We start from the raw sequence: 112,873 nt of genomic DNA, 5'->3' as shown, positions 1-112,873 counted from the left end.
GATCGATTTCCGCAGGCCGCCATAATAGCGCATGTCCTGCTCGTGATGCATCGAATGGATCACCGAACCGGCGCCGAGGAACAGCAAGGCCTTGAAGAAGGCATGCGTGAAGAGGTGGAACATCGCGGCGCCATACGCACCACAGCCAGCAGCGAAGAACATGTAGCCGAGCTGCGAGCAGGTCGAATAAGCGATGACGCGCTTGATGTCGGTCTGCACCAGACCGACCGTCGCTGCGAACAGGCAGGTCGCGGCACCCACCGTCATCACTACGGTCAGCGCGAACGGCGAGGTCTCGAACATCGACGACAGGCGGCACACCATGAACACGCCCGCGGTGACCATCGTCGCCGCGTGGATCAGCGCCGACACCGGGGTCGGGCCTTCCATCGCGTCGGGCAACCAGGTGTGGAGCCCGAGCTGCGCCGACTTGCCCATCGCGCCGACGAACAGCAGCAGGCAGAGCACCGTCATCGTATCGAAACGGCCGCCGAAGAAGCCGATCGTCGACCCGGCCATCCCCGGCGCGAGCCGCAGGATCTCGGGGATCGAGACGGTGTTGAACACCAGATACGTACCGAAGATGCCGAGCATGAAGCCAAGATCGCCGACGCGGTTGACGACGAACGCCTTGATCGCGGCGGCGTTGGCGGTCGGCTTGCGAAACCAGAAACCGATCAGGAGGTAGGATGCGAGACCGACGCCTTCCCAGCCGAAGAACATCTGGACGAGGTTGTCGGCGGTCACGAGCATCAGCATCGCGAAGGTGAACAGCGACAGATACGCGAAGAAGCGCGGCTGGTCGGGATCCTCCTCCATATAGCCCCAGCTATACAGATGGACGAGCGCCGACACCGACGTGACGACGACGAGCATCACCGCGGTCAGCGCATCGACGCGCAGCGACCAGTCGATGCGCATGTCACCCGAATGGATCCAGTCGAGCACCGGCGTGACCGTCGCTTCGCCACCACCGAGGTAGTGGATGAAGATCGGCCAGCTGAGCGCGCACGACGCGAACAGCGCAGCCGTGGTCACGACCTTCGGCAGGATCGCGCCGAAGCTCTTGTTCGCGAAGCCCGCGACGATCGCCGCGAGCAGCGGCAGGAAGACGATGAAGAGGATCACGAAATTTACCCCTGCATCCGGTTGGCGTCGTCGACCGAGATCGTCCCGCGGCTACGGAAATAGATGACGAGAATGGCGAGCCCGATCGCGGCCTCACCCGCCGCGACGGTCAGCACGAACATCGCGAACACTTGGCCGACGAGATCGTGGAGATACCCCGAGAAGGCGACGAAGTTGAGGTTCACCGCGAGCAGGATCAGCTCGACCGCCATTAGCATGACGATGAGGTTCTTGCGGTTGGCGATGATGCCGAGCACGCCGAGCGCGAACAGGATCGCGCCGACCACGAGATAATGGCCGAGACCAATCACAGCTCAATTCCCTTGCCGACGGTGGGTTGCGTGTTGCGCGTGGCATCCTGCGGACGCCGTGCGTTCTGGCGGCTGACATTCTGCGCGCGCGCACCCTTGCGCTCACGGTGCGTCAGCACGATCGCGCCGATCATCGCGACGAGCAGCACGAGACCCGCGCCCTCGAACACGAACAGGTAGCGCGTGTAGAGCAGCATCCCGAGCGCCTCGATGTTGGGGACCGTGTCGGGCGTCGGCGCTGCGCGGCGTGCGAGCTCGATCTTGCCGGCGCTCCAGGCACCGAACGCGACCATGATCTCGGCGGCGAGGCCGACCGCGAACACCGCGCCGATCGCCGCATAGCGGGCGAAGCCGGCGCGCAGCTCGGCGAAATCGATGTTGAGCATCATCACGACGAACAGGAACAGCACCGCGACCGCACCGACATACACGATGACGAGCAGCATCGCGATGAACTCGGCGCCGACGAGCACCATCAGCCCTGCGGCGTTGAAGAAGGCCAGGATCAGCCACAGCACGGCGTGCACCGGATTGCGCGCGGTGATGGTCAGCGCGGCGGACGCGATGACCATGAACGCGAACAGATAAAAGGCGATTGCTTGGATCACGGAATCAGTGGGCCCCTCTAAGTCGCGTGGCGCTTAACGGTACGGTGCATCGGCGGCAAGGTTCGCCGCGATGGCGCTTTCCCAGCGGTCGCCGTTGGCGAGCAGTTTCGCCTTGTCGTAGATCAGCTCTTCGCGCGTTTCGGTCGCATATTCGAAGTTCGGGCCTTCGACGACGGCGTCGACCGGGCAGGCTTCCTGGCACAGGCCGCAGAAGATGCACTTGGTCATGTCGATGTCGTAGCGCGTCGTGCGGCGGCTGCCGTCGTCGCGCGGCTCGGCCTCGATCGTGATCGCCTGTGCCGGGCACACCGCCTCGCACAGCTTGCACGCGATGCAGCGTTCCTCGCCGTTCGGATAGCGCCGCAGCACGTGCTCGCCACGGAAACGCGGCGAGATCGGGTTCTTCTCGAACGGATAGTTGATCGTCGCCTTGGCCTTGAAGAAATATTTCAAGGTCAGCGTGTGCGCCTTGATAAATTCCCAGAGCGTGTACGACTTGATGATCTGCCCGATGTTCACGAGCGCTTCTCCGTCTGGTTCGCAGACGCGGCCTGGCACACGCCATCGGTGGGATAGCGCTGACGACCATCGTCATAGAGATATTGCTTGGAATAGACCCGGTCCTGCGGCGCGCACTCGGTGCCGACGCGGGTGAGCATCAGCACACCCGAGACAAGGAACACCCAGAACAGCGACAGGGGAAGGAAGATCTTCCAGCCCAGCCGCATCAGCTGGTCGTAGCGATAGCGCGGCACGGTCGCCTTCACCCAGCTGAACAGGAAGAAGAACACCAGCATCTTGAGGAAGAGCCAGATGATCCCCGGCACCATGTATAGGATCGGGATGTCGAGCGGCGGCAGATAGCCACCCCAGAACAGCGTCGCGTTGAGCGTGCACATCAGGATGACGTTGGCATATTCGCCAAGCCAGTAGAGCGCGAACGACATCGACGAATATTCGGTCTGGTAGCCGGCGACGAGCTCGCTCTCCGCCTCGGTCAGATCGAACGGCGCACGCTGCGTCTCGGCGAGCGACGAGATGAAGAACACCACCGCCATCGGGAACAGCAACGGGTTGATGAAGAAGCCGTTGATCAGGCCGAAGCCCATGCCCTTCTGCGCCTGGACGATGTTCGTCAGGTTAAAGCTGCCGGTCCACAGCACGATCGAGATCAGCACGAAGCCGATCGCGACTTCATACGATACCATCTGCGCCGCGGCGCGGATCGCCGAATAGAACGGATATTTCGAGTTGGACGACCAGCCGGCGAGGATGATGCCGTACACGCCGAGCGACGACGCCGCGAGCACGTAGAGCAAGCCGACATTGATGTCGGCGATCGCGGCGCGCGCATCGAACGGCACCACCGCCCACACGATCAACGCCACCGTGAAGGTGATGATCGGCGCGAGCAGGAACAGCACCTTGTTCGACGCGGACGGGATGATGGTTTCCTGCAGGAAAACCTTCAACCCGTCGGCAAACGACTGGAGCAGGCCGAACGGCCCGACGACGTTAGGGCCGCGGCGCAGCGCCATCGACGCCCAGATCTTGCGATCGGCATAGATGATCATCGCAACCGACAGCATCAGCGGCAGCGCGACGAGCAGGATGTCCATCAGCGTGGCGGCGAACCACGCCCAGCCATAGTCCCAGCCGAAGCGATAGGTGAAGAAGGAGGTCATTCCGCCGCCTCCGCATAGTCGACACCGTGGACGAGTTCGGACGAGCAGCGCTGCATCGTCGGGCTCGCGCGGCAGATCGCGTTGGTCAAGTAGAAGTCCTGGATCGGATAGCCGGTGATCTCGCCAGTCACCGATGCGTCGAGCGCAGGCGGTGCCCAGTCGAAGCTGGCGAGACCGAGATTTGCGAGCGCAGGCGCATCGGAGCCCATGTTCGCGCGCAGTTCCTCGATCGTGTCGAACGGCAGCGTCTTGCCGAGCACAGCCGAGAGCGCGCGCAGGATCGTCCAGTCGTCGCGCGCGTCGCCCGGCGGGAACACAGCCCGCTCGCCGCGCTGCACGCGACCTTCGAGGTTGACGTAGGTGCCCGACTTCTCGGCATAGCTCGCGCCCGGCAGGATCACGTCGGCAGCCGCCGCGCCCTTGTCGCCGTGATGGCCGACATAGACCTTGAAGCTGCCAGCGAACTTGCTGAAATCGACTTCATCGGCACCGAGGAAGAAAGCGAGCTTAGGCGCCGCCGCGACGAGATCGGCGATGCCACCCTTCTGCGCGAAGCCGAGCATCAGCCCGCCCATCCGGCTCGCCGCCATATGGACGACGTTGAAGCCGTTCCACGCATCCTTGATCAGCCCAAGCGGCGAAACCAGCGCGAGCGCGGCGCCGAGCGCCTTGAGCCCTGCCCCGCCGACGATCACCATCGGACGCTCTGCCGAAGCGAATGCCTCGGTGACAGCTTCGGGCAGATTGCCGAGCAGCGCCAGGTCGGCGCCAAGCCATTCGACCTTGTAGGTCAGCTCGGTTTCCGGCCCGATCGCGAAGACCTTCGCGCCCTTCTTGATCGCCTTGCGGATCCGCGTGTTCACCAGCGGCGCTTCCCAGCGCAGGTTGCTGCCGACGAGCAGGATCACGTCGGCCTTTTCGGTGCCGGCGATCGTGGTGTTGAAATTGACCGCGGCGAGGCTCGATGTGTCGTAATCCATGCCGGTCTGGCGGCCTTCGAGCAGGGTCGACCCCATGCTCGCGAGCAGCGCCTTGGCGGCATACATCGTCTCGGCGTCGACCAGATCACCCGCGACTGCGGCAACGCTCGAACCCGCGTCGACCGCGGCGATGGCAGCGAACGCTTCGTCCCACGTCGCCTTGGTCAGGCGGCCGTCCTTGCGGATGTACGGCGTGTCGAGGCGCTTGCGCACGAGTCCGTCCACGGCGTGGCGGGTCTTGTCGCTCGCCCACTCCTCGTTCACGTCCTCGTTGATCCGCGGCACGGCGCGCAGCACCTGGCGACCGCGGCTGTCGAGCCGGATGTTGGTGCCGACCGCGTCCATAACGTCGATCGTCAGCGTCTTCTTGAGCTCCCACGGACGCGCCTCGAAAGCGTAGGGCTTCGAGGTCAGCGCGCCGACCGGGCACAGATCGACGACATTGCCCGAAAGCTCGCTCGTGACCGCGCCTTCGAGGTACGACACGATCTGCATGTCCTCGCCGCGACCGATCGCGCCGATTTCCTCAACGCCGGCGACTTCCTCGGCAAAGCGGATGCAGCGCGTGCACTGGATGCAGCGCGTCATCACCGTCTTGACGATCGGCCCCATATATTTCTCGGTGACCGCGCGCTTGTTCTCGTCATAGCGCGAGTGGCCGCGACCATAAGCGAGGCTCTGGTCCTGCAGGTCGCATTCGCCACCCTGGTCGCAGATCGGGCAATCGAGCGGATGGTTGATGAGGAGGAACTCCATCACCCCTTCACGCGCTTGCTTGACCATCGGCGAGTTGGTGAAGATCTCCTGCTTGTCCGCCGCCGGCAGCGCGCACGACGCTTGCGGCTTGGGGGGGCCGGGCTTCACTTCGACCAGGCACATCCGGCAATTGCCGGCGATGCTCAGCCGCTCGTGATAGCAGAAGCGCGGGATTTCCTTGCCGGCGATCTCGCACGCCTGGAGCACGGTAGCACCAGCGGGCACTTCGACTTCGACGCCATCGACTTTGACAATAGGCATTATTCAGCCGCTTCCATCATCGGCGAGAGACCACCACCGCGCTTTTCCGTAATCCGCCGCTCCATTTCTGGGCGGAAGTGCTTGATCAGGCCCTGGATCGGCCACGCCGCAGCATCGCCGAGCGCACAGATCGTGTGGCCCTCGACCTGCTTGGTCACTTGATACAGCGTGTCGATCTCGGAGATGTCGGCGTCGCCGGTGCGCATCCGCTCCATCACGCGCCACATCCAGCCGGTGCCCTCGCGGCACGGCGTGCACTGGCCGCAGCTCTCATGCTTGTAAAAATAGGACAGCCGCGAGATCGCGCGGACGATGTCGGTCGACTTGTCCATCACGATGATCGCCGCGGTGCCGAGCCCCGAGCCGACCTTCTTGAGGCCGTCGAAGTCCATCGGGCAGTCCATGATCTCGGCCGCTGGCACCAACGGCACCGAGGAACCACCGGGGATCACTGCGAGGAGGTTGTCCCAGCCGCCGCGAATCCCGCCGCAATGCGTCTCGATCAGCTCGCGGAAGGTGATCGACATCGCCTCCTCGACGACGCACGGCTTGTTCACATGGCCCGAGATCTGGAACAGCTTGGTGCCGCGGTTGTTCTCCGCGCCGAAGCTGGCGAACCACTCGGGCGAGCGGCGCAGGATCGTCGGGACGACCGCGATCGACTCGACGTTGTTGACTGTCGTCGGGCAGCCATAGAGCCCCGCCCCTGCCGGGAACGGCGGCTTAAGCCGCGGCTGGCCCTTCTTGCCCTCGAGGCTCTCGAGCATCGCAGTCTCTTCGCCGCAGATATACGCGCCAGCGCCGCGATGGCAGAACACGTCGAAATCGTAGCCCGACCCGCAAGCGTTCTTGCCGATCAAGCCCTTGTCATACGCCTCAGCAATCGCCGCGAAGAGCACTTCGGCCTCGCGGATATATTCGCCGCGGATGTAGATGTACGCCGCGCGCGCGCGCATCGCGAAGCCCGCGATCAGCGCGCCCTCGATCAGCTTGTGCGGATCGTGGCGGATGATCTCGCGATCCTTGCACGAACCCGGCTCGGACTCGTCCGCATTGATCACCAGGAAGTTCGGACGATCGGCCTTCGGCTCCTTGGGCATGAACGACCATTTGGTCCCGGTCGGGAAGCCAGCGCCGCCACGGCCGCGCAGGCCCGATGCCTTGACCGCGTCGATCAGCGCATCCTGCCCGAGCGCCATAAGGCCCTTGGTGTTGTCCCAATCACCACGCTTGATCGCGGCGTCGATGTTCCACGGCTGAAAACCGTAGACGTTGGTGAAAATGCGATCCTTGTCGGCGAGCATCAGGCCCACTCCTCGCGATAATCGTGGTTTCCATCGACCATTGCGGTGAGCGAGGTCGGGCCGCCCGCCGGGCAGCTGTCGCGACGCCCAGTCTGCGAGCCCGGCGTCACCGTCCCGCCCGTGGCGAGTGCCTCAAGGATCGCCGTGGTCTTGTCGTAATCCAGGTCTTCGAAATTGTCGTCGTTGATCTGGACCATCGGCGCGTTGGCGCACGCGCCCAGGCACTCGACCTCGGTCAGAGTGAACATGCCGTCGGGCGTCGTGCGCCCCTTGATCAGACCCTTGTTCTTGCATGCCGAGAGCACGTCGTCGCTGCCGCCGAGCAGGCACGGCGTCGTGCCGCAGACCTGGACATGATAGCGGCCGACCGGCGCCATGTTGAACATCGTGTAGAAGCTGACGACTTCGTAGACGCGCATGTACGGCACGCCGATTTGGCGCGCGACGAACTCGATCACCGGAACCGGCAGCCAGCCTTGCGTCTGCGTCTCGGCGCCGACCTGGCGCTGCGCGAGATCGAGCAGCGGAAGCGACGCCGATTGCTCGCGCCCCTTGGGATAGCGACCGAGGATCTCGTTCGCTTTCTTCTGGTTTTCTTCGGTCCAGGCGAACGCGCCCCAGCGGGCGCGGGTCTCGGCTTCGTCGGGGATTTTCGGCGCTTCAGCCATTGGTGCTCTTCTTACGAGTTGATGCGGCGATGACGATAAGCGTCGTTCCGAGCGCAAACGTCGCCCAACCTGCTGTTGAGGCATGTGTGAACGCGATCTGCGCGACGCCGAGCGCGACGAGCAATCCCGACCACGTCCAGAGCATGATGTTGATAAAACTCACGCTCACCGGTCGCACTCGCCGAACACGATATCCATCGCACCGAGGATCGCGGTCGTGTCGGCGAGCATGTGGCCCTTCGACATGAAGTCCATCGCCTGCAGATGCGAGAAGGCGGTCGGCCGGATCTTGCAGCGGTACGGCTTGTTGGTGCCGTCGGCGACGAGATACACGCCGAACTCGCCCTTCGGGCTTTCGGTCGCGACATAGACGTCGCCGGCCGGCACGTGGAAGCCCTCGGTGTAGAGCTTGAAGTGGTGGATCAGCGCTTCCATCGAGCGCTTCATCTCGGCGCGCTTGGGCGGCACGACCTTACGATCGAGCGACGCGATCGGCCCCTCTGGCATCTCGTTGAGGCACTGCTTCATGATCCGCGCCGACTGGCGGACTTCCTCGACGCGCACCATGAACCGGTCATAGCAATCGCCACGCGTGCCGACAGGCACGTCGAAGTCCATCCGGTCGTACACGTCGTACGGCTGCGACTTGCGCAGATCCCACGCGATGCCCGAGCCGCGGATCATCGGACCCGAGAAGCCCCACTTGATCGCATCGTCACGGCTCACGGTGGCGATGTCGACGTTGCGCTGCTTGAAGATGCGGTTGTCGGCGACGAGCGAGATCGCATCCTCGAACAAACGCGGCAAGCGCGTGTCGAGCCAGTCGGCAATGTCGGTCAGCAGCTTGAGCGGCGCATCCTGGTGAACGCCGCCCGGACGGAAATAGGCGCTGTGCATGCGTGCGCCCGAGACGCGCTCGAAGAAGTTCATGCAATCTTCGCGAATCTCGAACAGCCACAGGTTCGGCGTCATCGCGCCGACGTCCATGACGTGCGACCCGAGGTTGAGCATGTGGTTCGAAATGCGCGTCAGTTCGGCGAACAGCACGCGCAGATACTGCGCGCGAAGCGGCACTTCGAGATCGAGCAATTTCTCGACCGCGAGCACATAGCTATGCTCCATGCACAGCGGAGAGCAGTAATCGAGGCGATCGAAATACGGCAGCGCCTGCATGTAGGTCTTGTATTCGATCAGCTTCTCGGTGCCGCGGTGCAGCAGGCCGACATGCGGATCGACGCGCTCGATGATTTCGCCGTCGAGCTCCATCACCAGGCGCAGCACGCCGTGCGCGGCCGGATGCTGCGGACCGAAGTTGATCGTGTAGTTCTGGATTTCGACGTCGCCGACCTCGGGGTCTTCGCCGTCGAAACGCTTTTCGAGCTGGTCGAGATACTCTGTCACTGGTTCTGCCCCTTGGGGGAGGGAACGACGTCGGGATCGGCGGGCTTCTCGCCGGCACCCGGACCAGGCTTGCCGGCGCCCGATTGCGCGGTGCTTTCGGTCGTCTTCGGGTCGCTCGGCGCGGCCTTGGCCGACACGTTGGCGTCAGCCTTGACGATCTCGTCGGCCTTGAGCGGCGTCGGCGCGCCCTTCTCTTCGGGGAGCTTCGCCTTCTCGTCGCCCGGAAGGACGTATTCGGCACCTTCCCACGGGCTCATGAAGTCGAACGTCCGGAAATCCTGCGCGAGCTGGACGGGCTCGTACACGACGCGCTTGGCCTCTTCCGAATAGCGCAGTTCGACATAGCCGCTCAGCGGGAAGTCCTTGCGCTGCGGATGACCGCGAAAACCGTAGTCGGTGAGGATCCGCCGCAGATCGGCATTGCCCGAGAAAAGCACGCCGTACATGTCGTAGACTTCGCGCTCAAGCCAACCCGCGACCGGCCAGATGCCCGTCACCGACGGCACCGGCTTCTCGTCATCGGTCTGCACATGCACGCGGATGCGATGGTTGCGCGTCAGCGAGAGCAGGCAATAGACCACTTCGAAGCGATCGATCCCGCGATCGGGATAATCGACGCCGGCAATTTCCATCAGCTGCTGATATTCGAGGCCGGGCGTGTCGCGCAGCGCGACCATCGTCTCGACCAGTGAGGCGCGATCGACGTGCAGCGCGACTTCGCCGACGGCGTCGAGCGAATGCAGCAAACGGCCACCGAGTGCCGCCGAAGCCGCTTCGATCACGCCGTCATTGGCGACATAGGCGGGTGCAGGCGCCCTCACCGTTCGATCGTCCCGACGCGGCGGATCTTCCGCTGGAGCTGCATGATCCCGTAAAGCAGCGCTTCGGCGGTCGGCGGGCAGCCCGGCACGTAGATGTCGACCGGAACGATCCGGTCACAGCCACGAACGACCGAATAGCTATAGTGATAATAGCCGCCGCCGTTGGCGCACGACCCCATCGAGATGACGTATTTCGGCTCCGACATCTGGTCGTAGACCTTGCGCAGCGCCGGGGCCATCTTGTTGCACAGCGTGCCGGCGACGATCATCACGTCCGACTGGCGCGGGGAAGCGCGCGGTGCGGCGCCGAAGCGCTCGAGATCGTAGCGTGGCATGTTGACGTGGATCATCTCGACCGCGCAGCAGGCGAGACCGAAGGTCATCCACCACAGCGAGCCGGTGCGCGCCCAGTGGAACAGGTCTTCCGTCGAGGTGACGAGGAAACCCTTGTCGCCGAGCTCGCCATTCAGATCGTTGAAGAACGCCTGATCGGGCTGGATGATGTCGCTGCCGCTGGGCTGACGGAGCAGCTCGACGGGACCCGAATGACCGGGCAGGCTTGGTGCTACTCCCATTCGAGCGCTCCCTTCTTCCATGCATAGACGAGGCCGAGCGCGAGTTCGACGATGAACAGCATCATCGAGCCCCAGGCGACCCAACCGAGTTTGAAGACCGATACGGCCCAGGGATAGAGAAACGCCGCTTCCAGATCGAAGATGATGAACAGGATGGCGACGAGGTAGAAGCGCACGTCGAACTGGCTGCGCGGATCCTCGAATGCGGGGAAGCCGCACTCATATTCGCTGAGCTTCTCGGCGGTAGGCTTGTGCGCGCCAGTAAAGCGTGCCGCCAGAATCGGCAGGAACACGAAGGCGCTCGACAGCACCAGGGCGACGCCCAGGAACAGCAGAATCGGGAGATATTGCGACAGGTCGAGCATGATCAGCCTTGGGTGCTTCTCGCATGTGCGAACGGATGCCCGGGGCTTTAGGACGATGCCCCGGAGCGGGCAAGGCTTAGAGGCGTGAGAATGAATCGCAACAAGTCCGGCGAAGCGTCGTGCTTGACGTACAATCGCGATGCGTCAAACTCTTAGCGGGGACGAGCATCGGGGGATGGCAATGCGCGCGCGGCATATCGTGCTTCGGCTGGCGGTTTTGATGGCGGCTGCGGCGCCCGCCAGCGCATCTGCCGATCCCCTGCCCCACCAAGTCGGCGCGCTTTTCGCGATGACGCCCGATCAATTCGCCGCCGCGGCCGATGTGAAGGACGACGCGCTCGAGACCGTCGCGACGATATCCACGATGCGCGGCTGGCAGCAGCACGACGGGCTGCTCGGGATCGTCAACGACGACGGCTTCTTTCGGGCGTTCATCGACAAGGCGAGCGGCGAGACGCGGTTCCAGGTCTATCAAATGGTGCGCTACACCGAGCAGCACCGTGCTCGGTTCGAGGTGGTGAACTACGAAACGCCCGACGGACCGGTGTCGGTGCCGCTCATCCCAATCGGCCGCTACCGCGGATCGTGCCGCGTCTATGTCGGGTGCACGTATCTCGAGACCTTCGCTTTCCCGGTCGAGGAAGCACTCCTGCGCACGCTCGCGGCGAAGTACCTGCCGGGCCGGGTCGCGGTGTGGAAATATCGTCTGAAGGCGAAAACCGGCGCCGAGCGGGACGAAGGCTTCGCCCCGGCCGAGATCTCGGGGATATTGATCGCGGTCGATCATTATCGCGCGGCGCATGGCCTAACCGGCGCGCAGACCCGATAAATTCTTGCCCCTCCCCTTCAAGGGAGGGGCTTTGATCCGATTACCGCAGCGCGTTTGCGAGCAGCTTGTGCAGTCGCGACTGCAGCGCGTCGTTTGCCGCAAGAATCTCGCTGCGCTGCATCATCTGGTCGCTGCCGCGGAAATCGCTGACGAAACCGCCGGCTTCCTTGACCAGCAGCATGCCCGCCGCGACGTCCCACGGCTTGAGGCCGCTTTCCCAATACCCGTCGTACCGCCCCGCCGCGACCCAGGCGAGATCAAGCGCGGCCGAGCCCATCCGGCGGATGCCAGCGACTTCAGGCGCGATCGCACCGAAGATGCGGCTCCACTCGGTGAAATTGCCGTGGCCGAGGAAGGGAATGCCCGTCGCGATGAGCGAATCGGAGAGGTCGCGGCGTGCCGAGACGCGCAGCCGCTGCTCCTGCACCCAGGCGCCGCGGCCCTTTTCGGCCCAGAAGGCTTCGTCGGTGATCGGCTGATAGACCATCGCCGAGGTGATCTCGCGCTTGCCGTTGGGCAGCGTCTCCTCGACCGCGATCGAGATCGAGAAATGCGGGATGCCGTGGAGGAAGTTGGTCGTGCCATCGAGCGGATCGACGATGAAGCGCGGCTTGTTGGGGTCGCCGGGGACTTCACCGCGCTCTTCCATCAGGAAGCCCCAATCGGGGCGGGCGCGCGACAATTCCTCGTAGATCGTCTGCTCGGCGCGCTCGTCGGCCATCGACACGAAGTCGGCGGGCCCCTTGCGGCTGACCTGAAGCTGCTGGACTTCGTTGAAATCGCGCCGCAGCCGGGGGCCGGCCTTGCGGACGGCGCGGTCGATGATCGTCATGAGGCCGGAATGGGAGGGCATTGGCTATACTCGATAGAGACTCTTGCCCTCTCCCGCGCGCGGGAGAGGCTACGGAGACTTGGTCCGCCCTCTTCGGGCGGCCTAGTCGTAGTCGGTGAGGGCCGTCTTCGTTCGGCGCGGCGAGGAAGAAGACGGCCCTCACCCAACCCTCTCCCGCGAAGGCGGGAGAGGGCTAGGCAGAATTGATCAGTCCGCGCGGCGGACGTAGGTCTGCTCGTACACATCGACGACGATCCGCGTGCCAGCCCCGATATGCGGCGGCACCATCACGCGCACGCCATTCTCGAGGATCGCCGGCTTGTACGACGAAGAGGCGGTCTGGCCCTTCACCACGGCATCGGCCTCGACGATCGTCGCTTCGATCGTATCGGGGAGCTGCACCGAAATCGGGCGCTCGTCCCACAGCTCCATGACCACGTCCATGCCGTCCTGCAGGAACGCCGCGGCGTCGCCGAGGATGCCGGCGTCGAGCGTGATCTGCTCGTAATTGATCTTGTCCATGAAGGTCAGCGTGTCGCCTTCGCGGAACAGATACTGGAAATCGACCGTGTCCATACGGACTTTCTCGACGCTTTCGGCCGAACGGAAGCGGACATTGGTCTTGCGGCCGTCGATGAGGTTCTTCATCTCGACCTGCATATAGGCCCCGCCCTTACCCGGCTGGGTATGCTGGATCTTGACGGTCTTCCAGATACCGCCTTCATATTCCAGGATATTGCCGGGACGAATTTCGACCGCGTTGATCTTCATGGGGGAGCCTGTAGTTGGAAAGAGCCAAGCGCACGGCACGCCGCGCGGACGTGCGCCTTAGCGGGGCAAGGCCTTTCCGGCAAGATAGGGGTAGGGATCGACGTCCATGCCTTCGTACCAATGCTGGTCGGGCGTGGTGTGCGTCAAACCGAAATGCAGGTGGAAATTGCCGACGTCGGCATTCCCGGTGTCGCCGACATAGCCGAGCACGTCCCCGACCTTGACCGACTGGCCCTCATGAAGGCCCGGCGCATAGCCGCTGAGATGAGCATAATAATAGGTCCAGTTCCGCGCCGGCGAACGGACGTACACGGTCGTCCCGCCCGCGGCGCTGGTCCAGAGCTTCTCAACGGTACCGGGCGCCGCCGCCAAAACCGGCGTGTTGGCAGGCGCTGCCAGGTCGGTGCCATGATGTTCGCGCAGCCCGTTTTCGCGCGGATCGCCCCACGACTCGCGAACATCGTGTCGCCGCACGCCGCCGATCGGGACCGCGAGCACTGCGCCCTCCCCCGCCGCACCGACCGCTGGCGGGGACTTCACGGCGGGCGATCGCTCGGCGCTGCCACCGATCCGGCGCGAGGCCTCCGGCAGCAAGGCGAGCAGCGCGATCCACGCCGCCGCCATGATCGCCAGCGAGATCAGAACGAAACGCGCAACCCGGCTCACGCGGTCACTTCTCGAAAATGGCCGGCGTGCCAGGCTTGACCATCATCGCGAGCCGCGCGGCGTCCCAATTGGTCAGGCGGATGCAGCCATGGCTTTCGGCGCGACCGATCGTCTCGGGCGAGGGCGTCCCGTGGATGCCGTAATGCTCCTTCGAAAGATCGAGCCACACCACGCCGACGGGACCGTTCGGCCCCGGCGGAAGCAAGGCGGCCTTCGCGCTGCCCTTGGCATCCCAGAACAGCTTGGGGTTGTAATGGAATGGCGGGTTGTACGACGGGCCGTTGATCTTCCACGTGCCGATGGGCAGCGGATCATGCTCGCTGCCCATCGTCGCCATGAACTGCGCGACGAGCTTGCCGTCCTTGTCGAGCACGCGCAGCACTTCGCGCGATTTGCTCACCACGATCTTGGCGCCTGCCGGCTGCGTCGAATCCACGTTGAGAGAAGCAAGGGTCTGCCGCCATTTCTCCGGCAGTTTCGGATTGTACGCCATCGACGTCGCGATCGCATTGGGAACGACGATCTTGCTGCCCGCCTTGAGCGGCGTCGTCGGGCTGTTGAGCTCGACCAGCACCGCTGGCGTGGTGTGGAACATCTCGCCGAGCTTCTCCATCGCAGTGCGATAGCCAAGCTGCGGCAGCTTCGCCTGCAGCGCCGGGTCCTTCGGCAGCGGGTTGATGTATGGGCCCGCAAGCATTTCTGGCGTGAGCGTCACCATCACGGTCGGGCGCCACTTACGATCGGGATACAGTGCCTGCAGCGTCGGCTTGTCCATTGCGCCGGTTTGCTCAAGACCGCGCGTTTCCTGAAAGCCCTTCAGTGCGGCAACCAGCGACTTACCCTCGCGACCATCCAGCACGCCGGGCGAGAAGCCGAGATGATCGAGGATCACCTGAACGTGGAGCGTGGACGGATCGAGCTTGGTCGCGGCGGACGCAGCTTTTGTTCCCGGCGCGGCAGCGGCGATCAGCCCAAAGGAGGCTATCGCCAGACAGGCCGTTCCGGCCACCATTTTCCGCATTACGCTCGGCTCCTACATATTCACTATGCAGACAACGACTTGTGACACGCTTGTGTCCGACACTTTACGCGAACCCGAAATGAAACTTTCGCGACGGGGCCTGATCGGCGGCGTGCTTGCCGGCGGTGCGGCGCTCGCCTTCCCGCTTCCCGCGGTCGCCATAGGCACAGAGTGGCGCCTCGCGATCCGCAACGTCCACACCGGCGAGAGCGTCGACGCGCTGTTCGCGCGCAACGGATCGTTCGTTCCGCAAGGCTTGGCCGAGCTCAACCACGGCCTGCGCGACTGGCGCACCGGCCAGGCAACCGCGATGGACCGCCGGCTGCTCGCCTTGCTCGTGAGGCTGCGCGACAAGCTGGAATTGAGCGGCCGTACCAAGATCGACCTTATTTCGGGCTACCGATCGCCCGCCACCAACGCCTCGCTGCGCGCCCGGGGCGGTTCGCACACCGGCGTTGCGAGCCAGAGCCAGCACATGCTGGGCAAGGCGACCGACATCAAGGTCGCTGGCGTGCGGCTTGATCGGTTGCACGGCGCGGCGTTGGCGCTGGGTGGCGGCGGTGTGGGGTTCTATCCGCGCGACGGGTTCGTGCATGTCGATACGGGCCGCGTGCGGCATTGGTGACGCGTCAGGGGTAGCTCTGACGTGTGTGCAACACGCGGACGACCCTAACGAGATCATCGTCGACCCGGTAGACGACGACATAATTCGGGGTCACGACCGCTTCGCGCGTCGGGCCGACGCGTCCGCGACGATAAAGATACGGATTGGACGTAATCAGTTCCAGCGTCCGATCCACTGCATCGTTGAGCCGTGTGGCGGCGGTAGGGTTACGGTCCCCGATGTACCCGAGGATCCCGCGAAAATCGTCTACGGCTCTATCGTCCCAGATCAGCCGCATCGCGCTTCTTCGATTCGATCAGCGCACGCATCTCGGCCATGACCACATCATGCGGGATGCCCGGCCCCGGCTCATCGAGCGCCTCCTGCACCTTCGCCCGAAACCAAACGTCATACGCCTCGGCCTCCTCGGTGGTGGCGAATTCGGACTCGATCGGAGACAGCTTGGCCATGCCTTCGCTGTAGCACGAATCCGCGCCAGCCTCTAGCCAGCGAGCACCGCTGCGAAGGCCTGAACCGCAGCGGCCTCATCGCCGCCCCACACCGCGCTCGATACCGCGACGAAGTCCGCACCTGCCGCAACCAGCGGCGCGGCATTGGCCGGGGTGATCCCGCCGATCGCGACGCAGGGGATTTCGAACACCGTCGTCCACCAGGACAGCAGCACCGGATCGGCGACATGGTCGGTCACCTTCGTCGTCGTCGGATAGAAAGCGCCGAACGTGACATAGTCCGCCCCCGCCTCGCCCGCTTCCATCGCGAGGTGGCGGCTGTCGTGGCACGACACGCCGATTTGCGCCGTCGTCCCCAATTCGCTGCGCGCCTCGCGCGGGTCGCCGTCTTCCTGGCCGAGATGCACGCCATCGGCGCCGAGCCGCTTGGCGAGCGCGATGCTGTCGTTGACGATGAAGGCGACATCGGCATCGGCACAGATCCGCTGCAGCGGATCGGCAAGCGCGGCGGCGACGTGCTGGTCGACGTCCTTGACGCGGAACTGGAACGCCGCGACCGGCCCGGCGTCGAGCGCGCGCTTCAAACGATCGGCGAAGCCGCCGGTGACGTCGAGCGGCGAGACGAGATAGAGCTGGCACGGCGGCCGGCGGATGTCGCGCGTGAAGCGTGCCGCGAAGTTGGGGTCGAGCGGGCCGAGCGGATCTTCGCCGCGTGCATCTTCAATGTCCATCGCTGCGCGATAGCGCCGCGATCGCGGCATGGAAAGCCACCGGATCATCGAGCTTGTGCGCGACTGCATGGAGTTGCCCGCCGCGCCGCGTGACGAGCGGCGGGTGGAGATCGACGATAACGTTCGGCCAGCTTGCCAAAGCAAGGTTGAGGAGACCGCGCTGCTTGATCGCCGCTGCATCCCAGCTGGGACGCAGCCCCGCGATCTGCGCCACGGGCATCGTCACACTCTTCAGTGCCCCGGCGCGCATCGTCAGCACGCCATCGGCCAGCGTCACGGGCAGGCGCCGGAACGATCGGATCAGGCCGATCAGCGCAATCACCAGCGAGGCGTCAAGCACGCCGGCGACCAGCGCCGCCCACCAGCCGAGCCATGCGACGACGACGAGATGCACCACCAGCATCTCGACGATCGCGATGCCGAGCAGAACACCTATCATCGGAGCTAAACTCCGATGATAGGCGAATTCCACGGCCTATTCCTCGTTCTTGTAGATTGCGACGATCTTGGCGAGCATCTCGAGCGCTTCGTCGCGCGGGCGCTGGAAGGTGTTGCGCCCGATGATCGAGCCGTTGCCGCCGCCATCGCGAATGTCGCGCGCGTCCTGATAGACCGCGTCCGACCCCTTCGCCGCGCCGCCCGAGAAGACGACGATCCGGCGCCCGGCAAAGCTCGACTGGACGACATGCTTCACGCGGTCCGCCTGGTTCGACCAATCGGTGCCCTCGTACATCGGCTTGGCCTCTTTCTGCTCGATATGATCGCTCGGCAGCTTGACCTTGATGATGTGCGCGCCGAGCAATGCCGCCATGTGCGCGGCATAGGCGCCGACGTCGAGCGCGAGCTCGCCCGACTTGGGCAGCACGCCGCCACGCGGGTACGACCAGATCACCGTGGCGATGCCGACCGACTTGGCTTCGGCGGACATTTCGCGGATCTGGCCGATCATCTCGAACAAATCGTCCGATCCCGGATAGATGGTGAAGCCGATCGCCGCGCAGCCGAGCCGCACCGCGTCCTCGACCGAACCCGTCACCGCCTGGTTGGCGCCCTGCGCCCAGCTGTTCGAGCTGTTGACCTTGAGGATCGTCGGGACCTGGCCGGCAAAGGTCTGTGCGCCCGCCTCGATCATGCCGAGCGGTGCAGCGAATGCCGAGAGGCCGGCGTCGACCGCGAGCTGCCAGTGATAATGCGGGTCATACGCCGCCGGATTGACCGCGAAGCTGCGCGCCGGGCCGTGTTCGAAGCCCTGATCGACCGGGAGAATCACCAATTTGCCGGTGCCGCCGAGCTTGCCGTGCATCAGGATGCGCGCAAGATTTGCCTTGGTAGCAGGGCTATCCGACTCATATTTGTCGAGAATGGCTTGAACTATTGGGGTCATCGACAGCTCTCCGGTTGTGACTCTTTGTGCGGCTGATAGTCAGCCCGGCAATGGACTGCAACGCAGCAATCGTGGGCTAGGCGATTGCGACCTGCGCACTTGCCTTTCGTCGCCGCGCGCGCTTTCGCAGGCGGCATGAGTGATCCCGATACGCATGACCTGTCCCCCGCCGTCACCGCCCTTATGGCGGTTGCCTGCGGGGCGATGGTGGCCAACCTCTATTACGCCCAGACGCTGATCGGCATGATCGGCCCCGACATCGGCCTGTCGCCGTCGGCGGCCGGCGGCATCGTCACGCTGACCCAGCTTGGCTACGGCCTTGGCCTGGCCTTCATCGTGCCGCTGTCCGATCTGATCGAGAACAAGCGGCTGATCATCATCGCCACCGTCGGCGCGGCGCTCGGCTGCATCGGGATCGCGCTGGCGGAGGGGCCGCGGACCTTCCTCGTCGCAGCACTCGCCACCGGGATTTGCTCGGTCGGCGCGCAAGTCCTCGTTCCGCTTGCCGCCAAGCTCAGCAGCGAAGCGCGCCAAGGCCGGACGATCGGGCTGGTGATGAGCGGACTGCTTACCGGGATCATGCTCGCGCGACCGGTCGCGAGCTTCGTTGCGGGCGCGCTGGGGTGGCGCGCCTTGTTCTTCTGGTCGGCTGGCGTCACCGCACTGGTCGGCCTCGCCTTGCTGCTGATGCTGCCATCGCGACGTCCTGACAGCACCCTCACCTATTCCGCGCTGCTGGCCTCCTCGCTCGAACTGCTGCGGCGCTATCCCGTCCTGCGGCTGCGCGCGGCGTATCAGGCGCTGCTGTTCATCGCGTTCAACCTGTTCTGGACCGCGGCGCCGCTCGTCCTCACGCAGCGCTTCGGGCTGGGGGCGAACGGCATCGCCTTGTTCGCGCTTGCCGGCGCGGGCGGCGCGCTTGCGGCACCAATTGCCGGCTATCTCGCCGACAAGGGCCACGCGCGCGCGACGACGCTCGTCGCGCTGGCGCTGCTGATGCTGTCGTTCATCGCCGCCGACCTGGTCGTCGCAGCCGGGGCGCTGATCGCGTTTGCGGTGACCGCGGTGCTGATCGATGCCGCGGTGCAGCTCAATCAGATTTCGGGCCAGCGCATCATCTTCGGGCTCGACAGCGCAGCCGGCGGGCGGATCAATGCCGCCTATATGACGATCGTCTTCGTGTTCGGCGCGAGCGGATCGCTGATCGGCAGCGCGAGTTTCGCGGCGGGCGGTTGGTCGTTCTCGAGCCTGATCGGCGCTGCGATCGGCGGTTTGGCGTTGCTGCTTTATCTGCTGTTCGATCGCCCGTCCGCCCCCCAAGCCGAGCGCGCCAAGGATTGACCGCCCGCGCGATCCGCGACACTCTCGTGCGCTTACGGGGGCGTAGCGATGCGGATTTTATCGAGATTTTCTTGCAGCTTGGCGCTGGTTGTTGCGGCTGCGGCATTGGCGGCCGCGAGCCCGCAACCCAAGGTCGGCGAGCTCGCCCCGCCGTTCGAACTGACGCTGATCGACGGCGGCAAGGTTTCCTCCGACCAGCTTCACGGGCACGTCGTCGTGCTCAACTTCTGGGCGACGTGGTGCGGGCCGTGCAAGCAGGAGCTACCGCTGCTCGACGCGTATTACGAAGCGCAGAAAGGCCACGGCCTCAAGGTCTTCGCGATCGCGACCGAGGATTCGCTCCAGCCGTTCCAACTGAAGAAGCTGTTCGCGGTGATGCACATGCAATCGGCGCGGCGGATCAAGGGGCCCTATGCCGCGATGGCGGGCGTGCCGACCAACTTCATCATCGATCGCGCCGGGCGGCTGCGCTACGCCAAGGCCAGCGCGTTCGAGCTCGGTGAGCTCAATGCGTTACTCGTGCCACTGCTCCAGGAGCCCGTGCCGGCGGGGTGAGCCGCGACCGCCCCTCCCCGGCACCTGCCGGAAAGAAGACGGTCGGCCGGCCGTTTACCGCGAAAGCGCAGCAACCCCCGGCAAGTCCTTGCCTTCCATCCATTCCAGGAACGCACCACCCGCGGTCGAGACGAAGGTGAAGTCGTCGGCCGCGCCCGCCTGGTTGAGCGCCGCGACGGTATCGCCGCCCCCCGCGACCGAAACGAGCGAGCCGCTCTTGGTCAGCGCCGCCGCGGTCTTCGCCAGCGCGACGGTTGCGGTGTCGAACGGCGGCGTCTCGAACGCGCCGAGCGGGCCGTTCCACACCAGCGTGCGGCAGTTCTTGAGCACGTCGGCAAGCGCCTCGGTCGCCGCCGGCCCCACGTCGAGGATCATCTCGTCGGCGGCGACCTCATGGACGTTGACGGTACGAACCGGCGGGTTGGCGCGGAATTCCTTCGCCACCACGACGTCATAGGGCAGATGGATCGTGCAATTGGCTTGCTCGGCTGCTGCGAAGATTTCTTCGGCAGTGCCTGTAAGTTCATGCTCGCACAGGCTTTTCCCGACATCGACGCCGCGCGCCGCGAGGAAGGTGTTCGCCATCCCGCCACCGATGATGAGATGATCGACGCGTGCGACGAGATGCTTGAGCACGTCGAGCTTGGTCGACACCTTGGCGCCACCGACCACCGCCGCGACGGGATGCTCGGGATTGCCGAGCGCCTTGTCGAGCGCGTCGAGCTCGGTCTCCATCGCGCGACCCGCAAACGCCGGGAGCAGATGCGCGAGCCCCTCGGTCGAGGCGTGTGCGCGGTGCGCGGCCGAGAAGGCATCGTTGACGTACAAATCGCCGAGCGCGGCGAGTTCTGCCGCGAACGCCGGGTCGTTCTTTTCCTCGCCGGCATTGAAGCGCGTATTCTCGAGGATCGCGACGTCGCCCGGCTGGAGGTTCGCCATCGCGTCGGCCGCGCCGTCATAGTCGACGAACTGGACCGGACGGCCCAGCACCGTCTCGTATGGCCTGGTCAGGAGTGCCAGCGACATGTCGGGATTGCGCATGCCCTTGGGCCGCCCGAAATGCGCGAGGATCAGCACGATCGCGCCCTTGTCGGACAGTTCGGTCACCGTCGGCAAGGTTGCGCGGAAGCGCGTGTCATCGCTGACTTTTCCGTCTGCCATGGGGACGTTGAGATCTTCGCGGACCAGCACGCGCTTGCCGCGCACGTCGCCCATGTCGTCGAGGGTCTTGAAAGCGCGCGTCACTGAAGAATCCGTCATGGTTCCACCCTGATTGAATCGCCGACGCGGATGATCCCGCCGACAAGAACACGCGAACACGCGCCGCCGCGCCAATCGGGCAGCAATGCTGCCTTCAAGCCGGGCGCGAGCGCTTCCATCCGTTCGCACGGATCGGTCTCGCGTGTGATGGTGAGGACGACATCGTCCCCGATATGCACTTTGGTGCCGGCGCGCTGTGGCAGATCAAGGCCTTCGACGAGCAGGTTCGAACGCCGCTCGAACCACGGCAGGCTGTGGCCGACCTCGGCCATCGCAGCGTCCCAATCGGCACGCTCGATCAACGTGACCTGCCGCCGCCCCTTGCCGCCGGGCTTGATCGTTCCGCGGAAGTCGCCGTGGATCCCGCCGTCAGGCGTGACCTCGACATGATCGACGGTCTCCATCGGCCCCTTGGGTCGGCCGTGGCGCGCGATGCCGGCGAGAACCCCCGTCGCCCCGGCGCAGGCCGGGGCCGCCGCGTCATCCAGCGCATCGCCTGACAACAAAGCGGCCCCGGCCTGCGCCGGAGCGACGGTATCGGTCATCAGAGGAACTTCCCCATCGCGCCGGCGGTATCAACCATCCGGTTCGAGAAGCCCCACTCATTGTCGTACCAGCTGACGACACGGACGAGCTTGCCGTCCATCACTGCGGTCTCGAGGCTGTCGATCGTCGACGACGCCGGCGTGTGGACGATGTCGATCGAGACGAGCGGCTCGTCCGAATAGACCAGCACGCCCTTGAGCGGACCGCTCTCCGACGCTGCCTTGAGGATCGCGTTGACCTCGTCCTTGGTCGTCTCGCGCGACGGCATGAAGGTCAGGTCGATCAGGCTGCCGTCGGGAACGGGAACACGGATCGCCGAGCCGTCAAGCTTGCCCTTGAGCTCGGGAAGCACTTCGCCGACGGCGCGCGCCGCACCGGTGGTGGTCGGGATCATCGACATCGCAGCGGCGCGTGCGCGGCGCAGGTCCGGGTGGATCTGGTCGAGGATCTTCTGGTCGTTGGTGTACGCATGAACCGTCGTCATCAGGCCGCGCTCGATGCCGATCGCATCGTTCAGCACCTTGGCGACGGGCGCGAGGCAGTTGGTCGTGCACGAGGCGTTCGACACGATCGTGTGCTCGGCGGTCAGCTTGTCGTGGTTGACGCCGAACACGACGGTCAGGTCGACGCCCTTGCCCGGGGCCGAGATCAGCACCTTCTTGGCGCCCGCGTCGAGATGCTTCTGGCAGCTCTCGCGGTCGGTGAAGAAGCCGGTGCATTCGAGCACGATGTCAACGCCCAATTCCTTGTGCGGGAGATTGGCGGGGTCGCGCTCGGCGGTGACGCGGATGCGCTTGCCGTCGACGACGAGATCGTTGCCCTCGGCCGAAACCTCACCGGGATATTTGCCGTGGACCGAATCGCGGCTGAACAGCCAGGCGTTCGACTTGGCGTCGGCGAGATCGTTGATCGCCACCAGTTCGAGACCCGTGTCGCCGCGCTCGAGCACTGCACGCGCGACAAGGCGGCCAATGCGCCCAAAACCGTTGATCGCTACCTTGATCGTCATCGTCCTGGCTCCTTAAAGCTTTGCGGTCGATCGGCGGCGCGCCGCCGACTCTTCTTCGATGCGCGCGTCTTTGCGGGCGCGCGGGCAGCGCGTCAACCGCCCCGAACGCGCGTCGAGTGGGGCGGCGTGCGCACGAAGCCGCCTTGTTCGGGCGGTGCGCCATGCTATCTCACTCGGAATGGCAGACACCTCCACCGCTTCGACCCTCGACCGCATCGACCGCGCGCTGGAGCGCATCGAAGCCGCCGCCGCCGCCCGCACCGCCAGCACCGCCGCCCTCCAGAAGCGCCACGAAAAGCTGCGCGCGCGCATGGCCGAAGCCGTCTCGGCGCTCGACGCCGTGATCGCACGCGAGAGCGAAGCCTGATGGCCGACGTCACGCTCGAGATCGGCGATCGCCGCCACGTCGTCTCCTCGCCCGACGGGCAGGAAGACCAGTTGCGCCGGCTCGCCGCGATGCTCGACGCGCATTGGCCGATGGCGGTGCGCGCCTCGGGCGGGCTCAGCGGCGAGCGCACGATGATGTTCGTCGCGCTGATGCTCGCCGACTCGCTCGAGGAGGCCAATCGCCGCCCGGCCGAGATCAAGGACGAGGTGCTGCTCACCACGATCGCGGAGCGGCTCGAATCGCTCGCCAACTCCCTTGAGCAATAGCGGCACAGCGCCTATATTGATCTGTGGCGGGCACTGCCCGGTACGAGCCTTTATTATCCCTGAGGCTATTCATCATCCAAGGGGGTTGTCCCTGCTAGGGTCTTGGCCCGAAGCACATGATCCCCACCTGACGTACCGCGCGTCAGAGGATAACCCGGCACACGGCCACGGCGGTCCCGCCACCGCTTTCCATACCTTGCGACGCCTCCGTCGCCCCGGCGCAGGCCGGGGCCGGCCAGCGGCGCGCGCATGGCCAGCCTTACGCGCCCGACACAGCGGCCCCGGCCTACGCCGGGGCGACGGCGCGTGATCGACAAACGGGCTCTGCGCGCGCGCATCCGCGCCGAGCGCGACGCCTTCTTCGCAGACGGCCCTCCCGCCATCGTGGCGCCGCCAGAATTGCTTGCGCTGCTCACGCCCGGCCTGACCGTCACCTCCTACGTCCCGATCGGCAGCGAAGCGGACCCCGCCCCGCTCGCCCGCGCCGCAGTCGAGGCAGGATGCAGCATCGCGCTGCCGCATGTGACGATTCGCACCGAACCGATGCGCTTCCTTGCCTGGGATAGCGAAGCTGCCCTTCAGGCGGGCCCCTATGGCCTCAGCCAGCCCCCCAGCGATGCAAGCGCGCTAGTCCCCGACATCATCCTGACACCGCTGCTCGCGTTCGACGCCAAGCTCGACCGGCTCGGCCAGGGTGCGGGCTATTACGACCGAGCCTTCGCGCAATTCCCGCAGGCCCGCCGCATCGGTGTTGCGTGGAGCGTGCAACAGGTCGACAGCTTGCCGACCGATCCGTGGGACATGCCGCTCCACGCGATCATCACCGAAACCGGATGGAGCGAACGTCGATGACCCCTAGCTGGCGCAAACCGGTTGGTATGCTCGCCATCCTCGCCTTGATTGGCCTGTGGTGCGTCGTCGCGGCGAGTCTGTCGGGCGTCGTGGGCCAGTGGCACCCGCTGCTGCAGGCGCTGTTCTACCTCGTCGCGGGAATCGCGTGGATCTGGGTCTTGCCGCTGCGGCGCATGCTGGCGTGGATGGAAACCGGCATCTGGTGAACCGAGCATGATTCGCGGGGCGATGTCCCCGCGTGCTGCAAACGCGCACGTGCAATCTGGCTGAAGCATGAGCCTTGGCCGGAGTTACATAATGTAATGTCTGGGATCTAAGTCCGCGAAACGCCATCCCAATTGAGGGAATGGCGCGAGTGACGGGACTCGAACCCGCGACCTCCGGCGTGACAGGCCGGCGCTCTAACCAACTGAGCTACACCCGCTTATTCAGCGTGAGGCGCGTCTCTATGGGGGTGACTCCTGACTGTCAACCGCCCGTTTCACCTTCTTCCGAAGAATTTGCAAAATTGCTGCGGCGGCGCTGGGTCAAGGTCCCGTGTTCAAACAGGAAACCGGCGATATCGGGTTTCCCCGCCGCCCCCAGCACGGTTTGCAGGATAATCAGCAACGGCACGGCGAGCAGCGTTCCCGCCGTCCCCCACACCCACGACCAGAACGAAATCGACACGAGAATCATGATCGGGTTGATCGTCAGACGGTGCCCGACGATCAGCGGGGTGATCGCATTGGCCTCGACCAGATGGCAGCCGATCATCACGAACGCCGGCACCAGCGCGACCCAGATGTCGTGAAAGGTCATCAACCCGCCGAGCGCGAGCAGCAGCGCGGCGGTGATCGGCCCGAAATAGGGTACGTAATTGAGCAAGGCGACGATCCCGCCCCACATCAGCGGAAACGGCATGCCCATCACGTACAGCAGCCCCGAGATCGCCAATCCGAGCGCGAGGTTGATGATCGTGATCGTCCCGAGATAGGCCGAGGTATCGTCGACCACGTTCTGGATGACGCGCGCGGTCGCCATCGCGCCGCCGAAACTCGAGCGGCTGGTGATCGTGCGGCGACGCAGCCGCGTCCAGCCCGACAGGAAAAAGAAGACGACGAGGATCCCGAAGAACACCTGGACGATCACCGACGGCGCAAAGCTCGCGGCGAGTTCGAGGATCGAGCTCGGCGGCGTCACCGCAGCCGTCGGTGGCGCCTTGACCGGGCCCGTCGCGGCGAGGTGCTGCACCGTGCGATTGAGGTATTTCTGGAAGCTCGCATAGAGATCGATCAGCGGAGCGATGTTCATCTGGATGCGGTCGATCCGCTCGGGCAGCCGCCGAAAGAACTCGGTGGCGGGCACGATGATCGCTGCCAGCGCGACGTTTGCCGCGACGAGGAACAGCAGGACGCAGGTCAGCGCCGCGAGCGCCGACGGCACGCGCCGCCGCTCGAGCCATTCGAGAATCGGAACGAGCGCGATCGCGATCACCAGCGCCGCGGTCGTCGGCAGGAAGAACTCCGCCCCCGCCTTGAGCGCGAACGGCAAGGCGACTGCCAGCCCCACGCCGGCAATGAGCGTCAGCGCCGCGAGCAAGCGATCGCGCCGCATCGCGATCCGCCATTCATCCTCGGGCTCCTCGGTCGGAACCGGGGGGAGTTCGAACGCCCCACTCGTGCTGTTGTCGCGTTCTGCCATGCGCGCGACCGTAGCGGCATTCCCACGCCACGCAAACGGCGCTAGCCATAGCCTTATGTCCGATCTTCTCCTCGTTATCGACGAAGGCACGACCTCGACTCGTGCCATGCTGTTCCAGCCCGACGGCCAGTGCCGCGCGACCAAGGCGCTCGAGCTCACCCAGCACTATCCGGCGCCCGGGCGAGTCGAGCATGACGCGCGCGAAATCTGGGAGAAGACGCTCGCGGTGACTCGCGCCGTGATCGCGGAGGCGGGCGGTGCCGAGAAGATCGCGGCGATCGGGATCACCAACCAGCGCGAGACCGTGGTGTTCTGGGACCGCGAGACCGGCGAGCCCTTGAGCCCGGCAATCGTCTGGCAGGACCGCCGCACCGCCGCGACCTGCCGCGACCTCAAGGAAGCCGGCAACGAACCGATGGTCCAGGCCAAGACCGGCCTGCTGCTCGACCCGTATTTCTCGGGGAGCAAGATCGGCTGGGCGATGCAGAACTGGCCAGAGGTCAAGGCGGCGGGCAAGCGTCTCGCGGTCGGCACCGTCGAGAGCTGGCTGATCTGGAAGCTGACGGCCAACGAAAATCGGGGTGGCCTGCACATCACCGATGCGACCAATGCCAGCCGCACCGCGCTGATGGCGATCGGCAGCGGCAATTGGGACGACGGGTTGATCGACCTGTTCGGCGCACCGCGTGCCGCCTTGCCCGAGATCGTCGATTGCGCAGGCCGCTTCGGCGAGACGACGCTGTTCGGCGCCGCAATCCCGATCTGCGGCATCGCGGGCGACCAGCAAGCCGCGACGATCGGCCAATCGTGCCTCAAAGTCGGCGAAACCAAGGCGACCTTCGGCACCGGCGCGTTCGTGCTGAGCCAGGCCGGCCCGACGCCCCCCACATCGCGCAATCGCTTGCTCTCGACGATCGTGTGGCAGCTCGACGGGCGGCGCGCCTATGCGCTCGAGGGCTCGGTGTTCGTCGCGGGCAGCTTGATCAAATGGCTGCGCGACGAGGTCGGGCTGATCGGCAGCGCGGCCGAGACCGAGGCGCTTGCGCACAGCGTGGCCGACAATGGCGGCGTCTATTGCGTCCCCGCACTGTCGGGGCTCGGCGCGCCGTGGTGGGAGCCCGACGCGCGCGGATCGATCTCGGGCCTGAGCTTCTCGACCGGCAAGGCGCATATCGTCCGTGCCGCGCTCGAGGCGATGGCGCACCAGGCGCACGACCTCAAGACCGCCTTCGCCGCCGACGGGGTCGACTGGAAGAGCGTGCGGATCGATGGCGGGATGGTCGCCAACAACTGGATGGCGCAGGACATGGCCGACATCCTCGGCGTCTGCGTCGAACGGCCCAAGTTCGCCGAGACCACCGCGCTCGGCGCGGCGATGCTCGCCGGGATCGGCTGCGGGCTGTTCGAGGATCTCGCCGCGGCGAGCGTGATGCGCGGTGCGGTCGAAACGTTCGAGCCGCAAATTGCCGCCGATGCGCGTGACGCGCGGCTCGACGGCTGGCGCGCCGCCGTCCAACGCGTCATCGCGGCACCGTGAAGCGCGGCAAGCGTCGCGCGACCGCGCTGTCACCCAAGGATTCCAGATGATCGACCACGCACCCGCCACGCCTGCTCCGCGCCGCGGGATCGGTTTCATTTTCAAGGGCAAGGACGGTCTGCGCGCCGGGTGGAGCCTGGCGATCTTCCTCGCGATCTTCAGCGCGTTGATGGTGGTGGCAAGCGTCATTATCCGGCCCAAGCCGCCCGGCCCGGGCCTGCCGCAACCGTTGCTCGGGTCGCTCGTCCCCGAGGCCGCATTCTGCGTCGCGGTGCTTGTCTCAGGACTGCTGCTGTCGCTGATCGAGCGGCGGCGGTTCGCAAGCTACGGCTTGCGGCGCGAACGGCGGGGGAAGGATCTGCTCGCCGGCATGGGCTGGGGTGCGGCGATGCTGTCGCTGCTGATCGGCCTGATGGCGCTGTGCGGCGCGCTGGTATTCGACGGCGTCGCGCTCGGCGCGGGTGCGGCCTTGGGATATGGCGCGGCGTGGTTCGGCTTCTTCTGCCTCGTCGGCCTGTTCGAGGAATTCCTCACGCGCGGCTTTTTGCAATATACGCTCGCGCGGGGTGTCGCCGGCCTGATCGCTTCGGTTTCGCCGAGCGCTCGCTCAGCACGGACGATCGGCTTCTGGGTCGCGGCAGCGGTCTTTTCGGTCGGGCTGTTTGCCGCCGGGCATATCTCGAACGTCGGCGAATCGGCGATGGGGCTGGTCAGCGTCGCGCTTGCCGGGCTGACCTTTGCCTATGCGCTCTATCGCACGGGCTCGTTGTGGTGGGCGATCGGCTTCCACGCGACGTGGGACTGGGCGCAGTCCTTCCTCTACGGCGTTCCCGATTCGGGGATGATGATGGAAGGCCATCTGCTCGCGACGCATCCGACTGGCGCGGCCTTGCTGTCGGGCGGGGCGACCGGCCCCGAGGGCAGCGTGCTGATCGTCCCGACCTTGCTGCTGACGATCCTCATCATCCACCGCACGCTGCCGCGCCGCGCGACCGCCTTCGACGCCTGAACATCACAAAGCGCGCGGGCGGAGCCGGACACTTGGCTCGCGCGCGGCCAGCCGACGCAGGATCAGCGCGAGCATCCAGCCCGCCGCGAGGATGAGGAACGGCATCGCGGGATAATGATAGCGTGTCTGGCCGGTAAAGCCGAACGCCGTCAGCGTCGCGAACGCCGGCATGCAGCCGAGCAGCAGCAGCGGGGCGCGCTCCCAGCGTCCACGGATCCGATCGCGCACAGCGATGCCGAGCGCGAACAGGCCAAGACCGACGAGCGCCATGTAATAGAGCTGGTCGAGCCCCTGCACCGCGCGCCACAACGACGAGCCATCGGGATAGGTCTTTTCGAGCGACCAGAAGGCGTCCGAATCCTTCAGCCACAGCAACACCATCTTGCGGATGCCGAGCACGCTCCATTGTGCGGGATGCGCCGCGATCCAGTGTGTCGCGCGCGCCTTGAAGCGGCGGTCGAGCTCGACCTGCTGCGCGACGCGCTGGCTATAGGGGATGCCGACCGTCTCGTCCCAATAGGGCGTGCGCTCCCACGCGAACCAGTCGCCCGTCGCACGATCGTTCGCGCCGTAGAACAAGGCGACGCCACCATTGGTCGAGACCGGCACGAACGCCCCCATCTGCGCGACGTTGCGCAGCGACCAGGGCAGCACCACCGCCGCCAGCGTGAGATGCACCAAAACCGCCGCCCGCAGCGCATCGCGCCAGCGGAAATCGCGGAACGCCAGCAGCATCGCGACGATCACGCCGATCGGGAATAGCATCATCTGTGCGCGCAGCAGCGTCGCCAACCCGAACAGCGCGCCAGCGCCGATCAGCGCGAGGCTGCGCTTGCGTCCGACGATCATCAGCACGAAAGCCCCCATGCCGATCGCGGTCGACGCGGTCTCGGAACACGGCTGTCCGACATAGGCGATGTGCGCGGGATAGAGCGCATACAGCAGCAACGCGATTCGCGTCGCCAGCGCGCCTGCGCCAAGCGCCCGACCGAGCCACACGATCGCGCCGAGGATCATCGCGACCGACACGAGGTTGACCAGCAACGGCCCGAACAGCCCGGGCCCGAACAGCAGCATGCTCCCCGCGAGCAGCGCCGGGTAGCCGACTGGCCAGAACGCGGTCGGGTGCCCAGCCTCCTGATAGCCCATGCCGCGCGCCAGCTCGGCGGCGCGGACCATGTACCATTCACCGTCGGAAACGGGATCCTGCGGCAGCAGCACCAGCATGGCGAGCCGTAACAGCAGCGCAAGCGCGAACAGCGCGGGCACGACCCATGGCGCGGTCTCGATCGTCGCGATCCGTGCGCTCAGTGATCGAGTCGCCGCCATACCCCGCCCTTCTCTATTCCCCATGACAGAGCAAAGCGTCAAAGACGTGCAGACGGCCAGCGCGTTAAGACCGAATTTACCATATGCACGGGCAAAACCGTTGCCGCGGCGTTAACGGAGCTGGTTAAAGTCCTTTGGCGGGACCGGCGGCGGCGTTACGCGACCGCGATAAGTCGATCCTCGAATAGCGCCTTCAAGTCCTTTTTGAGGATCTTGCCATTGGCGTTGCGCGGCAAGGTGTCGTCGACGAAGCGGATCGCGACGGGCGTCTTGAAGATCGCCAGCCGCGCGCGAACCCATGCCTGGAGCTCGGCCTCGCTCACGCTCGTGCCGGGCCGCAGATGGACCACCGCCGCCGGCTCCTCGCCCAAGGTGCGGTGCGGCAAGCCGATCAGCGCGCAGTCGGTCACCGCTGGGTGCGCGTAGAGGACGTTCTCGACCTCGGACGAATAGATGTTCTCGCCGCCGCGGATGATCATGTCCTTGGCGCGGTCGACGATGTAGAGGAAACCCTCGGCATCGAGCCGCGCGAGATCGCCGGTGCGCACCCATCCGTCGACGAAGGTCGCCGCGGTCGCCTCGGGCTTGTTCCAATAGCCTTTCACGATCATCGGGCCGCGCGCCCACAATTCGCCGACTTCGCCGATCGGCAGCTCGGTCGTCCCATCCTCGTCCATGATCTTGAGATCGGCGACGGGGGCCGGCGGCCCGGCGCTGGTCGGCCGTGCGAGATAATCCTCGCCGCCATGCCCGGTGACGGTCGCCATCGTCTCGGTCATCCCCCAGCCGTTCGATGGCAGCGCGCCGAATTCGGTGAAGATCCGCCGCACCAGCTCGGGCGCCGAGGGCGCGCCGCCATAAGCGATCGCCTCGAGCGAGGACAGATCGTACTTCGCGCGGTCGGGATGCTCGAGGATCTGCCACGCGATCGTCGGCACGCCACCGGTAACCTGCACCTTCTCGCGCTCGATGATTTCCATCGCGCGGACGGTGTCCCATTTGCGCATGAAGACGAGCGTGTTGCCCGCCGCGATCGACATCATCATCGTCGCGCTGCACGCGGTGACGTGGAACATCGGGATCACGGTGAGAAAGGTCTTGGGCTCGGGCGCCGGCGGCGCCTCGCCGCGCCGCAGGAAGGCACGCGCGCCGCCGAACGCCGAGGTCAGGATGTTGGTCGTGAGGTTGCGATGCGTCCCCAGCGCGCCCTTGGGATGGCCCGTCGTCCCGCTGGTATAGAAGATCGTCGCATCGTCGTCGGTCGCGATCTCGGCCGTGGGCAAGTCGCGCTCGGGGAGTGTCGCATAGCCGGTCGGCGTGCCGATCAGGTCCTCGAGCCGAACCGCATCCGCGCCGAGCGCGACCGAGGCGCGCGCGACGACGGTAGTCTCGACCGCCGCAAACGCCGCGCCCTCCGCCACCAGTCGCTGATAGCGCTCGTCATCGACGAACAGCAGCCGGCAACCCGAATCGGTGATGCCATACGCCAGCTCGCCCGCGGTCCACCATGCGTTGAGCGGCACGATAATCGCACCGATGCTTGCCGCGGCAAAGAAGATCACCGGCCATTCGGGCAGATTGCGCATCGCCAGCCCGACACGATCGCCCTTGCCGATTCCCATCTCGACCAGCGCGTGCGCCAGCGTCGCGACCGCGCGGAAATTGGCGTCGTAGCTGACGCGTTCGTCCTCATAGACAGTGAAGATCCGATCGCCATGCGCGCGCGATGCCGCGATCAGCCAGGCGAGCGTCGGTGGGGCGTGCTTCCATACGCGAGTCGGGATGCCGCGGATCGGGATCGTCTCGATCTCGAACTTGCCACCCGGCGCGACCAGCGCCGCCTCGACTTGCGGCAACGTCATCCTGGGCCAGGCCGGATCGAGCGCGACGAGCGGTTCGATATCCACGATCATCTCTCCTCAAGCGCGCCAGATACCCGGTGAGTTGAAACTCGGGTTTGCCGCGGAACACTGTTTCAGCAAGGTTAGTGTTGATTCGTGCGCCACTCAAGGCAATAGGGTGTCATCGCTTTCGAACAGGGGGTATGGAAACCACGATGGCTGTAAACCTGCCCCCCGCCGCGCGGTTCGACTCAGGCCGTCTTGCCCGGATCGATGCCTTTCTCAAGGAACGCTATCTCGATTCGGGAAAGCTGCCGAACGCGCAGCTGCTGATCGCGCAGCGTGGCGAGATCGTGCATTTCTCCTCGCAAGGCGCGGCGCGCGAAGGTGGCGTCACGGCGATCGATGAGGGCTCGCTGTTCCGCATCGCCTCGATGACCAAGCCGATCACCTCGATCGCGTTCATGATGCTGGTCGAGGAAGGCAAGGTCGCGCTCGATACGCCGGTTCACCACGTGCTGCCCGAATTCAAGGATATCGGCGTCTATAATGGCGGCGGCGCGGGCGTGCCGTTCCAGACCCGGCCGACGAGCGACCCGATGCGGATGGTCGATCTGCTGCGCCATACCGCGGGGCTGACCTACGGCTTCCAGAACCGCTCGAATATCGATGCCGCGTACCGCGAGGGGCGGATCGAGAATTGGCATGGCGGGCTCGATCTCGACGGGCTCGTCGCCGCGCTCGGCCGGCTGCCGCTCGAATTCTCGCCCGGCAGCGCGTGGAATTACTCGGTCGCGACCGACGTGCTCGGCGCGGTCGTCGCGCGCGTCTCGGGGCTTTCGCTGCCCGATTTCTTCGCAACGCGCATCTTCGCGCCGTTGAAGATGGACGACACCTTCTTCCACGTCCCCGCCGACAAGATCGACCGGCTGACCGATTGCTACACGCTCGCCGCCGGCAAGGGCCGCGTGCTCTACGATCGCGGCGAGGCGAGCGCGTGGAGCAAGCCGCCCAAGCTCGTCTCGGGCGGCGGCGGGCTGGTCTCGACCGCGCTCGATTATCATCGTTTCTGCACGATGCTGCTGAACGGCGGCGAGCTCGACGGCACGCGGATCGTCGGGCGCAAGACGATCGAGCTGATGACGATGAACCACCTCCCCGGCGGCGCGGATCTCTCGACGCTGTCGAAATCGCTGTTCAGCGAGGCGGCGAATGCCGGCACAGGTTTCGGGCTCGGCTTCGCAGTGAATATCGACGTCGCGCGCTCGATGATCCCGGGGTCGGTCGGCGAATATTATTGGGGCGGCATGTTCTCGACCGCCTTCTTCGTCGATCCCGTCGAGCAGCTGCACATGGTGTTCATGACGCAGGTCTCACCGTCGAACATCTACCCGATCCGACGCGAGTTGAAGACGTTGATTTACAGTGCCTTGACCTAACCCATCCGTCGCCCCGGCGCAGGCCGGTGCCGCTGGGTCGGGCGCGCGTCGCTGACGTCGCGGACCACCTCCAGCGGCCCCGGCCTTCGCCGGGGCGAACGCCCGTAGCAGGAGAGAAGAATGACCGGCCCGATCACCACCGAACTCCACGACGACGTCCTCGTCATCATTTCGAACAACCCGCCGGTCAACGCGCTCGGCGCGGCCGTGCGGCAGGGGCTCGAGGCGGGGATCAAGCAAGGCCTCGCCGATCCGCAGGTCAAGGCGATGGTGATCCGCTGCGACGGCCGCACCTTCTTCGCGGGCGCCGACATCACCGAGTTCGGCAAGCCGATGCAGGAGCCGGGCCTCCCCACCGTGGTCGACATGATCGAAGCGTCGGACAAGCCGGTTATCGCCGCGATCCACGGCACCGCGCTGGGCGGCGGGTGCGAGGTGACGCTCGGCTGCCACTATCGCATCGCCGTGCCGAGCGCGAAGATCGGCACGCCCGAGGTCAAGCTCGGCCTGCTTCCCGGTGCCGGCGGAACGCAGCGCATCCCGCGCATCGCCGGGGTCAAGCTCGCGCTCGAAATGACCGCCAAGGGCGATCCGATCCCGGCCAAGATTGCGCTGTCGGCCGGACTGATCGACAAGCTCGCAGGCGAGGACAGCCTCGAAGCCGACGCGATCGCCTTTGCGCGCGAAATTGCCGATACCAAGCCCCTGCCCCGCGCCCGCGAGAAGGTCGCGCAGGCCGACCCCGACGCCGTCGCCGCGTTCAAGAAGGACAACGCCAAGCGCTTCCGCGGCTTCGACGCGCCTGCTGCCAACATCGCCTGCGTCGAGAAAGCCGCCGACGGATCGAGCTTCGACGAAGGCATCGCCTTCGAGCGCCAGGAATTCATGAAGCTGATGATGGGCGTCCAGTCCGCTGCACAGCGCCACATCTTCTTCGCCGAGCGCCAGGCCGCCAAGATCGACGGCATCGACCCCAAGATCGCGCTGCGCGAGATCAAGCGCGTCGGCGTGATCGGCGCGGGCACGATGGGCGGCGGCATCTCGATGAACTTCCTGTCGGCGGGCATCCCCGTGACGATCGTCGAAATGGCGCAGGACGCGCTCGATCGCGGTGCCGGCACGATCCGCAAGAATTACGAGGCCTCGGCCGCCAAGGGCCGCTTGAAGCCCGAGCAGGTCGAGGCAGCGATGGGCGCGCTCAACCCGACGCTCGATTTCGAGGCGCTCGCCGAGTGCGACCTCATCATCGAGGCGGTGTACGAGAATATGGACGTGAAGAAGGAGATTTTCACCCGCCTCGACGCGCTCGCCAAGCCCGGCGCGATCCTCGCCTCGAACACCTCGTATCTCGACATCGACGAGATCGCCTCGGTCACCAAGCGACCCGGCGATGTGGTCGGCATGCACTTCTTCTCGCCCGCCAACGTGATGAAGCTGCTCGAGGTCGTCCGCGGCGCGCAGACCGAGGACGATGTGCTCGCCACCGTGATGGGCCTCGCCAAGACGATCAAGAAGGTCGCGGTGGTCGCCGGCGTGTGCGACGGGTTCATCGGCAACCGGATGCTCAAGCCCCGCCAGGTCGAGGCGATGAAGCTGCTGATGGAAGGCGCCACCCCCGAGCAGATCGACCGCGTCCATGTCGCGTTCGGCATGCCGATGGGGCCGTTCCAGATGAGCGATCTCGCCGGCGTCGATATCGGCTGGCACCGCGACCCCAACCGCATCGAGAACATCCGCGACGCGCTCGCCGCCGAAGGGCGCTGGGGGCAGAAGACCGCCAAGGGCTTCTACGATTATGACGAGAAGCGGAACCCGACGCCCAGCCCACGGGTCGCCGAGATCATCGAGGATTTCCGCTCGAAATCGAACATGCAGAAGCGCGAGATCAGCGATGAGGAGATCGTCGAGAAGACGCTCTACACGATGGTCAACGAAGGCGCGTTGATCCTCGAGGAGAAGATGGCGCAGCGCGCGAGCGACATCGATGTGGTATGGATCTACGGCTATGGCTGGCCGGTCTATCGCGGCGGGCCGATGTTCTGGGCCGATACCGAGGGGCTCAAGAAGATCGTCGCCGGGCTCGAGAAGCACGGCTTCGCGGTGGCGGAACTGCTCAAGTCGAAGGCGGAAAGCGGCGGTCGGTTCAATGGATGAGCAAACCGCCGTCGCCCCGGCGAAGGCCGGGGCCGCTGGGAGTGAGGCACCCGACTCGCATCACGGCAGGACGACCCCGGCCTCCGCCGGGGTGACGGGGGTCCGGTCCGCGCTCCAGACCGCCGCCGCAATCCGCGCCGGTGAGACCACCGCGCTCGCCGAGTGCGATGCCGCGATCGCGCGGATCGAAGCCGGCGACGGCGAGATCAACGCCGTCGTCGTCCGCGATTTCGATCGCGCGCGCGATGCCGCGCGCGCGATCGACGCGGCCCCAAAGGACGCGACAAGCGTGCTGCTCGGCGTGCCGATGACGGTCAAGGAAAGCTTCGATGTCGCCGGGCTCGTCTCGTGCTGGGGCTTTGCCGAACACGCCGATTTCGTTGCGACCGAAGACGCGGTCCAGGTCACGCGGCTCAAGCAAGCCGGCGCGGTGATCCTCGGCAAGACCAACGTCCCCGTCGCGCTCGCCGATCTCCAGACCAACAACCCGGTCTATGGCCGCACGCGCAATCCGATCGATCCTCACCGCGTGCCCGGGGGATCGTCGGGCGGCGCGGCGGCGGCACTCGCCGCGGGGTTCGTGGCCGTCGAGATCGGCTCGGACATTGGCGGATCGATTCGCCTGCCCGCTGCCTTTTGCGGCGTGTGGGGCCACAAGCCGACGTACAACGCGCTCAACGCGTTCGGCCACAATTTCCCGCGCACGCAAAGCTGCGGGGTGGCGCTCAACGTCGCCGGGCCGCTCGCGCGCGATCCCGACGATCTCGAGGCGCTGTTCGGCGTGATGGGCGGCGACGCGCTCGCCCGCCCAGCGCCGCGCGGAGCCGGCGAATGGCGGATCCTGCTGCTTCCGGAACATCCGCTCGCGCGCTCGCAAGCGTCGATCCAGGAAGCGATCGCCGCGGTCGGTGCGGCGTTCCGCGCGGAAGGCGCGCAGGTCGACGATGCCAGCGCCTTGCTGCCAGATCTCGTCGCGCAACACGGCGCCTATATCCACATGCTGCTCGTCGCGATGGCGCGCGGCGCGCCGATGGACGGCGGGCAACCGCTTCCGCTGCCCGACTGGTTCACGCTGGTCGATGCGCAGGCCAAGAGCCGTCGCGATTGGGCACGGCTGTTCGGCGCCTATGACGCGGTGATCGCGCCCGCCTGGGGCACCACCGCCTATCACCATGACGACACCCCGCTCGCGACGCGGATCGCGATGATCGACGGTGTCGACACGCAAGCCGCGCTGCAAATGGCCTATCCCGGCCTCGCCACCTTCCCGATGCTGCCCGCGACGAGCGTGCGGATCGGCACCGACCCGGACGGCCTGCCGATCGGGGTCCAAGTGATCGCCGATTACAATCGCGACTTCACCGCGATCGCGGTGGCGCGCGCCGCCCATGCCTTGATGAGGAGTTGATTCCATGACGCAAGACCTCGACACTTTCCGCAGCGAAACCCGCGCCTGGCTCGAAGCCAATTGCCCGCCCGAAATGCGCCAACCCGTCCGCTCCGAAAAGGACGCGTGCTGGGGCGGCCGCAATCCTGATTTCCAGCCTGGGCAAAAGGAATGGATGGACGCGATGGCGTCGCGCGGCTGGACCGTGCCCGATTGGCCCAAGGCGTATGGCGGCGGTGGCCTGTCGCCTGCCGAAACCAAGATCCTGCGCGAGGAGATGGCGGCGATCAAGGCGCGCAACCCGCTCAATTCGTTCGGCATTTCGATGCTCGGGCCGGCATTGCTGAAATACGGCACCGAGGAGCAGAAGCTCGAATATCTCACCAAGATCGCGCGTGGCGAGATCCGCTGGTGCCAGGGCTATTCCGAGCCCAATGCCGGATCGGATCTCGCGAGCCTTGCGACTTCGGCCGAGGATGCCGGCGATCATTACATCGTCAACGGCCAGAAGGTGTGGACGTCATACGCCGACAAGGCCGACTGGATCTTCTGCCTCGTCCGCACCGACAAGAGCAGCAAGCAGGGCGGGATCAGCTTCGTGCTGTTCGACATGGCGAGCGAAGGCGTCTCGACCAAGCCGATCCTGCTGATCTCGGGCTATTCGCCGTTCTGCGAGACCTTCATGGACAATGTGAAGGTGCCCAAGTCGCAGCGCATCCATGAAGAGAATAAGGGCTGGGACGTCGCCAAGTATCTGCTCGGGCATGAGCGCGAGATGATCTCGGGCATGGGGCTCGCCTCGACCGGCGGTAACCCGCTGCTCGACGGTGCAATCGCGACGATCGGGCTCGATTCGGAAGGGCGGCTCGCCGATCCGCTGCTGCGCGCGGCGATTGCGACGTTCGAGGTCCGCGCGAAAGCATTCGGATCGATGTCCGAGCGCTTCATCGACGAGCTGAAGGCCGGTCGCGCACACCCGGCACAGCCCTCGATGATGAAATATTACGGCACCGAGCTCAACAAGAGCCGCCACGAGCTGATGATGGCATCGGGCGGATCGGACGCGCTCGAGTGGGAAAGCGAAGGCTCGCGCGGCGGCGCCGAGGCGCGCGCCTGGCTGCGCACCAAGGCCAATTCGATCGAGGGCGGGACGAGCGAGGTCCAGCTCAACATCATCGCCAAGCGCATCCTTGAATTGCCGGCGTAAGCAACGTCGCCCCGGCGAAGGCCGGGGCCGCCGCGTTGCCGCGCGCAACGCCGCGAGTGCACGTATCACAGCGGCCCCGGCCTTCGCCGGGGCGACGGAGTTTAGCAATGCCCCTGTTTCTCAACGAAGACCAAACCGCCCTGCAGGACACGATCCGCGATTTCGTCGGCGAGCAGGCGCCCGTCAGCCACATGCGCGGGCTTCGTGACGCCAAGGATGCGACCGGCTTCAGCCGCGACCTGTGGAAGAGCTTCGCCGAGATGGGCTTCACCGGCCTCCTGATCGGCGAGGATGAAGGCGGGCTCGGGCTCGGCCATGTCGAGGCGGGCGTCGTGCTTGAGGAGATCGGTCGCAACCTGTCGCCCTCGCCGTTCCTCACTACCGCAGTCGCGGCGGTCGAGGCGCTCAAGGGCACGGCGCATGCCGCACGCTGGTTCCCCGGCATCATCGCTGGCGACACCGTCGCTGCGCTCGCGATCGACGAGGCCGCCAAGCACCGCGACAGCGTCGGCCTCACCGCCGAGCGTTCGGGGAACGGCTTCAAGCTGACCGGCAAGAAGCAGTTCGTCACGCACGGCCACGTCGCCGACCTGCTGATCGTCGCCGCGCGCACCGCGGGCAGCGCCGACGATGCCGAGGGCGTGACGCTCTTCGCGATCCCCAAGGACGCCGCCAACCTCACCGCGACCCCTGAGCGCCTTGCCGACGCGAGCCTCGCCGCGCGGCTCGAGTTCGATGGCGTCGAGGTCGATGCCGATGCGGTGATCGGCGACGTCGATGGCGGCCGCTCGCCGCTCGACCGGCTGCTGCGCGCCGGCCGGACCGGCGCCTCGGCCGAATTGCTCGGCGTCGGTGGCGGCGCGATGGACATGACGGTCGGCTATCTCAAGCAGCGCAAGCAGTTCGGCACGTTGATCGGCAGCTTCCAGGCGCTCCAGCATCGCGCCGCGCACCTCTATTCGGAGATGGAAGTCGCGCGCGCCGCCGTGCTGAAAGCCCAGCAACTGCTCGATCTCGACAGCCCGCATGCCGACACCGCGGTCTCGGTCGCCAAGGCGATGACCGCGCTCGCGACGACGCTGTCGGTGCAGGAAGGCGTCCAGATGCACGGCGGGATCGGTATGACCGACGAATATGACATCGGCTTCTACATGAAGCGCGCGCGCGTGCTGGCCGAGATGTTCGGCGATGCCAACTTCCACGCCGACAAGGTGGCACGCGCGGCGGGGTATTGATTCCCCACGGAACGAGGAGGGGGACCGCGCGGCTTCTTCAGCCGAGTGGTGGAGGGGGACCTCCACCAGCACCAGGCCCGAGGCACGCCCCCTCCACCGTTCGATCAATGCTCACGGTCCCCCTCCCCGTTCTGGGGAGGAAGCGTTAAGGCACACCATGACCGACCCAACCCCCGCCCAACTTGCCCAGAACCTCGTCGACTTGCTCGACATCGAGGAAATCGACACCGATCTCTATCGCGGCATTCGCGGCACCGACGGTTTCGGCCGCGTGTTCGGCGGGCAAGTCATCGCGCAGGCGCTGCAGGCGGCGCAGCGTTCGACCGATGTCCCCAAGCAAGCGCATTCGCTCCACGCCTATTTCATGCGCGCGGGCGACGAGAGCCACCCGATCCTCTACCGCGTCGTGCGTGATTTCGACGGCAAGAGCTTCGCCACGCGCCGCGTCATCGCGACGCAGCGGGGGCTTCCGATCCTCAACCTGGCCTGCTCGCTGCAAGTCCCCGAAGGCGGCCTCGCGCATCAGGACGCGATGCCGGACGTGCCGCCGCCCGAGGATCTGACCAGCGACCGCGAGCTGCGCCTCGCAATGATCGACCGCATCCCCGAGAAATTCCGCGCGATGTTCCTGCGCCCGCGCATGGTCGACATCCGCCCGGTCAGCCCCCGCAGCTGGCTTGATCCGGTCGAGCAGGAGCCCCGCCAGAACAGCTGGTTCCGCGTCGTCGCGCCGATCGGCGATGACCCAGCGCTGCACCGCGCGATCCTGGCGTACGCTTCCGACATGTCGCTGCTCGGCACCGCGACGCTGGCGCACGGCGTCAACTGGATGACGCACAAATTGCAGACCGCCAGTCTCGACCACGCGCTGTGGCTGCACGAGGATTTCCGCGCCGACGACTGGCTGCTCTATGTGTGCGACAGCCCCTGGGCAGGCCATGCGCGCGGTTTCAACCGCGGCAAGATCTTCGCGCGCGACGGGCGGCTCGTCGCGAGCGTCGCGCAGGAAGGGCTGATCCGCCTGCGCGAGTGACCGCTACACCGCCGTTTTGCCATATTCCTGCTTGGTCACCGGATGGCTGCTCGACAGACCGCCATCGACCGCGATCGCCTGCCCATTGACGTAGCTCGCCGCATCGGAAGCGAGGAACGCCGCGACTTCGGCCAGTTCCTCGGGCTGCGCGCCACGCCGCAATGGGTTGAGCCGGCCTACGCGATCTATCTTCCCCGCCTCGCGCGCATAATCGAAGGTCGGCTTGGTCATCCCCGTTTCGGTCAGCCCCGGGCAGATCGCATTGACGCGGACGTTCGAGCCCGCAAGCTGCTGCGCCGACACCATCGCAAGGTTGATCACGCCCGCCTTCGACGCCGAATAGGCCGGCGACCCCGCCCCCGAGCGGATTCCCGCGACACTCGCGGTCAGCACGATCGCGCCGCCGCCGCGTTCGGCGATCTTGGGGGCAGCGTGCTTGATCGCCAGGAACGGCCCGATCAGATTGACGCGAAGCACTTCGGTGATCAGCGCGACATCGGTGTCGAACAGGTTCGCCATCCCACCCGAAATGCCCGCATTGGCGAACATGATATCGAGCCCGCCATAATATTCGCACGCGACGTTGACCGCGCGGATCACGTCGTCCTCGTTGCCCGCGTCGATCTGGATCGCGTGCGCCGCGCCGCCCGCCCGCTCGATCATCGCGGCGGTTTCGTGGACCGTTTCGCTCTGATCGGCGACGATCACGCTGCCCCCGTCCTTCGCGAACAGCAAAGCCGTCGCGCGCCCGATCCCCGAGCCCGCCCCAGTGACGATGATCGATTTTCCGCTGAACCGTGCCATTGCATCCTCCGTCGCCCCGGCGAAGGCCGGGGCCGTTTCGTTTGAGGCACACGCGTGCCAAGCCACACACCCGCCCCGGCCTCCGCCGGGGCGACGGCGTTAAATGGTAACCCCGCCATCGAGCACGATCGTCTGCCCGGTCATGAAGCTGCTCGCCGCGCTGGCGAGGAAGACGACCGCTCCGGCAATCTCCTCGGGCTCGCCGATCCGGCGCAAGGGCACGGTCTTGTTCGCTGCCTCGATCCGCTCGGGATCCTCCCACAGCGCGCGCGCGAAATCGGTCTTGATCAGCCCGGGCGCGATGCAGTTGACGCGGACGTTGTCGGGCCCGAATTCATGCGCGAGGTTGCGCGCGAGCTGCATGTCGGCGGCCTTGGAGATGCAGTACGCGCCGATCACGGTCGACCCGCGCAAGCCCCCGATCGAGGATACGATGACGATGCTGCCCGACCGGCGTTCGCGCATCTCGGGCGCGACCATCGAAATCAGCCAGTGGTTCGAGACGATATTGTTGTCGAGAATCTTGCGGAACTGCTCGTCGGCGATCCCGGCTTGCGGGCCGTAATAGGGGTTCGACGCGGCGTTGCAGATGAGCACGTCGATCTGGCCGAACGCGGCCCGGGTAGCATCGACGAGGTGCTGCAGCCCCGCTTTGTCCGAGATGTTGGCGGCAACCGCGATCGCCGTGTCGTCGCCGAAGCGCGCGTTGAGCTCGGCGGCGACAGCGTCGCAGGCGTCCTGCTTGCGGCTCGAGATGACGACCTTGGCGCCATGCTCGGCAAGCTCGAACGCGCTCGCCTTTCCGATCCCGCGCGAGGACCCGGTGACGATAGCGACTTTGCCGGTAAGATCGAATTGCGACATTCTTGCTCCCCTCCCGCTTGCGGGAGGGGCTGGAGGTGGGCCTGTCCGCAGGCGCTCCGCCACTTCCCTCCCCTAACCCCTCCCGCAAGCGGGAGGGGAATAAGAAACTAAGCCCCGGCCTTCACCGCGAAATCCCACGCCGCATCGGCCAGCCGGTACACGCCTGCCGCCGACTTCTCCGCCTGCGCGCTCGACGCGGTCCCCTCGACGATCCGCTTCTTGATCCCCTGGACGATGCCGGTCAGCCGGAAGAGATTGTACGAGAAATACCAGTTGAGATCGGGCACGCCGTCCCGCCCCGTCGCCGCGCAATAGCGCTCGACCATCGCCTCGATCGTCGGGATCCCCGTCGCCGGCCCGGTCTGCCCGAGCACGCCAGAGCGTCCCTCGGGCGCGGTCACCCAGCTCATCAGGAAATAGGAGAAGTCCGCGAGCGGATCGCCGAGCGTCGACAATTCCCAGTCGAGCAGCGCGATCACGCGCGGCTCGGTCTTGTCGAAGATCATGTTGTCGATGCGGTAATCGCCATGCACCACCGAGGTGCGCGTCTGTTCGGGCACGGTGCGGCCGAGATACTCGATCAGTTTCTCGACCTGCGGCATAGGCTCGGTTTCGGACGCACGATACTGCTTGGTCCAGCGCGCCACCTGGCGTTCGAAATAATTGCCGGGGCGGCCGTATTCGCCGAGCCCCGCGGCGACATGATCGGTATTATGCAACGCCGCAAGCGTGTCGCACATCGCATTGTAGATGCCGGTACGCTCACCGGGCGCGTAGTCGGGCAAGGTGCCGTCCCACAGATTGCGCCCGTCGGCGAAGCCCATCACGTAGAAATCGGTGCCGATCACCGCGGGGTCGGTGCACAGCCCATAGGGTTTCGCGACCGGAAAACCCGTCGGATAGAGCCCGGCGATCACCCGATACTCCCGGTCAACCGCATGCGCCGAGGGCAGCAGCACCCCCATCGGCTTGCGCCGCAACACATAGGTGCCCGACGGCGACTCGATCTTGAAGGTCGGGTTCGACTGCCCGCCGGCGAACTTCGCGTAGCTCAGCGGCCCCACAAAGCCCTCGACATTGGCGACCATCCACGCCGTCAGCGCGGCCTCGTCGAGCCGGTCCTTCTCGGGAACGGCGATCGTCTGGGGCGCGAAATCGTCCATCACGAAAACTCGATCACGGAGCGCACGGTGTCGCCGGTGCGCAAGTTTGCGAGCGCGTGGTTGACGTCCTCGAGCTTGATCCGCTCGGCGACCATCGTGTCGAGGTCGAGCTTGCCGTCGAGATACATCTGCACCAGCCGCGGCAAATCGATCGGGAAGCGCGTCGAGCCCAGCAACGAGCCCTGCAGCTTCTTGCCCGTCAGGAAGGTCGGCCCCGCAATCTTCACGTCGTTGCCCGGCGCGATCATGCCGAGGATCGTCGCAGTGCCGCCGCGCCGCAGGATCGTCCAAGCGAGCTCGGCGGTGTTGCTCCGCCCAACCGCTTCGATCGCATAATGCACCCCGCCGCCGGTCATCCCGAAGACTTTCTTGGCGAGGTCGGCATCGTTCGAATCGAGCGTGTGCGTTGCGCCGAGCTTCTCGGCGAGCGCGCGCTTGTCGGCGACGGGGTCGATCGCGATGATCTGCCCCGCGCCGGCGATCTTGGCGGCATTGATCGCGGCGAGCCCGATCCCGCCGCAGCCGATCACCGCGACGCTTTCGCCGGGGCGCAACTGGCTGTCGTTGAAGATCGAGCCTGCGCCGGTGATGACCGCGCAGCCGAGCAAAGCGGCGCGGTCGAGCGGCATTTCCTTGCTGATCGCGACGCAGGCATTCTCGTGGACCAGCATCATCTCGGCGAACGCCGACAAATTGAGGAACGGCGCGAGCGGCGTACCGTCGTTCAGCGCCAACCGCGGCGGTGCGCCCTTGGGCCGCCGCGTCGAGGGATCGACGCACAAAGACGGCCGCCCGGTGACGCACATCTCGCACGCCCCGCAGAACACGGTGAAGAAGGTGATGACATGGTCACCGACCTTGAGATGTGCGACGTCCGATCCGACCGCTTCGACGATCCCCGCCGCCTCGTGCCCCGGCACGGTCGGCATCGGGTGCGGGAAGGCACCGTCGACGAAGTGCAGGTCGCTGCGGCACACCCCGCACGCCACGGTGCGGATCAGCACTTCGCGCGGGCCGGGGTCGGAGATCGCGACATCGTCGATCACCAGTTCCGTCTTCGGGGCGTAAAGGATGGCTGCTTTCACGTGTCCCTCTTTTTCTCTTCGTCTCCCCGGCCTTGTGCCGGGGTCCACCTCACCACTCACGCATCGTACGCGAAGCGCGGTGGCCCCGGCACGAGGCCGGGGTGACGCTTGGTTTAGCGCCGCACCGCGTCCTTCGCCGCGACCGCCGCCGGCAGATCGGCGTACTTGCCGAACTCGTTGCGCGCGATCGCCCGGTTGTGCACTTCGTCGGGACCATCGGCGAAGCGCAGCGTCCGCATCGCGGCCCAATCATGCGCCAGCGCGAAATCGCCCGACACGCCGCCGCCGCCATGCGCCTGGATCGCATCGTCGAGGATCTTGAGCGCCATGTTGGGCGCCTGCACCTTGATCATCGCGATCTCTTGCTGCGCCGACTTGTTGCCCGCGCGGTCCATCATGTCGGCCGCCTTGAGGCACAGCAGCCGCGTCATCTCGATATCGATCCGCGCGCGCGCGATGCGCTCCTCCCAAACCGACTGATCGGCGATCCGCTTGCCGAACGCGACGCGGCTCAGCAGCCGCTTGGCCATCGCCTCGATGCCCGTCTCGGCGACGCCGATCGTGCGCATGCAGTGATGGATGCGGCCCGGCCCCAAGCGCCCCTGCGCGATCTCGAACCCGCGGCCCTCGCCGAGCAGGATGTTCTCGGCGGGAACGCGGACATTTTCCAGCACGACTTCGCCGTGGCCGTGCGGTGCATGGTCATAGCCATAGACCGACAGCATCCGCTTGATCGTCACGCCGGGCGCATCCATCGGCACGAGGATCTGGCTCTGCTGGCTGTGGCGCGAGGCGTCGGGGTTGGTCTTGCCCATCGTGATCGCGATTCTGCAGCGCGGATCGCCGACGCCCGACGACCACCATTTCGTGCCGTTGATGACGTATTCGTCGCCATCGCGCACGATCGAGGTCTCGATATTGGTCGCGTCGGACGAAGCGACCGCCGGCTCGGTCATCAGGAAGGCCGAGCGGATCTCGCCGTTCATCAGCGGGCGCAGCCAGCGCTCCTTCTGCTCGAGCGTGCCGTAGCGGTGGAGCACCTCCATATTGCCGGTGTCGGGGGCCGAGCAATTGAAGCATTCGCTCGCCCAACCGACCTTGCCCATCTCCTCGGCGCATAACGCATATTCGAGATTGGTCAGCTGCGTGCCCTCGAAGACGAACGAATCGTCGACATGGCTCTGCCCCGAATGCGGCGGCATGAAGAAATTCCACAGGCCGGCCGCCTTGGTCTTTTCCTTCATCTCCTCGATGACGGGAATGACCTTCCAGCGCTCGCCGCTATGGTGCTGCTCGTCATATTCGGCCTGGCGCGGGCGGATCTGCTGGTCGATGAACCCCTTCACACGATCCCTGAAATAGATCTCGCGTTCGCTGAAGCTGAAGTCCATCTGCTCTCTCCAATCGGGTCGTTGGGAGGCTGGGTATACCGTACCGCGTTTTCGGTAAAGCGTCTTTGGCGTGGAAAAGCCACGCATTGCCCGCGCGCACGAAAGGGACTGTTTCTTCTAAAAGATGATGTTACAGATTGCCGCATGGAGGCCAACGACACCATTCCGACCGCCGAGAGCCTGGACTCCGACACCAGCACCAAGCGCTTCCGCGCCAAGCGCGACGCGATCCTCGCTGCAGCGGCCGAAGCGATCAACGAACAGAGCGCCAAGGGCATGACCTTCGCCGATGTCGCGCGCCGGGTCGGGCTCAACACGACGAGCGTGACCTACTATTTCAAGCGCAAGGAAGACCTCGCCGCCGCCTGCTTCGAGTACACGCTCGAAAAGCTGCTGGCGATGCTCGACGAATCGCTGCTCGAGCAGACGCCGCAAGCGCGCGTCGCGAAATACCTCTCGCTCAACATGATCCGGCTCACCCGGATCCAGCGCGGCGAAGAGACCGCGTTCGCGATCCTGTCCGACCTGCGCGCGATGGAGGAGCCCGTGCTCGGCCGGCTGATGGCGGGCTGGCGCGAGGTGTTCCGCAAGACGCGCAGCCTGTGGGGCCCCGCCGCCAACCGCGCGCAGACCGATCTTCACGGCGGGCGCGCGCATGTGCTGCTCGAGAACACCTTCTGGCTGCCGATCTGGCTGACGCGCTACGATCCCGATCAATATCCGCGGATCGAGGAACGGCTGATGGACGTGTTCGCCCACGGCATTGCCGGGCCGAAAGCGACCTGGGATCCCGAGCTGATCGACCTGGCGCATGACGAGCCCGAGCCCGGGCGCGAGGCGTTCCTCCTGGCGGCGACGCGGTTGATCAACCAGCTCGGCTATCGTGGGGCTTCGGTGCAGAAGATCGCGTCCGAGCTCAACGTCACCAAGGGCAGCTTCTACCACCATCTCGATGCCAAGGACGATCTGGTGCTCGCGTGTTACAAGCGCAGCCTCGATACCGTCGCCGACGCGCAGCGGCTCGCCGACGAGCGCGGCGGGAGCCATTGGGAGCGGCTGTCGGGGACGATCGCGACCTTGCTCGACGTCCAGTTTTCCGAACGCGGGCCACTGCTGCGCACGACGGCGCTGTCGGGCCTGCCGAGCGAATCGCGCACGCAGATGGTCGACCGTTCGAACCGTATCGCGCGCCGCTTCGCCGGCACGATGAGCGACGGCATCGCCGAGGGTTCGATCCGCCCGGTCGATCCGCTGATTGCGGCGCAGGCGCTGATGGCGATGCAGAATGCGGCGTTCGACATGCGCAAATGGGCGCACACGATGACACGCGAGCGCGCGATCGGATATTATGCCTCGACCCTGGCGTTCGGCTTGTTCGACGACCGGATCTTACAACAATAGTCGTCGCCCCGGCGCAGGCCGGGGCCGCTGGGTTTGGGGCACGATCTTCGCGTCATAATCCAGAGGCCCCGGCCTTCGCCGGGGTGACGCGCGAGACAAGGACACTCTCATGGCCGACATGGCGCGTTTCGATTGGGCAGACCCCTTCTTCCTCGACGATCAGCTCGAAGATGACGAGCGGATGATCCGCGACTCTGCGCGTGCCTATGCGCAGGACAAGCTCGCCCCGCGCATCGTCGATGCCTTCCAGAACGAAACCACCGATCCCGAAATCTTCCGCGAGATGGGTGCGCAAGGCCTGCTCGGCCCGACCGTGCCCGAGGAATATGGCGGCGTCGGCGCGTCCTACGTCGCCTACGGCCTCGTCGCGCGCGAAGTCGAGCGGATCGATTCGGGCTATCGCTCGATGATGTCGGTGCAGTCGAGCCTCGTGATGTACCCGATCTTTGCTTATGGCTCGGAAGCGCAGAAGCGGAAATATCTGCCGAAGCTGGCGAGCGGCGAATGGATCGGCTGCTTCGGCCTGACCGAACCCGATGCCGGATCGGACCCCGGAAGCATGACGACGCGCGCGAAAAAGATCGACGGCGGCTATCTGCTGTCGGGCGCCAAGACCTGGATCTCCAATTCGCCGATCGCCGACGTGTTCGTGATCTGGGCGAAGTCGGAAGCGCACGGCGACGGCATTCGCGGTTTCATCGTCGAAAAGGGCGCCAAGGGGCTCGCCACGCCCAAGATCGAGGGCAAGCTATCGCTGCGCGCCTCGATCACCGGCATGATCTTGATGGACGAGATCGAGCTGTCCGAGGATGCCTTGCTCCCCGACGTCCAGGGGCTGAAGGGTCCATTCGGCTGCCTCAACCGTGCGCGCTACGGGATCAGCTGGGGCGCGCTCGGCGCTGCCGAATTCTGCTTCCATGCCGCACGCCAGTACGGGCTCGACCGCAACCAGTTCGGCACCCCGCTCGCCGGGCGGCAGCTCTATCAGAAGAAGCTCGCCGACATGGAAACCGAGATCGCGCTCGGCCTGCAGGCGTCGCTTCGCGTTGGCCGCCTGATGGACGCGGGCAAGTTCGCGCCCGAGATGATCTCGATCGTCAAGCGCAACAATGTCGGTAAGGCGCTCGATATCGCCCGGATGAGCCGCGACATGCATGGCGGCAACGGCATTTCGGGCGAATATCAGGTCATGCGCCACATGATGAACCTGGAAACCGTCAACACGTACGAGGGCGCGCACGACGTCCATGCGCTGATCCTGGGTCGCGCCATTACGGGGATCGCCGCGTTCTGATGGCGCACCGCCCTTCCCGTCACACCCGCGAAAGCGGGGGTCCCGCTTCTTCTAGCGGCGGGAAGAAGCGGGATTTCCGCCTTTGCGGGACTGAAGGAGGATAGGATGAACGGCCGAGCATCAGCCCCCCTGACCGGCCTGCGGATCCTCGAAATGGCGGGGATCGGGCCCGGCCCGTTCTGCGGGATGATGCTGGCCGACCATGGCGCCGATGTGATCCGCGTCGAACGTCCCGGCCCGCCGGGGCTGACCGATCCGACGCGCGACCCGCTGCTCCGCTCGCGCCGGACGATCGCGCTCGATCTCAAGCAGCCCGAAGCAGTCGCCGCGGTGCGCCGCCTGGCGGGGACGTGCGATGGGCTGATCGAGGGCTTCCGCCCGGGCGTGATGGAGCGGCTCGGCCTCGGGCCCGACGTGCTGATCGGCGACAATCCGCGGCTCGTCTATGGCCGCATGACCGGCTGGGGGCAAAGCGGCCCGCTCGCCCACGAACCCGGCCACGACATCGATTATATCGCGATCTCGGGCACGCTCCACGCACTCGGCGAAGCAGGCCGCAAGCCGACCGCGCCGATCAACCTGGCGGGCGATTTCGGCGGTGGCGGGATGATGCTCGCGTTCGGGATGCTCGCCGCGATCCTGCAGGCGCAGGCGAGCGGCACGGGTCAGGTCGTCGATTGCGCGATGACCGAAGGATCGGCAGTGCTCGCCAGCATGATCTGGGGGTTTCGCGGCATGGGCCAGTGGAGTGGCGCGCGCGGCACCCATTTGCTCGACGGCGGCGCGCATTTCTACGACACCTATGAGACCGCCGACGGCAAATGGATCGCGGTCGGCGCGATCGAACCGCAATTCTACGCCGCGCTGCGCCGCGTGATGCACCTCGACGGCGCCGAATGGGACGCGCAGTTTGCGCCGGCAGTCTGGCCAAGGCTCAAGCAAGAGCTCGCCTATCGCTTCAAGCAGCGCAGCCGCGACGCATGGGTCGCGGCGTTCGACGGGCACGAGGCGTGCGTCGCGCCCGTGCTGGGGTTCGAGGAAGCCGCCGCGCATCCGCACAACGTCGCGCGCGGTGCATTCGTGACCGCGGGCGGCGTGACGCAACCCGCCCCCGCCCCGCGCTATTCGGTCAGCGAAACCGTGGCCCCGCGCATGGCTGGCGCGCAGGACGGCGCCGCGATCCTGGCCGAAGCGGGCTTCGCTCCGGCCGAGATCGAGGCGCTGCTCGGTTAGGCGACCACCGGCTTGCGCGCGAAGACGCCGTAGCAGGCGATGATCGCATAGCAGGCCGCGGGCAGGATCATGGCGAAGCGAAGCCCGCTCTGATCGGCGATCAGGCCGGTCAGCGGCGGGATGATCGCGCCACCGACGATCGCCATCGCCAGCACGCCCGACCCCTCGGCCGCGCGCTTGCCGAGGCCTTCGCTCGCCAGGCTGAAGATCGTCGGGAACATGATCGAATTGGTCAGCCCGATCGCGAGCAGTGACCAGCCCGAAACGAGCCCGGTGGTGTGCGTCGACAGCGCGATCAGCGCGATCCCGGCGATCGCGACGCCGGCGAGCACCTTGCCCGGCGAGACGTAGCGCAGCACGGCTGCACCGATGAAGCGCCCGACCAGCGCGCCGCCCCAATAGAACGGCACATGCTTGCCCGCCGCCTCGGCACCGAGCGCCAGCGTGTCGGCCTGCGTCAGATAGCTGACGATCAGCGAGCCGATCGCGACTTCGGCGCCGACATAGAGGAAGATGCACAGCGTGCCGAAACCAAAGCGCGGCAGGCGGAGCAGCCCGAACGCCTTGACGATGCTACCCTGGTCATCGACCGCGGTCTGCAGCCGGTTGCGGCGCGTCCACACGACGGCCGCGACGATCACCAGCGCGACCGCGAGCCCGATATAGGTGTGCACGACGGTCTGCGTCTCGGCGGTGCGATACGCGTCGAGCGCAGCGCCGGTCAGTGTCTTGGGATCGATCCTCGCGAGCGAGCCGAGGATCACGATCGAGCCGACATACGGGAAGATCGTCGTGCCGAGCGAGTTGAACGCCTGCGCGAAGGTCAACCGGCTCGACGCGGTCTTGGGCGGCCCGAGCAGCGAGATCAGCGGGTTGGCGACGACCTGCACCATCGTGATCCCCGCCGCGAGCACGAACAGCGCGAGCAGGAACACCGCGAACGTGCCCGACTGCGATGCCGGCACGAACAGCAGGCAGCCCGCGGTCATCGTCAACAGGCCGATCGACGCAGAGCGCATATAGCCTGCCTTGCGCACGATCGCCGCGGCGGGGATCGAGAAGACGAAATAGGCCGCGAAAAACGCCGATTGCACGAGCAGCGCCTGCGCATAGCTCAGCGTGAACAGATCCTTCAGCTTGGGGATGATCACGTCGTTGAGGCTGGTGATGCCGCCGAAGATGAAGAACAGGGCGAACACGAAGACCTGCAGGTCGGGCGCGTTGATCCCCTTGGTGGCGATTTCGTCGGTGCCGTGCGGCGTCGTGGCGGCCTCTATGTGCATATGCGATCCCCTAATCGGCCGCTTTCGCCGCCAGTCTCTCTCGTAGCATCCCTTGCCCCGCCGACGCCCGGTCTGGCAATCCGCAGAATGCCATGCGATACCCGGCGACTAGAACAATCCGGATCAGGAGAGTCCGCCATGGCTACCGCCGCTGTCGACCGCGTGCAGATGTCCGAAGCCGAATGGGAAGCGCGCCAGGAGCTCGCCGCCTGTTACCGGGTCTTCGCGATGCTCGGCTGGTCGGAGATGATCTACAACCACATCACGCTCAAGATCCCGGGCGAGGACGGCGCCTTCCTGATCAACCCGTTCGGGCTGCACTTCAGCGAGGTGACGGCGTCGAGCCTCGTCAAGATCGACATCGACGGCAACAAGCTCGACGACAGCCCCTACCCCGTCAACCGCGCGGGCTTCGTCCAGCACGCGCTGTTCCACCGCCACTTGCCCGACGCGCATTGCATCATGCACACCCACACCACCGCGGGAATGGCGGTCAGTTCGCTCGAGGGCGGGCTGCGCGCGACCAATTTCTACGCGTGTAATTTTGCCGGGCAGATCGCCTATCACGACTTCGAGGGCGTGACGGTCCGCGACGAGGAAGGCGCGCGGCTGCTCGAGCATCTCGGCAACAAGCGCGTGATGCTGCTCAAGAATCACGGCATCCTGGTGATGGGCAAGACGCTGCCCGAGGCGTTCATCAAGCATTGGTCGCTCCAGCGCGCGTGCGAGATCCAGATCGCCACGATGTCGATGGGAACGCCGATCGAAGTGACGCCCGACGTCGTGGCGGTGCACCAGCGCGATCTGCACATGGCGCAAGTCCCGGGCGGCGCGGGCGCTGCCGATTTCGCGGCGATGGTGCGGCTGGTCGACAAGATCGACACCGGCTGGCGCGCTTGATCCTCGCAGCAAAGCCAATCTAATCAATAACCTGTTATAGAACTCTTGCCTCCCACGGGCACGCGCCTAACCTCGGTTAGGCCTTACCGTGTGGAGACCAAGAATGCTCAAGATCCTGCTTGCCGCTGCAACGCTTTCGCTCGCCTCGGCACCCGTCATGGCGGCGCCGTGCAAGGACGCCAAGGGCCGCTTCATGAAGTGCCCGCCCGCCAAACCGGTCGCGACCAAGTGCCGGTTGAACGGCAAGTTCGCCAAGTGCGGCACCCCCGGCGCGAAGCCCGCCTGATCGTCGCGGGGCGGCGCTACGCCGCCCCGCACGCTTCATCCGAAGCGATAGCCCGACACCGCCCAACCAAGCACGACATCGCGGTAATCGCAGATCGCCGCATCCTCACCGCCAGCACCGAGCGCGACCATCAGCGGCAGCAGATGCTCGGCCTCGGGATGCGCGAAGCGGGCGTTGGGCAGCGTGTTCCAGGCGGCGACGCGCGCGGCGCGCGCCACCGGATCGGGATCGGTCACCGCCCCGGTCAGTGCGACATCCCAGGCCGCGGCGATCGGCGTGACCTGGGGCCCGCGCGCGCGCAGATTGTGGAAGCTCATCCCCGATCCGACGATCAGCACGCCTTCGTCGCGCAGCGGTGCGAGCGCTCGCCCGATCGCGATATGTCCCGCCGGATCGAGATCGGCGCGCAATGAGAGCTGGACGAGCGGGATGTCGGCATCTGGCACCGCAACCATCATCGGGATGAACACGCCGTGGTCCCAGCCGCGCTCCTCGCCGTGATGCGCGATCCCTGCGTCGGCGAGCAGCGCGCTCACGCGCTGCGCGAGCGCAGGATCGCCGTGCGACGGCCAGTCGAGCCGATAGGTATGCGGCGGGAAGCCGAAATAGTCGTAATCGAGCGGATGCCCGTCGCCGGTGTTGATCGCGAGTTCGGGCGTCTCCCAATGTCCCGACACGAGCAGGATCGCGCGCGGCCGCTCGGGCAGCGATGCGATCAATCCGGCAAGATACGCCTGCATCGGGCGCCACATCGGGTCGGGCAGGCCGCCGGCTGGATCCATGAAGAAGCACGGGCCACCGCCATGCGGGATGAAGAGCGTTGGAAGTTTCATCCCCGCTATATCGGGCGCGGGCGCCGCGCCGACAATCGCGCAGCCGGAAACGGCGCGTTTCGCGGTGTTCGCCGCGTGCTTGCCGGGCCGGTCGCGCGCGGGCATGGTCGTCGCATGTCCCGGCCACTCGCCCCTGCCCCACGCTTGCGCCACCGCTGCGGAGGCCACGCATGACGCGCTTCACCGTCAATAATCAGCCGGTCCAGTACCGGATCGATCCCGACACCCCGCTGCTTTGGGCGCTGCGCGATGCGTCGAACCTGACCGGCACCAAATATGGCTGCGGCACCGGCGACTGCGGTGCCTGCACCGTCGATATCGACGGCGAGGCGGTGCGATCGTGCCAGCGTACGATCGGCGCGATCGAAGGGAGCTATGTCACCACGATCGAGGGCCTGTCGCGTGATCGCACGCACCCGGTGCAAATGGCGTTCCTCGACAAAAACGTCACGCAATGCGGTTTCTGTATCCCCGGCATCATCATGGCCGCGTCGGCTCTGCTGAAGAAGAATCGCAACCCGAGCGAGGACGATATTCGCGCCGGGATCACCAATCTGTGTCGCTGCGGCATCTATCCACGACTGGTCGAGGCGATCCTGCTCGCCGCCAGCGTCCAGCGCGGCGACGAGACGATCGCGGCACCGCCGCGCCCTGCCATCACGCCCGCCGACGCAGCGCGCGAAGTTCCAGCACTGACTCCGCCAAGATGAGCCAAAGCTTTCGCAACGCTGTCATCGCAATTCAGCCACGGCTCATCGCGCGCAGAGTATACCGCGTTTAACGACCGGAAATGCTTTCCGGACGAAGATAAGGAAGTATCGATGCGCAAGTCTTTGCTCGCCGCGATCATGGCGGCTTCTGCGTTGATCCCCGCCACCGCGATGGCGCAGGATGCTGGCGATCGGCCAAACCGCGGCGACGGTCAAGGGCGGCGCGGCCTGCAGGAGGGACAGGGAGAAGGCCGCCCCGAGCGCCAGGCGATGCCGGGTGCCGAAGGCCGCATGAACTGGCAGCGCCCGCAGGGCCAGGTGCAGCAGCCGGTTCAGGTCCAGGCACCGGTCCAGGCTCAGCCACAGCCCCAGCAGCAGCCACAGCAGCAGCGCCCCGATCGCCAGGGCGGCGGTGGGCGCGACTTCGGCGGACGCGGCGGGTATCGCGGCCAGCCGCAAGCTGTCCCGCCGCAGATGCAAGCCGGCCAGCCCGGTTTCCCCGGCGGGCAGCGCGACGGCCGCCCGGGCTTCGAGCGTGAGCAACGCGAGGGCCGCCCCGATTTCAACGGCGGCCAGCGCGACGGCCGTCCGGATTTCATCCGCGAGCAACGCGAGGGCCGCCCCGCTTTCAACGGCAGCCAGCGCGACGGCCGTCCGGATTTCAACCGCGGCCAGCGCGATGGTCGCCCCGGTTTCGAAGGTGGCCCACGCGACGGGCGCCCTGCGTTCGACGGGCAGCAGCGCGGTGGGGATTTCCGCGGCAACGATCGTGGCGATTTCCGTGGCAATGACGGGCGCTTCGGCGATCGTGGCTACAATCGTGGCAATGGCGTCGGATATGGCGGCGGCTATAGCGGCGGCTATGACCGCAATGACAATCGCGGTGGGTGGAACCGCGATTGGCGGCGCGACAACCGCTACAATTACAACAGCTATCGCACCCAGAACCGCAATCTCTATCGCCTCCCGCGCTACTATGCGCCGTCGGGCTGGTCGGGCGGGTATCGTCGCTTCTCGGTCGGCTTCTCGCTGAGCTCGGTGCTGTTCAACCAGAATTACTGGATCGAAGACGCCGATTACTACCGCCTGCCGCCGGCCTACGGTCCGTATCGCTGGGTGCGCTATTACAACGATGCGCTGCTGGTCGACATCCGCACCGGCTATGTCGTCGACACGGTATACGACATCTTCTGGTAAGACCCGGAAGACCGACCTCGGGGTCCGCAGGCTCGCCGCTTGCAGACCCCTTGTTTTTTGAGCCGCCCGCGGCAAAGTCGCGCGCATGGCTCTCTTTGCAAGGAAACCCAACGGCGCCTCGCCGCTGCGCCGCCAGTTCGGCGAAACCGTCGGGGCGCGGCTCGATGCCAATCCCGCGGTCAAGCGCTTCGCGGTCGACGGCGCGCAAATCTATCAGCACCCCGATTTCCTCGACGCCGCCACCTGCGACGCGCTCGTCGCGATGATCGACGCCAACAAGCGCCGCTCGACGGTGCTCGCCGAGGAGAACATCCAGGAGTTCCGCACGAGCGAAAGCTGCGACATGGACCGCTGGTCGCCCGACGTCCGCCCGACCGACGAAGCGATCGCGCACCTGCTCGGGATCGATCCGGTGCAGGGCGAGACGATGCAGGGCCAACGGTATGCGGTCGGCCAGCATTTCCGCGCGCATTTCGATTATTTCAACGAGAAGCAGGCCTATTGGCCGCAGATGATCGAGACCGGCGGGCAACGGACCTGGACCGCGATGATCTATCTCAACCATGTCGAGGAGGGCGGCGCGACCTGGTTCCCGCAGATCGGCATCCGCGTCGCACCCAAGAAGGGCCTGCTGCTCGCGTGGAACAACATGAACCGCGACGGCAGCCGCAACACCGAGACGCTCCACGAGGGCATGCCCGTGGTGAGCGGCACCAAGTACATCGTGACCAAATGGTTTCGCGAGGGGAAGTGGATCAAGGCCTGACCCCAGCCTTTGCGCTGACCGCTCCGATTTGCGCTCCTCCACCAAGCGCGTAGGAGGGCGGGCAATGAACACCGTCCTCAACATCAGCCATTCGATCCTCGGCCAGCCCTGGCGCTGGCGCATGCTCGAGACCGACGCGCGCGACCCCGGTTTCGCGCCCGACGATCTCGTCACGCAATTGCTGCTCGCGCGCGGCTGCCCGCGCGACGCGCTCGACGCGCACAAGGCGCCGAGCATCCGCGGCTTCATGCCCGACCCGTCGATCTTCCGCGACATGGATCGCGCCGCCGACCGTCTCGCCGATGCGGTGCAGGCGGGCGAGCAGCTCGCGATCTTCGGCGATTACGATGTCGACGGCGCGACCTCGGCCGCGCTGATGATCCTGCTGCTGCGCGATCTCGGGCTCGAGGCGCGGCCGTACATCCCCGACCGGATGCGCGAAGGCTATGGCCCGACCGGCGCAGCGCTGGTGCGGCTCAAGGACGAAGGCGCGACGCTGATCGTCACCGTCGATTGCGGCGCGCAGGCGTTCGATGCGCTCGCCGCGGCGCGCGATGCCGGGGTCGACGTGCTGGTCGTCGATCACCACAAATGCGCCGCCGCGCTTCCGCATGCGCACGCGCTCGTCAATCCCAACCGGCTCGATGAGACCGAGGGCGCCGAGCACGGCCATCTCGCCGCGGTCGGCGTCGCCTTCCTGCTCGGCGCAGCGCTGATCCGCACGCTGCGCGGGCGCGGCTATTTCGCCGATCGCCCCGAACCCAAATTGCTCGACCTGCTCGATCTCGTCGCGCTTGGCACCGTCGCCGACGTGGCGGCGCTGCGCGGGCTCAACCGCGCCTTCGTGGCGCAGGGGCTCAAGGTGATGGCGCAGCGCCGCAACATCGGGCTGAACGCGCTGATCACCGCGTCGCGCCTGACGCGCGCGCCGACCAGCACCGATCTCGGCTTCGCGCTCGGGCCGCGGATCAACGCTGGCGGACGCGTCGGCAAGTCCGATCTCGGCGTCCGCTTGCTCACCACGCGCGATCCCGCCGAGGCCGAGCGAATCGCGGTCGAGCTCGACCGTTTGAACGAGGAACGCCGCGCGATCGAAGGCATCGTCCAGGAAGCCGCCGAACTCATCGCGCTCAACCAGAGCAACCGCGCGGTGCTCGTCGTCGCTGGGCATGGCTGGCACCCCGGCGTGATCGGCATCGTCGCGGGGCGCTTGAAGGAGAAATACGGCCGCCCTGCCCTCGTCATCGCGCTCGACGATGCCGGGCTCGGCAAGGGCTCGGGCCGCTCGATCAGCGGCGTCGACCTCGGCGCTGCCGTGCTCGCGGCGAAGGAGCAAGGGCTGCTCGTCGCGGGTGGCGGTCACGCGATGGCGGCCGGGCTGACGATCGCCGAGGATCACGTCGATGCCTTCGCGGCCTTCCTCAGCGAGCGACTCGAAGCCGCGGTCGCGCGCGCGATGGGCGACCGCGCGCTGCTGCTCGACGCAGTGCTGACCGCGGGCGGCGTCACCCCTGATCTCGTCACCGCGATGGAGCTCGGCGGTCCCTATGGCATGGGCTGGCCGCAGCCGCGCGTCGTTGCCGGGCCGGTGCGGATCATCAAGGCCGATGTGGTCGGCAACGGCCATGTCCGCGCGATCGTCGCGGGCGATGGCGGCGGGTCGCTCAAGGCCGTCGCCTTCCGCCAGGCCGACACCGCGCTCGGCCAGGCGCTGCTCGGCGCCGCGCCGCACCGCCGCCTGTGGCTCGCGGGCCGCGCCAAGATCGACGATTGGGGCTCGCGCCCAGCCGCCGAACTGCACATCGACGATGCGGCCTGGGCCGATTGAAGCGATTTCGTGCAAGAGATGGCTTGACCGGCGCGGCGAGTTTCCCTAACCGCCTCCAACCAACCGGCGACGCCGGCATGGCCCCTTCGTCTAGCGGTTAGGACGCGGCCCTTTCACGGCTGAAGCACGGGTTCGATTCCCGTAGGGGTCACCAATCGCGCCTAACGCGCGGAAAGTGCGGAATTTACGTCGTTTTCATCCTCGCTGGGTATAGCGGATGGGGACATCGACGTGAGTAGATTTCGCATGGCAACACCCTGGTCGGACCCGCGAACGGGTCGCCTATATCTCCGCCGTCAGATTCCGGCTCAGCTGCGGCCGTTTTTCGGCGGACGGGCAATCTACAAGAAGACGCTGGGCACCAAAGCCGCCGACGAGGCGCGGTCCGCCTTCACACGCGAGAATGCGATCCTTGAGGATCGTCTCGCCGCCGCCCGTAAGGCGTTGTCGGACGGCCACGGTGCGCCCGATCCAAGCGGCATTGTCCGGCGCTGGTTCTCTGGCGCAGCGGTGGACAAGGCGCTCGGCGGCCAGCAGCGACTCATGCTAGCGCTTATGCAGCTGGATGCGCAGGCGATCGACTGGATGGGGGAATTTTGGCGTGACGGTATGCTCGCCCCGCTCGACACGGATTGGCAGGCTGTCGCGCACGACCGTGACTGCTTCGACCAGATGCTGTGCAACTTTTATCGCGACGACGTGACCCGCATTGGTATCGCATGGGAATCAATGCGGATGGACGAAAGTCTCCAGGCGCAATGCCGCAGCTTCGTCGATGCGCTGCTTCCGGCGTTGCGCGCGTTCAACATTGAGGCGATCGACTATACCGACGCGCCGCTGGGCGACGCGATACTAGCCCGCATCGACATCGAGAGATCGGGCAAGCTCGCCGACATCATCAAGCGCGACGGCGAGAACAAGCGCGAGCGTCCGCGCATGACGCGGCAGCGCCCTACAATGCGGGTGCGCGAGCTGTTTCGCGAATGGAAGTCGGGCAATGACCCGAGACCGCAGACCGCGCTCGAATACGAGGCGGCGGTGGACGACTTTATCGAGTTTGCGAACGACCCCGCCATCGCTGCGATCGACGCCGACCTGATCTATGATTACCGCGACGCCGCTGCAACGCTACCGGCATCGATGCCACGCACCGACCGCACGCTGCCCTTCACGGCGCGCGTCGCAAAGCACGTCATAACCGAACCCAAGCCCTCTGCCGCCACACTTAAGAAGCGCGTCGGCGCGATCCAGGCGTTGTTGACCTACGCGCACCAGCAGAGATGGGTTGGAGAAAACACAGGGCGCGGCGTTCAGATCGTCGGCTACACCAAGGCCCAGCGGAATCGGCGTAGCTTCCAGGACCATGAGTTGTCGGCGTTGTTCTCGGCACCGTTGTTCACCGATCCCGCTACCTGGGACGATGGCGCCGCGCGCGCGATCGACGAGACGCTTTTCTGGACGTTTATGATCGGGCTAACCAGTGGCGCTAGACTTGAGGAAGTAGGCCAAGCGGCCATCGCGGACGTGAAGCAGGATGGAAGTGTCGTCTATTTCGATATAGACGATACGGCGCTGTCCGAGGGTGTCGGCAAGCACGTCAAGACGCTCGAATCAAAACGCATGGTCCCGATCCATGATCGGCTCATCCAGCTCGGTTTCCTGCGATACCGGGATGCTATGGCCTCGGCGGGGCATACCGAACTGTTTCCGGCGCTGGAGGCGAACTCTGTAGGCAAGCGGACCAAGGAGCTGAGTCGCCGCGCTAATCGGCTGATCGACCGACAGGTAGGATCGGACGCGCGGCTGGTGTTCCATTCGTTGAGGCACACTTTCAAGGCCAAGGGCAATGACGCGGGTCTCAACGATCGCACACTCGACCAAATTTGCGGTCATGCCCCGGTCTCGACCGGCGGCCGATACGGATCGGACCCCCGCATTCTCACCATACACCGCGAACTGCATGCGATCGACTTTGCCTGCATCGATTGGGATGCGATAATGCGCGCGCGAGCGTCACACCGGAGCTGAAGCAGGAAGACGCGCGATGTATTTTCACCCCATCAACACTTTCTGGTTCATCCCGGCGCAGACGGACTGGCCGAGGGATCGCGACGATCATGTCTTCTTGGGGCGGGCCACCTGCCAGATCGGCAGCGTCCGCTTTCCGGGCCTGTGGAGCGATGATGACATGATGTACCTGGGCGCGCCCGATCCGGGCAACCAGACCTTTGTAGGCGACGAGATCGACCGCTTCCTCGCCCAGCAGGCATATGGCCGTGCGGTCAAGGCATACGAAGCGGGCCAGCGTGCCGCTAATGTCGCCACATTAATGCTCAAGGCCGCCGAGGATAAGCGGATGGTTCTTGCGTCGCGATCGATCCGCGCGGGTAACGCCTTCCATCCACTCCTGCATCTCAACATCGACAACCTGCGTTCGATGCATTTGTTCAGGAGCTGCACGTTTGACCCAAGCACGCCGTTCGATCCCTCGACGCAGGTTCTGGCCCGCCATAATCTGTTCGTGACCGAGACCTCGCTTGAGCGGATCGTGCGCGGCCTTCATGCCCCCAAGGTGCCGAGCGCGGCGCTGGCCGCGTGGATCGAAGCAAACACCAGCGTCATGAACCAGGCACAGCTCATCGTCGCGTCGCGCACAGCGTTCCCCGGCTTTGCAGCGCCGACCGACGGACAGGTGCGGATCGGCGACCGCGCCGCCCGCAAGAAATTGGGGCTGCGCGATCGGGAGCGAGGTGCTCCGAAGCGCGGGACGGAAAGCTAATTCGGCGCGACTTTCCACGCCGAATTTCGAACATTTAGACAGGCAATTTCGCGATCGGGGATGGCTCTTCTCAACGGCAATCTTGCCGTGATCGGAAGGATCGTCTCTATGACAGACTATCATTATTTCGCCAATCCCGGCCGCGTCGTTCTAATCCGCGATTCTGCACTGGGCTTCGACGTGCTCGTTACCCCCGAGCCGACGTGCGACGACCAGGATAGCTGGTTCGCAGCTCTGAGCGACGCTCGCCACTATGCCGCAGGTCTCTCGGCCGGCACCGGCTGGCGGATCGCCGATCACTCCACCGAGACCAGCGTGCGCGCCGCCCTGCGCAAGGCCGAGCCGCCCGCGGGTGGCCTCATGGGCTATTTCGACAAGCCGCCGTTCCGCGGAATGTGGGGCCGAATCCGCCACCGTCGCTGAGTCTCGCTCCGCTCCCACAGGATCGGCCGCTTCGGTGTCCGGTCCCGCGGGGCACGATGCTGCGCATCGTGAGTGGAAGACCACACGCCCCTGCACCTGTGCAACAGCCCCATCGCCAAGGGTAACAGCAGCTTAGCTGTATACGCCTTCCCCGGTTTTCGGCCGCAAAGCCGCAGAGAACCGCCCGTATTCAAGAGATACAGCCATGCCCATCAGCGTCCACGTCCAGACCCGGCTCGACCACGACCTCGCCAAGCGCCTCGACGAGCGCGCCGCCCAGGACAACATCACCCGCGGCGAGCTGCTTCGCTCGCTCATCGAGGCCGCGCTCGACGCGCCGCAGCCCGGCATCAACGCGACTACCGATCCCCTGCTCGCCGAGATCGCCGATGCGATGGGCGCGATGATGGCGAAGGTCGATGCCTGCCACACCAGCGCGCGCCGCGCTCACGCTGCCGCTAAGATCGCGGGGATGATGCTGCTGCCAGCGGATCGCCGTCAGGAGTTCAGCGACACGCTGGCGCAGGCGGTGCGGTCATGAGCCGCACTCTCGAACAGGCCGGCCGGGGCCGGGCGATCGAGGCGCGACGCGGGCAAGCCGTCCTCGCGATGATCCAGGTCGCAGCCTTGGGCGCGGTGTTGGGATTGGCGATCGGCGCGGTAACGGCGTGGATGATGACGAACGTCGCCGATCGCCAGCTCGCCGCGCTGTGGTTGCACCAGCTCAGCCCCGCGATGGTTTTCCAGGTGCAGCGGCAGGCCGGATTCGGGGTTGATGTTCCATCGCCCGAACACGTCGCCGCGATGATGATGCTGACCAAGATGGGCGTTGCCGGGGGCGTCCTCGCCGCCTTGCTCGGCATCGGGTTGCCCGTGCTGCTGGTCCGCCAGTGGATCGCGACCGCCCGCGACGCCGCGCTCGACCAGGTGTTGCGCGGCAACCGCGTCGCGACCGCCCAGGAACTGACTACGTTGGTCATGAAGGCGAAGCCGCAAGGCCCGCTGCTGCGCATCGGGACCGTGCCGATTCTGCCCGAGGACGAGGCCCGCCACATGATGCTGGTGGGCAAGTCCGGCAGCGGCAAGACCACCTTGCTCCACGCGACCCTCGGCCAGGTCGAAGCGCGGGGCGAGCACGCGATCATGTTCGATCCTGATGGCTCCTACGTGAAGCATTTCTACCAGCCCGCGCGCGGCGACATCATCCTGAACGTCATGGATGAGAGGACGGCGCGCTGGAACCCGATCGCCGATGTCACCGACCTCGCCGATGCACATCGCCTCGCCTCGGTGTTGCTCCCCAAGCCATCCGGGCTGACCGAGGGGGCCGTCTGGTATGATCAGGCCCGCGCGCTTCTCGCCTATCTCATCAACCATCTGGTCGGCACCGGGCGTTCCGGCATCGACGACCTCGCCACGATGCTCACCTGTACGACGATCGACGATATGCGCGCGATCGTCGCCGGCACACCGGCTGCGCGCGTGTTCGAGGCGGGGGCCGAGCGGGCGACCGCCAGCGTCGTTTTCATGTTGGCAGGCGCGGCGCGCATCGTCGCCGCCCTCGCAGCCGTGTCCCCGGACGCGCCTGCGTTCAGCTTCGACACCTTCTATTCGACCCTCGATCAGCATTCCGGACCCAAGCCCCTGATCTTCCTTTCCTCAACCAGGCGCAGCCGCGAGGCGACCGCGCCGATCATCGCCGCATGGGTCGATGCAGCTGCCAGCGCCATCCTCCAGCGTCCGATCGACCGCGCGCCCAACGCATGGATGTTCCTCGACGAACTGCCCTCGCTGCCGCCCGTGCAGAGCTTGCTCACCCTGCTACCCGAAGGCAGGAAGCATCGCGCCTGCCTCGTCATCGCGTTCCAGTCCATCGCCCAGCTCCACCAGACCTACGGCCGGGAGGGGACGCAGATCATCACCGGCCAGACCGCCACCCAAGTCATGATGACGGTCGGCGACCACGCGACCGCCAAGTGGGCGACCGACCTGTCCGGCATGATCGAGGTCGAGAACCAGCGCGCCAGCGACCAGCTCGGCGACGACAGACAGGCGCACGGATCGCTCGCCACCACCCGCGAGCGCAAGACCCTTCTTATGGATATTGATTTGACGGGATTGAAGACCGGCGAGGCGTTCCTGCGGCTGAGCGGATTGCCCATCGCCCAGGTGACGATCGATCCCGGTGCGCCCATACCCGCCATCGCGCCCGCGTTCATCCCCGCGCCGTCACCCGCGCGCGTCATCCCCGATCCGGCCGATTTGCCACCACTCAGCCGGGCCGAGGACAGCCCGGACTGGCTGTCGTTCGCAGGACCGTTCTGATGGTCGGCTCGCTCAGCAAGATCAGCGACGCAGCCGCAGCCGGCAGCTATTATGAGGCCGACGATTATTGGAGCCGGGCCGGGACCGGGCAATGGCGCGGGGAAGCCGCCCCGGCGCTCGGCCTGCACGGCGACGTGGACTCCGGCGAGTTCGTCACGCGCCTCAAGGGCGAGCTGCCCGACGGCAGGTTGCTCGGCACCACCCGAGGCGGCGTGCGCGAACACGTCCCCGGCTACGACCTCACCCTGAGCGCGCCCAAATCGGTTTCGACGATGGCACTGCTGGCCGGCGACCGCCGCATCATCGACGCCCATGCCCGCGCCGTCGATGTGACGATGGGCTGGGTCGAGCGCCATGCCAGCGTCACCCGCATCCGCGACGGCGAGCGCATCGACCGGGTGCGCACGAGCCGGCTCGCCATCGCCCAGTTCCTCCACGTCACCGCGCGCGAGACCGAGACCGGTCTCTCCGCACCGCACCTCCACACCCACAACGCCATCCTCAACATGACCCAGGACGACGACGGCAACTGGCGCAGTCTCGACGCGCGCGACCTCTACGCGCTCCAGAAGGACGCAGGTGCGATCTACCATATGGAGATCGCAGCCGAGCTGCGCCGGCTCGGCTATTCGCTCGCCATCGCACACGACGGCATGTTCGAGATCGAGGGCGTCCCCGACGACGTGCGGCAGCATTTCTCCGCACGTTCCGCCCAGATCGAGGCCGCGCTCGCCGAGCGCGGCCAGACCCGCGCCACGGCCACGGCTGCCGAGAAGGCGACGCTGGCGCTTGCCACCCGCGCACCCAAGCGCGCGATCGACCATGCCACCCTCGTCGATGCATGGCGCGCCGAGGCGGATGCGCTGGGATTCGACGAGCGGACGCGCCGCGCGATGGTCGCAGGCGCCGAGGCCCGCGCCCTCGCCATGCCGGGTCTGGGCACCGAGGCACGCATGGCAGCAGCCGACGAGGCGGTCGCGTTCGCGGCTGCCCATATCAGCGAGCACGACGCCATCTTCCCGGCCGCGCGACTCGAACGCGATGCCGCCATCAGGGCACGCGGCCATGCCACCCATGCCGACATCCGCGCCGCGATTGACCGCGCCGAGCACGCCGAGGCGCTCGTCATCCGTCACGCGCCGCGCATGGCGCAGGGGGCGATCGGCTACGCCACGCGCGAGGCCGTCGATACCGAGCGGCACATGCTGACGATCGAGCGCGAGGGGCGCGGCAAGCTGACCCCGCTCTACGGCCGCATCCGCGCCAAGACCGTCGTCGAAGCCGCCAAGCTGCGCTCGGCCGAACGCGGGCACACATGGACCAAGGGGCAGGAAGGCGCGACGCAGGCGCTGCTCATGTCCGCCAACCCCGTCAGCGGACTCCAGGGCGTGGCCGGCAGCGCTAAGACCTCGACCGTCATCTCGACCTACGCCGAGGCGGCGCGTGCCCAGGGTCTCACCGTCCGCGCGTTCGCGCCCACCAGCGCCGCTGCCGAGCTGCTCGGCCGTGCCGTCGGTGCCGAGCACATGACGGTCGCCCGCATGCTGGTCGCCGACCCCGGCCAGGCCAAGCAGGGCCGCGAGGTGTGGATCGTCGATGAAGCCTCGATGCTCGCCGCGCGCGACGCCGACCAGCTCGTCACCCGCGCCCGCGATGCCGAGGCCCGCCTCGTGCTGGTCGGCGACGTGAAGCAACTCGCCAGCGTGGGGGCAGGCCGTGCGTTCGCACAGCTCCAGGATCACGAGATGGAGACGGTCGTCCTCGACCAGATCGTGCGCCAGACCAACGATCACACCCGCGAAGCTGTCGAGGCGATGCTTGCCGGCGAGGCCGCACGCGCGTTCGACGCCATCGACAAGGGAGGCGGACGCATCGTTCAGCACCCCGAGGACGACATCCGGCGCGCCTACATCGCCCGCGATTTCGCGGCGCTGTCCCGCGAGGAACGTGCCGCGACGCTCGTGCTCGATCCGACCCGCGAGGGGCGGCAGCGGCTTACCGATGCCATCCGGCTCGCGCTGCTGAACGACGGCACGCTCGGGCAGGACGCTGTGGTTGCGGCCGTGCTGGAACCGTGCGGGCTGAGCAAGGCCGAGGCTGGCAGCGCCGCCAGCTACGTCCCCGGCAACGTCGTCACCTTCCGCCAGGGCAACCGCAACGCGCGGCTCAGCCGGGGCCGTGCCTACAAGGTCGATGCAGTCGATGCCGAAGCCGGCACCGTGTCGCTCGTCTCGCCGCAGGGCAAGAAGTTGGCATGGTCGCCCGCATTATGGGGCGGCGATCAGGCCGAAGCCTATACCGAGGTTGCGGCCGAGTTCCGCACCGGCGACCGCCTACAGTTCACCCGCAACAACCGCCCCGCCGCCCGCAACAACGGCGATACCGCCGAGGTCATCGCGATCGATGCCGACCAACGCCGCGTCACCGTCGCGAAGAAGGACGGCACCTGCCAGACGCTCGACATGGGCCGACTCGCCGACCGCCATGTGCGGCATGGCTGGGTAAGGACGATCCACAGCTCCCAGGGTGCGACGTGCGATCACGTCATCGCGCATCTTGAGTCGTTCCGCGCCAACACCGTCGATGCAGCCTCTGCCTATGTCGCGATCAGCAGGGCGAGGAAGGGCGCGGCCATCTATACTGATAGCCGCGCAAAGCTCATCGAGGGGCTAGGATTGCGTGACGGCGCGCAAGTCGGCGCCATCGATGCACTGATCTCCCGGCCCGCCGCAATAATTAACCAGGAAATGGGTCTTGCGTAGCCCACCCCTTCGTCGTTCGCGATTGCGGCGACCTCATCGAAAGTTGACAGCCATAGTCTATGGCAGACACTGTCCTCGACAAACCATTCGTAAATCGCGCCCGAACCCACTTTTCAATGCCATCGGACAAGCGCCAAAGTGTTGGCCACGAAAACGTCTTGCCGCCAGTAGGTTTGGGAAGCGTCTTAAACTGCGAGTAACTTCTCGTCCGCCGCATTTGATAGAACGAGCGGCACGTATCCCGAACAGAAGATATTTAGGGATTCTGTGGCACGGCTACACGATAGATAAACAGAAACCATTTCTCGGAGGCGACCGAACTGGGAGCTTGGCTGCGAAATTCCTAGAGCTAGAACTACAACATGTGAAAATTGGGTTCCTCCCACAAACTGCCAGGGAGAAACAACGATTGACTTCCTACTATACGAGAGTCTTTCAACATCATCAAAGCTCTCAAGTCTGATCGTTTTTAACCCGAGTTCCTTTAACTTAGATGATATCGCCGCATCAACGTCCCCGAGGGTAACAACGCAAATACGATCATTTGTCTGTGCCCCCGCGTAGATATCTGCGATATACTTAGACGCTTGGGAAACAGCCTCATCGTCTGTCGCAAAGGACCGCATTGCGGGGCGTTCCTTGCCGGCACCACGGGTATCGTGAATTTTGAGAGGAAGAGCATTTAATGGGAATTGCTGATATATGTAGCTAATAAACTCGAAAATCTGAACGTTGAAACGGTGGACCACCTCAAGATAAACCGGCGTGTTATCAACTGTAGCACGTCGCGAATTCAATGACGAAAACACGCCTTGAGCTGGATCTTCAGCAGTAACGAACGGGACGCCTCTCCTTGATCGACCAAGGAGCTGCAGCGATGTTCTTTCTTGCGGATCAAACACCTGTAATTCGTCGATCAGAATATAATCATAACCTTCCGTTTCTTTACGCATTCTCCATGTGAACGTCTCCAAAACTCTAATCGAGTCGAGAATAAATTGATCGGTAGTAATCGCGGAACGGTCAACAAGTTCCTGCATAAATAACTTATAGACTGCGATCACATAGCCCCTATCCGCTATAGAATCAAATGGGGGCATCCAATCCTCGCGAGGGGAGGAAAGATATTCTTGAATCGACTCCTGATCATCAGGCGCAACTCCAGACGCGGTCAATACACCGGATAGTTCCTCATAAAGGTTCAGTGTCAAATCTAGTCGCTGGCGACTGTCTCGTGAGGCGGTAACAGCGCTACTTATCCAGTCTGCTATTCCAGGGTGATTTACTATATCGAGTTTGAGGATTATTTCACCGATAATTTCAATCGATTTGACTCTGCCATCCGTAGAATCATCGCCAATCACATTGGTCTTCTGCTGCCCAATGTGTCCCGCATGAAGTTCCAGCAGTGACAAAAGAGGAAACACTGTTATTTTATCCGGGGAGAACCCTCCATTTAATGTGCTGAGAACGCCATCAATTCGCTCTGACATAGCCCAGCTATGCGTAGCGACTAGCAACCGCTTCCCCTCACCTTCAACACTTTTGTCGCGAGCAATCTGGATCGCTCGCATACATAATGCCAAAGTTTTGCCCGATCCTGCCGGGCCAACAATACGCACAGATGTATTTATGTCATTTGCAAGGACATCTTTCTGGGAGTCGGATAGAAGTTTTAACCACTCCTCGTAAGATCTTCCTTCAACGACAGACCCACTTCCAATCGCTTTCAGATCAAATTCTTGTGCGATCGAGTTGAATTCCGCAAGTTCTCGACTTTCTACCTCATAAGATAGAAACGTCGAAATGAGATTGTGAATTTCATCGGGCCAGTCACTGGGCACAAACGCTGCCAAATCGACCGCAAACTCGGTGGACGTCAGAAAGTCGAACTTTACACATCCGACCTCACTATTTATATCAACAACCCACCGCAGACTGGAAACCTCACGTGGTAGGGCAAAGAATGTTAGGAGGTTTTTATGGTGATATTCCGACCACTGTCGCGGTAGATGGACCGGTGGCGACTTCATGCCTTTTATGACCCGAGCAACACGCCGAAATGCTTCGCTCGGGCTGCCCCCTTCGCTATGAAGAATCTCGAGCCAATCCTCTCCGATTAGCGCCAGTATAGGAGACGTTGGTTCATTAGCTATCCGGTAGCCAACTGTAGATTCATTGACGACAACTTTATAAATGCCAAAGTCTTCCAACGGAAGCATAGAATCCGCAGAAAATTCACCCGAAACAAGTGCCGCGTCGAGAGCGGACTCACTAATTAAAATATATTTAGACATGGCTATATGCGTCCTCGACGGCCTGATCCATTCCGTCTTCAATATTTGGCAAACCGATATCTGAAAAAACCTGTGCCAGAAGCTGGGTTAATCGATACCGGAACGGAGAGTCGAGACGAGCGATCCTTTCGCCTGGTCGTGCGCTAACTTCTGAAGTCCGTATTGCGATATCTCCAAGCGGAACCTGCCAGATGTGCCTTATCCAAGCTATCCGACCGGAAATTCCTAATTTCCCAGCGTCAGGAAGGACCAAAATATCGCCCCGGCTGCGTATCTGATCACGAAGCGCGTCCTTCTTTTTCGCACCACTATTTATTTTCTGCATCAACGTCACATATGAATCGACCAGGATCAGTTCCGAAACACCCAATACGAAATCTGTAGCCACACCTTCTGTATTGCTATCTCGGCTCTTAACGGGTCTAGCGACGCTATTTAAAATGGTTAATTTTGTATCACGGTCTTGCCGGGCATCAATTGAGTGAGCCTTAAATGTGTAGGCTTCAATAAGATCGCGCTTTCGCTCGCAATCTTCGAGAAGAAGATAGCGCTCAAGTATAGTTCGTGCCTCCATTACTGGGACCAACGTGACTAAGCGGGCGTGCTTTTTCTGCTCGAGATCGCAATCGGCCGTGACGATTATACCGGCTGTCCGGAGCGGACTTTCGGGCTTGTCGAAAAGAATTAAGTCGCCTTGGCGAAGTTTCGCGTCAGGGCCGACAGCGTCGTCCAACGACCAGCCTGGAACATCGTTCTGCACAACCGAGCCTACCAAAACTATCTCCGCGAGCAAGGCGCTTGTGGTCAGTTGCCCACCGCCGTCTGATTCGGCCGCAAGACTAACTGGACCGCGGCGAATGGTCGAGGCGGTTGCTCGGCGGCCGATGACTCTCTGTGTCTAACGAACAGGCGATCGTTTACGCGGCGCGATAAATCGATGCCGTCTTCAGTGAACGCCGCCTTGTGATCCCAAGTCGCGATCACCGCTTTCGATATTGGCCCTTGCGCATTGGCGCTGCAAATTACATTTTGCGGCGGCAATAGCGTCACGAGTGCAGCGTGGGGGTATAGCGACGGTCCATGTCGGGTCTGAAAGTCCAGCTTTTCTGGGCTTTTTATTGCCGGCAACCCCCTCCCGTAGGGGTCACCATCGCCAAACAAAAATTGTCGGGCTTTGTGACCGTGCGGCGAGATCCGCATCCGCGTTTTGGTTTCACCCTTTGTGTCGGCGCGACTTGACTGCCTCGGGCCTATCTGGACGATTGGTTGCCCTCCTTCGATCAGGGTCAAACACTCGACGGTCTCCGGCATAGGGGCTGCGCCAGCGCTACGCGGGCGTCGACCGAAGGGCGGCGCCGGGCGCTGCGTCCTGGCCGATGCCGAGCGGCTCAGCCGGTGGCATACGCAGCGTGGGATTGGCGAAGAGCGTCCACGACAGGGAGCGGTTCCGGTCTGATGCAGCCGATGCGCGCACCGTAGGGCGCGACGTTGCGTCGATGACTGCCGGCAGACGGCTGATCTTCTGCGACAGGCGTCACGATCAACATGGTCCGATATGAGTGCCAAGGGCGTAAAGCGCAGCGCGTCAACGGCTTCGAGCTCGTTGCCGATCGGCGGATCACGGCCGTCTTGCCGGGCTCGACCGCAAGGGCATCATGACACCGCTGATCGTCGGTCAACCGATGAACCGGGCGATCTTGCTGGACTACGCCTGGCAGTCTCTGGTTCCCGCGCTCCAAGGCGGTGACATCGTCAGATGCCTCCGCGTTTCAAGCCGTAAAGACACCGAGACCGCACAGATCATCGCCGACAAAGGCGCGACGTCGCGCTTCCTCCTGCGCTACTCACCCGGTCTGAACCCGATCGAAATGGCCATCTCCAAGGCAAAAAATCGCTCCGGACGCTGGGACCGCATCGGTCACCGTGTCGATCTGTTTCCGACCGACGAATGCCGAAACTGGCTTCGTTATGCCGAAGGGACGCCGACAGGGTCACCAGCCGCTATAAAAATCCATTTTAGCTCGAAGGCGTACAAATTATAACCAGAATCGCCTTAGTTACCTACATTGATTACCCAGAATTATTGCTCATCAATCAGAATATGCATATGCTTCTTTTAATTACTACGAACGATCAAATACATTCATTTGAATTATGGAAATTTATAAATCGTATTTTATGTAAACCCATATTTATGAATCTCTCTATTGCCGTAATTTATTTAGTCGGGAGGGGGTATGAAGAACTCTTATATTTTTACGGCGTTCCGTAATTATAGTACTCGGCCCGACATTCCCGAAAATTGGGATACCCTCTGCTCCATTACCAAGGCGGTGGATCGCCGCAGGCAACATAACATCGAATTGCGGCGCGCGCGTCGCCAGACGTTACCAGAAATTTGGCAGACCGTCGCGATCGGCGGGTTCGCTAGCAACGCTAACGCGATGCAGACCTGATGCGCACCGCCATCATTCCTGCACCGTCGCTGTCGACGCCCGCTAGGGGCGTTACGGTTGCACAGACCATCCTCGAGCGGTTGAGGATCCTGGCGGAAGAGCGGCCTGATACGCGCGCCTTCGTCCATTTGCAGGATGGTCAGGTGGCTGGCGCGCTGTCCTATGGAGCGCTCCGCTCGCGTGCTGGGTCCATCGGTGCCGGTCTCCAGTCGATTGGCGTACGGCACGGCGAGCGGGTTGTTCTGCTCTTTCCCTCCAGCCTAGATTTCATCGCCAGCTTTCTGGCTTGCCAGTGGATAGGCGCGATCCCGGTTCCCGCTTATCCGCCGCAACGCGATGCTTTGACCGCTCGGCGCATCATCACGCATTGCGAGGCGTCGTGGGTGCTGGCCAGCACGGCTGTGCACCACCGAATCGTCTCCAAATTCGGGGGGCTTTCGCTATCGCCAGACCGGCTCGTCGCCGTCGATACAGATTTCGGCGCCGATGTCGGGGAATGGGTCGCGACGCCACACGAAATCGCGGTGCTGCAATATACGTCGGGATCGACCAGCGCGCCAAAGGGCGTGGTCCTGACCCATGCGAACCTGCTGGCCAATGTCGCGGCCATCACCAGCCATATGGGTGCAACTTTCGGCGAAACGGCCGTCAGCTGGTTGCCCATGTACCATGACATGGGCTTGATCGGCATGGTATTGGGCTCGCTGTATTCCGGCGTTACCCTATACTTCATGGCGCCGACCGAGTTCGTGCGCAATCCGGCCCGTTGGCTTCAGGCCATTGTCGACACGAAAGCGCGCTATAGCGGCGGGCCGAATTTCGCCTATCAACATTGCGTTGACCGAATTGGCCCAGCCGTGATCGCCGATCTCGACCTGTCGGGATGGCGCGTCGCGACCAACGGGGCGGAGCCGGTCAGGAGCGGAGTCCTCGAAGCCTTTTGCGAGAAATTCGCGGAGTGCGGGTTCAGCCGCAAGGCGTTCCTCCCCTGTTACGGCCTCGCCGAAAGCGCGTTGATGGTAACGGGTGTGTCGGTGCAAGATCAGGCAGCCGTCCGTTACGTCGACAAGACCGGCCTCAAACACGGGCGCGTGGTGTTTAGGACGCGAAGCGCCGCTGGAATTCAGCCCTTTGTGAGCTGTGGCAGCGTTATTTCGGGGCATGATCTGGTGATCGCCGATCCGGCCACGGAAGAGCGATTGCCGCAGAACCGCTGCGGGGAAATCTGGGTGTCGGGACCGAGCGTCACACCGGGCTATTGGGTCGCGAATACTGCAGACGCGCCCGACCAGCCCCAGCCGTTCGCCATGCTGGACAACCACGACGGCGAACCCAAGCGCTATCTGCGGACCGGAGACCTCGGCTTCGTCTCGGATGGGCAGTTGTTCGTCACCGGGCGCATCAAGGACCTGATCATCGTGCGCGGGCTCAATTATCATCCGCAGGATCTGGAAGAAGCCGCGTGGCGCTCGCATCCCGCGATCGAGCCAAGCGGTGTTATCGCCTTCCAAGCTGAGCCGTCCAACCCGCTGGATATCATTCTTATTGCCGAGATCCGGCGCGAAATGCTGAGCAAAATAGACTCGGCAGACATTGTCGCGGCGATGCGCAGCGCGCTTTCATCGGAATTCCAGCTTGCCGGTATTGCGGTCGGACTGGTCCGGCCCCGTGCGCTGCCCCGGACAAGCAGCGGCAAGGTCCAACGGTCCCGCGCAAGAGACATGCACGCCGACGGGGAATTCGATTGCCTGGCCTTTGATGACCGTTTGGCACTCCCTGGTACGACAACCGAACTTCTGGCGGCAGATGCAGACGCGGCGATACACCCCCGGTCAGAAACCGAGGCGTGGCTGCTCGAATTGGTGGCGCGCAATCTCAAGATCGACCGGGATCTGGTGCGGTGCGACACGCCGATTATCGACATGGGGATCGATTCGCTTTCGCAGCTGCAATTGACCCACGAAATCAGCGCAAAATTCGGGGTCGAAATTGAGGTCGAGCATTATTTCGACGGCGTCTCCATCCGGGGCGTCGGACAGTTGATCGAAAACGCGTGAACAGCGGCACGACCATGCGGTTCAGCCTCATGTTCTTCGCCAGCGATGGCGTCAAAAGTCCCGACGGGATTTACAGCTATCTGATGGACGCCTGCCGAGTGGCCGATCGAGAAGGGCTCTTGGCCGTCTGGTTGCCGGAACGCCATTTCCACCGCTTTGGCGGCGCTTTCCCGAACCCGGCGGTGGTCGGCGCGGCAGTGGCCGCGGTCACCAGCCGGCTGCGCATTCGTGCGGGAAGCGTCATTCTGCCGCTCAACGATCCGATCCGGATCGCCGAGGAATGGGCGGTTGTCGACAATCTGTCCGACGGGCGCGTCGATCTCGGGTTCGGCCAGGGCTGGAACCCGAACGATTTCGTTTTGATGCCAGACGCCTTTGCCGGCCGCCTGGCAAATTTGCACGACGGGATCGAAACCGTTTCGTCGCTTTGGGCGGGAACCCCGCAAATGCGCCGCAACGGTATCGGCGGGGTGGCCGACGTCCGAACTTTTCCCAGGCCGGTACAGGATAGTTTCGGGCTCTGGCTGACATGCTCGGGGTCGATCGACCGCTTTCGACAAGCCGGCGAGATGGGCGCCAACGTCCTGACCGCGCTGCTGTTTCAGACCATAGCCGAGCTGGCCGAAAAATCACATGCTACCGCGAGGCACGCGAGAAAGCCGGGCATGCCGGGCCTGGGCAGGTCACGCTGATGTTGCATACCTATGTCGGCGAGAGCCGGGAGGGTGTGCGTCGCGCCGTCCGTCAGCCGCTGCTCGGGTATCTGCGCGACTCGACCGATTTGTGGAAACAGCAATTTCCGGCATTTGACGAACTGAGCGATGCCGATCGGGACCGAGTCATCGAATTCGCCTTCGAACGCTATGTGCGGATGCACTCGCTGTGTGGAACTGCGCAGGAGTGCGCCGACCGCGCCGACGCGCTCCGCGCGATCGGCGTGACGGAGATTGCATGTCTGGTGGATTTTGGCGTGCCGACCGACGCCGCCTTAGCCGGGATCAGCCGCATCGCCGCCGTGCAGAACCACCTCCTGGATCACGCAGATACGTCCCCACCCGAGGAGGTTCTTTCATGCTGAAGCCGCCCACCCGACCTAAGGCGCATATCGTCGCGTCCGCCAGTTCTCTCCCAGCGACCTATTACACTCAGGCGGAACTCGCCGAGACGATTGTGGCGTTCCTCGACAAGCACAATCTCGATTTTTCACGGCAGCTTGTCGCAAGTCTTTTCGCCAATGTGCGCGTCGACGGACGGCATTTTGAATTCAGCGTCAGCAATTTCTGCGCGCCGCCAACCATCGCGCATTCGGCCGCTAGCGCAGTCGAGGCGTGCGTGGCGCATTCCGAGACGAACGTCCGCACATTGCTGGCCGATACCGGACTTTGCCCGCGCGACATTGCGCTGATCGCTTCCGTCACCCTGACGCCCGCGGTCCCCAGCATTGAAGCCCGGCTGATGAACCGGATCGATTTCGGAAGAAGCACGCGACGGATGCCGCTAGCCGGCCTTGGGTGCATGGCGGGAGTTGCCGGCATCAATCGCGTGGCAGACTATCTCGCGGGTCATCCCGATGAGGCGGCGATTCTGATATCTTGCGAACTGTCATCCGGCCTCTGGCAGGGTTCGGTTCAAGCGGATCTTCAGAAGATGATTACGCGCCTGGAAGGCGAGCCTCATCTCTATGGCGAAATCGTCATGGCGCTTGTCACGGCGGCGCTGTTTGGTGACGGGTCGGGTGCAGTGATGCTGGTGGGAGATGAACATCCACTGGCCGACCGGGCCGTGCTGTCCGTTATCGACAACCGCTCAAACTGGGTGCCGGATACGGCGCACATCATGGGGCTGGACTATATCGACGAAGGCATGCGCAACATCCTGCGGCCCGAGGTCAAGACCTTTGTCGGGGAGGCGTTGGCGGATGTCATCCTGCCGATGCTGGCTGAATCGAATTTGGCCGTCGCAGATATCGACCATTGGACGCTTCACCCCGGCGGTCCCAAAATCATGGACGCCGCAGAACACGCGTTCAAGCTGTCGGAAGCGATGATGCGCCCGAGCCGCGACATCCTTCGGGACTTGGGCAATATCTCTTCGGCTACCGTATTGGTCATGCTGGATCGCATCATGCGCGGCGGCGACCGACCCACGAACCGCAACGGGCTGCTCGTCGCGATGGGTCCAGGATTCTCGCAAGAAGCCACGCTAGTCCACTGGCACTGACCGCCATGGCGCCGCTTGCCCTGTTCGACGTCGTGGTTGCAGTGACGGCGGCCCAGCTCATCGGGTTGGCATTGTATAGCCGACATAATGTCGTGCGTCGGCTGGCGCACGGCGCGGTCAAGGTCGATGCTAGCGGGATCGGCCGAGCCAACATTGCGCTCAGGTGCGGCTGGATCGTCGCGATGCTCGCGGAAGTGCACTGGCTGAACCGCGGCTTTGATCGCTCGATCGGCCGTGTGGCGATCTCCCTCGCCTTGATCGCGCTCGGCCTGCGCGTTTTGGCGATGATCCGCCTCGGGTCGCGCTGGACGTTGCCGACGATCGTGAAGCCAGGCGAGGCAGCGGAGACCGGCGGCATCTATGCGGTGGTGCGCCATCCCAACTGGCTCGGCGTGATGATCGAGATTGCGGCCGTCCCGATGATCCATGGCGCGTGGATGACGGCGCTGGCGTTTGGCGTCCTGGAGGCAATCCTCCTTTCTGGACGGCGCGCGGTCGAAGAATCGGCGCTCGCCGGCGCGCAGGTCGCGCGCGCCGACCTGCACAGCCCCGATACCGAGCGACATGTGGCTATCGTCGGTGCGGGTGCCGCCGGGCTGGCCGCCGCCAAGGCGCTGCTGGATGCCAATGTGGCGATCACCGTATTCGAACGGCGGCCGGATATTGGCGGGTTGTGGCACGCCGACAGTGGCAGCGGCGTCGCGCGCAACACGCACCTTGTTTCGCCCAAATCGGCACAGGCTTTCTCGGATCAGCCGATGCCCGACGCCTTTCCGACCTATCCGCGCCACGATCTCGTACTGTCCTATCTGCAAGACTATGCGGAATCGTGCGGCTTGCGCGATCATGTCCAGTGCGGACGCGCGCTTGAAAGCGCACGCCGCGACGCGGGCGGCTGGCAACTGCATTTTGCCGACGGCACGCAAGGCCGGTTCAGCCATTTGATCGTCGCCAGCGGCCACCACGACGCCCCGCGGATGCCGGATCTCAACGGCCCGTTTGCCGGGCGAATTCTCCATTCGAAAGACTATACCGGCCCCGAGACGGTCGCCGGGAAGCGCGTGCTGGTGATCGGTGCGGGCCAATCCGCCATGGATGTGCTGTGCGACGCTGCGGCGGTCGCGAAAGCCGTCTACCATAGCACGCGCCGCGGCTTCATTTGCACACCCCGGTTTTTCATGGGTCACCCCACCGAAGCGATGATGGAATCGCCGCCGCCGTTGATCGGTGCGCTGCTGGCGCGCCTACCATTGACCAGCATGTTTCGAATGATCGCGCTGATGTCCGAAACGGTGCTTCGCGTTTCCGGCGCGACAAATGCCAAATTAGGGATCCCACCGTACACAATAGATGACAGCCCGCCACCGCCCACCATGGATCAGCGAGTCTATACCTTCTACGCGATCGGCGACATCATCCATCGCGGGCCGGTGGCGGCGCTTGATAACGAATACGTCACCTTTGCAGATGGAAACCGCGATGCCATCGACTTGATCGTGTGCAGTACCGGGTATCGCGCCGATTTCCCTTTCCTCGATCCCAAGCATCAGCCGACTGACCCGGAGCGTAAAAGCGCGCTGCGGCGGCAGATCTTCCATCGAGATGAACCGACGCTCTTCTTCGTTGGATTGATCCATCCCATCGGCGCGCACTGGCGCGTCTTCGAGTGGCAGGCGCAGTTGATTGCGACATACCTGACCGCCAGCAAGGCACGCCGCACAGCGTTCGATCTCCTGTCCAAGGGTGGCTATCGTCTCGACCGTGACTCCAGCAGCAAGGATGTGTTGATGGTTAACAAACTGGCTTATCGCCGCGTTTTGAAAGCCGAACGGCGGGGGCTGGTCCATGACTGACCCGAACGCGGACCAAAGCGCGCACCGGCCGATCATCGACCGCAACCGCTGCGAAGGCAAAGCCGCCTGCGTGCCTGCATGCCCATGGGACGCGCTTGTGGTGGCGCCGCTGCCCAAGGTCGAACGGCAAGGGCTTTCGCTGCGGGGAATCCTAAAGGGCTATGCCCATGGCTGGCAACAGGCCGTGCTGGTCGATCCGTCCGCCTGCCGCGGCTGTCGCATGTGCGAAGCCGTCTGCCCGGAACAGGCGATCTATTTCTTGTCCGATGGAGGGCGGTAACGATGCCATCGAACACTGACGGCGGACAGCGCCGCATCTCGCAATATTTCTTCTGCTTGGCAGCACTGTGCGGCCTGGGCGGCATGGGCGTCGGCGCGCTGATGGGCCTGAGGGATGACTATACCCTGATCGCCGCACACGCGCATCTCAACTTGCTCGGCTGGGTCACGCTCGCCTTGATGGGGGGCTATTACCGCCATTCGCCAGCCCGGCCGCGCTGGTCGTTCCTCAATCTCCTGATGTCGGGTTGCGGCGGGCTGGTGCTACCCCTCGCCCACGCTCTGCGTGCGCTGGGTTCGGACTTGGATTGGGTGTTCAAGCTGGGGGCGACGACTGCGCTTGCCGGCATGGCCCTGTTTCTGGGTGCGGTGATCCTCGACACGCGCGGTAAGCCGGACTTGCTCCACCGGCAGAGCAACACTCGCCCTGAGACTAGGAAAGAGTCATGAAGATGAAAAACTTTGCTTTGCTCGCTGTCGCCGCCGCCACCGCAACCGCACCGTGTACAGGTGCAGCGCAAGAGCCCGCGCGTTCCAGCATCGTAGTGACGGTATCAAACCTGAAAACCGGAACCGGCCAGATGCACTGCACGCTGTTCCGCTCGGCCCAGGGCTTTCCCCGCCAGCCCGAACTGGCAGCCAAGCGGATCATCGGGACAGTATCGGGCAGAACAGCAACCTGCGTCTTCCAAGGCGTCGAAACCGGCCCGGCCGCGATCACCGCCTTTCATGATGAAAACAGCAACCAGAAGCTCGATATGACGCTTGGCGTCCTGCCCAAGGAAGGGCTTGGCTGGAGCAACAATCCCAAAGTCTGGATGAAACCTCCCGACTTCGCGCAAGCGCGTTTCATGGTTGGCAATGACCCGACCTATATTCAAATTCGTCTCAATCAGAGATAGACTGATCGGATAAAACCGTCGTATCTTTCGAAAGATTTGCGGCCCTCAGTGTCACTTCGTAAATATAGATCTAGTTTTTAGCATATTACTGATTCTGATCGATTATTTGTTTCTATCGCCTACTTGCGGCAAAGGAGACGATTGATTTTTTGTCTGACGACGAACCGCGCGGGACTGCATCGGCGACATGGGGCGTACACGCGAAGGCTTATCGGCCTTGTCCTGTGTGCCGTGGTGAGTGCGTGTGGGACTCGAGCCGTCGAAAACGATGTCCCGCAGCTCCCGCAGGTGCGGATTGCACAAATCGGTGGCACCGCGATTGCGCCGACCGTTGCCGGGGTCGGCACCGTGGCACTCCGCCGCGAGACATCGCTCGGCTTCACCAGCGCGGGCCGGATCGCGCGGCTCGGCGTCAATGAAGGCGACACCGTTCGGCGCGGGCAGATCCTCGCCGCGCTCGATACCACGACGGTCGCCGCCGATCTGACACGCGCGACCGCCGAGCGCGAGCGCGCGCGCGCGGAATATGCGCGGAGCGACGGATTGATGCAGCAAGGCTGGATCACGCGGCCACGCCTCGAAAGCGCGCGCGCAGCACTGCTCGCGGCCGAGGCGCAAGTCCGTGCGGCGGGGTTCCAGCGCGCGAATGCGACGATCGCCGCGCCCGGCCCCGGCACCGTGCTCGCGCGGCTCGCCGAGCCGGGGCAAGTCGTTGCCGCGGGGACGCCAGTGCTCGTGATCGGCGAGGAAGCGAGCGGCTATGTGCTGCGTTTACCGGTGTCGGACCGGGATGCCGCGCGTCTCACGCTCGGCGCGGCGGCGCAAACCACGCTTGCCGCGCTCGGCGATGCTGTGATCGTCGGGCGCGTGATCGAGATAGCGGGCCGCGCCGATCGGGCGACCGGCACCTTCGCGGTCGAGATCGCGCTGCCCGACGACAAGCGCTTGCGGTCGGGCCAGATCGGCAATGCCAGGATCACCGCAAACGGCGTCGGTGCGACCACGCTCGCAGTCCCGCCGAGCGCGGTGTTCGGCCCGCGCGCGGGCGAGGCACTGGTCTATGTCGTCGATCTCGCCACGTCGCGGGTGCATTTGCGCAAGATCCACATTGGCGAGGCGAATGACGCGGGCATTGGCGTGACCGGCGGCATCAAACCCGGCGAATGGGTCGCGCTGTCGCGCGTCGACCGGCTGACCGACGGCATGAAGGTCGCGCCGCTCGGCCCCGCCCGATGAACCTGACCGCCTTTGCGGTGCGGCGCTGGCAGGTGACGTTGGTCGCCTTCGTGCTGCTCGCATTGCTGGGCGTATCGGCGTTCCTCGCAATACCGCGCTCGGTCGATCCGCATTTTCCAATCCCGACTGTGGTGGTGACGGTCATCCTGCCCGGGGCGGACGCCGCCGATATGGAGGAGACCATCGCCAAGCCGCTCGAGGACGTGCTGCAGGGCCTCGACAAGATCGACGAGATTCGCTCGACCAGTACCGATGGCACGGCGGTCATCTCGGTCAATTTCGAACATGGCACCGACGCCGAACAATCGCTCGACCGCGTCGTGCGCGAAGTGCAATCGGTGCGCGACCGCTTGCCACAGGGGATTCAACGCATCGCCTTCCGCCGCCCGCGTACGACCGAGGCGGGGGTGTTGCAGCTCGCCTTGGTCAGCGACACCGCGAGCTGGCGCCGCATGGCGAAGTTCGCCGAGGACATGCGCGACCGGCTGAACGTCGTTCGCGGCGTGCGCTCGACCAGCATCGACGGCGCGGCCAGCCCCGAGGTGCGCGTCGCGATCGATGCCGGGCGGCTGGCCGAGGCGCGCATCCCTGCCTCCGCTGTTGCCACCGCGATCCAGCAGGGCGGGGTCGATTTGCCGGCCGGCACGCTGAACGCTGCAGGTCGGCGCTACAATCTCGATGCGGGCGGCGCCTACCGTGATGTCGAGGCGATCCGCGCGGTCCCGGTACGCGCGGGTGATGGTCGGCTGGTGCGCGTCGGCGACATCGCGACCGTCGATTGGAGCGAGGCCGAGCAGACGCATATCGCGCGCTTCAACGGACACCGCGCCTTGTTCGTGACCGTGCGGCAGAAGGATGAGGCCGATGCGGGGACGTTGCGCAACGATCTTGTTGCGGCGATCGGGAGAGTCCGCACGCAATTGCCGCCCGATCTGAAGCTCGAGATCGGCTTCGACCAGAGCAACGACATCCAGCGCAAACTCGCACAACTCGCGCGCGATTTCGCGATCGCGCTGGCGCTGGTGCTGGTGACGATCCTGCCGCTCGGGTTCCGCCCGTCGCTGATCGTCGCGATCTCGATACCCTTGAGCCTGGCGATGGGCGTGCTGCTGCTTGCCCTGCTCGGCTATTCGCTCAACCAGATCAGCATTTCGGGCTTCATCATCTCGCTCGGACTGCTGGTCGACGATTCGATCGTGGTGACCGAGAATATCGAGCGCCATCTGCGCGACGGCGACACGCCAACCGATGCCGCGATCAACGGCACCAACGAGATCACGGCGGCAGTGATGGGCGCGACCGGCGTGCTGCTCTTCGCCTTCCTGCCCCTGACCTTCCTGCCCGAGGGGGCGGGCGATTTCGTGCGCGGATTGCCGATGGCGGTGCTCGTCACGGTGGCGAGTTCGCTGCTCGTGTCGCTGACGATCATCCCATTCGTCGCGAGCAAGCTGCTGCGCCCGCACGCCGGCGCGGGCAATGCGCTCCTGCGCTGGATCATGGCGGGGATCCACCGCATTTACGCGCCGATCCTGCACCGCGCGCTCGATCGGCCGCGCACGTGGTTCTGGGCGGCGATGGCAGTGTGTGTCGGTGCGTTCGCGCTCGTCCCGGTGCTGGGCTTCAGCCTGTTTCCCGCCGCCGAGACGCCATATTTCATCGTTCGCGTCGAAACGCCCGAGGGCAGCACGATCACCGCGACCGACCGCGCCGTGGCGCAGGTCGCGGCGATCCTCCGGCGCGAGCGGGTGGTGGCCAACGTCATGGAAAATGCCGGGCGCGGCAATCCGCAAATCTTCTACAACATCTTCCCGCGCGAGGAGCGTGCGCGCTACGGCGATATCTTCGTGACGATGCAGGATTGGGACGTGCGTGAAAGCCCCAAGCTGTTGAAACGCCTGCGCACCACACTCGCCGCCTATCCCGATGCGCGCGTGACCTTGGTCAATTTCGAAAATGGCCCGCCGGTCGAAGCCCCCGTCGCGGTGCGGATCAGCGGACCGGATCTCGCCGTGTTGAAAACGCTGTCAGACCGGGTCGGTGCGGCGCTGACACAAATTCGGGGCTTGCGGGATATCGACAATCCCTTTGCGTTCGACCGGGTCGACATGGATCTCGGGCTCGATGCCGCGAAGGCCAGTCTGCTCGGCGTTGCGCCGGGCGAAGCGCGGCGTGCGGTTCGGCTCGCGATCAGCGGCGAGCAAGCGAGCCGGTTGCGCGACAATGAAGGCGATACCTGGCCCGTCACCGTCCGCCTCCCGATGGCGACGAACCAGCCGGTCTCGGCGCTTTCGAGCATTTATGTGCCGACACTCGCCGGCGGCAGCATCCCCTTGCTCGAGATCGCATCCCCCAAGCTGACGAGCGTGCCGCCGCTGATCACGCGCTACAAATTGCAGCGCACCGTCACGATCACCGCGTACAATCAGCCGGGCGTGTTGACCTCCAACCTCAACACTGCGGTGACGCAACGGCTGGCAAAGATCGACCTGCCAGCCGGCTACAGCTTCGGCATCGGTGGCGAGGCGGAGGCGGCGCGGCGCAATTTCTCCGGGCTTGGGCCGATCATCCTGCTCGCGACCTTCGGGATTTTCGGCGTGCTGGTGCTCGAATTCGGGCGTTTCCGCGAGACGATGGTGGTGGCGGGGGTGATTCCGCTCGGCACCGTCGGCGGGCTGGTGGCGATGCTGTTGACGGGCAATTCGCTGTCGTTCCTCGCGATCATCGGCTTCGTCGCGTTGATCGGGATCGAGATCAAGAATTCGATCCTGCTGGTCGATTTCACCACGCAACTGCGCGCACGCGGGATGCCGCTCCGCGAAGCGATAGAGAAGGCGGGCGAGATCCGCTTCCTCCCGGTGCTGCTGACCTCGGTCACCGCCATCGGCGGGTTGCTTCCGTTGGCGCTCGGGGGATCGTCGTTGTATTCTCCGCTGGCGTGGGTGATCATCGGCGGGCTGATCAGCTCGACCTTCCTCAGCCGGATCGTCACGCCGGTGATGTACCTGCTCGCCATTCGAGGCGAAGAAGCCAAACGCTTAGCAGCAGCGCCAATCGCATAGGGAGTTGCATCATCCTGGTGCAAAAGGCGACGGCACGCATCAGATCGCAATCATCCACGGCGTCGTCGATGCCGATGTCGAGCGAAGTGTTGGTCGGTACAGCGCCGGTAGGGGCGGTCAGGCTCGGCGCGAGGCGCGTGAGGTCGGTCACGGTAGCGACGTTGCGGTTGATCGGCGTGCCGTCCGAGATCGCGGTGACGGCGACCGGCACGTCCTGAATAGCCTGTTCGCGCTTCTGCGCGGTAACGACGATGTCGGTCAGAGTGCCGTCGGCGACGGGCGCTGTCGTCGCCACTTGGGGAGCGACCGCGCTGTCGCGAGTGGGGCACGGGCGCCGTTGCCGCGCGGCTCACTGGCGCCGAAACGGAGTGGCGAATGCCATTGCCGCTACGCCACCGAGCCAAACGATACCCTTGCGCATAAATCCTTACCCTCAAAAGACACCGCGTAGCCGCAGTTTGGTCTAGCCACTTGGCCGCGCCTTACGGTCAGTTAAAACGTGATGTGGTTAGATCACCGTCAGGTTCTGCCACAAATTACCCGGATTATCCTCATTTTGCGGCCATCGGCGCATTTCCATTTCGGCGAGGTAGAAAGTTGCGACTGGCACTGCACACTATCTGGTAAGACCGCATCGGCAATGATATCGATGGTCGGATAGGAGAGCGAAAACCATGAACGACCGTCTTATGCGCGGGATCGCCGCCGCAACGCTTGTCTCTGCGACCGCACTGATGATGGCGTCCGCCCCGGCCATCGCGGCGGAAGCGGCAGCGAGCGATGCCCGGGTTGCCAGCACGCTGGCGACCGGCTGGCGGTTCCACCAGGGCGATGCGCCAGAGGCGGTGACCACCCCCGGGTTCGACGATGCTGACTGGCAGTCGGTTGCAGTGCCGCACACGTGGAATCGCGTCGGCTTCTATCGCCCCGATCCGCAAAGTCACATCAACCGCGCCGATACGATCAACAAGACGCAGGGCCTCGGCTGGTATCGCCAGCGGTTCGCTGTGCCCGCGGCAATGCGCGGCAAGCGCATCTGGCTCGAATTCGACGCCGCCAGCCGCACCGCGAGCGTATGGCTCAACGGCACCAAACTCGGCGACCATGCCGGCGGCTTCTCGCGCTTCCGGCTCGATGCCACCAATGCGCTGCGCGCCTCGGGCGACAATGTGCTAGTGGTGCGGACCGACAATAGCGCGCCCGGCGGCAAGGACGCGACGACCGCCGACATCCTGCCGCTGACCGGCGACTTCTTCGTCCATGGTGGCCTTTATCGCCCGGTGCGGCTGATTGCGGTCGATCCGATCCATATCGACTTGGCCGATTTCGGCGGCTCGGGCGTGTCCGCGGCCACCACCGCCGCCACGGCGGCCACCGCGCAGGTCGATGTGCGGACGCGCATCGCCAATGCGAGCCGCCGTTCGGGCGCGGTCCGCATCACCGCCAGCCTGATCGACACGAACGGCCGCGTGGCGGCGTCGCTGCAGACCTCGCAAACGCTCGCCGCGTCGACGACGCAGGAAGCGGCACTGAAGCTCACCGTCGCCAATCCGCATCTGTGGCAGGGCGTCGAGGATCCCTATCTCTATACGCTCGCCGTCGATGTCACCGACGCGCGCGGCCGTCTGCTCGATCGCGTGCGCCAGCCGTTCGGGATCCGCACGATCCGGATCGACCCCGACACGGGGCTGTTCCTCAACGGCAAGCACGTCCAGCTTCGCGGCGTCGGCTATCACCAGGATCATGAGGGCAAAGGCTGGGCGATCGACGCCGCCGACGTCGCCGCCGACGTGGCGACGATGCGCGAGATGGGCGTCAACGCGATCCGCCTGACGCATTACCAGCACGGTCAGACGATCCACGATCTCGCCGATCGCTACGGCCTGCTGTTGTGGGACGAGATTCCGCTGGTGTCCGCCTGGACTCGGCGCGGCGAGCTCGAGCCGCGCGCCGCGCTGGTCGACAATGCGCAGCAACAGATGCGCGAGTTGATCCGCCAGAACGGCAACCATCCCTCGGTGGTGACCTGGGGCATCGCCAATGAAGTCGATTTCGGCAATTCCTTCCCGGCCTTCCTGACCGGCTTCCCCGACGGCAAGACGCCCGATCCGATGCCGTTGCTCAAGACGCTGCAGGATCTCACGCATCGCGAAGATCCGAGCCGCCCCACCGCGCTCGCCACGTGCTGTGAGGGGCGGCTGTTCGATCAGGGGGTCGCAATCCCGACCACCGCCACCGCCGCCGATCTCGGCGGCGCCAATCGCTATTTCGGCTGGTATTTCGGCGTGCCCGGCGATCTCGGCCCGCATCTCGACATGCTCCACGCCAAGCGGCCGCAGCAGCCGCTGTCGGTCACCGAATATGGCGCGGGCGGCGCGACCAGCATCCATAGCGACGATGTCCTGGGCGGCCCGATCGATTCACGCGGCGTCACGCAGCCCGAGGAATATGAGAGCTATGTCCATGAGGAGGCATGGCGTGCGCTCAAGGCGCGGCCGTATCTCTGGGGCACGTTCCTGTGGAACGCGTTCGATTTCGCGACGACGATCCGTGCCGAGGGCCACGCGCAGGACATCAACACCAAGGGGCTCGTCACCTATGATCGCGCGATCCGCAAGGACGCCTATTATTTCTACAAGGCGAATTGGAGCGCGACGCCGACGGTCCACATCACCGGCCGACGCTATGCTGATCGCGCCTATCGGGTGACCGACGTGCGCGTCTACAGCAATGCCGCGACGACCGATCTGCTGCTCAACGGACGTTCGCTCGGGCAGCGCAGCGATTGCCCCGACCGGATCTGCGTGTGGCAAAACGTCGCGCTCACCGCCGGCAACAACGCGCTCGTCGCACGGGGCGGCACGGCAGAGGATAGCCTCACCTGGACGCTGTCGCCCGACGCCGCCGCCAACGTGCGGATCGACGCCGGCGCGATCGTCGCGGCGAAGGCGACGGAGCGGTTCGGATCGGACGCTTTCTTCACCGGCGGCAAGACGGGCACGCTGACCAAGCCTGCCGATTACGGCAAGCCCGCCGTCGCAGCGGTGATCGCCGGAGCGCAGGACGCAGCCGTCGCTGCGACCTATCGCGAGGGCCGCTTCAGCTATGCGGTCCCGCTCCCCGACGGGCAGTACCGCGTCGCGCTGACCTTCGTCGAACCGTCGCTGGCGCCCGGCGCTCGCGTGTTCGACGTCACCGCCAATGGGCGCACGATCGTCCAGGGGCTCGACATCGCGCGCACCGCCGGCGGATCGGCCAAGGCGCTGACCCGCACCGCGACCGTCACCGTCCGTGGCGGCAAGCTCGACCTGGCGTTCGTGCCGCGCACTGGCGACGCGATCGTCTCGGCAATCGAGATCCTGCGATGATCGCGCCGACCCGCCAGCGGAGGATTGCGGCATGGCATTGAGGATCGCCGGTCGCGGTTGGCGCGACGTGCCGCTCCGCTGGAAACTGATCGGGCTCGTCACGCTGGGGACGATCCTCAACTATCTCGCGCGCTCGACCCTGTCGGTCGCGGCACCGCGTCTGAAGACCGAATTCGGCATGACGACCGAGGATTACAGCTGGGTCGTGCTCGCCTTCCAGGCGAGCTACACGATCATGCAGACCGTCGCGGGCGGCGTGCTCGATGCGCTCGGCACGCGGCTCGGCTTCTTCCTCTTCGCACTCGGCTGGGCGCTCGCCAACATGGCGCACGCGCTGGCGACCGGCTGGCCGAGCCTCGCCGTGTTCCGCGCGCTGCTCGGCGCGAGCGAAGCGGCGGCCATTCCGGCGGGCGCCAAGACCGTGTCCGAATGGTTCCCCCCGCGCGAGCGCCCGCTTGCGACCAGCGTGTTCCAGATGGGCACCAGCGTCGGCAACATGATCGCGCCGCCGCTGGTCGCCTTCTGCATCCTCGCGTGGAACTGGCAGGCGGCCTTCATCGTCACCGGCGGGCTCAGCCTGATATGGGCGTTGCTATGGTATTGGAGCTATCGCAGCCCGGCCGACCATCCGCGCCTGAGCCCGGCCGAACGCGCGGCGATCACCGCGGCGCGCGACGAGGATGTCAGCGCCAAGCCCGCGACGCGCAAGGACCTGCTGCGAAGCCGCGCCTTCTGGGGTATCGCCGTGCCGCGCTTCCTCGCGGAACCGGCGTGGCAGACCTTCAACTTCTTCATCCCGCTCTATCTCGTGTCGGTGTGGCACCTCGATCTCAAGAGCATCGCACTGTGGGCGTGGATGCCCTTTCTCGCCGCCGACTTCGGCAGCCTTGCCGCGGGCGTGCTGCCGACCTGGTTGATGAAGCGCGGCGTGCCGCTGGTCGCGTCGCGCAAGGTGACGATGACGGTCGGCGCGCTGTGCATGATCGGGCCGGCGTGCATCGGCCTTGCGGGATCCCCCGGCGTCGCGATCATCCTGTTCTGCGTCGGTGGCTTTGCGCATCAAATGCTGAGCGGCGCGCTGATCACGCTGTGCGCCGACATGTTCGACAGCCGGACGGTCGGCACCGCGAGCGGGATGGCCGGTACCTCCGCGTGGATCGGCGGCATGCTGTTCACGCTGCTCATCGGGCAGAGCGCGGACGCATTCGGCTATGACCCGCTCTTTGCCGCCTTGGCGGCGCTCGATCTTCTCGCAGCCGCTGTGCTGTGGAGCCTGTTGCGCGCCAAGCCGCGCGCACCCGTTGAAATGCAGAAAGGCTAATTCGTGTTAATGACACAGACGATGCGCTGGTTCGGTCCGAACGATCCGGTGCAGTTGCGCGCCATTCGGCAAGCGGGCGCGACCGAAGTGGTGACCGCGCTCCACGAAGTGCCGAACGGCGCGGTGTGGGAGCGCGACGCGATCGCCGCGCGCAAGGCAATGGTGCGCGCCGCCGGGCTCGACTGGCGCGTGGTCGAGAGCCTGCCGGTCGACGAAGGGATCAAGACGCGCTCATCCGAGTGGGACCGCCTGATCGCGCAATATTGTCAGAGCCTGACCAACCTCGCGGCCTGCGGCATCGATGTCGTGACCTATAATTTCATGCCGCTGCTCGATTGGACGCGCACCGACCTCGGCTGGGAATTGCCCGACGGCGCGCGCGCGCTGCGTTTCGAGCTGGTCGCGCTCGCCGCCTACGATCTGTTCATCCTGCAGCGGCCGGGGGCGGCCGAGAGCTACGACGCGGCGACCTGCGCTGCGGCCGAGCAGCGCTATGCGACGATGGATGAGGCCGCGCGCCGCGAGCTCGAACGGACGATCATCGCCGGGCTGCCGGGCAGCGAGGAAGGCTTCACCTCGCCTGCCTTCCTGCGCGCGATCGAAACCTATGCCGACATCGACGCCGCCACGCTGCGCGACCATCATGTCGCGTTCCTGGCGGCGGTGTGTCCGACCGCGGATGCGCTGGGCATCCGCCTGGTCGTCCATCCCGATGACCCACCCTTCCCGATCTTCGGCCTGCCGCGCGTCGTCAGCACCGAAGCCGACCTCGCCAACCTCTTCGCGCGCGTACCGAACCGGTCTAACGGGCTGTGCCTGTGCACGGGGTCGCTCGGGGTTCGCGCCGACAACGATTTGCCCGGAATGGTCGATCGGCTCGGCGATCGCATCGGTTTCCTGCATCTCCGCTCGGTCCAGCGCGAGCCCGACGGCGCGTTCCACGAGGCCGAGCATCTCGGCGGCGACGCCGCGATGGCAGCGATCGTCGCGGCAGTGCATCGCTTGTCGGTGCGCGAACACCGCAGCATCCCGATGCGGCCAGACCACGGGCATCAGATGCTCGATGATCTCGCGCGGATCACCAACCCGGGTTACTCGTTGCTTGGCCGCATGCGGGGCCTTGCCGAATTGCGCGGGCTCGAACGGGGTCTCGCTTACGCGGCGGGGTAGCGGGCATGCCCGAAAGCGTCATCGCCTGTTTGCAGCGTTTCCAGGTCGGGAGCGGCGCGCGGCCGCGGCACCGCTGTTTGCCGCATCCTCGTGCGCGAGCTTGCGCCACCGGGCAACGCGGGCGGGATCGAGCTCTCCCGCCGCCATCGCGGCGTTGATAGCGCATCCGGGCTCCGCGATATGCGTGCAATTCGAGAACCGGCAGTCGAGCGCCACGTTCGTGACATCGTCAAAGACCTCGGTCACCCCAGTGCTCACTTCGGACATCTGGAGCTCGCGCATGCCGGGCGTGTCCACCAGCCAGCCACCTTCGTCCGCGCCATTGGCGAGGCGATACATCTCGCGGACCGTCGTCGTGTGGCGGCCCTTGCCGTCGTCCTCACGGACCGCCTGGGTTGCGATGCTGCTCGATCCCGTCAGCGTCTTTACGAGCGTGGACTTGCCGACACCCGATGATCCCACCAGCGCGACGGTCTGTCCGACGCCGCAATAGTCTGCCAGGCGAACGACGCTCGCTGGATCTCGCCCGTCGACGAGTTCCACCTGTAGTCCCGACTGGAGCGCACGCGCTGCATCGACCAACAGCTCAGGCGCAGGCGATAGATCGACCTTCGTCAGGACCACGACGGGACGAACACCCACCTCGCGCGCGAGCACGAGATAGCGTTCCAGCCGCGCGATGTTGAAGTCCTGCTTGCACGCCGTGACGATGAAAAGCGTGTCGACATTCGCCGCGATGAGCTGCACCCGGCGCTCATCCCCGGGGGCAGGCCGCTTGAAAAGGCTCGTCCGCGCAAGGATGCGCACGATGGTTCGGCTGTTCCGGTCGACCAGCAGCCAGTCGCCCACGGTCGGCCTGTCCTCCGCGCCCCCTGCCACGGGCAGACTGGAGGGGATCGAGTCTTCGAGCCCCTCACCCGCAACGGTCACCCTTCCGCGGTGCACCGAAATCACCCGGGCAGGCTGAAAGCTGCGTCTCTCCTCGAGAGAAACCTGCTCGCTGAAGAACGCTTTCCAGCCGAGCTGCGCAAGACTGAGGTCGGACGTTTTCACCGCAACTTCAGCCGTCCTGAGGACGTCCTCATTCATCGGCATCCGGCGTTGCCTGATCGACGGCCCGCTTGTCCGCCTTGGCTTGCGCCTTCTTTGCCGTCTCGGCCGCCTTGGTCTTTTCCCGCTCGCGGCGCTCGAAGTCGTAATTTGTCTTGCGTGGTATGTCGGTCACTCCGAAGCTCGATCGTCCGGCTTGAGCACAGCACTCGCCCCAGGACTCTTGCCTTCCGGCTACACTGATCCGGCGGTCACGACTAGGGTCAGGACGTGCTGCCGTCACAGCGCAGGATGCTGGGAACGCCCCGTAGGTCCACCGGGGTTCCCTCGGGGTGGCACGCCGCGCTCCAACGTCGCGATCACGCGCGGGGCGCACGAAGACCTCGGTCCGCGCGTCGGCGGGGGCGACGTGGATGTCGAGTACCGGTACACCTTGCCGCGGCGCCGCGTTTTGGGCAGCTTCGCCGCTATGCTCAAGCCCTTCCGCGCGGTGATCCCGCTTTGCCTGCTCCTGACCGGGGCGTCCCGACCTCTGCCGGTCGATCCCGACACGCGCGCCTGGTGGGCGACGACCGCCGCGCTTTCGGGCGATGCGATGGCGGGGCGCGACACTGGCTCGGCCGCTTACGAGCGCGCCGCGACGATGGTGGCGGCGCGGTTCGCGGCCGCCGGGCTCGTACCCGCCGGCGAGAATGGCAGCTATTTCCAGCGCGTGCCGATGCAGGCGTTGTCGATCGAACGGGCGACGGTGCGCATTGATTCCCGGCCGCTGCGGTTCCTGCACGACATCATGGCGAACCCTTATCCGAGCATGCCGACGCGGTTCGACGCTGCGATCGCGTATCGCGGCTATTGCGCGGCGGGTACGCTCGGCGATGTGCGCGGCAAGGTGGTGATCTGTCACGGGACCCACCGGGCCGGCCTGCCTACGGATGCCGATCGCGCCGCCGCGTTGAAGACGGCGGGTGCCGTCGCGCTCGTCACCATCGCCGATCCCGGCTTCGCGGTGGAGCCGCCGCGCTGGCCGTTCGCCTATGCGCGCACGGTGTGGATCCGCGGCAGCGCGCCCGAGGCGCCGGGGATCGCCCGTTTCATCCTCAATGCCGATGCGCTCGGCCGAATGATCGCAGGGGCCGGCCACGATGCCGCGCAGCTGATCGCGGCGGGGAGCGCGGGCGCCCCCCTGCCCGCCTTCGACACCCCCGGCCGCTTCCGCGCCGATTTTCGACTGGCGGAGCGTGCGATCAGCGCGCCCAATGTGCTTGCACGCTTGCCGGGCACCGATGCCGCGCTTGCCGCGCAGACGATCGTTCTGTCGGCGCATCTCGACGGCTACGGCCCCGGCGAACCCGTTGCCGGCGACCGCATCTATAACGGCACGCTCGACGACGCCGCCTATGTCGCGTTGCTGATCCGCTTGGCCGAGCGGCGGCACCAGTCCGGGTTTCGGCGGCCAGTGCTGTTCGCCGCTTTCACCGGCGAGGAAAAGGGCCTGCTCGGCGCGCGCTGGTTCGTCGCGCATCCGACGGTTCCGATCGCCCGCATCGCCGCCGATATCAACCTCGACCAATTGCGCCCGATCTTCCCGCTTCGGCTGCTGACGGTACATGCGCTCACGGACACTACGCTCGGCGACGATGCGCGCGCGGTCGCCGCCGGCCTGCAGATCGCCGTCCAGCAAGATCCGGAGCCCGAGCGCAATCTGCTGCGCCGCGCCGACCAATGGCCCTTCCTCCAGGCCGGCATTCCGGCGACCGCGTTCGTCTTCGGCTACCGCCCGGGCACCGAGAGCGAGCGCATCTACCGCCGCTGGTACAAGACCGGCTATCACAAGCCGCAGGACGATCTCGACCAGCCGATCGACTGGCAGGCGGCCGCGGACTTCAACCGGTTCTTCTACACGCTCGCGGCTCGCGTCGCGGATCAGCCGACCGCGCCGGCGTGGAAGCCCGGAAGCCCGCTTCGCGCCGCGCCGCGCTGAGCCGATCCATCGCATCGCCAGTTGGACGCACTTTGCCCCACAAAGCGAGAGGCGTGCCGCTGTTCCATTTGCCGCCACCGGGTTTCGTCATCGGAAGTGGCCGGGACGACGGACGGACGCTATTCGACACGCCTTATAGATAGAAGGAAATGCGATGAAGGTCTGTCTCGCCGCACTGCTGGTCGCTGTTGGCGCCCCGACTTTGGCGCAGGGGCCGGCGGCCGCACCGGTGCCGGTTGCCGCGCCATCCCCGATGCTGCCCCGCGTCGCGCTGGAGACCAGTGCGGGAAGGATCGTGATCAAACTCGAGACGGTGAAAGCGCCGATCACCGCCGGCAATTTCCTCAAATACGTCGAACAGAAGAAGCTCGACGGCACCGAATTCTACCGCGCGGTGAAAGCCGCCGATCATTTTGGTTTCGTGCAATTCGGGGCGAACAGTGACCCCAAGCGCTTGCTCCCGCCAATTGCCCACGAACCGACGACACAGACCGGCCTTCACCACACCGACGGCGAAATCTCGCTCGCCCGCCGCGCGCCGGGCACCGGCGGCAGCGAATTCACGATCAGCGTCGGCGATCAGACGCATTCGCTCGACGCCGGGCGGGGGCAGCCCGCGGACAATCTTGGCTATGCAGCGTTCGGCCACGTCGTGGAGGGGATGGACGTGATCGTCGGCATCATGGACGCGCCCGTCTCGCCGACCGCCACGCAGCGTGGCGCATTCAAGGGCGAAGTGCCGATAGCACCGGTAAAGGTTCTGACGGCGCGGCGGGCAAAACCCTAGCCGCGCTCGCTTCGGGCACCGGTGCAGACCAAGGCCATGCTCGGTTGATGGTACTCCTAGCGTCCTCCAACGCGAGCACCCCACGCGGCGGCACCAGGTAGCTGGGCGGAAGCGCTTCGATTGCAGGCCGGCCGAGCAGATAGCCCTGGACAAGGCGGATCCCGATCGTCTTCAGCGTCTGCAATTCCGCGGCCGTCTCGATCCCCTCGGCGATGCAACCGATACCGAGCGCTTCGGCCATCCGAGCGACGCCCGCGACGATCGTCTGCCGCGCCATCGAGGAATCGATCCCGCGGATGAGCGCCATGTCGAGCTTCAGCATGTCCGGGCGAAGATCGGCGAGCAAGCCGAGGCCAGCATAACCGGCACCGAAATCATCGATCGCGGTGGTGAAGCCGCGCGCGCGATAGGCCTCGATGATCCTACGGACGTGGGTGACATCGCGCATCCGCTCGTCTTCGGTGAATTCGAACATCAACCGCGCCGGATCGAACCCGACACGCCGTGCCGCCGCGAGCGATGCCCGAATACAGGCGTTCGGCTCGTACACGGCATTGGGCATGAAGTTGATCGAGAGCTTGGTGGCGCTGTCGGGCGCGAACAGACCCCCGGCGAGCTCGATCGCCTTGACGCGGCAGGTCTGGTCGAACTTGTAGATCACGTCCGGCTCGACACTCGCGATCACCTCGGCCGCGGATTGGCCGGCGATGCCCCGTACCAGCGCCTCATAGGCGAAGACCGATCCGCTCGCGATGTCGACGATCGGCTGGAAGGCCATGGTGATTTGCGTCTTCAATGGCTTGCTCGTCTTGCAACCCGCGCAAGCCGCCTTGGCGGGATACGCAGCAGCGCCGATGCCGACTTCACCGTCGTTCATGCCCAATCTTCCAATTTACCCATCGCGTTGCGGGGCAGCGCCGCCCCGAAACGGAAGCTCTTGGGCCGTTCGTGAACCGTCAGTTGCTCCGCCGCGACCTGCTCGAGGAGGACGCCGAGGGTGACAGGATCTTGCCGATCGCGCGGCACGATGAAGGCCTTGAGCCGCCCGGCTGCGTTTAGCCGGACAGCCGCCTCCGCCACTCCATCGACCGATCTCAAGGCTTCGATGACGCGGGCCGGCCAGACATTATGTCCTGCGACTTGCACGGCGCCATCCCGCCGACCGAGCAGCCGAAAGGCGCGATCGCCCGTTCGCTCGATGTGATCGGGCAAGTCCGTGATCACACCTGCGCGGTTGCTGAGCTGCCAGTCGTCCACGCCGTGCGGCACCAGGCGCCACCGCGGCAACAAGTCATAACGCGCCGCCGGCACTTCGCGGATCGCGATGGCGCTGGTCTCCGATGCGCCATAGACGTCCACCAGGCGCGCCAGCCCCGCCGCACGCAGCGCATCGGCAACCGATCCGTCGAGCACGCCTGCCGAACTGACGCCAACCACGTCTTCGGGGAAACGGCGGATCAGCCGCAGCGCCGCGTGCCACTGTTCGGGGACCGCGACGACGAGATCGCCAGCGACGAGGCCAAGCGGCGCGCCGAGCGTACGCACGACGATCGGAACGCCGAGCACGCTTGGCACCAATGCGGTCCAGACGATGCCGTAGAGATGGTTTGCGGGAACCAGCGCGACGATGCGCCGCCGATCGGCAAACCGCGCCGCAAGCCACGCCGCCTCGTCGAGCAGATCGGACATGGCATGGACGCACGGCCGCTGCTCGCCGGTAGAACCCGACGTCCTCACCGTCATGTTGCTGTCCGCCGCCGCCTGCCCGGCCATAATCCAGTCGATCCACGCGCCGACGGTGCTCGGTGGAGCCTCATCGAGCAGGCTATCGTCGAGATCGAACATCTCCGCCAACGCGCCGAGCGCGCCGAGCTGCTCGAGCGAATCGAGCCCAAGCCCCGCCTCGTCGATCGCCATCGCCTCGGGCCAGATCCCCTCGACAAGCGGTGGCAGAACCGTTTCCCGGATCCGCCGCACTTCGGCGGCCACCGCGGCACACGCGATGCGATGCACGGCAGAGCGCCGCAGTTCGACGCTGCTCACGCTGCAGCGGCTTGTGGTTGGAACACCTGATTGCGTCCGCCGCGTTTGGCCGCATACAGCCGCTTGTCCGCCAGCGCGATCAGCGCGTCGATCGAACCGTCCGCTTCATCCAGCGTCGCGCAGCCGAAGCTGGCTGTCAGCGTCAATATCGTGCCCGCCGTCTCGACCTCGATTGCGGCGATGGCCGCGCGCAGGTCCTCGGCGAGCCCGATTGCCTGTTGCCCATCGTACCGTGGCAGCAACGCAGCGAATTCCTCCCCCCCAAGCCGCGCGAATACGCCACGCGGCGGGAGCAACGGCGCGCACGCCTCCGCGACGCGGCGCAACATGATGTCGCCGACGGGATGCCCGTAAGTGTCGTTGATCGCCTTGAAATGATCGAGATCGAGCATGATCAGCGACAGCGAATGCCGCAGGTCGCGCCACCGCGTCTGCTCGCGTTCCATTGCGTGGCTGAAATGCCGCCGGTTGGCGGCGCCGGTGAGATGGTCGCGGGTCAGCACGCGTCGCAGATCCTCTGCCGCCGCTTCGCGCCGCGGCACGTCGCGCAGGATCACGGAGAAGCCGATCGGGCCCGTTTCGTCATCGCGCGAGCGCGCGACCACCAGACGCTGGCACCAATAGCGCTCGCCATTGGCACGCTGCTGCCAGCCTTCCTGCAGGTGCCAGCCATCGCGCTCGGCGACCACCAGTTGCTCGTCCAGACGCAAGTCCCCGCCGGTCGTATCGGTCTTCAGCACGTCGCCGAGTTTTTGACCGATCACCGCGGCAAGATCGTATCCCGTCTGGCGCGTGAAGCCGGGATCGCCAGTGATGACCTCACCGTCCGGCCGGACGGTCAGCGCCGCATAATCGTTGATCCCATTCAGCAGCGTTGCGAACCACGTATCCGCTTGGCGAAGCCGTTGTTCCTGGACGACTTGCTGGCTGATATCGGTCAGCGTCACCATCAGCCGATCGGGCGCAAGTTTTACCATCGTGCACGCCAGCACCTTGCGCGGGGTAGTACGCCGCGCACATCCGAGCTCGACGAAGATGCGATGGCCGTCGCAGACGCGTCCAGTCGCGGGGGCGAACGCGGCAGCGATGCTGCGCAGCTCGGGGGCGTGCTGTTCCAAAGCCGAAAACAGATTGCCGGCATCGCGCGGGCCCGCCAACGGCAGCAGATGCTGCATGGCGTGCGGATTCATCATCCCGATCTCGCCCGCCATGTCGCATTCGAGCAGGCCGACCGGGCATGCGTAAAGGAACTCGAGCAGCTGCTCTTCACTCGACCGCTCGGTCATGGCGGTTCCTAGCGTTCGATGAGAACGTAGCGGCGCGCCGTTTCGGGCGAGGCCAGCAGGCGCAGCCGCACCTTGGTCGGTCGCATGCGCAGCGTCAGGACATAGGGCACGATGTCGTCGATTTCAGGCTCTTCCTCGAACCGCTGGGCAACCATGAAGTTGTTCATGCACTGCGCGACCGCCTCGAAGAACGGGACGCCCATGACGCTGGCACGGTCGAGCCCCGAAAGGCGTGCCTCGGTGGCGTTATAGACCTGTACCGTCGTATCCGCAGGGAACCCGACGATCCCGAACGGCAAGGCATCGCGTTCGACGTCGCTCATTCCGTCTAGGGTCGTGAGGGAAAGGGATTCGAACGCAATTTCCTGAGGCACAAACAAAGCTCCTGTGATCCATTTCCCTGCACCGCCAGACCTAAAGATTACCTTAAAAGGCTGATTTGGTTACATTGCCGCAACGATACCGGCACGCCGGCGTATTTGTCAGTCGGGGTGGCAGGCTCTCGCGCATCGCACCCAAGGTTGGAGCCCGCTTGCCCGTGCGACTCATGCTCAGGCCGGTTGCCCGCCGCCTGCCAAAGGTTCGTCGCTGTGGCCGCAGCGGCCGACACTGCGACAGCGCCCGCCGGGGAAATATGTCGAGCGATGGGATTTCATTGGTATCCACGGGCTCAAGCCGCGCTCCGCCGCAATGCGATCGAACCGGGGACGGTCGATTCCCGCTCGCTCCGGCAACGGCTGCGCGACACCCGCGATGACGAGCGCGCGCGCCGAGATCGCCGCGCTGGCGCTCGGTCTGGCGCGCTTCGAGTCGGCCTTCCCGACAGGACAAGCCCACGTCATCGACGGCGGGTGAGGAACAGCTGTCGCGCGGGCGGCATTCGTCGAGCCCCGGTGGGGGCCGAGAGAAAACAGGGGACGCCGCTTACCGCGCGCGCCATGTCGCCGGCATGGTCCGCGCTGGCAGGCTCACCGTCACGGTCTGGCGAATGTCGGTCGCCGAGTCGGCGAGCATCACCTTGTAGCGACCACCCGCGATCCGCCACTGATGCCCGGCTTCGTCCCACGTCGCGAGCAGGCGTGGATCGACCGTCACCGCGACCGTCTGGCGCGCGCCGGGCGCGAGCGCGACCTTGGTGAAGCCACCGAGCCGCTTGGGCGCTTCCCATCCACCCGCGACCGGCGCGACATAGATTTGCGGCACCGTCGCGCCAGCACGCGCACCGGTGTTGCGCACCGTGAAGCTGGCGGTCAACGCGCCGTTGGCGGCGGTCGCGGTCAGCCCGTCGGTGGCGAAGCGCGTATAGGACAGGCCGTGGCCGAAGGCGAAGAGCGGCGTGATCGCCTTCGCGTCGAACCATTTGTAACCGACCGTCGCGCCCTCTTTGTAGATGACGTCGCCGGCGTGCGGCTTGGCCGGATCGGGCAACTGATCGACACTGCTCGCAAAGGTCATTGGCAAGCGCCCCGACGGATTGGTCGTGCCGAACAGCAGATTGGCGATCGCCGCACCGCCGGCAGTGCCGGGATACCACGCCTCGAGCACCGCTCCGACCTTGCCGAGCCACGGCATCGCGACCTGGCTGCCGGTTTCGAGCACGACGACCGTCTTGGAATTGGCCGCGCCGACCGCGTCGATCAGCGCATCCTGCGCGCCGTCGAGCGCCATCGGCACGTCGAACGATTCCCCCTGCCACTGCGTTGCAAAGACGATCACGACATCGGCGCCGCGCGCCAGAGCCGCCGCCGCAGCAGGATCGCTGCCATCGGCAAAGGCGACATCCGCGCCCGGCGCGCGGCGCTTGATCTCGTCGAGCGGCGACGAGGGATAATACATGATCGGGCCGGGCCAGGTCTTTGGCAGCAGCCCCGGCACGGCATTGCCGCCGACCGGATAGACGAGCGAGGATCCCCCGCCTGCGAGCACCCCCTTGTCGGCATGGCCGCCGATCACGACGATCCGCTTTGCGGTCGCGGCGAGCGGGAGCACGTCACCGTCATTCTTGAGCAAAACCGCGCCCGCCTCCGCTGCGGCGCGCGTGACGGCGGCGTGCGCGGGAAGATCGATCGGCTGTTCGCTGACCGGACGCTCGAAAAGCCCTTGCGCGAACATCGCGCGCAGGATCCGGTGCGTCATCACGTCGAGCCGCGCGGGCGTCACCGCTCCGCTATCGAGCGCCTGGCGCAGCGGCGCGCCGAAGAAGGGCTGCGTGTCGAAGGGAAAGCCCGAATCCTGGTCGAGACCGGCATTGGCGGCGGGCGCGGTGCTGTGTGTCGCCCCCCAATCGCTCATAACATAGCCCTTGAAGCCCCAGTCGGTGCGCAGGACATCGGTCAGCAGCCAGCTATTCTCGCAGGCATAGGCGCCGTCGACGCGGTTGTACGAACACATGATCGACCCCGGATCGGCGCGCTCGATCGCCAGCTGGAAGGCGAGCAGGTCGGACACGCGCGCCGCGCTGTGCGCGATGATCGAATTGCCGGCGTTGCGATCGGTTTCCTGATCGTTGAACGCATAATGCTTGATCGTCGAGACGACGTGGTTCGACTGGATACCGCGCACTTGCTCGGCAACGATCGTCCCGGCGAGCAGCGGATCCTCGCCGCCATATTCGAAATTGCGGCCGTTGCGCGGCTCGCGCAGCAGATCGACGCCGCCCGCCAGCATGACATTGAAGCCCGAACGGCGCGCTTCGTCACCGATCATCGCGCCGCCGGCATGCGCGATCGCAACGTCCCAGCTCGCGGCGATCGCCAGGTTCGACGGCAAAGCGGTCCGCTCGCGCTTGACCGCGGCACCCCCCTGCGTCGCGACACCGACGCCGGCGTCGGTTTGATGCTGCGCCGGAATGCCGAGCCGCGCGATCGCGGGGACATAGCCGGCCGAGCCGGCATGCGCCTCGACCGGAGCCTTATAGAGGAAGATCGGAAAATCCGTCCCGAAATAGCCGAACACCAAGGTGAGCTTCTCGTCGCGTGTCATTGCCGAAACCAGCGCCTTCGCACGCGCATCGGGATCGCGCTTCGCATCGTTCCACGCGCCGCGGATCGCGGGCTTGGTCCACGCGGGCAGCACCGGCGTCCCGGCGACCGGTGCGACCTTCGCGGGCGGCGGTGGGGCGGCGACTTGGGCGGACGCGGTGGCGGCGACGAGCAGCAAGGGCATGGCGGCGACACGAAGCGTCATCAAGAAATCCTCTCTCGGTAGGTGTCGCGCCGTGACTCCGGACCGAACGCCGACGCTGGCGTCGTATATGCGGGCGTCTTTGACAGGTAAACAGCTGGCGAAGCTGCGTTTCGCGCCCGGCATTCTGCCAGGGCCGCATCGCGCTTTCGCGGCGCCGATCCTGGTCATGCTGTATCGCTGCCTTGCGCAGCAATCGGTGCGGCCATGCGGCGGTGCGGGCAAGCGCGCGATGCTGCCGCAATCGCTTGCCAGACAGATCGGATCGATGCCGACAGCTTGCGGCGGGGGTAGGCGCTGGCCGATCGCCCTGCGCATGTGTCCGTCTGGTCGGTGTCCTGCGGCAGCCGGTTGACTACCGCGCCGCAGGACACGTCGCGTAACGACAATGCCGCCCGGGATCCGGGCGGCACTGCACGCGTGTTAGAGGCGGCGGCGCGTGGCCGTGGTCGCCCCGAAGCCGGCGGCACCGGCGCCGATCAGCAGCGCGATCACCAGCATGAACGACGTCCCCGCTGCCACACCGGCGGCGGTGTCGGTCGCCGACTTTGCGGTACTGATCGCGTCGTTCTTGGTCTTGACGAACTGCGCCTTGGCTTGCGTCACCTGGGCCTGTGCCTCGGGACGGCTGATCTTGCGCTGGGCGGCGACGATGTCGACGATCCGGCTTTCGGCCTGCGAGCCGTCGGTGCCACCGCGGGCGAGCGCGGGCAGCTGCTTGGCGATTTCCTTCTGCGCCTGCTCGGGCGTCATCTGCGCCGGGTCGGACGGTGCGGTCGACAGATAGGCAGCGGCTTCGTTGCGGACGTCGGACGTATCGACGCCAGCCACGTCGGCAACCTTGGGAGCCGCCGCACCGATCCCGCTACCGGCTGCGCCTGCAACCGCGCCGACGGTGCGGAACGCGCCGCCGATGATCCCGCCGACCGCCGACGTGAGCAGATACAGCGTCAGGATCAGCGTGACGCCCCAGACGACGAGGCCGTGGACCAGACCATCGAAACGATCGTGCACGCCAGCGACGCGTGCCGCTGCATAGCCGCCGGCACCCAGCGCGATCACGGTCGTGACGATCCAGTACAACCCGGCGCCGATGCCTAAGCCGGTCGCCCCTGGTGTCGTGCCCTCGACCGGATTGACGAGGCTGAGCCCGATCCCCGTGCCAAGAATGCCGAGCACGAGCTGGATCGCGATCGCCAGCACGACGCCGGCGAAGATTGCACCCCACGAAATGCGCGTCGGCGTCTTCACCAGACGCGCGTCGTCAACCGGCACGAAGCCGGGTGTCAAATTGGTAGCCATAGTCACTCCTGTTGGTAGAAAATTGCCGGACCGGCGTCAGTCGTCGCCGTCCTTAATCATGGGGCTGTCGCCCCGGGCCTGATCGGCTCCGGCTTCGCTTTCGCGCCGCCCCTGCCGTTCGACATCGGCGTCGCCGATGATCTTGCCGATCGCTTCCTGGACCGAGCCCTTCGCCTGGCGGGCGCGGCCCTTGTCGCGGCGCTGCGTCATGCTGCCACCTCCCGTTCGGACGGTTCGTTCGTCGACGATGTCGACATCGAGTCGCCATCGAAGCCGCGCGCGCGTGCCCATGCCGCAGCGGCGTTGCGGCGATTGACGCCGATCTTGGCATAGATCCGCGCGACATGGTTGCGCACGGTATTGCCCGACAGATCGAGCGTCCGCGCGATCGACTTGTCGTCGAGCCCGCGACAGATCAACGCCAGCACTTCGCGCTCGCGCTGCGTCAGCTCATCGAGCCCGACTCCGCTCGGCTCGGCCTGCGGCGCGCGGATCCGCGCCAGCTTCTCCATGATCGAGCGGCTCAGCCAGCTGGTATCCTTCATCACCGCCTCGATCGCGCCGACCAGTTCGCGTTCGGACGCCTTGCGCGTGCTGATGTCGCGCATCGCCCACAGCACGCATGCTTCGTCACGCAGCAGGATTGGTTCGGTCGAAACGATACCGTCGATGACCGCGCCGTCCTTCAAACGGATCCGGACTTCGCGATCGCGCAGCGCATGCCCCGCATCGATCTCCCCCTCGAGCGCGTGTTGCAGCGCCGGGGTCTCCCACAAGCCGACTTCGCCGAGCGGACGCCCGATGATTTCGTCGGCGGCATAGCCCGTCAGTGCGGTGAAGGCCGCGTTGACGTCGCACAGCCGATGCCCGTCAAGCGCACCGATCGCGAGCGCCACGGGCGCAAGCGAGAAGGTCCGCGTGAAGCGCTCCTCGCTCTGCCGCAGCGCGTTTTCGGCTTTCCGACGCGGTTCGAGATCGGCGAAGGTGAACAGCATGCACGGTTGATCGCCCATGTCGATCGGCTGCCCGGCGACGATGACGAGTTTCGTCTCGCCAGTGGGCAAGTCGAGTTCGGCCTCCATCTGCGGGATGGTCCGCCCCTCGGCGAGCCGCTCCTTGCCGAGATCGCGCTTCTCGGCGCGCGCCAGAACGTCGATGTCGTAGACCGTCTTTGCGAGCACGGTGTCGCGGTCGTGCCCGGTCATGTCGAGAAAGCCCTGATTGACCTTCACGAAGCGCAGGTCGTTGAGCCGGCAGATGACCGCCGGTGCCGGATTGGCGTTGAACGACTGTTCGAACCGATCCTCCGCCTCGAAGCGTGCCGAGACGTCCTGGATCACCAGGACGAGACATTCGGGCTCGTCCTCGGCGTTGGTCAGCACCAGGCTGCGCACTTGGTGGACCCAGCGCGGCTCGGCCTCGCCAGCGACCGCAACTTCGACAACGACCTCGGAAAAGGCCTCGCCCGCAACCACGCGCTCGATCGGATAATCGGCGCCGCGCAAGCGGTGGTTGTTGCGATAGCGCAGCTGGAAGCGCTGGCGATAATCGTCGACCGTGGCCCCGAGCGCCTCGATCGCATCAACCCCGTGCATCCCGAGCGCCGCTTCGTTGGCCCACAGGATCGATTGGTCGGGGTCGACCAGGATGACGCCTTCGTCGAGCCCCGCGATGATCTGGCGCAAATGGCGCAGATCCGCAGAGTCTCGCAGCGACTTGAGGGCCGGGGCCACGGTCACGCGATCAGTCGCGCTGGCCGTGCACGAGCCACGCGAGGCCGTAGCCGAGCGCTGCCGCGCCGAGCGCCCAAAGCACTGGTGCCTGCTTGACTGAGTCCTGCGCCGTCCGCGCACCGCGCTTGGCGGCGTCCAGCGCACGATCACCGGCGACCCGCGCCTCGCTGCCGATCTTGTCGGCGAGCTCCGGGGCGCCGTCGACGACGTCGCCGATTGCCGACTTTGCACGACCGTAGAGGTTCTGCGCGCCACCAGCGACCTGATCGACAACGCCATCGACCTGCCAGTCGCGGCTGTTGACGGTGTCGCCAACGGCCTTTTCGATCTTGCCGCCGATATAGCGTGCACCGCCCTGGAATTCGTCCTTGTTCATTTTCTCGCTCCTTGTCCGAAGAAGAAATCCGCAACCGCGGCGTGGCGCCGAACGCAGGGAACATCCCTTGCCCGGCATCGCACCCCACCGAATTGTGCTCGGATCGGACCCATATAACGGCGAGGTCGATGCGCGGTTCCTAGTATTTTTGCGCCATGCGCTAGGTAAGAACTACCCGCCGTCGCAGCGTCAAACGCGCTGCGCGGTCCGCCAGCGGCGATAGCCAAGCCCTGCCAGGACGATCATCGCGGCATAGAGGCCGGCGGTGAGCATCAGCCCCTTGAACACGAACATGCCGACATAGATCACGTCGACCGCGACCCACAGCAGCCAGCTTTCGCGATGTCGCCGTGCCGTCCAATATTGCGCGACGAGGCTGAAGCTGCTCAGCCCGGAGTCGATCCACGGCAGTGCCGCATCGGTATAGTGGCTCGTGCCCCACCCGATCGTGACCGCCCCGATCGCGCCCGCCGCAAGCGCGATTGCCGCAGGCCCCGCGCGCAGCGGCTCGACCACGACGTCGCCATCATCTTCCTTGCCGCGCGCCCAGACGATCCAGCCATACACGATGGCGATGCCGAACAGCGCTTGCAGCACCATGTCGGCATAGAGCCGAACGTCGAGGAACAGCTTGAAGTAGAGCGCACACGCCAGCAGGTTGATCGGCCAGCACAGCATCCGCCGCACGGCGGTCAGCCAGATCCCCAGAAAGCTGACGATGACAGCGACGATCTCGAGCGCGGACATCAGCCGAGTGGCCCGTGCTCGATGCTGTTCAGGAAAGCTTGTCCGTGTGGCGCGATGAACCAGTCGGCGTGGCCGAGCAGATACAGGTCCCACGCCAAACTCGCCTGCTCGGCATCGTCGACGACACCCGCGAAATAGTCGATCTCGGACAGCGCGAATTCGAAATGGACGAGCGGCAGCACGCGCAGCAGCGCCGCCACCTCACCGCGGTCGAGCGGGATCACCGTCGCATACCCCGCGAGCAGCGCTTGCGCGGTTTCGGGATGGCCGATCGTCGCGTCTCTCCCCTGCCCCAACGCCAACCAGTCGATCGCAGTGCGCTCGATTGCGGTCGCGAGGTCGTGCACCGCGCAGGTCCGGTCGGCGAGACCGAAGTCGAACACCGTCGCGACTTGGCCGTCCGCGCTCCACAGCACGTTCGAGGGATGCCAGTCGTTATGCGTCCACAGCGCCTCGCGCCCCGCCAGCGCTGCCGGCACACCCTGGCCGAGCTCGGCAAACAGTCGCACCACCGCCGGCCGCCAGTCGCGCGGTTCGAGGAAGGCCGCTAGCGCCGGCCGCGCCGCGACATAGGCCTCGGTGGCCGCCAACGGATCGGTGCTGGGAAGAATATTGAAGCTCGCCACCAAGGGCTGCACCGCGCGCGCCGGCGCTGCGAAGCCGCGCGACGCTGCGTGTAGCCGTGCGAGCGACGCACCTGCCGCATGCGCGTGCGAGGCCGCGAGGAACGGGGTCCAGGAAAGTCGCTCGCGATACAGATCGAGCCCCGCGCCTTGACGGTGGAGTTCGTAGGTCCAGTCGCCGACGGCGATCGCGCTCGTCCCGGCGTCGGTCAGCAGGATTTCGGGCACCGGTATCCCGGCCGCGGCGAGATGCGCGATGAAGGCGTGCTCCTCCGCCAGGCCGGCAGGCGTCCGCACCGCCGGATGGTGCCGCTTGAGCACGAACATGCCGCGCGTCGTGCGCACCCGCGCCGCCGCCGAGAAGGGCCGCGGCGAATGCCACTCAAGCGCTTCTAGCTGCCCGGCCGCAGGGAAGCGCAAGAGCGCAGCAGCCGCGTCATCATGCGTGATGGCAGGCCAGGTCGGCGGCTCGAGCGTGGTGCCCATGCCGTGGACGAGATGCGGGGCGCTCGCGGCCATGGGATCAGAACACGCGCGACAGCGTCGCGATCAGCGCCGCGCCGCTCCCGACATAATAAGCCGGCGCTGCCCCGGCGATGAGGCTGCCGCGACGCCCGATCGTGTCGCGCGCGTTGGGGGTCACCGCCGCCACGCCCGACAGCACGCGCGGATTGGTGACGTTGATCGCATTGAGCCGCAGATCGGTACGCTTGCCGTCGAGCCACTCGGCCAGATGCACGCCGACCGACAGGTCGAGCGTCGCATAGCCCGGGATGCTCTCGTCATTGACGAAGGTGGCATATTGGCGCGCGACATATTTCAGCGCGCTGCTGCCGAAGAAGCGGCCGTCGTCATACGTCCCGCCGAGCCCTGCCTGGAAGGTCGGGCTCGATACCGCATGCTTGCCGCGCGTCGGCAGGAAATCCGCGCCGACCGGCAGGTCGTTGTCGAGCCGCGCGCGCAGATATTCGCCCGAGACGTAGAGGCTCACCCCCGCGGCGGGGCGGTAGTCGATCTCGCCATCGACGCCGTACGACGTCTGGCTGCCGGCGTTGAGCGTCGAATTGACCTGCGCGCCGCCGACATCGACCAGGGTGGCGAGCTGGCGATTGCGGAAATGGTAATGGAAGGCGGTCACCGACGCCGACAGGCTCGGCCCGATGTAGCGATAGCCGAGCTCCTGCGAGACCGAATATTCGTTCTTGAGCGCGTTCGTCCCCTGCGTGCTCAGCACACCGCCGTAATAGCTGTTGTAGAGCGTGAATTCGTTGGGGCCGCGGAAGTTGGTGGTGACGTTGGCGAACAGCTGCTGCCGGTCGTCGAGTTGATAATGGATCGCCGCGCGCGGCAGTGCGGCAAAGCTGTCGCGGCGCACCGCCGATTGCAGACCGGGCAAATAATTGCGCCCATTGCGGAGCAAGTTGACGCCCTTGAACCCGACGTCGATGGTCAGCCGCGGCGTGAGCGTAATGCTGTCGGCGAGGAAGAAACCCTTGGTCACCGTGAGCGTGCGCTGATCCTCATAGGCGAGCAAGCGGCCATCGGCAGTGCGGATCGCCGTCTCCTGATAGCCCCATGGGTCGACCGGACGCCCGTCCGCACGCACCGCGCCATAGGTCTGCAGCACGCGGTCCTTGCCGTAATCGAACCACAGGCCAGCCGTGATCCGGTGCGCTCCGGCGGCCAGCGTGAGCTTGGCGACGGTGCCGCCGCGGAACTGGTCGCCGGTATAGTTACCGAGCACGGTCGCCGTGCCGTCGACCGCGCCGGGCAGCGCGACCGGCCCCAGCGCCTCGGTGCCGAGGAAATTGCCGGTGGTCGAGAGCGCCGTGCCGTAGGGCGAATTGCCATAACCGAACTGGAGATAGCTCGTCGTGTCGAGCGTCAGCCGATCATTGAGCGCCAGATGCAGCGGCGCCGCAAGATAGACGTTGCGGAACGGCGCGCGATGGAGCCGCCAGTAATTGGTGTTCCCGGCGCTATAGCTGCGGTCGTAATTGAACCCCCGCCCCTGGGCGTTCCAGTCGGCGAGCGTCGGGCTGGGATAGGTCGAGGAATTGGCATCGTTGAACGACACGGCGATGCTCGCGCGGTTGCCGTTGCCCCATTCGTTGAGCAGCTTGGCGTCGACATGCTGGCGCGTGTCGAACCCTGCACCGCGCCAATTGTCGGCGCGGATGTTCGAATAGGACACGAACGCCTTGAGCCCGGTCCGGCCGATCGTGCCGGTATCGACCCGCACGAAGGCGCGCCGCGCGGCGTACGATCCGAGCGAGAGATTGACGAGCGCTTGCGGGCTCGCCTTGGGATCGTCGAGCGTGAGCGACAGCAGCCCCCCCGCCCCGCCGACGGTCGGCGAATCGAGATCGACCGCACCTTGCGCGAGCGTGATCTGCTTGAGGTTCTCGGCATCGGCGAACTGCGCGGGATAGGCGTAATAATAGCCGATGTCGTTCTGCGGCGCGCCTTCGAGCAGCACGCCGATCTCGTCCTGCCCGAGCCCGCGCAGCGTCAGGCTCGAGCTGGTCGACAGGCCGTAGGGGTCGCTCGACGAGACGTTCGCGCCGGGCAGCAGGCCGATGAGTTGGAACGCGTTGAGCGTGGGCGCTTGCTTGGTGATGAAATCGGCCGAGATCGCGCTTTGCGCCTTGGGCGCGTGCTGGTCGGGCAGCAGGCCTTCGGGATCGGGATGGCCGGTGACGACGATATCGCCGGGCGGATCCTTGTCCTCGGCGAACGCCGGGACCGCGAGCATCGCGCTCGACAGCAGCGCGAAGCCGAGCGCGCTGCGCGCGATGCCGTCGGTCGTGAAAAGCCTTCGCGTCATCCGTCGTCACTCCTACACGGAGGGGTAACGGAGTCTGCCGCCAGCCCTCCCTACGCCGGTATCAACCGGATCAGGTTCAGCGGGTCGTGGGCTGCAGCCCACCTCTCAGCCGCGCATGAGCGGCCCCCCGGGGAGCGCGGGGCTTAGTCGGTCAGGTCACGCGAGGAAAGCGCTATTGCGCGGGTGCGGCATCAGCCTCGGTAAATCCCGCCGCGATGAAGCGCTCAGGGAGCGGCGCCTTGGCGATGATCGGCTCCTTGCCCGCCCGTGGCACCATCAATTCGGCGGCGTGCAGCAGCGTTGCGGCGCCGTTCGCCTTGGTCCCGTTGCCGTAGATCGGATCGCCGACCACCGCCGCGCCGAGCGCCTCGGCGGCATGGACGCGGATCTGGTGCGTTCGGCCGGTCTCGGGGATGAACTCGACGAAGCTGCGCCCGTCCTTGATCGACAGCACGCGCCACGCGGTCCGCGATGCCTTGCTGCCCTTGGCGCCGAGCGGATCGCCGACCATCCGCCAGCCGGTCTCTTCGGTGCTGACCTTCGCAAGCGCGAGATCGATCAGCCCGCTTTCACCCTCGACCACACCCTCGAGCACCGCGAGATAGCGCTTGCGCACGAGACCCTGCTCGAACGCCTGTTGCAGCCGCGCGTGCGCCTTGGGATTGCGCGACAGCAGCAGGCAGCCCGACGTGTCGCGATCGAGCCGATGCACCGGCACCGGCCAGCGCTTGAACGCGAAGGTCAGCCCGTCGAGATGGTTTTCGAGGGAGAGCGATCCGTCACGCGGACGATCGACCGGGAGACCGGCGGGCTTGTCGATGACAAGCGCCTCGCCGTCGAGGAAAAGAACATGATTGGCTAGCATCCCACCCCCTTGCCACCGCAAGCGCCGACATGCCAGAGCCCGCGCCGTGCGAGCGATGCGAACTTGGGCGATGGGGATCGCGCTGGCGCCGTGGGCGGCTTCCCCCACGCTCGCCCAAACGGCTGTTCCGGCGAGCCTTTATCCCGGCGACCTCCCCGCCGCGATGGCCGACGGACGCATGCTTGGCCACCTGCCCTATCCTGAAGTCGCAAGCGGCGATCTGGTTGCGGCGCCGCCCGGTTTCGCGGTCGGCCAGCCTTGCGTGATCAATCGCGATGCCGCGCCCGACCTTGCGCGGATGCTGACCGCCGCCGCGCTGACGCCCAGCGTAGGCAAGACGCTCCGCGGCCTGTCGTGCTTCCGCTCGATTGCGCACCAGCGCGCGGTCTTTTGCCACAATCGCCGACGCGGCCATTGCGGCGACCCGGCGATGCGCGCGCTGACCGTCGCGCCGCCGGGGTTCAGCGAGCACGCAACGGGCTATGCGATCGACTTCGCGATCCGGCCGTCGGCGGGATGCGCCGATGTCGACAGTTGCATCGCGACGACCCCCGCGGGTCGCTGGTTGATCAGCCACGCGCCCGACTTCGGTTTCGAACTGTCGTTCCCGATCGGCAATGCGCAAGGCGTCACGTGGGAGCCGTGGCATTGGCGCTGGGTCGGCGCCAATCTGAAGGTGCCTGGCGCGACGCGCGCGCGCCTGGCGGTCGGCCGCGCGCGCGCGAGCTACCCGGCGAGCCCGCGGGTGACCGACATATCCGACCTCTGGCTCAAGCCACCGTCGGTGCCGCCACCCGTCATGCTCCCGCAATTGCTGCCTCCGCCGATCATCGCTCCGGTCGAGCGGCGGAGGCGCAAATGGTTCAGGCTTTGAGCTTGGCCGCCGTCTCGGCGATGCGCTTGCCCTGATAGCGCGCGCCGGCGAGCTCGTCGGCATGCGGCTGGCGGCTGCCGTCACCATCGGCGATCGTCGATGCGCCATACGGCGTGCCGCCGACCACTTCCTTGACGCCGGTCATGCCCTGGAAGCCGTAATCGAGGCCAACGATCGTCATGCCGTGATGCATCAAGTTCGTGATGATCGAGAACAGCGTCGTCTCCTGCCCGCCATGCTGGCTCGCGGTCGAGGTGAAGGCACCGCCGACCTTGCCGATCAGCTTGCCGCCGAACCACAGCCCGCCGGTGGTATCCCAGAACGACGCCATCTGGCTCGGCATTCGACCAAAGCGCGTCGGTGCGCCGACGATGATCGCGTCATAGTCAGCGAGCGCGTCGGGGCCGGAAATCACTTCGTGCGCGGTATCGGTCTTGAAGTGCGCCGCTTCGATCACCGCTTGCGGCGCAGTTTCGGCGACGCGGCGGATGTCGACCTCGGCACCACCGGCGCGCGCGCCTTCGGCGACGGCGTCGGCCATCTGCTCGATATGGCCGTAGGACGAGTAATAGAGCACGAGAACTTTGGTCATTGTAAGATCCTTCTTTTACTTGCCCCCCTCCCGCTTGCGGGAGGGGTTGGGGGAGGGAAGTCTGAAAAGGAAAGGGTAGCGCCCGAGGCACGCCCCTCCCCTAACCCCTCCCGCAAGCGGGAGGGGGATACGCGTACGTCACTCGCTGTCGACGAGCACCAGTTCGGAATCTTCGAGCGCGGTGATCGTGACGGTCTGGCCGCCATCCATCGCCGCGCCATCGCGCGCCTTGAACGTCTGGCCGTCGATCTCGACCGATCCCGTCGCAGGAACCAGATACGCGTGACGCCCGGGGCCGACTTCGTGCGTGATCGTCTCGCCAGCCCGCACCAGCGCTGCGAGCACGCGCGCGTCGGCACGGATCGGCAGCGCATCGGTGTCCTCGGCAAAGCCGCTCGCCAGCGTCACGAACTGCCCCGAACGATCGTCCTTCGGGAAAGGCTTGGCGCCCCAGCTCGGCGATCCGCCCTTGCGGCTCGGCTCGATCCAGATCTGGAAGATCGTCGTCTGCTCGGGCTCGAGATTGTATTCGGCGTGGCGCACGCCGGTCCCCGCGCTCATAACCTGGACGTCACCCGCCCCGGTGCGGCCTTCATTGCCCATCGAATCCTTGTGCGTGATCGCGCCCTTGCGGACATAGGTGACGATTTCCATGTCGCGGTGCGGATGCGGCGGGAAGCCGCTGTTCGCGGCGATCTCGTCGTCATTCCACACGCGGATCGCGCCCCAGCCCATGCGGGCGGGCTCGTAATAATTGGCGAAGGAAAAATGGTGGCGGGCGTTGAGCCAGCCATGCTCGGCATGGCCGAGGCTCTCGAACGAACGTCTCTCGATCATTGCGGATCTCCCGAAGGAATTGCGTTGGCACCAAGATAGGCGTTTGGATTGCGCGGTAAATGGAAACACTGGAAACCGATCGTTTCGACATGTAAGGAAACGCGTCGCCTGGAGCCTGGTACCAAATGCGTCTTCCCGATCTCGAAGCCTGGGCGATTTTCGCCAGTGTGGTCGAACACCGCTCCTTTAGTGGAGCCGCCGATTCGATCGGCGTTTCGAAGGCGACGGTGTCGAAAGCGGTGACGCGGCTCGAGGCGCATCTCGGGCAATCCCTGTTCCACCGCACGTCGCGCCGGCTGACCTTGACCGAGACCGGCAAGGGCCTGGCGGAACATGCCGCCCGGATTCTCGCCGAGGCGATCGCCGCCGAGGAAGCCGCGCACGATGCCGCGACGACCCCGACCGGGCTGGTACGGTTGAGCGCACCGATGACGCTCGGCCTCGCGATCGTCGCGCCGCTCGTTGCCGAGTTCCTCCTGCTCCATCCCGGCATCGAGATCGAGCTGATCCTGTCCGACGCCAAGGTCGATATCGTTGCCGAGGGGTTCGATATCGCGCTGCGCATCGCCGACCTGCCCGACAGTTCGCTGCGCGCGCGTCGGCTTGGGCCGATCGCCATCCATATCGTCGGCTCGCCTGAGTATTTCGCGCGAGAGGGCCGACCGACCCATCCCGCGCAACTCGGCGAACATGCGTGTTTCGGCTATACCAACGTCACCGGACCGTGGCGCTTCTTCGGCCCTGGTGGTGCAGAAGCTGCCGTGCGGCCGAGAGGCCCGCTATCGGCGAACAGCGGCGACGCGCTGCTCCCGGCGCTCCGCGCTGGACTCGGCATCGGCTTGCTGCCCGACTTCATTGTCGGCCCCGACCTTGCCTCGGGGAAGCTCGAGGTCGTGCTCGCCGACTGGCACGGACCGCCGATCGCGCTGCATCTGGTGACCCCGCCAAGTGCGCTCCGGCCCGCGCGCGTCGAGGCGCTGATGGACTTTTTGACGGAGAAAGTTCGCAACCCTTGCGTTCGCGAAGGGTGAAGCGCCTTGCCCCCGATGCCGACGATGCCCGGTTCATCCGCCGGGTCCTGATCGTCATTCTGATCGTCGCGCTCACTGCGGCGGTGTGGCGTGCGGGCAATCTGCTGATCCTCGCGTTCGGCTCGATGCTCGGCGCGGTCGCCATTCGCGCGATTGCCGAGCTCTACGGCAGGGTCGTCCCGCAACGCGCGACGATGCCGCTCGCGGTGACCACGGTGCTCGCGGTGATCGGGTTTCTCGGGTGGCTGTTCGGTGTCGAATTCGCGCAGCAGATCAACCAGCTCGTCTCGCAATTGCCGCATCTGCTCGACCAGCTTTCGCACTGGATGTCGCAATCGCCGGTCGGTGCGAAGATCGTCGAAGCGGTCAAGGCGGCATTCGCCGGATCGCGCGTCGCCAGCGACATCGGGGGCCTGCTGAGCGGCAGCGGCCAGTTGCTGCTCAACTGCATCCTCCTCCTCGTCGGCGCCCTGTTCTTCTCCGCCGACCCCGACGTCTATCAGCGCGGCGCGTTGCTGCTCGTGCCGCCATCGGTGCGCCCGGCGTTTGCCGATGCGCTGGTCGATGTCGGCACGACGCTGCGGCTGTGGCTGCGCGCCGAGCTGATCGGGATGACCTCGATGGGTCTGCTCGTCGGCACGGGGCTGTGGATCGCTGGCGTGCCCTCGGCGTGGGCGCTCGGGCTGCTGGCGGGCCTTAGCGAATTCATTCCCTATGTCGGGCCTACCGCTGCAATGCTTCCCGCGCTCGGGCTTGCCGCGACCGCGGGTACGGCGCCGTTGATGGGCACGCTGATCACCTATGCGATCGTCCGCGTGATCCAGACCAACTTCGTCACGCCCTATGTCCAGAGCCGCGTGATCGACATCCCGCCCGCGATCACGGTGTTCGCGATCATTGCGATCGGCTTCGTGTTCGGGCTGTTCGGGCTCTTCTTTTCGGCGGGACTGCTGGTGGTCGGATTCTCGCTCGTGCGCAGCCTGTATCTGCGCGAGGTGCTCGGCGAGGACCTCACAGACGATGCCGAATCACCCCGCGAATCGCGGATTCAGGCCGATTAATGCGAAATTAACCTTTTGCCTTCATCACTGATCAGGTTAATGGTTTGTGTCAGGCATATCGGGCCGCAGGGAGCTCCGATCGTCTGGTAAGCAATGGGGACCGCCAGATGCGCGTATTGTTGATCGAGGACGAGCCGACGACCGCCAAGGCGATCGAGCTCATGCTGACGGCCGAAGGCTTCAACGTCTACAAGACCGACCTCGGCGAGGAAGGCTTGGATCTCGGCAAGCTCTACGATTACGACATCATCCTGCTCGACCTCAATTTGCCCGACATGCACGGCTACGACGTGCTGAAAAAGCTCCGCGTCGCGCGCGTCCAGACGCCGGTGCTGATCCTTTCGGGGATCAACGAGATGGACAGCAAGGTCCGCAGCTTCGGCTTTGGCGCCGACGATTACGTCACCAAGCCGTTCCACCGCGAAGAACTCACCGCGCGCATCCACGCCGTCGTGCGCCGCTCGAAGGGCCATAGCCAGTCGGTCATCCGCACCGGCAAGCTCGCGGTCAATCTCGACGCCAAGACGGTCGAAGTCGATGGCAGCCGCGTCCATCTGACCGGCAAGGAATATGCGATGCTCGAGCTGCTGAGCCTGCGCAAGGGCACCACGCTGACCAAGGAAATGTTCCTCAACCACCTCTATGGCGGGATGGACGAGCCCGAGCTCAAGATCATCGACGTCTTCATCTGCAAGCTGCGCAAGAAGCTGTCGCTCGCCTGCGAAGGCGAGAATTACATCGAGACCGTGTGGGGCCGCGGCTATGTGCTGCGCGAGGCCGACGAGATGATGGCACCCGCGGCCGTCGCCTGATCGCCCAACAGTTTACCGCTCCCGCTGCGGCGGGAGACAGGCCGCGACATCGGGGGACGTCGCGGCCTTTTCTTTACTTGCGGCTCCACGCCTTGGCGCCGCCGATCCAGGTCTGCTCGACCTTGGTCGCGCGCAATTCGGTTGGCGAAGCGAGCAGCGGGTCGCGGTCGACGATGATGAAATCGGCGCGCTGCCCGACGCCCAGGCGCCCGAGCTTGTCCTCGGCAAAGCCGGCATAGGCCGCGCCCCCAGTGAACGCCCACCACGCCTGCTCGCGGGTGATGCGCTCTTCGGGGCGCCAACCACCGAACGGCTGCCCATCGGCATCCTGCCGCGTGAACGCCGCCGCCCAGCCCGCGAACGCATCGGGCTTCTCGACCGGATAATCCGATCCGAAGGCGAGCGTCGCACCGTTCTTCAGCATCGAGTTCCACGCATAGGCACCGGCGAGCCGATCGGGCCCGAGCCGCGCCTCGGCCATTGCGCGGTCGCTCGTCTGGTGCGTCGGCTGCATCGAGGCGATGATGCCGTTCTTGCCGAAGCGCGGCAGATCGACCGGATCGACGATCTGTGCATGTTCGATCCGCCAGCGGCGATCGCCCTTGTACGTATCGGCCATGTCCTCGATCGCCGAGAGCACTTCGGCATTGGCGCGGTCGCCAATCGCATGGACCGCGACCTGGTAATGATCAAGCGCGGCGCGGCTCATGTAATTGCGGATCACGTCGTCGGACATGAACCCCGCCCCCGTTTGCCCCGGCGCATCGCTATACGGCTTCTTGAGCCAAGCGCCGCGCGACCCGAGCGCGCCATCGGCATAGAGCTTGACCCCGCCCATCCGCAGCCGGTCGCCATAGAGCCACGGCGTCGGCCCGGCGCCGCCGATCCGCACTGCGGTATCGACCCCCATGCCATAGCTCATGATCCGCACGCGCAGATTGCCCGCGTCGCCGGTGCGGCGATACGCCAGCCAGTCGTCCATGCTCGTGCCCATGTCGGCGGTCGCGGTGATGCCGTAGGACATCAGGATCTCCTGCGCCTTGAGGAAGGCGACGTCGCGCTCCTTGGGCTGCGGC

At 65.5% G+C, this 112,873-nt stretch carries 106 protein-coding genes, 2 tRNA genes, 1 pseudogene and 1 riboswitch (2 of these 110 running past the window's edge); of the genes and pseudogenes, 52 read left to right on the top strand and 57 right to left on the bottom strand.

Annotated features, from left to right (window positions below):
- The 13 genes in view from nuoL to ndhC are tightly spaced (at most 33 nt apart) and all read right to left on the bottom strand, a layout consistent with a single transcriptional unit that may run on beyond the window.
- On the bottom strand, positions 1-1,128 hold the 5' portion of the coding sequence (gene nuoL, locus ACP7C5_RS04130; protein WP_426263263.1) for an NADH-quinone oxidoreductase subunit L. 1,026 nt of this gene lie to the left of the window's left edge; 1,128 of the gene's 2,154 nt are visible here — the first part of the coding sequence; its start codon is at positions 1,126-1,128; its stop codon lies off the left edge, out of view.
- Positions 1,129-1,133: 5 nt separating this feature from the next.
- On the bottom strand, positions 1,134-1,439 hold the full coding sequence (gene nuoK / locus ACP7C5_RS04125; protein WP_010187224.1) for an NADH-quinone oxidoreductase subunit NuoK: 306 nt from the start codon (positions 1,437-1,439) through the stop codon (positions 1,134-1,136).
- Complete coding sequence (locus tag ACP7C5_RS04120) at positions 1,436-2,047, bottom strand: NADH-quinone oxidoreductase subunit J (protein WP_426263262.1); 612 nt, start codon at positions 2,045-2,047, stop codon at positions 1,436-1,438. The genes nuoK and ACP7C5_RS04120 overlap by 4 nt, the downstream gene beginning before the upstream one ends.
- A gap of 33 nt (positions 2,048-2,080) precedes the next feature.
- Positions 2,081-2,566: an NADH-quinone oxidoreductase subunit NuoI gene (gene nuoI / locus ACP7C5_RS04115; protein WP_426263261.1), complete on the bottom strand. Its 486-nt coding sequence runs from the start codon at positions 2,564-2,566 to the stop codon at positions 2,081-2,083.
- Positions 2,563-3,732 carry an NADH-quinone oxidoreductase subunit NuoH gene (gene nuoH, locus ACP7C5_RS04110; RefSeq protein WP_426263260.1) on the bottom strand — a complete coding sequence of 390 codons (1,170 nt, stop codon included), beginning with the start codon at positions 3,730-3,732 and terminating at the stop codon, positions 2,563-2,565. Before nuoH ends, nuoI begins: the two co-directional genes overlap by 4 nt.
- The gene (gene nuoG / locus ACP7C5_RS04105; protein WP_426263259.1) at positions 3,729-5,729 is read right to left on the bottom strand and encodes an NADH-quinone oxidoreductase subunit NuoG; all 2,001 of its coding nucleotides are present in this window, start codon (positions 5,727-5,729) and stop codon (positions 3,729-3,731) included. Before nuoG ends, nuoH begins: the two co-directional genes overlap by 4 nt.
- Positions 5,729-7,033 (bottom strand): NADH-quinone oxidoreductase subunit NuoF, encoded by a 1,305-nt coding sequence (gene nuoF / locus ACP7C5_RS04100; RefSeq protein WP_189675237.1) that lies wholly within the window; start codon positions 7,031-7,033, stop codon positions 5,729-5,731. The genes nuoG and nuoF overlap by 1 nt, the downstream gene beginning before the upstream one ends.
- Positions 7,033-7,701, bottom strand: coding sequence for a complex I 24 kDa subunit family protein (locus tag ACP7C5_RS04095; protein ID WP_426263258.1), 669 nt, complete (start codon positions 7,699-7,701; stop codon positions 7,033-7,035). The genes nuoF and ACP7C5_RS04095 overlap by 1 nt, the downstream gene beginning before the upstream one ends.
- Positions 7,694-7,870 carry a hypothetical protein gene (locus ACP7C5_RS04090; protein ID WP_426263257.1) on the bottom strand — a complete coding sequence of 59 codons (177 nt, stop codon included), beginning with the start codon at positions 7,868-7,870 and terminating at the stop codon, positions 7,694-7,696. The genes ACP7C5_RS04095 and ACP7C5_RS04090 overlap by 8 nt, the downstream gene beginning before the upstream one ends.
- Positions 7,867-9,102 carry an NADH-quinone oxidoreductase subunit D gene (locus ACP7C5_RS04085; protein ID WP_133189376.1) on the bottom strand — a complete coding sequence of 412 codons (1,236 nt, stop codon included), beginning with the start codon at positions 9,100-9,102 and terminating at the stop codon, positions 7,867-7,869. Before ACP7C5_RS04085 ends, ACP7C5_RS04090 begins: the two co-directional genes overlap by 4 nt.
- Positions 9,099-9,923, bottom strand: coding sequence for an NADH-quinone oxidoreductase subunit C (locus ACP7C5_RS04080; RefSeq protein ID WP_426263256.1), 825 nt, complete (start codon positions 9,921-9,923; stop codon positions 9,099-9,101). The genes ACP7C5_RS04085 and ACP7C5_RS04080 overlap by 4 nt, the downstream gene beginning before the upstream one ends.
- Complete coding sequence (locus ACP7C5_RS04075) at positions 9,920-10,498, bottom strand: NuoB/complex I 20 kDa subunit family protein (protein ID WP_229839220.1); 579 nt, start codon at positions 10,496-10,498, stop codon at positions 9,920-9,922. The genes ACP7C5_RS04080 and ACP7C5_RS04075 overlap by 4 nt, the downstream gene beginning before the upstream one ends.
- On the bottom strand, positions 10,489-10,863 hold the full coding sequence (gene ndhC / locus ACP7C5_RS04070; protein ID WP_133189380.1) for an NADH-quinone oxidoreductase subunit A: 375 nt from the start codon (positions 10,861-10,863) through the stop codon (positions 10,489-10,491). Before ndhC ends, ACP7C5_RS04075 begins: the two co-directional genes overlap by 10 nt.
- A gap of 175 nt (positions 10,864-11,038) precedes the next feature.
- Between ndhC and ACP7C5_RS04065 the strand changes: the two genes are divergently transcribed.
- Positions 11,039-11,692 carry a hypothetical protein gene (locus ACP7C5_RS04065; protein ID WP_426263255.1) on the top strand — a complete coding sequence of 218 codons (654 nt, stop codon included), beginning with the start codon at positions 11,039-11,041 and terminating at the stop codon, positions 11,690-11,692.
- A 40-nt stretch (positions 11,693-11,732) separates the two neighbouring features.
- On the opposite strand, the gene ACP7C5_RS04060 is transcribed toward ACP7C5_RS04065, so the two are convergent.
- From ACP7C5_RS04060 to ACP7C5_RS04045, 4 genes are all read right to left on the bottom strand, one after another.
- Positions 11,733-12,545, bottom strand: a complete 813-nt coding sequence (locus tag ACP7C5_RS04060; protein WP_133189384.1) for an inositol monophosphatase family protein — start codon at positions 12,543-12,545, stop codon at positions 11,733-11,735.
- 186 nt (positions 12,546-12,731) lie between these two features.
- Positions 12,732-13,295, bottom strand: coding sequence for an elongation factor P (gene efp, locus ACP7C5_RS04055; RefSeq protein WP_010187254.1), 564 nt, complete (start codon positions 13,293-13,295; stop codon positions 12,732-12,734).
- A 57-nt stretch (positions 13,296-13,352) separates the two neighbouring features.
- Entirely contained in the window at positions 13,353-13,961 is a 609-nt protein-coding gene (locus ACP7C5_RS04050) for a M23 family metallopeptidase (RefSeq protein ID WP_426263254.1), read from the bottom strand.
- A 4-nt stretch (positions 13,962-13,965) separates the two neighbouring features.
- The gene (locus tag ACP7C5_RS04045; RefSeq protein ID WP_354286993.1) at positions 13,966-14,982 is read right to left on the bottom strand and encodes a L,D-transpeptidase family protein; all 1,017 of its coding nucleotides are present in this window, start codon (positions 14,980-14,982) and stop codon (positions 13,966-13,968) included.
- Positions 14,983-15,061: 79 nt separating this feature from the next.
- Between ACP7C5_RS04045 and ACP7C5_RS04040 the strand changes: the two genes are divergently transcribed.
- A complete protein-coding gene (locus ACP7C5_RS04040; RefSeq protein ID WP_426263253.1) occupies positions 15,062-15,607 on the top strand; it encodes a DUF882 domain-containing protein in 546 nt (181 codons plus the stop codon).
- A 4-nt stretch (positions 15,608-15,611) separates the two neighbouring features.
- On the opposite strand, the gene ACP7C5_RS04035 is transcribed toward ACP7C5_RS04040, so the two are convergent.
- Genes ACP7C5_RS04035 through ACP7C5_RS04015 form a run of 5 tightly spaced genes read right to left on the bottom strand, consistent with a single transcriptional unit; the run spans position 15,612 to position 18,171 of the window.
- Positions 15,612-15,884: a type II toxin-antitoxin system RelE/ParE family toxin gene (locus ACP7C5_RS04035; protein WP_133189392.1), complete on the bottom strand. Its 273-nt coding sequence runs from the start codon at positions 15,882-15,884 to the stop codon at positions 15,612-15,614.
- Positions 15,862-16,056, bottom strand: a complete 195-nt coding sequence (locus ACP7C5_RS04030) for a type II toxin-antitoxin system RelB family antitoxin (RefSeq protein WP_133189394.1) — start codon at positions 16,054-16,056, stop codon at positions 15,862-15,864. Before ACP7C5_RS04030 ends, ACP7C5_RS04035 begins: the two co-directional genes overlap by 23 nt.
- A 32-nt stretch (positions 16,057-16,088) precedes the next feature.
- Positions 16,089-16,787: a thiamine phosphate synthase gene (gene thiE, locus ACP7C5_RS04025; protein ID WP_426263252.1), complete on the bottom strand. Its 699-nt coding sequence runs from the start codon at positions 16,785-16,787 to the stop codon at positions 16,089-16,091.
- The gene (locus ACP7C5_RS04020) at positions 16,777-17,226 is read right to left on the bottom strand and encodes a hypothetical protein (RefSeq protein ID WP_426263251.1); all 450 of its coding nucleotides are present in this window, start codon (positions 17,224-17,226) and stop codon (positions 16,777-16,779) included. The genes thiE and ACP7C5_RS04020 overlap by 11 nt, the downstream gene beginning before the upstream one ends.
- Before the next feature lie 36 nt (positions 17,227-17,262).
- On the bottom strand, positions 17,263-18,171 hold the full coding sequence (locus ACP7C5_RS04015; RefSeq protein ID WP_133189402.1) for a class I fructose-bisphosphate aldolase: 909 nt from the start codon (positions 18,169-18,171) through the stop codon (positions 17,263-17,265).
- Between the two features lie 135 nt (positions 18,172-18,306).
- On the opposite strand from ACP7C5_RS04015, the gene ACP7C5_RS04010 reads away from it, so the two are divergent.
- Together ACP7C5_RS04010 and ACP7C5_RS04005 are read left to right on the top strand one after the other, a co-directional pair.
- Positions 18,307-19,512 carry an MFS transporter gene (locus tag ACP7C5_RS04010; RefSeq protein ID WP_426263250.1) on the top strand — a complete coding sequence of 402 codons (1,206 nt, stop codon included), beginning with the start codon at positions 18,307-18,309 and terminating at the stop codon, positions 19,510-19,512.
- Between the two features lie 48 nt (positions 19,513-19,560).
- A complete protein-coding gene (locus ACP7C5_RS04005) occupies positions 19,561-20,067 on the top strand; it encodes a TlpA family protein disulfide reductase (RefSeq protein WP_426263249.1) in 507 nt (168 codons plus the stop codon).
- A 54-nt stretch (positions 20,068-20,121) separates the two neighbouring features.
- Here the strand turns inward: ACP7C5_RS04005 and ACP7C5_RS04000 are convergent, their stop codons facing one another.
- The 3 genes from ACP7C5_RS04000 to gap all read right to left on the bottom strand — a co-directional run bounded on the left by ACP7C5_RS04000 (position 20,122) and on the right by gap (position 22,882).
- A complete protein-coding gene (locus tag ACP7C5_RS04000; protein WP_426263248.1) occupies positions 20,122-21,327 on the bottom strand; it encodes a phosphoglycerate kinase in 1,206 nt (401 codons plus the stop codon).
- Positions 21,324-21,731, bottom strand: a complete 408-nt coding sequence (locus ACP7C5_RS03995; RefSeq protein WP_426263385.1) for an MOSC domain-containing protein — start codon at positions 21,729-21,731, stop codon at positions 21,324-21,326. The genes ACP7C5_RS04000 and ACP7C5_RS03995 overlap by 4 nt, the downstream gene beginning before the upstream one ends.
- A 140-nt stretch (positions 21,732-21,871) precedes the next feature.
- Positions 21,872-22,882: a type I glyceraldehyde-3-phosphate dehydrogenase gene (gap, locus tag ACP7C5_RS03990; RefSeq protein ID WP_133189407.1), complete on the bottom strand. Its 1,011-nt coding sequence runs from the start codon at positions 22,880-22,882 to the stop codon at positions 21,872-21,874.
- A 178-nt stretch (positions 22,883-23,060) separates the two neighbouring features.
- On the opposite strand from gap, the gene ACP7C5_RS03985 reads away from it, so the two are divergent.
- The 4 genes from ACP7C5_RS03985 (at position 23,061) to ACP7C5_RS03970 (ending at position 24,594) form a co-directional block, all read left to right on the top strand.
- Positions 23,061-23,249: a hypothetical protein gene (locus tag ACP7C5_RS03985; RefSeq protein WP_133189408.1), complete on the top strand. Its 189-nt coding sequence runs from the start codon at positions 23,061-23,063 to the stop codon at positions 23,247-23,249.
- Entirely contained in the window at positions 23,249-23,536 is a 288-nt protein-coding gene (locus ACP7C5_RS03980) for a cell division protein ZapA (RefSeq protein WP_133189409.1), read from the top strand. The genes ACP7C5_RS03985 and ACP7C5_RS03980 overlap by 1 nt, the downstream gene beginning before the upstream one ends.
- 306 nt (positions 23,537-23,842) lie before the next feature.
- The gene (locus tag ACP7C5_RS03975) at positions 23,843-24,388 is read left to right on the top strand and encodes a 5-formyltetrahydrofolate cyclo-ligase (protein WP_426263247.1); all 546 of its coding nucleotides are present in this window, start codon (positions 23,843-23,845) and stop codon (positions 24,386-24,388) included.
- Positions 24,385-24,594, top strand: coding sequence for a DUF2842 domain-containing protein (locus ACP7C5_RS03970; protein ID WP_133189411.1), 210 nt, complete (start codon positions 24,385-24,387; stop codon positions 24,592-24,594). The genes ACP7C5_RS03975 and ACP7C5_RS03970 overlap by 4 nt, the downstream gene beginning before the upstream one ends.
- A 141-nt stretch (positions 24,595-24,735) precedes the next feature.
- On the opposite strand, the gene ACP7C5_RS03965 is transcribed toward ACP7C5_RS03970, so the two are convergent.
- Together ACP7C5_RS03965 and ACP7C5_RS03960 are read right to left on the bottom strand one after the other, a co-directional pair.
- Positions 24,736-24,812 (bottom strand) — tRNA-Asp (locus tag ACP7C5_RS03965).
- A gap of 44 nt (positions 24,813-24,856) precedes the next feature.
- The gene (locus tag ACP7C5_RS03960) at positions 24,857-26,071 is read right to left on the bottom strand and encodes an AI-2E family transporter (protein WP_133189412.1); all 1,215 of its coding nucleotides are present in this window, start codon (positions 26,069-26,071) and stop codon (positions 24,857-24,859) included.
- Positions 26,072-26,126: 55 nt separating this feature from the next.
- Here ACP7C5_RS03960 and ACP7C5_RS03955 point away from each other — a divergent pair, with 55 nt between their 5' ends.
- Both ACP7C5_RS03955 and ACP7C5_RS03950 read left to right on the top strand, forming a co-directional pair.
- Complete coding sequence (locus ACP7C5_RS03955) at positions 26,127-27,608, top strand: FGGY family carbohydrate kinase (RefSeq protein WP_426263246.1); 1,482 nt, start codon at positions 26,127-26,129, stop codon at positions 27,606-27,608.
- 46 nt (positions 27,609-27,654) lie between these two features.
- Positions 27,655-28,617, top strand: a complete 963-nt coding sequence (locus ACP7C5_RS03950) for a CPBP family intramembrane glutamic endopeptidase (protein WP_426263245.1) — start codon at positions 27,655-27,657, stop codon at positions 28,615-28,617.
- Between the two features lie 3 nt (positions 28,618-28,620).
- On the opposite strand, the gene ACP7C5_RS03945 is transcribed toward ACP7C5_RS03950, so the two are convergent.
- Positions 28,621-29,946, bottom strand: coding sequence for a hypothetical protein (locus ACP7C5_RS03945; RefSeq protein ID WP_426263244.1), 1,326 nt, complete (start codon positions 29,944-29,946; stop codon positions 28,621-28,623).
- 155 nt (positions 29,947-30,101) lie between these two features.
- Positions 30,102-31,859, bottom strand: coding sequence for a class I adenylate-forming enzyme family protein (locus ACP7C5_RS03940; protein ID WP_426263243.1), 1,758 nt, complete (start codon positions 31,857-31,859; stop codon positions 30,102-30,104).
- Positions 31,860-31,990: 131 nt separating this feature from the next.
- Between ACP7C5_RS03940 and ACP7C5_RS03935 the strand changes: the two genes are divergently transcribed.
- The 6 genes from ACP7C5_RS03935 (at position 31,991) to ACP7C5_RS03910 (ending at position 40,242) form a co-directional block, all read left to right on the top strand.
- Positions 31,991-33,226 (top strand): serine hydrolase domain-containing protein, encoded by a 1,236-nt coding sequence (locus ACP7C5_RS03935; protein WP_426263242.1) that lies wholly within the window; start codon positions 31,991-31,993, stop codon positions 33,224-33,226.
- Positions 33,227-33,346: 120 nt separating this feature from the next.
- Positions 33,347-35,380 (top strand): 3-hydroxyacyl-CoA dehydrogenase NAD-binding domain-containing protein, encoded by a 2,034-nt coding sequence (locus ACP7C5_RS03930; RefSeq protein ID WP_426263241.1) that lies wholly within the window; start codon positions 33,347-33,349, stop codon positions 35,378-35,380.
- Positions 35,373-36,788 carry an amidase family protein gene (locus ACP7C5_RS03925; protein ID WP_426263240.1) on the top strand — a complete coding sequence of 472 codons (1,416 nt, stop codon included), beginning with the start codon at positions 35,373-35,375 and terminating at the stop codon, positions 36,786-36,788. Before ACP7C5_RS03930 ends, ACP7C5_RS03925 begins: the two co-directional genes overlap by 8 nt.
- A gap of 4 nt (positions 36,789-36,792) precedes the next feature.
- Complete coding sequence (locus ACP7C5_RS03920) at positions 36,793-37,974, top strand: acyl-CoA dehydrogenase family protein (RefSeq protein ID WP_133189426.1); 1,182 nt, start codon at positions 36,793-36,795, stop codon at positions 37,972-37,974.
- Between the two features lie 107 nt (positions 37,975-38,081).
- Positions 38,082-39,209: an acyl-CoA dehydrogenase family protein gene (locus tag ACP7C5_RS03915; protein ID WP_189675259.1), complete on the top strand. Its 1,128-nt coding sequence runs from the start codon at positions 38,082-38,084 to the stop codon at positions 39,207-39,209.
- Between the two features lie 157 nt (positions 39,210-39,366).
- Positions 39,367-40,242 (top strand): acyl-CoA thioesterase, encoded by an 876-nt coding sequence (locus ACP7C5_RS03910; protein WP_426263239.1) that lies wholly within the window; start codon positions 39,367-39,369, stop codon positions 40,240-40,242.
- A gap of 3 nt (positions 40,243-40,245) precedes the next feature.
- Here the strand turns inward: ACP7C5_RS03910 and ACP7C5_RS03905 are convergent, their stop codons facing one another.
- The 5 genes from ACP7C5_RS03905 to ACP7C5_RS03885 all read right to left on the bottom strand — a co-directional run bounded on the left by ACP7C5_RS03905 (position 40,246) and on the right by ACP7C5_RS03885 (position 45,549).
- On the bottom strand, positions 40,246-41,046 hold the full coding sequence (locus ACP7C5_RS03905; RefSeq protein WP_426263238.1) for an SDR family NAD(P)-dependent oxidoreductase: 801 nt from the start codon (positions 41,044-41,046) through the stop codon (positions 40,246-40,248).
- A 99-nt stretch (positions 41,047-41,145) separates the two neighbouring features.
- Positions 41,146-41,910: an SDR family NAD(P)-dependent oxidoreductase gene (locus ACP7C5_RS03900; protein WP_426263237.1), complete on the bottom strand. Its 765-nt coding sequence runs from the start codon at positions 41,908-41,910 to the stop codon at positions 41,146-41,148.
- A gap of 107 nt (positions 41,911-42,017) precedes the next feature.
- The gene (locus ACP7C5_RS03895) at positions 42,018-43,073 is read right to left on the bottom strand and encodes a phosphotransferase family protein (RefSeq protein WP_426263236.1); all 1,056 of its coding nucleotides are present in this window, start codon (positions 43,071-43,073) and stop codon (positions 42,018-42,020) included.
- On the bottom strand, positions 43,073-44,158 hold the full coding sequence (locus tag ACP7C5_RS03890) for a Zn-dependent alcohol dehydrogenase (protein WP_322162853.1): 1,086 nt from the start codon (positions 44,156-44,158) through the stop codon (positions 43,073-43,075). Before ACP7C5_RS03890 ends, ACP7C5_RS03895 begins: the two co-directional genes overlap by 1 nt.
- A gap of 113 nt (positions 44,159-44,271) precedes the next feature.
- Entirely contained in the window at positions 44,272-45,549 is a 1,278-nt protein-coding gene (locus ACP7C5_RS03885) for an acyl-CoA dehydrogenase family protein (protein WP_189675264.1), read from the bottom strand.
- Positions 45,550-45,693: 144 nt separating this feature from the next.
- On the opposite strand from ACP7C5_RS03885, the gene ACP7C5_RS03880 reads away from it, so the two are divergent.
- The 3 genes from ACP7C5_RS03880 to ACP7C5_RS03870 all read left to right on the top strand — a co-directional run bounded on the left by ACP7C5_RS03880 (position 45,694) and on the right by ACP7C5_RS03870 (position 49,477).
- The gene (locus ACP7C5_RS03880) at positions 45,694-46,950 is read left to right on the top strand and encodes a TetR/AcrR family transcriptional regulator (protein WP_426263235.1); all 1,257 of its coding nucleotides are present in this window, start codon (positions 45,694-45,696) and stop codon (positions 46,948-46,950) included.
- A 109-nt stretch (positions 46,951-47,059) separates the two neighbouring features.
- Positions 47,060-48,244 carry an acyl-CoA dehydrogenase gene (locus ACP7C5_RS03875; protein ID WP_133189444.1) on the top strand — a complete coding sequence of 395 codons (1,185 nt, stop codon included), beginning with the start codon at positions 47,060-47,062 and terminating at the stop codon, positions 48,242-48,244.
- Between the two features lie 105 nt (positions 48,245-48,349).
- Positions 48,350-49,477: a CaiB/BaiF CoA transferase family protein gene (locus ACP7C5_RS03870; protein WP_426263234.1), complete on the top strand. Its 1,128-nt coding sequence runs from the start codon at positions 48,350-48,352 to the stop codon at positions 49,475-49,477.
- On the opposite strand, the gene ACP7C5_RS03865 is transcribed toward ACP7C5_RS03870, so the two are convergent.
- Entirely contained in the window at positions 49,474-50,760 is a 1,287-nt protein-coding gene (locus ACP7C5_RS03865; protein ID WP_133189448.1) for a sugar MFS transporter, read from the bottom strand. The genes ACP7C5_RS03870 and ACP7C5_RS03865 overlap by 4 nt on opposite strands.
- 138 nt (positions 50,761-50,898) lie before the next feature.
- On the opposite strand from ACP7C5_RS03865, the gene ACP7C5_RS03860 reads away from it, so the two are divergent.
- Together ACP7C5_RS03860 and ACP7C5_RS03855 are read left to right on the top strand one after the other, a co-directional pair.
- Positions 50,899-51,660 carry a class II aldolase/adducin family protein gene (locus ACP7C5_RS03860; protein WP_133189450.1) on the top strand — a complete coding sequence of 254 codons (762 nt, stop codon included), beginning with the start codon at positions 50,899-50,901 and terminating at the stop codon, positions 51,658-51,660.
- Positions 51,661-51,763: 103 nt separating this feature from the next.
- Positions 51,764-51,946 carry a hypothetical protein gene (locus ACP7C5_RS03855; RefSeq protein ID WP_322162844.1) on the top strand — a complete coding sequence of 61 codons (183 nt, stop codon included), beginning with the start codon at positions 51,764-51,766 and terminating at the stop codon, positions 51,944-51,946.
- 35 nt (positions 51,947-51,981) lie between these two features.
- Here ACP7C5_RS03855 and ACP7C5_RS03850 read toward each other — a convergent pair whose 3' ends face one another.
- Positions 51,982-52,779 (bottom strand): DODA-type extradiol aromatic ring-opening family dioxygenase, encoded by a 798-nt coding sequence (locus ACP7C5_RS03850; RefSeq protein ID WP_426263384.1) that lies wholly within the window; start codon positions 52,777-52,779, stop codon positions 51,982-51,984.
- A gap of 170 nt (positions 52,780-52,949) precedes the next feature.
- Between ACP7C5_RS03850 and ACP7C5_RS03845 the strand changes: the two genes are divergently transcribed.
- The 11 genes from ACP7C5_RS03845 (at position 52,950) to mobF (ending at position 65,569) form a co-directional block, all read left to right on the top strand.
- Positions 52,950-53,489: a (2Fe-2S)-binding protein gene (locus ACP7C5_RS03845; RefSeq protein WP_426263233.1), complete on the top strand. Its 540-nt coding sequence runs from the start codon at positions 52,950-52,952 to the stop codon at positions 53,487-53,489.
- 111 nt (positions 53,490-53,600) lie between these two features.
- Positions 53,601-54,686, top strand: a complete 1,086-nt coding sequence (locus ACP7C5_RS03840) for an RcnB family protein (protein WP_426263232.1) — start codon at positions 53,601-53,603, stop codon at positions 54,684-54,686.
- Positions 54,687-54,771: 85 nt separating this feature from the next.
- Entirely contained in the window at positions 54,772-55,452 is a 681-nt protein-coding gene (locus ACP7C5_RS03835; protein ID WP_322162839.1) for a prolyl hydroxylase family protein, read from the top strand.
- A gap of 64 nt (positions 55,453-55,516) precedes the next feature.
- Positions 55,517-57,280, top strand: a complete 1,764-nt coding sequence (recJ, locus tag ACP7C5_RS03830; RefSeq protein ID WP_426263231.1) for a single-stranded-DNA-specific exonuclease RecJ — start codon at positions 55,517-55,519, stop codon at positions 57,278-57,280.
- A gap of 79 nt (positions 57,281-57,359) precedes the next feature.
- Positions 57,360-57,434 (top strand) — tRNA-Glu (locus ACP7C5_RS03825).
- 92 nt (positions 57,435-57,526) lie between these two features.
- Positions 57,527-59,308: a DUF6538 domain-containing protein gene (locus ACP7C5_RS03820; RefSeq protein ID WP_426263230.1), complete on the top strand. Its 1,782-nt coding sequence runs from the start codon at positions 57,527-57,529 to the stop codon at positions 59,306-59,308.
- Between the two features lie 16 nt (positions 59,309-59,324).
- The gene (locus ACP7C5_RS03815; protein WP_426263229.1) at positions 59,325-60,059 is read left to right on the top strand and encodes a hypothetical protein; all 735 of its coding nucleotides are present in this window, start codon (positions 59,325-59,327) and stop codon (positions 60,057-60,059) included.
- A gap of 108 nt (positions 60,060-60,167) precedes the next feature.
- Positions 60,168-60,482 (top strand): hypothetical protein, encoded by a 315-nt coding sequence (locus tag ACP7C5_RS03810; RefSeq protein WP_426263228.1) that lies wholly within the window; start codon positions 60,168-60,170, stop codon positions 60,480-60,482.
- A 205-nt stretch (positions 60,483-60,687) separates the two neighbouring features.
- Positions 60,688-61,023, top strand: a complete 336-nt coding sequence (locus ACP7C5_RS03805) for a ribbon-helix-helix protein, CopG family (RefSeq protein WP_426263227.1) — start codon at positions 60,688-60,690, stop codon at positions 61,021-61,023.
- Positions 61,020-62,807 carry a type IV secretion system DNA-binding domain-containing protein gene (locus tag ACP7C5_RS03800; RefSeq protein WP_426263226.1) on the top strand — a complete coding sequence of 596 codons (1,788 nt, stop codon included), beginning with the start codon at positions 61,020-61,022 and terminating at the stop codon, positions 62,805-62,807. The genes ACP7C5_RS03805 and ACP7C5_RS03800 overlap by 4 nt, the downstream gene beginning before the upstream one ends.
- Positions 62,807-65,569 carry a MobF family relaxase gene (gene mobF, locus ACP7C5_RS03795; RefSeq protein WP_426263225.1) on the top strand — a complete coding sequence of 921 codons (2,763 nt, stop codon included), beginning with the start codon at positions 62,807-62,809 and terminating at the stop codon, positions 65,567-65,569. Before ACP7C5_RS03800 ends, mobF begins: the two co-directional genes overlap by 1 nt.
- Positions 65,570-65,754: 185 nt before the next feature.
- Here the strand turns inward: mobF and ACP7C5_RS03790 are convergent, their stop codons facing one another.
- Both ACP7C5_RS03790 and ACP7C5_RS03785 read right to left on the bottom strand, forming a co-directional pair.
- On the bottom strand, positions 65,755-67,866 hold the full coding sequence (locus tag ACP7C5_RS03790; RefSeq protein WP_426263224.1) for a UvrD-helicase domain-containing protein: 2,112 nt from the start codon (positions 67,864-67,866) through the stop codon (positions 65,755-65,757).
- Entirely contained in the window at positions 67,859-68,599 is a 741-nt protein-coding gene (locus ACP7C5_RS03785; protein WP_426263223.1) for a hypothetical protein, read from the bottom strand. Before ACP7C5_RS03785 ends, ACP7C5_RS03790 begins: the two co-directional genes overlap by 8 nt.
- Before the next feature lie 922 nt (positions 68,600-69,521).
- Here ACP7C5_RS03785 and ACP7C5_RS03780 point away from each other — a divergent pair.
- The 11 genes and pseudogenes from ACP7C5_RS03780 to ACP7C5_RS03730 all read left to right on the top strand — a co-directional run bounded on the left by ACP7C5_RS03780 (position 69,522) and on the right by ACP7C5_RS03730 (position 81,928).
- Positions 69,522-69,908 (top strand): hypothetical protein, encoded by a 387-nt coding sequence (locus ACP7C5_RS03780; RefSeq protein WP_426263222.1) that lies wholly within the window; start codon positions 69,522-69,524, stop codon positions 69,906-69,908.
- A 195-nt stretch (positions 69,909-70,103) separates the two neighbouring features.
- Complete coding sequence (locus ACP7C5_RS03775; protein WP_426263221.1) at positions 70,104-70,322, top strand: hypothetical protein; 219 nt, start codon at positions 70,104-70,106, stop codon at positions 70,320-70,322.
- Positions 70,322-72,379, top strand: coding sequence for an AMP-binding protein (locus tag ACP7C5_RS03770; protein WP_426263220.1), 2,058 nt, complete (start codon positions 70,322-70,324; stop codon positions 72,377-72,379). Before ACP7C5_RS03775 ends, ACP7C5_RS03770 begins: the two co-directional genes overlap by 1 nt.
- 14 nt (positions 72,380-72,393) lie before the next feature.
- A pseudogene (locus ACP7C5_RS03765) lies at positions 72,394-73,457 on the top strand (MupA/Atu3671 family FMN-dependent luciferase-like monooxygenase).
- Positions 73,451-74,599 carry a type III polyketide synthase gene (locus tag ACP7C5_RS03760; RefSeq protein ID WP_426263219.1) on the top strand — a complete coding sequence of 383 codons (1,149 nt, stop codon included), beginning with the start codon at positions 73,451-73,453 and terminating at the stop codon, positions 74,597-74,599. Before ACP7C5_RS03765 ends, ACP7C5_RS03760 begins: the two are co-directional and overlap by 7 nt.
- Positions 74,600-74,604: 5 nt before the next feature.
- Complete coding sequence (locus ACP7C5_RS03755; protein ID WP_426263218.1) at positions 74,605-76,452, top strand: NAD(P)-binding domain-containing protein; 1,848 nt, start codon at positions 74,605-74,607, stop codon at positions 76,450-76,452.
- Positions 76,445-76,732 carry a 4Fe-4S dicluster domain-containing protein gene (locus ACP7C5_RS03750; RefSeq protein WP_426263217.1) on the top strand — a complete coding sequence of 96 codons (288 nt, stop codon included), beginning with the start codon at positions 76,445-76,447 and terminating at the stop codon, positions 76,730-76,732. Before ACP7C5_RS03755 ends, ACP7C5_RS03750 begins: the two co-directional genes overlap by 8 nt.
- 2 nt (positions 76,733-76,734) lie before the next feature.
- Positions 76,735-77,181 (top strand): hypothetical protein, encoded by a 447-nt coding sequence (locus tag ACP7C5_RS03745; protein WP_426263216.1) that lies wholly within the window; start codon positions 76,735-76,737, stop codon positions 77,179-77,181.
- Positions 77,178-77,633: a DUF2141 domain-containing protein gene (locus ACP7C5_RS03740; protein ID WP_426263215.1), complete on the top strand. Its 456-nt coding sequence runs from the start codon at positions 77,178-77,180 to the stop codon at positions 77,631-77,633. Before ACP7C5_RS03745 ends, ACP7C5_RS03740 begins: the two co-directional genes overlap by 4 nt.
- 288 nt (positions 77,634-77,921) lie before the next feature.
- A complete protein-coding gene (locus ACP7C5_RS03735) occupies positions 77,922-78,869 on the top strand; it encodes an efflux RND transporter periplasmic adaptor subunit (RefSeq protein WP_426263214.1) in 948 nt (315 codons plus the stop codon).
- Entirely contained in the window at positions 78,866-81,928 is a 3,063-nt protein-coding gene (locus tag ACP7C5_RS03730) for an efflux RND transporter permease subunit (RefSeq protein WP_426263213.1), read from the top strand. Before ACP7C5_RS03735 ends, ACP7C5_RS03730 begins: the two co-directional genes overlap by 4 nt.
- Here the strand turns inward: ACP7C5_RS03730 and ACP7C5_RS03725 are convergent.
- A complete protein-coding gene (locus ACP7C5_RS03725; RefSeq protein ID WP_426263212.1) occupies positions 81,855-82,223 on the bottom strand; it encodes a hypothetical protein in 369 nt (122 codons plus the stop codon). The genes ACP7C5_RS03730 and ACP7C5_RS03725 overlap by 74 nt on opposite strands.
- Positions 82,224-82,602: 379 nt before the next feature.
- On the opposite strand from ACP7C5_RS03725, the gene ACP7C5_RS03720 reads away from it, so the two are divergent.
- The 3 genes from ACP7C5_RS03720 to uxuA are packed head-to-tail and all read left to right on the top strand — an operon-like array spanning position 82,603 to position 87,787.
- Positions 82,603-85,296, top strand: a complete 2,694-nt coding sequence (locus tag ACP7C5_RS03720; RefSeq protein ID WP_426263211.1) for a glycoside hydrolase family 2 TIM barrel-domain containing protein — start codon at positions 82,603-82,605, stop codon at positions 85,294-85,296.
- Between the two features lie 31 nt (positions 85,297-85,327).
- Complete coding sequence (locus tag ACP7C5_RS03715) at positions 85,328-86,617, top strand: MFS transporter (RefSeq protein WP_322162819.1); 1,290 nt, start codon at positions 85,328-85,330, stop codon at positions 86,615-86,617.
- 9 nt (positions 86,618-86,626) lie between these two features.
- The gene (gene uxuA / locus ACP7C5_RS03710) at positions 86,627-87,787 is read left to right on the top strand and encodes a mannonate dehydratase (protein ID WP_426263383.1); all 1,161 of its coding nucleotides are present in this window, start codon (positions 86,627-86,629) and stop codon (positions 87,785-87,787) included.
- Between the two features lie 18 nt (positions 87,788-87,805).
- On the opposite strand, the gene rsgA is transcribed toward uxuA, so the two are convergent.
- Positions 87,806-88,882, bottom strand: coding sequence for a ribosome small subunit-dependent GTPase A (gene rsgA / locus ACP7C5_RS03705; RefSeq protein WP_426263210.1), 1,077 nt, complete (start codon positions 88,880-88,882; stop codon positions 87,806-87,808).
- Positions 88,869-89,012, bottom strand: coding sequence for a hypothetical protein (locus tag ACP7C5_RS03700; RefSeq protein ID WP_165954417.1), 144 nt, complete (start codon positions 89,010-89,012; stop codon positions 88,869-88,871). The genes rsgA and ACP7C5_RS03700 overlap by 14 nt, the downstream gene beginning before the upstream one ends.
- 234 nt (positions 89,013-89,246) lie before the next feature.
- Between ACP7C5_RS03700 and ACP7C5_RS03695 the strand changes: the two genes are divergently transcribed.
- Together ACP7C5_RS03695 and ACP7C5_RS03690 are read left to right on the top strand one after the other, a co-directional pair.
- Positions 89,247-90,818, top strand: a complete 1,572-nt coding sequence (locus tag ACP7C5_RS03695; RefSeq protein WP_426263209.1) for a M28 family peptidase — start codon at positions 89,247-89,249, stop codon at positions 90,816-90,818.
- A 154-nt stretch (positions 90,819-90,972) separates the two neighbouring features.
- Positions 90,973-91,605 (top strand): peptidylprolyl isomerase, encoded by a 633-nt coding sequence (locus ACP7C5_RS03690; RefSeq protein WP_426263208.1) that lies wholly within the window; start codon positions 90,973-90,975, stop codon positions 91,603-91,605.
- On the opposite strand, the gene ACP7C5_RS03685 is transcribed toward ACP7C5_RS03690, so the two are convergent.
- From ACP7C5_RS03685 to ACP7C5_RS03625, 13 genes are all read right to left on the bottom strand, one after another.
- A complete protein-coding gene (locus tag ACP7C5_RS03685) occupies positions 91,544-92,482 on the bottom strand; it encodes an EAL domain-containing protein (RefSeq protein ID WP_426263207.1) in 939 nt (312 codons plus the stop codon). The genes ACP7C5_RS03690 and ACP7C5_RS03685 overlap by 62 nt on opposite strands.
- Positions 92,479-93,648, bottom strand: a complete 1,170-nt coding sequence (locus ACP7C5_RS03680; protein ID WP_426263206.1) for an AMP-binding protein — start codon at positions 93,646-93,648, stop codon at positions 92,479-92,481. The genes ACP7C5_RS03685 and ACP7C5_RS03680 overlap by 4 nt, the downstream gene beginning before the upstream one ends.
- Positions 93,645-94,934, bottom strand: coding sequence for a diguanylate cyclase (locus ACP7C5_RS03675; protein WP_426263205.1), 1,290 nt, complete (start codon positions 94,932-94,934; stop codon positions 93,645-93,647). Before ACP7C5_RS03675 ends, ACP7C5_RS03680 begins: the two co-directional genes overlap by 4 nt.
- Before the next feature lie 8 nt (positions 94,935-94,942).
- Positions 94,943-95,257, bottom strand: coding sequence for a phosphonate transporter (locus ACP7C5_RS03670; protein WP_133189496.1), 315 nt, complete (start codon positions 95,255-95,257; stop codon positions 94,943-94,945).
- Positions 95,258-95,858: 601 nt separating this feature from the next.
- Positions 95,859-98,120 carry a glycoside hydrolase family 3 C-terminal domain-containing protein gene (locus ACP7C5_RS03665; protein WP_426263204.1) on the bottom strand — a complete coding sequence of 754 codons (2,262 nt, stop codon included), beginning with the start codon at positions 98,118-98,120 and terminating at the stop codon, positions 95,859-95,861.
- 420 nt (positions 98,121-98,540) lie between these two features.
- Positions 98,541-99,419 carry a hypothetical protein gene (locus ACP7C5_RS03660; RefSeq protein ID WP_426263203.1) on the bottom strand — a complete coding sequence of 293 codons (879 nt, stop codon included), beginning with the start codon at positions 99,417-99,419 and terminating at the stop codon, positions 98,541-98,543.
- A 36-nt stretch (positions 99,420-99,455) separates the two neighbouring features.
- Positions 99,456-99,629: a hypothetical protein gene (locus tag ACP7C5_RS03655; RefSeq protein WP_426263202.1), complete on the bottom strand. Its 174-nt coding sequence runs from the start codon at positions 99,627-99,629 to the stop codon at positions 99,456-99,458.
- A complete protein-coding gene (locus ACP7C5_RS03650; RefSeq protein WP_426263201.1) occupies positions 99,626-101,158 on the bottom strand; it encodes a PAS domain S-box protein in 1,533 nt (510 codons plus the stop codon). The genes ACP7C5_RS03655 and ACP7C5_RS03650 overlap by 4 nt, the downstream gene beginning before the upstream one ends.
- Before the next feature lie 4 nt (positions 101,159-101,162).
- Positions 101,163-101,528 carry a CsbD family protein gene (locus ACP7C5_RS03645; protein ID WP_133189506.1) on the bottom strand — a complete coding sequence of 122 codons (366 nt, stop codon included), beginning with the start codon at positions 101,526-101,528 and terminating at the stop codon, positions 101,163-101,165.
- Between the two features lie 189 nt (positions 101,529-101,717).
- Positions 101,718-102,275, bottom strand: a complete 558-nt coding sequence (gene pnuC, locus ACP7C5_RS03640) for a nicotinamide riboside transporter PnuC (protein WP_426263200.1) — start codon at positions 102,273-102,275, stop codon at positions 101,718-101,720.
- Positions 102,275-103,417 carry a phosphotransferase enzyme family protein gene (locus tag ACP7C5_RS03635; RefSeq protein ID WP_426263199.1) on the bottom strand — a complete coding sequence of 381 codons (1,143 nt, stop codon included), beginning with the start codon at positions 103,415-103,417 and terminating at the stop codon, positions 102,275-102,277. The genes pnuC and ACP7C5_RS03635 overlap by 1 nt, the downstream gene beginning before the upstream one ends.
- A 4-nt stretch (positions 103,418-103,421) precedes the next feature.
- A complete protein-coding gene (locus tag ACP7C5_RS03630) occupies positions 103,422-105,725 on the bottom strand; it encodes a TonB-dependent receptor (protein ID WP_426263198.1) in 2,304 nt (767 codons plus the stop codon).
- 30 nt (positions 105,726-105,755) lie between these two features.
- Positions 105,756-105,865, bottom strand: a riboswitch (TPP riboswitch).
- 32 nt (positions 105,866-105,897) lie between these two features.
- Entirely contained in the window at positions 105,898-106,590 is a 693-nt protein-coding gene (locus tag ACP7C5_RS03625; RefSeq protein ID WP_133189514.1) for an RluA family pseudouridine synthase, read from the bottom strand.
- Between the two features lie 55 nt (positions 106,591-106,645).
- Between ACP7C5_RS03625 and ACP7C5_RS03620 the strand changes: the two genes are divergently transcribed.
- Positions 106,646-107,464, top strand: coding sequence for a M15 family metallopeptidase (locus tag ACP7C5_RS03620; RefSeq protein WP_426263382.1), 819 nt, complete (start codon positions 106,646-106,648; stop codon positions 107,462-107,464).
- Here ACP7C5_RS03620 and wrbA read toward each other — a convergent pair.
- The gene (wrbA, locus tag ACP7C5_RS03615) at positions 107,454-108,056 is read right to left on the bottom strand and encodes an NAD(P)H:quinone oxidoreductase (RefSeq protein ID WP_426263197.1); all 603 of its coding nucleotides are present in this window, start codon (positions 108,054-108,056) and stop codon (positions 107,454-107,456) included. The genes ACP7C5_RS03620 and wrbA overlap by 11 nt on opposite strands.
- 138 nt (positions 108,057-108,194) lie before the next feature.
- Positions 108,195-108,893: a pirin family protein gene (locus tag ACP7C5_RS03610; RefSeq protein ID WP_189675294.1), complete on the bottom strand. Its 699-nt coding sequence runs from the start codon at positions 108,891-108,893 to the stop codon at positions 108,195-108,197.
- Positions 108,894-109,018: 125 nt separating this feature from the next.
- Here ACP7C5_RS03610 and ACP7C5_RS03605 point away from each other — a divergent pair, with 125 nt between their 5' ends.
- The 3 genes from ACP7C5_RS03605 (at position 109,019) to ctrA (ending at position 111,797) form a co-directional block, all read left to right on the top strand.
- The gene (locus ACP7C5_RS03605) at positions 109,019-109,924 is read left to right on the top strand and encodes a LysR family transcriptional regulator (RefSeq protein ID WP_133189522.1); all 906 of its coding nucleotides are present in this window, start codon (positions 109,019-109,021) and stop codon (positions 109,922-109,924) included.
- On the top strand, positions 109,921-110,985 hold the full coding sequence (locus ACP7C5_RS03600) for an AI-2E family transporter (RefSeq protein WP_354286885.1): 1,065 nt from the start codon (positions 109,921-109,923) through the stop codon (positions 110,983-110,985). Before ACP7C5_RS03605 ends, ACP7C5_RS03600 begins: the two co-directional genes overlap by 4 nt.
- Before the next feature lie 107 nt (positions 110,986-111,092).
- A complete protein-coding gene (gene ctrA, locus ACP7C5_RS03595; protein ID WP_133189526.1) occupies positions 111,093-111,797 on the top strand; it encodes a response regulator transcription factor CtrA in 705 nt (234 codons plus the stop codon).
- 73 nt (positions 111,798-111,870) lie between these two features.
- On the opposite strand, the gene ACP7C5_RS03590 is transcribed toward ctrA, so the two are convergent.
- Positions 111,871-112,873, bottom strand: partial view of an amidohydrolase gene (locus ACP7C5_RS03590; protein ID WP_426263196.1) — the 3' portion only. The gene runs 659 nt beyond the window's last position; only the last 1,003 of its 1,662 coding nucleotides appear in the window; its start codon lies off the right edge, out of view — the gene reads right to left on this strand; its stop codon occupies positions 111,871-111,873.

It is taken from the genome of Sphingomonas sp. PWP1-2 (assembly GCF_049898305.1).
GTDB lineage: Bacteria > Pseudomonadota > Alphaproteobacteria > Sphingomonadales > Sphingomonadaceae > Sphingomonas > Sphingomonas glacialis.
The sequence above is the reverse complement of the archived record's forward strand: the minus strand, read 5'-3'. Positions and strand labels throughout refer to the sequence as shown.

Bases quoted from the DNA above. Each gene is read 5' to 3' on its own strand.
- nuoH (WP_426263260.1), bottom strand. From the start codon at position 3,732: ATGACCTCCTTCTTCACCTATCGCTTCGGCTGGGACTATGGCTGGGCG.
- nuoG (WP_426263259.1), bottom strand. From the start codon at position 5,729: ATGCCTATTGTCAAAGTCGATGGCGTCGAAGTCGAAGTGCCCGCTGGT.
- nuoF (WP_189675237.1), bottom strand. From the start codon at position 7,033: ATGCTCGCCGACAAGGATCGCATTTTCACCAACGTCTACGGTTTTCAG.
- ACP7C5_RS04095 (WP_426263258.1), bottom strand. From the start codon at position 7,701: ATGGCTGAAGCGCCGAAAATCCCCGACGAAGCCGAGACCCGCGCCCGC.
- ACP7C5_RS04075 (WP_229839220.1), bottom strand. From the start codon at position 10,498: ATGGGAGTAGCACCAAGCCTGCCCGGTCATTCGGGTCCCGTCGAGCTG.
- ndhC (WP_133189380.1), bottom strand. From the start codon at position 10,863: ATGCTCGACCTGTCGCAATATCTCCCGATTCTGCTGTTCCTGGGCGTC.
- ACP7C5_RS04065 (WP_426263255.1), top strand. From the start codon at position 11,039: ATGGCAATGCGCGCGCGGCATATCGTGCTTCGGCTGGCGGTTTTGATG.
- ACP7C5_RS04060 (WP_133189384.1), bottom strand. From the start codon at position 12,545: ATGCCCTCCCATTCCGGCCTCATGACGATCATCGACCGCGCCGTCCGC.
- efp (WP_010187254.1), bottom strand. From the start codon at position 13,295: ATGAAGATCAACGCGGTCGAAATTCGTCCCGGCAATATCCTGGAATAT.
- ACP7C5_RS04045 (WP_354286993.1), bottom strand. From the start codon at position 14,982: ATGCGGAAAATGGTGGCCGGAACGGCCTGTCTGGCGATAGCCTCCTTT.
- ACP7C5_RS04040 (WP_426263253.1), top strand. From the start codon at position 15,062: ATGAAACTTTCGCGACGGGGCCTGATCGGCGGCGTGCTTGCCGGCGGT.
- ACP7C5_RS04035 (WP_133189392.1), bottom strand. From the start codon at position 15,884: ATGCGGCTGATCTGGGACGATAGAGCCGTAGACGATTTTCGCGGGATC.
- ACP7C5_RS04030 (WP_133189394.1), bottom strand. From the start codon at position 16,056: ATGGCCAAGCTGTCTCCGATCGAGTCCGAATTCGCCACCACCGAGGAG.
- thiE (WP_426263252.1), bottom strand. From the start codon at position 16,787: ATGGACATTGAAGATGCACGCGGCGAAGATCCGCTCGGCCCGCTCGAC.
- ACP7C5_RS04020 (WP_426263251.1), bottom strand. From the start codon at position 17,226: ATGATAGGTGTTCTGCTCGGCATCGCGATCGTCGAGATGCTGGTGGTG.
- ACP7C5_RS04015 (WP_133189402.1), bottom strand. From the start codon at position 18,171: ATGACCCCAATAGTTCAAGCCATTCTCGACAAATATGAGTCGGATAGC.
- ACP7C5_RS04010 (WP_426263250.1), top strand. From the start codon at position 18,307: ATGAGTGATCCCGATACGCATGACCTGTCCCCCGCCGTCACCGCCCTT.
- ACP7C5_RS04005 (WP_426263249.1), top strand. From the start codon at position 19,561: ATGCGGATTTTATCGAGATTTTCTTGCAGCTTGGCGCTGGTTGTTGCG.
- ACP7C5_RS04000 (WP_426263248.1), bottom strand. From the start codon at position 21,327: ATGACGGATTCTTCAGTGACGCGCGCTTTCAAGACCCTCGACGACATG.
- ACP7C5_RS03995 (WP_426263385.1), bottom strand. From the start codon at position 21,731: ATGGAGACCGTCGATCATGTCGAGGTCACGCCTGACGGCGGGATCCAC.
- gap (WP_133189407.1), bottom strand. From the start codon at position 22,882: ATGACGATCAAGGTAGCGATCAACGGTTTTGGGCGCATTGGCCGCCTT.
- ACP7C5_RS03985 (WP_133189408.1), top strand. From the start codon at position 23,061: ATGGCAGACACCTCCACCGCTTCGACCCTCGACCGCATCGACCGCGCG.
- ACP7C5_RS03980 (WP_133189409.1), top strand. From the start codon at position 23,249: ATGGCCGACGTCACGCTCGAGATCGGCGATCGCCGCCACGTCGTCTCC.
- ACP7C5_RS03970 (WP_133189411.1), top strand. From the start codon at position 24,385: ATGACCCCTAGCTGGCGCAAACCGGTTGGTATGCTCGCCATCCTCGCC.
- ACP7C5_RS03960 (WP_133189412.1), bottom strand. From the start codon at position 26,071: ATGGCAGAACGCGACAACAGCACGAGTGGGGCGTTCGAACTCCCCCCG.
- ACP7C5_RS03955 (WP_426263246.1), top strand. From the start codon at position 26,127: ATGTCCGATCTTCTCCTCGTTATCGACGAAGGCACGACCTCGACTCGT.
- ACP7C5_RS03950 (WP_426263245.1), top strand. From the start codon at position 27,655: ATGATCGACCACGCACCCGCCACGCCTGCTCCGCGCCGCGGGATCGGT.
- ACP7C5_RS03945 (WP_426263244.1), bottom strand. From the start codon at position 29,946: ATGGCGGCGACTCGATCACTGAGCGCACGGATCGCGACGATCGAGACC.
- ACP7C5_RS03940 (WP_426263243.1), bottom strand. From the start codon at position 31,859: ATGATCGTGGATATCGAACCGCTCGTCGCGCTCGATCCGGCCTGGCCC.
- ACP7C5_RS03935 (WP_426263242.1), top strand. From the start codon at position 31,991: ATGGAAACCACGATGGCTGTAAACCTGCCCCCCGCCGCGCGGTTCGAC.
- ACP7C5_RS03930 (WP_426263241.1), top strand. From the start codon at position 33,347: ATGACCGGCCCGATCACCACCGAACTCCACGACGACGTCCTCGTCATC.
- ACP7C5_RS03925 (WP_426263240.1), top strand. From the start codon at position 35,373: ATGGATGAGCAAACCGCCGTCGCCCCGGCGAAGGCCGGGGCCGCTGGG.
- ACP7C5_RS03920 (WP_133189426.1), top strand. From the start codon at position 36,793: ATGACGCAAGACCTCGACACTTTCCGCAGCGAAACCCGCGCCTGGCTC.
- ACP7C5_RS03915 (WP_189675259.1), top strand. From the start codon at position 38,082: ATGCCCCTGTTTCTCAACGAAGACCAAACCGCCCTGCAGGACACGATC.
- ACP7C5_RS03910 (WP_426263239.1), top strand. From the start codon at position 39,367: ATGACCGACCCAACCCCCGCCCAACTTGCCCAGAACCTCGTCGACTTG.
- ACP7C5_RS03905 (WP_426263238.1), bottom strand. From the start codon at position 41,046: ATGGCACGGTTCAGCGGAAAATCGATCATCGTCACTGGGGCGGGCTCG.
- ACP7C5_RS03900 (WP_426263237.1), bottom strand. From the start codon at position 41,910: ATGTCGCAATTCGATCTTACCGGCAAAGTCGCTATCGTCACCGGGTCC.
- ACP7C5_RS03895 (WP_426263236.1), bottom strand. From the start codon at position 43,073: ATGGACGATTTCGCGCCCCAGACGATCGCCGTTCCCGAGAAGGACCGG.
- ACP7C5_RS03885 (WP_189675264.1), bottom strand. From the start codon at position 45,549: ATGGACTTCAGCTTCAGCGAACGCGAGATCTATTTCAGGGATCGTGTG.
- ACP7C5_RS03880 (WP_426263235.1), top strand. From the start codon at position 45,694: ATGGAGGCCAACGACACCATTCCGACCGCCGAGAGCCTGGACTCCGAC.
- ACP7C5_RS03875 (WP_133189444.1), top strand. From the start codon at position 47,060: ATGGCCGACATGGCGCGTTTCGATTGGGCAGACCCCTTCTTCCTCGAC.
- ACP7C5_RS03870 (WP_426263234.1), top strand. From the start codon at position 48,350: ATGAACGGCCGAGCATCAGCCCCCCTGACCGGCCTGCGGATCCTCGAA.
- ACP7C5_RS03865 (WP_133189448.1), bottom strand. From the start codon at position 50,760: ATGCACATAGAGGCCGCCACGACGCCGCACGGCACCGACGAAATCGCC.
- ACP7C5_RS03860 (WP_133189450.1), top strand. From the start codon at position 50,899: ATGGCTACCGCCGCTGTCGACCGCGTGCAGATGTCCGAAGCCGAATGG.
- ACP7C5_RS03855 (WP_322162844.1), top strand. From the start codon at position 51,764: ATGCTCAAGATCCTGCTTGCCGCTGCAACGCTTTCGCTCGCCTCGGCA.
- ACP7C5_RS03850 (WP_426263384.1), bottom strand. From the start codon at position 52,779: ATGAAACTTCCAACGCTCTTCATCCCGCATGGCGGTGGCCCGTGCTTC.
- ACP7C5_RS03845 (WP_426263233.1), top strand. From the start codon at position 52,950: ATGACGCGCTTCACCGTCAATAATCAGCCGGTCCAGTACCGGATCGAT.
- ACP7C5_RS03840 (WP_426263232.1), top strand. From the start codon at position 53,601: ATGCGCAAGTCTTTGCTCGCCGCGATCATGGCGGCTTCTGCGTTGATC.
- ACP7C5_RS03835 (WP_322162839.1), top strand. From the start codon at position 54,772: ATGGCTCTCTTTGCAAGGAAACCCAACGGCGCCTCGCCGCTGCGCCGC.
- recJ (WP_426263231.1), top strand. From the start codon at position 55,517: ATGAACACCGTCCTCAACATCAGCCATTCGATCCTCGGCCAGCCCTGG.
- ACP7C5_RS03820 (WP_426263230.1), top strand. From the start codon at position 57,527: ATGGCAACACCCTGGTCGGACCCGCGAACGGGTCGCCTATATCTCCGC.
- ACP7C5_RS03815 (WP_426263229.1), top strand. From the start codon at position 59,325: ATGTATTTTCACCCCATCAACACTTTCTGGTTCATCCCGGCGCAGACG.
- ACP7C5_RS03810 (WP_426263228.1), top strand. From the start codon at position 60,168: ATGACAGACTATCATTATTTCGCCAATCCCGGCCGCGTCGTTCTAATC.
- ACP7C5_RS03805 (WP_426263227.1), top strand. From the start codon at position 60,688: ATGCCCATCAGCGTCCACGTCCAGACCCGGCTCGACCACGACCTCGCC.
- ACP7C5_RS03800 (WP_426263226.1), top strand. From the start codon at position 61,020: ATGAGCCGCACTCTCGAACAGGCCGGCCGGGGCCGGGCGATCGAGGCG.
- mobF (WP_426263225.1), top strand. From the start codon at position 62,807: ATGGTCGGCTCGCTCAGCAAGATCAGCGACGCAGCCGCAGCCGGCAGC.
- ACP7C5_RS03790 (WP_426263224.1), bottom strand. From the start codon at position 67,866: ATGTCTAAATATATTTTAATTAGTGAGTCCGCTCTCGACGCGGCACTT.
- ACP7C5_RS03780 (WP_426263222.1), top strand. From the start codon at position 69,522: ATGACACCGCTGATCGTCGGTCAACCGATGAACCGGGCGATCTTGCTG.
- ACP7C5_RS03775 (WP_426263221.1), top strand. From the start codon at position 70,104: ATGAAGAACTCTTATATTTTTACGGCGTTCCGTAATTATAGTACTCGG.
- ACP7C5_RS03770 (WP_426263220.1), top strand. From the start codon at position 70,322: ATGCGCACCGCCATCATTCCTGCACCGTCGCTGTCGACGCCCGCTAGG.
- ACP7C5_RS03760 (WP_426263219.1), top strand. From the start codon at position 73,451: ATGCTGAAGCCGCCCACCCGACCTAAGGCGCATATCGTCGCGTCCGCC.
- ACP7C5_RS03755 (WP_426263218.1), top strand. From the start codon at position 74,605: ATGGCGCCGCTTGCCCTGTTCGACGTCGTGGTTGCAGTGACGGCGGCC.
- ACP7C5_RS03750 (WP_426263217.1), top strand. From the start codon at position 76,445: ATGACTGACCCGAACGCGGACCAAAGCGCGCACCGGCCGATCATCGAC.
- ACP7C5_RS03745 (WP_426263216.1), top strand. From the start codon at position 76,735: ATGCCATCGAACACTGACGGCGGACAGCGCCGCATCTCGCAATATTTC.
- ACP7C5_RS03740 (WP_426263215.1), top strand. From the start codon at position 77,178: ATGAAGATGAAAAACTTTGCTTTGCTCGCTGTCGCCGCCGCCACCGCA.
- ACP7C5_RS03730 (WP_426263213.1), top strand. From the start codon at position 78,866: ATGAACCTGACCGCCTTTGCGGTGCGGCGCTGGCAGGTGACGTTGGTC.
- ACP7C5_RS03720 (WP_426263211.1), top strand. From the start codon at position 82,603: ATGAACGACCGTCTTATGCGCGGGATCGCCGCCGCAACGCTTGTCTCT.
- ACP7C5_RS03715 (WP_322162819.1), top strand. From the start codon at position 85,328: ATGGCATTGAGGATCGCCGGTCGCGGTTGGCGCGACGTGCCGCTCCGC.
- uxuA (WP_426263383.1), top strand. From the start codon at position 86,627: ATGACACAGACGATGCGCTGGTTCGGTCCGAACGATCCGGTGCAGTTG.
- rsgA (WP_426263210.1), bottom strand. From the start codon at position 88,882: ATGCCGATGAATGAGGACGTCCTCAGGACGGCTGAAGTTGCGGTGAAA.
- ACP7C5_RS03690 (WP_426263208.1), top strand. From the start codon at position 90,973: ATGAAGGTCTGTCTCGCCGCACTGCTGGTCGCTGTTGGCGCCCCGACT.
- ACP7C5_RS03685 (WP_426263207.1), bottom strand. From the start codon at position 92,482: ATGAACGACGGTGAAGTCGGCATCGGCGCTGCTGCGTATCCCGCCAAG.
- ACP7C5_RS03675 (WP_426263205.1), bottom strand. From the start codon at position 94,934: ATGACCGAGCGGTCGAGTGAAGAGCAGCTGCTCGAGTTCCTTTACGCA.
- ACP7C5_RS03670 (WP_133189496.1), bottom strand. From the start codon at position 95,257: ATGAGCGACGTCGAACGCGATGCCTTGCCGTTCGGGATCGTCGGGTTC.
- ACP7C5_RS03665 (WP_426263204.1), bottom strand. From the start codon at position 98,120: ATGACGCTTCGTGTCGCCGCCATGCCCTTGCTGCTCGTCGCCGCCACC.
- ACP7C5_RS03660 (WP_426263203.1), bottom strand. From the start codon at position 99,419: ATGGCTACCAATTTGACACCCGGCTTCGTGCCGGTTGACGACGCGCGT.
- ACP7C5_RS03655 (WP_426263202.1), bottom strand. From the start codon at position 99,629: ATGACGCAGCGCCGCGACAAGGGCCGCGCCCGCCAGGCGAAGGGCTCG.
- ACP7C5_RS03645 (WP_133189506.1), bottom strand. From the start codon at position 101,528: ATGAACAAGGACGAATTCCAGGGCGGTGCACGCTATATCGGCGGCAAG.
- pnuC (WP_426263200.1), bottom strand. From the start codon at position 102,275: ATGTCCGCGCTCGAGATCGTCGCTGTCATCGTCAGCTTTCTGGGGATC.
- ACP7C5_RS03635 (WP_426263199.1), bottom strand. From the start codon at position 103,417: ATGGCCGCGAGCGCCCCGCATCTCGTCCACGGCATGGGCACCACGCTC.
- ACP7C5_RS03630 (WP_426263198.1), bottom strand. From the start codon at position 105,725: ATGACGCGAAGGCTTTTCACGACCGACGGCATCGCGCGCAGCGCGCTC.
- ACP7C5_RS03625 (WP_133189514.1), bottom strand. From the start codon at position 106,590: ATGCTAGCCAATCATGTTCTTTTCCTCGACGGCGAGGCGCTTGTCATC.
- ACP7C5_RS03620 (WP_426263382.1), top strand. From the start codon at position 106,646: ATGCGAACTTGGGCGATGGGGATCGCGCTGGCGCCGTGGGCGGCTTCC.
- wrbA (WP_426263197.1), bottom strand. From the start codon at position 108,056: ATGACCAAAGTTCTCGTGCTCTATTACTCGTCCTACGGCCATATCGAG.
- ACP7C5_RS03610 (WP_189675294.1), bottom strand. From the start codon at position 108,893: ATGATCGAGAGACGTTCGTTCGAGAGCCTCGGCCATGCCGAGCATGGC.
- ACP7C5_RS03605 (WP_133189522.1), top strand. From the start codon at position 109,019: ATGCGTCTTCCCGATCTCGAAGCCTGGGCGATTTTCGCCAGTGTGGTC.
- ctrA (WP_133189526.1), top strand. From the start codon at position 111,093: ATGCGCGTATTGTTGATCGAGGACGAGCCGACGACCGCCAAGGCGATC.